The organism is Paenibacillus sp. EKM211P (genome assembly GCF_011066175.1).
Lineage (GTDB): Bacteria > Bacillota > Bacilli > Paenibacillales > Paenibacillaceae > Paenibacillus > Paenibacillus polymyxa.
Map to the genome: position 1 here is coordinate 288358 of NZ_JAAMNS010000002.1, position 115343 is coordinate 403700.

At 43.2% G+C, this 115343-nt stretch carries 106 protein-coding genes and 2 pseudogenes (2 of these 108 only partly in view); 11 read left to right on the plus strand and 97 right to left on the minus strand.

What is annotated here, in order from left to right:
* From G9G57_RS25735 to G9G57_RS04365, 10 genes are all read right to left on the minus strand, one after another.
* Positions 1–122, minus strand: partial view of a hypothetical protein gene (locus tag G9G57_RS25735; protein ID WP_238799242.1) — the 5' portion only. Its footprint begins 127 nt before the window's first position; 122 of the gene's 249 nt are visible here — the first part of the coding sequence; its start codon is at positions 120–122; its stop codon lies off the left edge, out of view.
* 752 nt (positions 123–874) lie between these two features.
* Entirely contained in the window at positions 875–1603 is a 729-nt protein-coding gene (locus G9G57_RS04325) for a phosphotransferase (RefSeq protein WP_342365598.1), read from the minus strand.
* 115 nt (positions 1604–1718) lie between these two features.
* Positions 1719–2168 (minus strand): hypothetical protein, encoded by a 450-nt coding sequence (locus G9G57_RS04330; RefSeq protein WP_164964518.1) that lies wholly within the window; start codon positions 2166–2168, stop codon positions 1719–1721.
* A gap of 106 nt (positions 2169–2274) precedes the next feature.
* Positions 2275–3165, minus strand: a complete 891-nt coding sequence (locus tag G9G57_RS04335; protein WP_164964519.1) for a toll/interleukin-1 receptor domain-containing protein — start codon at positions 3163–3165, stop codon at positions 2275–2277.
* A gap of 171 nt (positions 3166–3336) precedes the next feature.
* Positions 3337–3783, minus strand: a complete 447-nt coding sequence (locus tag G9G57_RS04340; protein ID WP_164964520.1) for an oxidoreductase — start codon at positions 3781–3783, stop codon at positions 3337–3339.
* Between the two features lie 232 nt (positions 3784–4015).
* Positions 4016–4537 (minus strand): hypothetical protein, encoded by a 522-nt coding sequence (locus tag G9G57_RS04345; protein ID WP_164964521.1) that lies wholly within the window; start codon positions 4535–4537, stop codon positions 4016–4018.
* Between the two features lie 195 nt (positions 4538–4732).
* The gene (locus G9G57_RS04350) at positions 4733–5263 is read right to left on the minus strand and encodes a hypothetical protein (protein ID WP_164964522.1); all 531 of its coding nucleotides are present in this window, start codon (positions 5261–5263) and stop codon (positions 4733–4735) included.
* A gap of 811 nt (positions 5264–6074) precedes the next feature.
* A complete protein-coding gene (locus G9G57_RS04355; protein WP_164964523.1) occupies positions 6075–6488 on the minus strand; it encodes a GNAT family N-acetyltransferase in 414 nt (137 codons plus the stop codon).
* 89 nt (positions 6489–6577) lie between these two features.
* Positions 6578–7027 carry a GNAT family N-acetyltransferase gene (locus G9G57_RS04360; RefSeq protein ID WP_164964524.1) on the minus strand — a complete coding sequence of 150 codons (450 nt, stop codon included), beginning with the start codon at positions 7025–7027 and terminating at the stop codon, positions 6578–6580.
* A 524-nt stretch (positions 7028–7551) separates the two neighbouring features.
* Positions 7552–8121, minus strand: coding sequence for a TetR/AcrR family transcriptional regulator (locus G9G57_RS04365; RefSeq protein WP_164964525.1), 570 nt, complete (start codon positions 8119–8121; stop codon positions 7552–7554).
* 239 nt (positions 8122–8360) lie between these two features.
* Here G9G57_RS04365 and G9G57_RS04370 point away from each other — a divergent pair, with 239 nt between their 5' ends.
* A complete protein-coding gene (locus G9G57_RS04370) occupies positions 8361–9110 on the plus strand; it encodes an SDR family oxidoreductase (RefSeq protein ID WP_164964526.1) in 750 nt (249 codons plus the stop codon).
* A gap of 242 nt (positions 9111–9352) precedes the next feature.
* Here the strand turns inward: G9G57_RS04370 and G9G57_RS04375 are convergent, their stop codons facing one another.
* From G9G57_RS04375 to G9G57_RS04450, 16 genes are all read right to left on the minus strand, one after another.
* Complete coding sequence (locus G9G57_RS04375; RefSeq protein WP_064962034.1) at positions 9353–9808, minus strand: NUDIX hydrolase; 456 nt, start codon at positions 9806–9808, stop codon at positions 9353–9355.
* 319 nt (positions 9809–10127) lie between these two features.
* A complete protein-coding gene (locus G9G57_RS04380; protein WP_164964527.1) occupies positions 10128–10598 on the minus strand; it encodes a hypothetical protein in 471 nt (156 codons plus the stop codon).
* A gap of 140 nt (positions 10599–10738) precedes the next feature.
* Positions 10739–11083, minus strand: coding sequence for a hypothetical protein (locus G9G57_RS04385; protein WP_164964528.1), 345 nt, complete (start codon positions 11081–11083; stop codon positions 10739–10741).
* Positions 11084–11328: 245 nt separating this feature from the next.
* A complete protein-coding gene (locus tag G9G57_RS04390) occupies positions 11329–11697 on the minus strand; it encodes a hypothetical protein (RefSeq protein ID WP_164964529.1) in 369 nt (122 codons plus the stop codon).
* A 215-nt stretch (positions 11698–11912) separates the two neighbouring features.
* Positions 11913–12251, minus strand: a complete 339-nt coding sequence (locus G9G57_RS04395) for a hypothetical protein (protein WP_164964530.1) — start codon at positions 12249–12251, stop codon at positions 11913–11915.
* A 479-nt stretch (positions 12252–12730) separates the two neighbouring features.
* Positions 12731–13009, minus strand: coding sequence for a hypothetical protein (locus G9G57_RS04400; protein WP_164964531.1), 279 nt, complete (start codon positions 13007–13009; stop codon positions 12731–12733).
* Positions 13010–13030: 21 nt separating this feature from the next.
* Positions 13031–14752: a helix-turn-helix domain-containing protein gene (locus G9G57_RS04405; RefSeq protein WP_164964532.1), complete on the minus strand. Its 1722-nt coding sequence runs from the start codon at positions 14750–14752 to the stop codon at positions 13031–13033.
* 108 nt (positions 14753–14860) lie between these two features.
* On the minus strand, positions 14861–15637 hold the full coding sequence (locus tag G9G57_RS04410; protein WP_164964533.1) for a (2Fe-2S)-binding protein: 777 nt from the start codon (positions 15635–15637) through the stop codon (positions 14861–14863).
* 1 nt (position 15638) lies between these two features.
* Positions 15639–16679, minus strand: a complete 1041-nt coding sequence (locus tag G9G57_RS04415; RefSeq protein WP_164964534.1) for an ABC transporter substrate-binding protein — start codon at positions 16677–16679, stop codon at positions 15639–15641.
* Between the two features lie 299 nt (positions 16680–16978).
* On the minus strand, positions 16979–17173 hold the full coding sequence (locus G9G57_RS04420) for a hypothetical protein (protein WP_164964535.1): 195 nt from the start codon (positions 17171–17173) through the stop codon (positions 16979–16981).
* A 177-nt stretch (positions 17174–17350) separates the two neighbouring features.
* Positions 17351–17695 (minus strand): hypothetical protein, encoded by a 345-nt coding sequence (locus G9G57_RS04425; protein WP_164964536.1) that lies wholly within the window; start codon positions 17693–17695, stop codon positions 17351–17353.
* A 247-nt stretch (positions 17696–17942) separates the two neighbouring features.
* Positions 17943–18311: a hypothetical protein gene (locus G9G57_RS04430; protein WP_164964537.1), complete on the minus strand. Its 369-nt coding sequence runs from the start codon at positions 18309–18311 to the stop codon at positions 17943–17945.
* A 203-nt stretch (positions 18312–18514) separates the two neighbouring features.
* On the minus strand, positions 18515–19261 hold the full coding sequence (locus G9G57_RS04435) for a hypothetical protein (RefSeq protein ID WP_164964538.1): 747 nt from the start codon (positions 19259–19261) through the stop codon (positions 18515–18517).
* Positions 19262–19504: 243 nt separating this feature from the next.
* On the minus strand, positions 19505–19921 hold the full coding sequence (locus G9G57_RS04440; RefSeq protein WP_164964539.1) for a DUF2569 family protein: 417 nt from the start codon (positions 19919–19921) through the stop codon (positions 19505–19507).
* 167 nt (positions 19922–20088) lie between these two features.
* Positions 20089–20868, minus strand: a complete 780-nt coding sequence (locus G9G57_RS04445; protein WP_045244331.1) for a DUF5677 domain-containing protein — start codon at positions 20866–20868, stop codon at positions 20089–20091.
* Between the two features lie 193 nt (positions 20869–21061).
* Positions 21062–21265 (minus strand): helix-turn-helix domain-containing protein, encoded by a 204-nt coding sequence (locus G9G57_RS04450; RefSeq protein ID WP_164964540.1) that lies wholly within the window; start codon positions 21263–21265, stop codon positions 21062–21064.
* A 171-nt stretch (positions 21266–21436) separates the two neighbouring features.
* On the opposite strand from G9G57_RS04450, the pseudogene G9G57_RS25745 reads away from it, so the two are divergent.
* Positions 21437–21725: pseudogene (locus G9G57_RS25745) on the plus strand (hypothetical protein).
* 185 nt (positions 21726–21910) lie between these two features.
* On the opposite strand, the gene G9G57_RS04455 reads toward G9G57_RS25745, so the two are convergent.
* The 10 genes from G9G57_RS04455 to G9G57_RS04495 form a co-directional block, all read right to left on the minus strand.
* Positions 21911–22186, minus strand: coding sequence for a hypothetical protein (locus G9G57_RS04455; RefSeq protein ID WP_164964541.1), 276 nt, complete (start codon positions 22184–22186; stop codon positions 21911–21913).
* A gap of 673 nt (positions 22187–22859) precedes the next feature.
* Positions 22860–22946: a hypothetical protein gene (locus tag G9G57_RS26350; RefSeq protein WP_390911771.1), complete on the minus strand. Its 87-nt coding sequence runs from the start codon at positions 22944–22946 to the stop codon at positions 22860–22862.
* Positions 22947–22957: 11 nt separating this feature from the next.
* The gene (locus G9G57_RS26165; RefSeq protein WP_260846321.1) at positions 22958–23086 is read right to left on the minus strand and encodes a hypothetical protein; all 129 of its coding nucleotides are present in this window, start codon (positions 23084–23086) and stop codon (positions 22958–22960) included.
* 182 nt (positions 23087–23268) lie between these two features.
* Positions 23269–24093, minus strand: coding sequence for a restriction endonuclease (locus G9G57_RS04465; protein WP_052679213.1), 825 nt, complete (start codon positions 24091–24093; stop codon positions 23269–23271).
* 148 nt (positions 24094–24241) lie between these two features.
* Complete coding sequence (locus G9G57_RS04470) at positions 24242–24568, minus strand: hypothetical protein (RefSeq protein WP_052679212.1); 327 nt, start codon at positions 24566–24568, stop codon at positions 24242–24244.
* 159 nt (positions 24569–24727) lie between these two features.
* Complete coding sequence (locus tag G9G57_RS04475; RefSeq protein WP_052679211.1) at positions 24728–25879, minus strand: Shedu immune nuclease family protein; 1152 nt, start codon at positions 25877–25879, stop codon at positions 24728–24730.
* Between the two features lie 384 nt (positions 25880–26263).
* On the minus strand, positions 26264–26629 hold the full coding sequence (locus tag G9G57_RS25750; protein WP_238799245.1) for a hypothetical protein: 366 nt from the start codon (positions 26627–26629) through the stop codon (positions 26264–26266).
* 412 nt (positions 26630–27041) lie between these two features.
* Positions 27042–29105 (minus strand): methyl-accepting chemotaxis protein, encoded by a 2064-nt coding sequence (locus G9G57_RS04485; RefSeq protein ID WP_164964542.1) that lies wholly within the window; start codon positions 29103–29105, stop codon positions 27042–27044.
* Between the two features lie 283 nt (positions 29106–29388).
* Positions 29389–29928 (minus strand): CueP family metal-binding protein, encoded by a 540-nt coding sequence (locus G9G57_RS04490; protein ID WP_164964543.1) that lies wholly within the window; start codon positions 29926–29928, stop codon positions 29389–29391.
* A gap of 135 nt (positions 29929–30063) precedes the next feature.
* A complete protein-coding gene (locus G9G57_RS04495) occupies positions 30064–32451 on the minus strand; it encodes a polyprenyl synthetase family protein (RefSeq protein WP_164964544.1) in 2388 nt (795 codons plus the stop codon).
* 178 nt (positions 32452–32629) lie between these two features.
* Between G9G57_RS04495 and G9G57_RS04500 the strand changes: the two genes are divergently transcribed.
* Positions 32630–33199, plus strand: coding sequence for a TerD family protein (locus tag G9G57_RS04500; protein WP_123797459.1), 570 nt, complete (start codon positions 32630–32632; stop codon positions 33197–33199).
* Between the two features lie 43 nt (positions 33200–33242).
* On the opposite strand, the gene G9G57_RS04505 is transcribed toward G9G57_RS04500, so the two are convergent.
* From G9G57_RS04505 to G9G57_RS04520, 4 genes are all read right to left on the minus strand, one after another.
* Positions 33243–34163, minus strand: coding sequence for a hypothetical protein (locus G9G57_RS04505; protein ID WP_126665884.1), 921 nt, complete (start codon positions 34161–34163; stop codon positions 33243–33245).
* Positions 34164–34375: 212 nt separating this feature from the next.
* Complete coding sequence (locus tag G9G57_RS04510) at positions 34376–35317, minus strand: ADP-ribosylglycohydrolase family protein (protein WP_164964545.1); 942 nt, start codon at positions 35315–35317, stop codon at positions 34376–34378.
* A gap of 83 nt (positions 35318–35400) precedes the next feature.
* Positions 35401–36489 carry a hypothetical protein gene (locus G9G57_RS04515; RefSeq protein WP_126665886.1) on the minus strand — a complete coding sequence of 363 codons (1089 nt, stop codon included), beginning with the start codon at positions 36487–36489 and terminating at the stop codon, positions 35401–35403.
* Complete coding sequence (locus G9G57_RS04520; RefSeq protein ID WP_126665887.1) at positions 36489–37484, minus strand: hypothetical protein; 996 nt, start codon at positions 37482–37484, stop codon at positions 36489–36491. Before G9G57_RS04520 ends, G9G57_RS04515 begins: the two co-directional genes overlap by 1 nt.
* Before the next feature lie 181 nt (positions 37485–37665).
* On the opposite strand from G9G57_RS04520, the gene G9G57_RS04525 reads away from it, so the two are divergent.
* Both G9G57_RS04525 and G9G57_RS04530 read left to right on the plus strand, forming a co-directional pair.
* Positions 37666–38316 (plus strand): hypothetical protein, encoded by a 651-nt coding sequence (locus tag G9G57_RS04525; protein WP_126665888.1) that lies wholly within the window; start codon positions 37666–37668, stop codon positions 38314–38316.
* A gap of 34 nt (positions 38317–38350) precedes the next feature.
* On the plus strand, positions 38351–38920 hold the full coding sequence (locus tag G9G57_RS04530) for a DUF1697 domain-containing protein (RefSeq protein WP_164964546.1): 570 nt from the start codon (positions 38351–38353) through the stop codon (positions 38918–38920).
* 111 nt (positions 38921–39031) lie between these two features.
* On the opposite strand, the gene G9G57_RS04535 is transcribed toward G9G57_RS04530, so the two are convergent.
* Positions 39032–40777 carry a methyl-accepting chemotaxis protein gene (locus tag G9G57_RS04535; protein WP_044787652.1) on the minus strand — a complete coding sequence of 582 codons (1746 nt, stop codon included), beginning with the start codon at positions 40775–40777 and terminating at the stop codon, positions 39032–39034.
* Positions 40778–41126: 349 nt separating this feature from the next.
* Here G9G57_RS04535 and G9G57_RS04540 point away from each other — a divergent pair, with 349 nt between their 5' ends.
* Positions 41127–41711: an RBBP9/YdeN family alpha/beta hydrolase gene (locus G9G57_RS04540; RefSeq protein ID WP_044787653.1), complete on the plus strand. Its 585-nt coding sequence runs from the start codon at positions 41127–41129 to the stop codon at positions 41709–41711.
* Positions 41712–41863: 152 nt separating this feature from the next.
* Here G9G57_RS04540 and G9G57_RS04545 read toward each other — a convergent pair whose 3' ends face one another.
* The 10 genes from G9G57_RS04545 to G9G57_RS04590 all read right to left on the minus strand — a co-directional run bounded on the left by G9G57_RS04545 (position 41864) and on the right by G9G57_RS04590 (position 61681).
* Complete coding sequence (locus G9G57_RS04545) at positions 41864–44656, minus strand: alpha-mannosidase (protein WP_080902333.1); 2793 nt, start codon at positions 44654–44656, stop codon at positions 41864–41866.
* Positions 44657–44694: 38 nt separating this feature from the next.
* Complete coding sequence (locus tag G9G57_RS04550; RefSeq protein ID WP_044787654.1) at positions 44695–47850, minus strand: beta-galactosidase; 3156 nt, start codon at positions 47848–47850, stop codon at positions 44695–44697.
* Positions 47847–49166, minus strand: coding sequence for a glycoside hydrolase family 125 protein (locus tag G9G57_RS04555; RefSeq protein WP_044787655.1), 1320 nt, complete (start codon positions 49164–49166; stop codon positions 47847–47849). Before G9G57_RS04555 ends, G9G57_RS04550 begins: the two co-directional genes overlap by 4 nt.
* A 67-nt stretch (positions 49167–49233) precedes the next feature.
* Entirely contained in the window at positions 49234–52347 is a 3114-nt protein-coding gene (locus G9G57_RS04560) for an alpha-mannosidase (RefSeq protein WP_164964547.1), read from the minus strand.
* Positions 52347–54650 carry a glycoside hydrolase family 3 N-terminal domain-containing protein gene (locus G9G57_RS04565; protein ID WP_164964548.1) on the minus strand — a complete coding sequence of 768 codons (2304 nt, stop codon included), beginning with the start codon at positions 54648–54650 and terminating at the stop codon, positions 52347–52349. Before G9G57_RS04565 ends, G9G57_RS04560 begins: the two co-directional genes overlap by 1 nt.
* 21 nt (positions 54651–54671) lie before the next feature.
* Entirely contained in the window at positions 54672–55592 is a 921-nt protein-coding gene (locus G9G57_RS04570; protein ID WP_016821751.1) for a carbohydrate ABC transporter permease, read from the minus strand.
* 23 nt (positions 55593–55615) lie between these two features.
* Positions 55616–56545: an ABC transporter permease gene (locus G9G57_RS04575; RefSeq protein WP_164964549.1), complete on the minus strand. Its 930-nt coding sequence runs from the start codon at positions 56543–56545 to the stop codon at positions 55616–55618.
* A gap of 111 nt (positions 56546–56656) precedes the next feature.
* On the minus strand, positions 56657–58135 hold the full coding sequence (locus G9G57_RS04580; protein WP_164964550.1) for an ABC transporter substrate-binding protein: 1479 nt from the start codon (positions 58133–58135) through the stop codon (positions 56657–56659).
* 185 nt (positions 58136–58320) lie between these two features.
* A complete protein-coding gene (locus G9G57_RS04585) occupies positions 58321–59844 on the minus strand; it encodes a response regulator transcription factor (RefSeq protein ID WP_164964551.1) in 1524 nt (507 codons plus the stop codon).
* Positions 59837–61681 (minus strand): sensor histidine kinase, encoded by a 1845-nt coding sequence (locus G9G57_RS04590; RefSeq protein ID WP_107733197.1) that lies wholly within the window; start codon positions 61679–61681, stop codon positions 59837–59839. The genes G9G57_RS04585 and G9G57_RS04590 overlap by 8 nt, the downstream gene beginning before the upstream one ends.
* A 189-nt stretch (positions 61682–61870) precedes the next feature.
* Between G9G57_RS04590 and G9G57_RS04595 the strand changes: the two are divergent.
* A pseudogene (locus G9G57_RS04595) lies at positions 61871–64619 on the plus strand (endo-beta-N-acetylglucosaminidase).
* 153 nt (positions 64620–64772) lie between these two features.
* Here G9G57_RS04595 and G9G57_RS04600 read toward each other — a convergent pair.
* The 9 genes from G9G57_RS04600 to G9G57_RS04640 form a co-directional block, all read right to left on the minus strand.
* Positions 64773–65309 (minus strand): SMI1/KNR4 family protein, encoded by a 537-nt coding sequence (locus tag G9G57_RS04600; protein ID WP_017428303.1) that lies wholly within the window; start codon positions 65307–65309, stop codon positions 64773–64775.
* A gap of 52 nt (positions 65310–65361) precedes the next feature.
* Entirely contained in the window at positions 65362–65796 is a 435-nt protein-coding gene (locus tag G9G57_RS04605; protein ID WP_102998923.1) for a hypothetical protein, read from the minus strand.
* Positions 65797–65824: 28 nt separating this feature from the next.
* Complete coding sequence (locus G9G57_RS04610; RefSeq protein WP_019688169.1) at positions 65825–66484, minus strand: DUF2625 domain-containing protein; 660 nt, start codon at positions 66482–66484, stop codon at positions 65825–65827.
* Between the two features lie 35 nt (positions 66485–66519).
* Entirely contained in the window at positions 66520–67038 is a 519-nt protein-coding gene (locus tag G9G57_RS04615; protein WP_102998924.1) for a hypothetical protein, read from the minus strand.
* A gap of 30 nt (positions 67039–67068) precedes the next feature.
* Positions 67069–68229 (minus strand): immunity 26/phosphotriesterase HocA family protein, encoded by a 1161-nt coding sequence (locus tag G9G57_RS04620; protein ID WP_164964552.1) that lies wholly within the window; start codon positions 68227–68229, stop codon positions 67069–67071.
* An 84-nt stretch (positions 68230–68313) separates the two neighbouring features.
* Positions 68314–69321, minus strand: coding sequence for a phosphotransferase (locus tag G9G57_RS04625; protein WP_102998926.1), 1008 nt, complete (start codon positions 69319–69321; stop codon positions 68314–68316).
* An 89-nt stretch (positions 69322–69410) separates the two neighbouring features.
* On the minus strand, positions 69411–70409 hold the full coding sequence (locus G9G57_RS04630) for an AraC family transcriptional regulator (protein ID WP_102998927.1): 999 nt from the start codon (positions 70407–70409) through the stop codon (positions 69411–69413).
* Positions 70410–70437: 28 nt separating this feature from the next.
* The gene (locus G9G57_RS04635; RefSeq protein ID WP_025365485.1) at positions 70438–71631 is read right to left on the minus strand and encodes an MFS transporter; all 1194 of its coding nucleotides are present in this window, start codon (positions 71629–71631) and stop codon (positions 70438–70440) included.
* A gap of 28 nt (positions 71632–71659) precedes the next feature.
* The gene (locus tag G9G57_RS04640) at positions 71660–74407 is read right to left on the minus strand and encodes an alpha-L-rhamnosidase (RefSeq protein ID WP_164964553.1); all 2748 of its coding nucleotides are present in this window, start codon (positions 74405–74407) and stop codon (positions 71660–71662) included.
* A 278-nt stretch (positions 74408–74685) separates the two neighbouring features.
* Here G9G57_RS04640 and G9G57_RS04645 point away from each other — a divergent pair, with 278 nt between their 5' ends.
* The gene (locus G9G57_RS04645; RefSeq protein WP_164964554.1) at positions 74686–75687 is read left to right on the plus strand and encodes a hypothetical protein; all 1002 of its coding nucleotides are present in this window, start codon (positions 74686–74688) and stop codon (positions 75685–75687) included.
* Positions 75688–75818: 131 nt separating this feature from the next.
* On the opposite strand, the gene G9G57_RS04650 is transcribed toward G9G57_RS04645, so the two are convergent.
* From G9G57_RS04650 to G9G57_RS04660, 3 genes are all read right to left on the minus strand, one after another.
* On the minus strand, positions 75819–76220 hold the full coding sequence (locus tag G9G57_RS04650) for a hypothetical protein (protein WP_164964555.1): 402 nt from the start codon (positions 76218–76220) through the stop codon (positions 75819–75821).
* A 22-nt stretch (positions 76221–76242) separates the two neighbouring features.
* Entirely contained in the window at positions 76243–76569 is a 327-nt protein-coding gene (locus G9G57_RS04655) for a hypothetical protein (protein ID WP_016821768.1), read from the minus strand.
* Positions 76570–76789: 220 nt separating this feature from the next.
* The gene (locus tag G9G57_RS04660; RefSeq protein ID WP_164964556.1) at positions 76790–77989 is read right to left on the minus strand and encodes an MFS transporter; all 1200 of its coding nucleotides are present in this window, start codon (positions 77987–77989) and stop codon (positions 76790–76792) included.
* 251 nt (positions 77990–78240) lie between these two features.
* Here G9G57_RS04660 and G9G57_RS04665 point away from each other — a divergent pair, with 251 nt between their 5' ends.
* Positions 78241–80001: a methyl-accepting chemotaxis protein gene (locus G9G57_RS04665; RefSeq protein WP_164964557.1), complete on the plus strand. Its 1761-nt coding sequence runs from the start codon at positions 78241–78243 to the stop codon at positions 79999–80001.
* Positions 80002–80303: 302 nt separating this feature from the next.
* The gene (locus tag G9G57_RS04670) at positions 80304–81899 is read left to right on the plus strand and encodes an S-layer homology domain-containing protein (RefSeq protein ID WP_164964558.1); all 1596 of its coding nucleotides are present in this window, start codon (positions 80304–80306) and stop codon (positions 81897–81899) included.
* 89 nt (positions 81900–81988) lie between these two features.
* Here G9G57_RS04670 and G9G57_RS04675 read toward each other — a convergent pair whose 3' ends face one another.
* Together G9G57_RS04675 and G9G57_RS04680 are read right to left on the minus strand one after the other, a co-directional pair.
* Positions 81989–82951 (minus strand): helix-turn-helix domain-containing protein, encoded by a 963-nt coding sequence (locus tag G9G57_RS04675; RefSeq protein WP_016821772.1) that lies wholly within the window; start codon positions 82949–82951, stop codon positions 81989–81991.
* Positions 82952–83081: 130 nt separating this feature from the next.
* Positions 83082–83477 (minus strand): hypothetical protein, encoded by a 396-nt coding sequence (locus G9G57_RS04680; protein WP_025679228.1) that lies wholly within the window; start codon positions 83475–83477, stop codon positions 83082–83084.
* Positions 83478–83602: 125 nt separating this feature from the next.
* Between G9G57_RS04680 and G9G57_RS04685 the strand changes: the two genes are divergently transcribed.
* On the plus strand, positions 83603–84439 hold the full coding sequence (locus G9G57_RS04685; protein ID WP_113050015.1) for an IS1595 family transposase: 837 nt from the start codon (positions 83603–83605) through the stop codon (positions 84437–84439).
* Between the two features lie 12 nt (positions 84440–84451).
* On the opposite strand, the gene G9G57_RS04690 is transcribed toward G9G57_RS04685, so the two are convergent.
* From G9G57_RS04690 to G9G57_RS04840, 32 genes are all read right to left on the minus strand, one after another.
* Positions 84452–84898, minus strand: a complete 447-nt coding sequence (locus G9G57_RS04690; protein ID WP_113050014.1) for a DinB family protein — start codon at positions 84896–84898, stop codon at positions 84452–84454.
* A gap of 280 nt (positions 84899–85178) precedes the next feature.
* The gene (locus tag G9G57_RS04695; RefSeq protein WP_113050013.1) at positions 85179–86162 is read right to left on the minus strand and encodes a sensor domain-containing diguanylate cyclase; all 984 of its coding nucleotides are present in this window, start codon (positions 86160–86162) and stop codon (positions 85179–85181) included.
* Positions 86163–86186: 24 nt separating this feature from the next.
* Positions 86187–86993, minus strand: a complete 807-nt coding sequence (locus tag G9G57_RS04700; protein ID WP_102163603.1) for an alpha/beta fold hydrolase — start codon at positions 86991–86993, stop codon at positions 86187–86189.
* Between the two features lie 86 nt (positions 86994–87079).
* Positions 87080–87430, minus strand: a complete 351-nt coding sequence (locus G9G57_RS04705) for a hypothetical protein (RefSeq protein WP_113050012.1) — start codon at positions 87428–87430, stop codon at positions 87080–87082.
* A 111-nt stretch (positions 87431–87541) separates the two neighbouring features.
* Entirely contained in the window at positions 87542–88378 is an 837-nt protein-coding gene (locus G9G57_RS04710) for a methyl-accepting chemotaxis protein (protein WP_113050011.1), read from the minus strand.
* Between the two features lie 226 nt (positions 88379–88604).
* Positions 88605–90062 carry a glycoside hydrolase family 1 protein gene (locus tag G9G57_RS04715; RefSeq protein WP_113050010.1) on the minus strand — a complete coding sequence of 486 codons (1458 nt, stop codon included), beginning with the start codon at positions 90060–90062 and terminating at the stop codon, positions 88605–88607.
* A 28-nt stretch (positions 90063–90090) separates the two neighbouring features.
* Positions 90091–92007, minus strand: a complete 1917-nt coding sequence (locus tag G9G57_RS04720) for a beta-glucoside-specific PTS transporter subunit IIABC (protein WP_102998938.1) — start codon at positions 92005–92007, stop codon at positions 90091–90093.
* Positions 92008–92123: 116 nt separating this feature from the next.
* Positions 92124–92948, minus strand: coding sequence for a BglG family transcription antiterminator LicT (licT, locus tag G9G57_RS04725; RefSeq protein WP_025365497.1), 825 nt, complete (start codon positions 92946–92948; stop codon positions 92124–92126).
* Positions 92949–93345: 397 nt separating this feature from the next.
* Positions 93346–94362: a GTP 3',8-cyclase MoaA gene (gene moaA / locus G9G57_RS04730; protein WP_016821781.1), complete on the minus strand. Its 1017-nt coding sequence runs from the start codon at positions 94360–94362 to the stop codon at positions 93346–93348.
* Positions 94363–94431: 69 nt separating this feature from the next.
* Complete coding sequence (locus tag G9G57_RS04735) at positions 94432–94665, minus strand: MoaD/ThiS family protein (protein ID WP_025365498.1); 234 nt, start codon at positions 94663–94665, stop codon at positions 94432–94434.
* Positions 94658–95101 (minus strand): molybdenum cofactor biosynthesis protein MoaE, encoded by a 444-nt coding sequence (locus G9G57_RS04740; RefSeq protein ID WP_025365499.1) that lies wholly within the window; start codon positions 95099–95101, stop codon positions 94658–94660. The genes G9G57_RS04735 and G9G57_RS04740 overlap by 8 nt, the downstream gene beginning before the upstream one ends.
* An 86-nt stretch (positions 95102–95187) precedes the next feature.
* On the minus strand, positions 95188–96207 hold the full coding sequence (locus G9G57_RS04745) for a ThiF family adenylyltransferase (RefSeq protein ID WP_017426865.1): 1020 nt from the start codon (positions 96205–96207) through the stop codon (positions 95188–95190).
* A 108-nt stretch (positions 96208–96315) separates the two neighbouring features.
* Positions 96316–97512, minus strand: a complete 1197-nt coding sequence (locus tag G9G57_RS04750) for a nitrate/nitrite transporter (protein WP_025365500.1) — start codon at positions 97510–97512, stop codon at positions 96316–96318.
* A 207-nt stretch (positions 97513–97719) separates the two neighbouring features.
* Positions 97720–98367 (minus strand): response regulator transcription factor, encoded by a 648-nt coding sequence (locus G9G57_RS04755; protein ID WP_038978085.1) that lies wholly within the window; start codon positions 98365–98367, stop codon positions 97720–97722.
* 7 nt (positions 98368–98374) lie between these two features.
* Positions 98375–99439, minus strand: a complete 1065-nt coding sequence (locus tag G9G57_RS04760) for a PAS domain-containing sensor histidine kinase (RefSeq protein WP_044787701.1) — start codon at positions 99437–99439, stop codon at positions 98375–98377.
* A 1-nt stretch (position 99440) separates the two neighbouring features.
* Positions 99441–99893: a GAF domain-containing protein gene (locus tag G9G57_RS04765; RefSeq protein WP_016821790.1), complete on the minus strand. Its 453-nt coding sequence runs from the start codon at positions 99891–99893 to the stop codon at positions 99441–99443.
* Between the two features lie 45 nt (positions 99894–99938).
* On the minus strand, positions 99939–100622 hold the full coding sequence (narI, locus tag G9G57_RS04770; RefSeq protein WP_013372381.1) for a respiratory nitrate reductase subunit gamma: 684 nt from the start codon (positions 100620–100622) through the stop codon (positions 99939–99941).
* Positions 100619–101185 (minus strand): nitrate reductase molybdenum cofactor assembly chaperone, encoded by a 567-nt coding sequence (narJ, locus tag G9G57_RS04775; RefSeq protein WP_039276164.1) that lies wholly within the window; start codon positions 101183–101185, stop codon positions 100619–100621. The genes narI and narJ overlap by 4 nt, the downstream gene beginning before the upstream one ends.
* A complete protein-coding gene (gene narH / locus G9G57_RS04780; RefSeq protein ID WP_016821792.1) occupies positions 101178–102767 on the minus strand; it encodes a nitrate reductase subunit beta in 1590 nt (529 codons plus the stop codon). Before narH ends, narJ begins: the two co-directional genes overlap by 8 nt.
* Entirely contained in the window at positions 102757–106431 is a 3675-nt protein-coding gene (locus tag G9G57_RS04785) for a nitrate reductase subunit alpha (protein ID WP_164964559.1), read from the minus strand. The genes narH and G9G57_RS04785 overlap by 11 nt, the downstream gene beginning before the upstream one ends.
* 198 nt (positions 106432–106629) lie before the next feature.
* Positions 106630–107307 (minus strand): molybdate ABC transporter permease subunit, encoded by a 678-nt coding sequence (gene modB / locus G9G57_RS04790; protein WP_102163588.1) that lies wholly within the window; start codon positions 107305–107307, stop codon positions 106630–106632.
* Positions 107304–108155 (minus strand): molybdate ABC transporter substrate-binding protein, encoded by an 852-nt coding sequence (gene modA, locus G9G57_RS04795; protein ID WP_164964560.1) that lies wholly within the window; start codon positions 108153–108155, stop codon positions 107304–107306. Before modA ends, modB begins: the two co-directional genes overlap by 4 nt.
* Before the next feature lie 46 nt (positions 108156–108201).
* Positions 108202–108909 (minus strand): DUF542 domain-containing protein, encoded by a 708-nt coding sequence (locus G9G57_RS04800; RefSeq protein WP_164964561.1) that lies wholly within the window; start codon positions 108907–108909, stop codon positions 108202–108204.
* A 109-nt stretch (positions 108910–109018) separates the two neighbouring features.
* Positions 109019–110440 carry a protoporphyrinogen oxidase gene (hemY, locus tag G9G57_RS04805; protein ID WP_164964562.1) on the minus strand — a complete coding sequence of 474 codons (1422 nt, stop codon included), beginning with the start codon at positions 110438–110440 and terminating at the stop codon, positions 109019–109021.
* The gene (locus G9G57_RS04810; protein WP_164964563.1) at positions 110433–111539 is read right to left on the minus strand and encodes a TIGR04053 family radical SAM/SPASM domain-containing protein; all 1107 of its coding nucleotides are present in this window, start codon (positions 111537–111539) and stop codon (positions 110433–110435) included. Before G9G57_RS04810 ends, hemY begins: the two co-directional genes overlap by 8 nt.
* A 15-nt stretch (positions 111540–111554) precedes the next feature.
* The gene (locus G9G57_RS04815; RefSeq protein ID WP_164964645.1) at positions 111555–112343 is read right to left on the minus strand and encodes a YwiC-like family protein; all 789 of its coding nucleotides are present in this window, start codon (positions 112341–112343) and stop codon (positions 111555–111557) included.
* A gap of 123 nt (positions 112344–112466) precedes the next feature.
* Complete coding sequence (locus G9G57_RS04820) at positions 112467–113264, minus strand: hypothetical protein (protein ID WP_090738604.1); 798 nt, start codon at positions 113262–113264, stop codon at positions 112467–112469.
* 34 nt (positions 113265–113298) lie between these two features.
* Positions 113299–113454: a hypothetical protein gene (locus G9G57_RS25755; RefSeq protein WP_238799250.1), complete on the minus strand. Its 156-nt coding sequence runs from the start codon at positions 113452–113454 to the stop codon at positions 113299–113301.
* A 98-nt stretch (positions 113455–113552) separates the two neighbouring features.
* Positions 113553–113768, minus strand: coding sequence for a hypothetical protein (locus tag G9G57_RS25760; protein ID WP_238799251.1), 216 nt, complete (start codon positions 113766–113768; stop codon positions 113553–113555).
* 50 nt (positions 113769–113818) lie between these two features.
* Positions 113819–114289 carry a DUF6097 family protein gene (locus tag G9G57_RS04830; protein ID WP_164964564.1) on the minus strand — a complete coding sequence of 157 codons (471 nt, stop codon included), beginning with the start codon at positions 114287–114289 and terminating at the stop codon, positions 113819–113821.
* Between the two features lie 24 nt (positions 114290–114313).
* Positions 114314–115015, minus strand: coding sequence for a DUF1963 domain-containing protein (locus tag G9G57_RS04835; protein WP_064961991.1), 702 nt, complete (start codon positions 115013–115015; stop codon positions 114314–114316).
* 20 nt (positions 115016–115035) lie between these two features.
* On the minus strand, positions 115036–115343 hold the final stretch of the coding sequence (locus G9G57_RS04840; protein WP_164964565.1) for a cell division protein ZipA C-terminal FtsZ-binding domain-containing protein. 619 nt of this gene lie beyond the right edge of the window; the window shows 308 of its 927 coding nt (coding positions 620–927); the start codon falls outside the window, past its right edge — the gene reads right to left on this strand; its stop codon occupies positions 115036–115038.

Below are 115343 nucleotides of genomic sequence, written 5' to 3' on the forward strand. Positions count from 1 at the left end.
CCAAGAATAACTACGCTTCTCTCTGCGGATTCATCTTGTGATTGGTACTGCTTAATGGCCCTCAATACCGATGTCTTACCAGCATTAAAAAATCCCTCAAGAATTACTCCTTTGATATGCATCCTTCTCCCTCTCTATTCCCAGTGATGACTTCGCTAAATGTTTCTATATTAATGAACCTCTCAGGGGTTATCTGCTGATATCCCTCTTTGAGAGCAGATCAAGGTCCACACGGACTGAAGCGTGGATAATGTTATCAGAAGTTCGTTTCTTCCGAAATACTTCCAAGATTTTGACTCTATATATTCTCTATTCTACTTTTCTTTGTATTATTCAAGTCGAGCTGTTGCATGCAACTCATTATTAAAACTATCAATAAAGAAATTATAACTTCCCATTTCAATATCAATAATGTTTCTGGATCAGGATGTAATATACTTTGAGAGGATAGCCCCCAATTCATGTAGTTTAGGGCATGCGATAGTAATGTTGAAGTTGATATTAATATCCAGTTCACTATAAAGTAATAATTGTTATGATCTTTATTGAACCATCCATTAATGACTACCAAACAAAAAGGAATAATTATGGTTGTTCCCATTGCAGAAAAGAAAGTAACAATCCACAATTCTTCAAAAACATTTATCAACATCCAAATAGGTAACAAAGTTAGATGAAATATAACTATTGGCAATATGTTAATGGTGAAAAGGTTCCTTCGTATTATTGCAATTAGTTTTGTAATTTCTATCCCTCTTTCTATTGTTTTTTGAGGACTAGAGATTTTCTGATAACGTTTTTGTACCTACGAACGCGAGAGGCTTAAGTTGCAATAGGGCTGACTGCTCAAATACAAACAGGACGTTAGCCCACATTAATTTTTTATAATGGTTTGTAATTTATCTATAACTTCATTCCGATCTTCACCGTTTACTTCACATACTCGAGCCGCTAAAGTTAGTGCCATCCATTCCTCAAGGACTTTTGGGTTCATTCCAGATAGCATTAAATACTCTCTTAGATACTCTCTATTAAAAAATTCACGATATTCTCTCTTAATTAGCCAACTGGGAGCATTAGACGGTAGTGCATGTGATTGAATCATCATCGAAGTTCTAGTAACATCTGCCGCTTGATTACCAACCAAAACATTCATCCAATCAATAATTATAGGCCCCTTGGATGAAAGGATGATGTTGCCGGGGTGAAAATCATAATGACAAAGTGCATTACCTTCAGGTAATGCATTAAGAACATTTATAGCAAATTGCTTCTCATATTCTTTAATCGCTTCAGCAGTATTAATTTTGTGGGTTAATTCAGTTTTTAGATTTGAGTTAATTTTGATCTCAATGTTATGCAATTCAAAATGAAGTTGCGCCATTAGCTTAGCATAATGAGAAATACTTAATTTCGTCGGTTCTATTTGTTTTAGCATTGTTGGCCCATCAATTTTCTCATAAATAAGACACGACGTGCCCTCATACTCCAGCAGGCCAGAATAATTAGGTGCTCTAAGATTTAAGTTATTTATAATCTCAGCATTTTTTGCTTCCTTTTTTGCCTCGTGCATTGAGCGGCTTTGATTATGAAAAATCTTTATTACTTCGGTTTCACCCCATTAATAGACACTTGCAGTATTACCAATACCAAGTAATTCACCTATCATAATTTCCCCCTTTCTTCGAGCAACAAGACGTTGCGTTTGTTTTCTCCAATTAACATTCCAACGCTTTGCTTGCTTCTGTTAGTTCATTATTGGCCTCTAAATATTTTAATATTTTTTCAATATCATCGTGGTCCATTGTTTTCGCTATAATTAGATGTTTAATATTAAATCCTGGTATCTCCATTTCTTTTTCAAAGTGATTTACTAATTTTTGAGGGGTTGTCACCAAACTCCATCGTTCACTTCCATCCGAAAAAGTAAGGGTCACCTCCACCAAATCAAACTCCTTTGGATCATCATCAAACTTCCATTTTTCTAAATAAGGCACTTCTATATTTCCTTCAATAAAATGAGTTTTTGATACCCAAACTGCTTTTCCATGGTTTCCAATAATTCTATACTTATCCCCATCTTCTTTTTTTACGATGTATTTATTGCCCCTTGTAAGTGCATGAGCATATACGCCTATACTTATACAAGTTATGATTGGTTCCTCCATCAATTCACTTCCATACCGTATTTAATTTACTGAGGTTTCACATACCGTTTTGTGGATCGAAAGTTGCCAGGTTTGATGTAAAAACAATGTTCTTTACTTTTTGAATCTAAAAGAGTTTATCTCCCTTATACCAATTAAATTTACTTATTAATTCTTTTGCAGCTTCATGTATTTCATCACCTCTTGAAAACCTTTGCGTAGAGTGTTCAGATTTCTCATTAGAGATACCATGCTCTTTTTTGAATTCTTCCATCACTCTCCATATATACTCATCACATGCATCAACTGAATTTCCTACATATAAATCAAAATCGGTTACTTTCAAATGATTCGGATTATAAGCTTCCTTAAATATAGCCATATAGGCGTTTTTATCTCCAACTAATTTAATAGAGATTGACTTCTTTCCAGTTCCAGTCCGTGTATGAAGTGTAATAGAATATTCATTAGCTGTTCCTCCAACCCAAGTCGACCAGTTATAATCAATAGCTCTATCAACCAGCGTTGTTACCAGATTTTCAAATTCAATTATTTTAAATTTCCTCCAATTAACCTTTCTAGATTTCGTAAATTTTCTCCAATTATCTTGTGTGATCGCTTCTGTTTCTTTAATGCCAAATATACTTGCTAATTCACCGAATCCTTGTTCATAATTTGTTCTAAAGTCAGCAAACTTTCTATCTGATAAAAAAAGAGGAATGCTACAATCCCTATAATAGATGGGTAAAACAAATACTTTTCTAAGTTGCATTTGTTTTGCCCATGCAGCACCTAATTCACTTTTCACCCATTCCGAGCTTAGTGCTTCAGGTGATATAACAATTCCAAGATATTCATTTTCACGAATTCCCTCTTCGACTCGCCATGTAATTGATTCCCCCATCTTTATTTCCCACTTATCAAACCAGACATTAACACCAATTCGTTTTAAATCCCTAGCTAATTTTTCAACGAATGGTTTATCAATACTAGTATGACTCAAAAAAATACTAGACAAATTAATATTCCTCCTTTTAATAAATTCAATTTTCGTTCCCGTACCTATATATTCCAAGGTATTATTCGGTAAAATACCTCCTCGAAATCCACCCGCAGACCAAGGTATCATAAAAGTCGTTGCTTGAATATGATGTTAAGTGATGTCTTTGCTTCTTCGAATCAGTATACATTATTGTTTTTCTATTATTCCAAAAGTATCATGAATGACTCTTTCATAGTTTGCCCATTCAAAATAAAAAGGACCTATATTTATTGGTTTGTTCTCATGCTCCAACTTGAAATCTTTCCATACTACAATTTCTTCCTCTCTGTCAATTTTCACTGAGATATAACCACACTCTTCATCTCCACGCCAAGGACATACAAGTACTGGATATCTATAATACATATGCTCATGTGGTTTTTTTAGCAAAAAGTATTGAATCATTTCTTTTTGGTGATCTTCGCTTCCCCATCCTAAGGATGGAACCAAATCGTGTTTCTTGAGCATTTGGTAAAGTGATCTTCCATCAATAATTAAATCTGCAAATTCTGTGTTCTTATTCTCATCTTGTTCTGGGTCAAATTCATCATATCGGCTGGAAAGTTTAGTTTGTAGAGTATTTATCGTTGTCATTGGTTTCTCCTTTGTTGATTATCTCACATAGATTTCATATAACATTCTTATATTCACGAATCCTCACTGGCTTAAAGACCGAATGCCTGGCGTGATGCGGTTTAATCAGTGCAGGGCTGTCTCGACAGTCACTTCATCGCCTAGTGCTCCCAAAACCAAGGATCGACTTACCTCGGCTTTAGCATAAAATAGGCGAAGCATTGTAACTTTTCGAATCTGCTTTAATCATTTATTAATTTGCTCGCCCTTTTATCTCTTTAATTAATTCTCTATATCTTTCTACATCATATTGAAAATTCAAGTCATGCGTAATCATTATGCTCTTTAGATCATCAAATTTATGTATTAATTCTTCTAAAAAATCGATTATTTGGTTCCAAGAGAAAGCAAATTTATTAGAAGTCTTAACGAATTGTTCCTTAAAAGGCGATTGCTCAGTTAACCAAAACAATCTATCATCCTCATGACTGACTTCAACATAGTATCCCCCACAACCAAATATACCGCAAGTACAAGTGAACATAGGATACTTTCCTGGACAAATTAATGATTTTAAAATTTCTTCTTCAACAAACACTTCATCTTCGTCCAACTTATTTCCGTTTATATATAAAGCTATCCTCCAATTAATAACATGGACCATTCGCCCAGAATGTCTTGTTATATTTTTGTATTCTTTTCTTATGTCAATTTCCATATCTACTGACAGCACATCAAGTCTATTTTCATCTACTTTATTTAAGGATATTTTCATGGTTTCTCCCTGAACTTGTTGTATGACCACCATATTTCACCTAACATTTCTGTATTCATGTCCCCCTCAGGGGTCGCTGTCTGCTCTGGCTTCTTTAAAATCTCTCTGGCAAACCAAGAGCTCTGCATGACCCGAAGCATGAATATTATGTTATATGATTGTTACCATCTTCATGAAATACCTACAGTCCTTAATTCAGCTTCCATTATTGCAAAGTATACATCCATGACAATTTAAATAGATATCATGTTTTTCGCATTTGGGATACCCTCTTGGAATTGTAGGGTTATCATCCCCCTCTTCAATTTCTGACCATTCTGTATAATTATTCATGTCAACATCTTCTTTATTGAATGCTTTAATCATTAAGCCAAATTGATTCAAACAATTAACAACCCAATCTTGGCGTGGTTTATAGCTTAATTTCTCCCACCCTAAACCATCTGCTGCATTTGAAATAGTATCTAGTATAAAATCTTTCTCGCTTTCAAAGGAGCCTATAGTCCAAGGCATTTCATCAATATCAAAACCAACTGTTCCTATTCCAACTACAGACTGGTCCCTTTGTGCTAGCCAAATAATTAATTCTTTTTCTCGATTCGTTTTAGCTAGTAGTGATCCACTAATAGCTAGAACTTCAATAAAGACTGATGTTAATCCATTTGACATACCTATGGGTTCAACTACATCATTTAATTGTTTTGGTAATGAAATGGTGTTCGCCATACTATCCTCCAACACTTTTCAACTAACAAAATCAGCCCTTTATTCCTCGCCTTCGAGCTGTTTTAAAATTCTCAATCAACTATCTATCAGCAATTCTCTTAATCGTAGACAAAATTGCTTCGCATGAAAATGCCAACATTTATTGGTAATCATAATCCCTTAATGATAGTTCTTGAACAATTTTTCTACTGTCCTTTATTCTTAGAATTTGCTTCGGTTTATCATATATCCAACCAAGCTTTATACAATATTCAATTAATATGGATTTTATTAAAGGTCTATATAGGTTAATGTAATAACATTCTTTCCAGTCAAACGAAATTTCAATAAAAGAAGTTTTATACTTTCTTGAATAAGCTCTAAACAATACCTCATAAGGTTTCTCGTCAACAATGCAAATGAATTGATAATGTCTAACAATGATTGGGATTGCTTTTTTTCGAAATACTTTCATCATTCACCTCAACATTACTTTATCAGCAATTATGTCTAATAACGTTCTTGCGTTCCTGAACCCGAGTAGCTTAAAGAAGTGTAGCGACTGGCTAGCTTCGGTTCTTAACCTCGCAGGATAGTCTACCTGACTTTCACTTTCAGGAAAACGATGTTATGTGATACCTCTAGTTCTTATTTAATATATTCTTCAATCCTTGTTTAATATTATTTGATCTTGTCTATTCTGGATTACTCTATTAAAAAATCTCTGTAGTCTTTTAAAGTCAATGCCTTTTTTATTTCTATATTGGAAGAAATACACCACATATATTAGCACTCTCTTCTTAAAATGCTTTTTACATTGATTTCCTCAACGTTAATTTTGGTCCAACTCCTTTATCAATATTATTTCCAGAGGCTCGTTCTCAAGCATTAAGCATCCAGCATCTCTATATCCAAGCTTCCTATAAAAATGTTGAGCTCCTTCATTCGATTGTGTTGAGGTAATAACCATTTCAAATCCTTTTTGTTTCATTAATTCTTCCCAATACTGGACAACTTTTTTACCAATACCTGTTCCTCTATACTCCTCATCTATCCATATCATATTCATAAATGGTGTGTTGTCCCAGAAAAATCCGTATCTCATCCAACCTATTTCTTGATTGTATTTTCTGATTATTAGGATTTCATTTTCTTTTATTTTGGGTCTTATCAGTGTCTTATGTATGTGCTTGTCTCTTAACGAGATATACTCATAATCTGATTCAATTGCAAAATCAATCTGCATTGTAAGTCCTCCCTTTCACACTTTTCATTGAATATCTTCTTGGTAACCCTTAGCACTGGTGTATCATAACGTTTGTACATTACATAAGTTTATAAAGTCTTTTTAAAAATGTATAAGTCACCTTCTTCTCTAACTTTAGTAAACCCACACTTTGAATAAAAGTGCTGATTCTTCACACTCCAGCTAGGAGTATCCAGCCACCATTCAGTGCTATCTGGAAATTCACTTTCAATTTTCTCCATCACCTTCGTTCCGATTCCTTGATTTTTAAAATTTGGATCAATAAAGATCCTTCCTAGATTATGCACTTGATTACATTCTACAAATATCATAGCTCCCCCGATTATTTCTCCATTAAAGAGTACCTTGAAGTATTCGCAATTTTGCATCATCTCTTCTTGCCAACTTATGGAGTCATATCCTATAGGCCCAACGGTTCCGTTAATATTAAAATACTTTGATTCATCCTCAAAACTGGCCTTTTGTATTTCAGCAAGTTTTTGAGCATCATTTTTTCTAGCTTTTTCTAATGTCAGCACCCAACATACCTCCATTGTCTTTTTATTTTTTCCAGGGTTGTCTGTTGAAACGCCTCCTCGAACTCCATCCCAGCAGGTCAAGGCTCCGTGAGGATTCTTATGCTTGAATATTATGTTATCAGAAGTTACCGAACTTCTTCACTATGCATTCAAAATCAATCTGCAATTTTTTTATTAGCGAAATTTCTTATATGGTCTTTTTTCATTTTGTAATTTGATTATTAGTTCATATGCATCTCCTCGAATTATATTAATCCCATAATTGGCAAAGAGTATATCCATAAAATGACCTCAGATCTTTCGCGTTCTTTATACTATAGTTTTTAGTACTTTTGAGATCTAATTATTATGTTTTTAGTAATTCAAGAATTTTTGATAGCGTTTCTGTATTCATGAACCCAAAGGGTCTGTCTGCTGAAATCCCTCTTCGAAACCCAACTCGCAGACCTAGGCTCCATTAGAGATGCAACTTGAATTCGCTTCATTATGGGTGCCAGCCTCAAAAAAGCCTCAAATTTAGAGACTCAAATGGACGATGTTGGTTCGTTTCCCTCGACACCACAATTCAGCAATTTCCAAAATTGTTCAACCATGACCGATGCCGGATACGGCATCGAACGGGTAATCCACCATTCCAATACCCCCACTGCCGCTGAAATTAAAAATTGCACCGTAATGTCCCTGTTCATATCCTGATCGAGGTTGATCGAATCCAGATGCTCGCACAGACTTTGCCGGAACATTGTCTCTATTTGGTTTCGAAAAACCGTACTTCCCGTGTTCGTCAGCATTATAGAGTAGAATGAAGCATGCTGCTCCAAATATTCAAACGTACGCAGTAGTGCGGTTTTGGAAGGGAGATGAAAGAAGTTATCTTCAGACATACAATTACGTAGTAACTCGTTAATTTGAGCTTCCATGCATTGATCGCGCAGATCGTACTTGTCAGCGAAATGCAAATAAACCGTTCCGCGATTGACATTCGCTTCCTCCGCAATTTGATTGATCGTAATTCTCTCGAATTCCTTTTCTGACATTAGCCTCATAAAAGCATCAATAATGGCTTGCCTCGATTTTTGAATACGCCTGTCCATATTCTTCTCCCCTTTGTACCATCTGAAAAAATAAACATTTCGAAGTCCTCTGTTGAAAAATCAACAACCACGCTTGTTTTAACCATTGAACCCCATATACCGCTCTGATACATTCACTTTATAAAATTTATGTTGATGATTCAACATATGTTCAATTCTAGAGGAGCTGTAATCATGAAATCTATTGTTGTACAATCTTTTGAATGATTTAAATCATATTGAATTAGGAGGTTTAAAAATTGAAACTTACAGGAAACACGATTTTTATTACAGGCGGCGGTTCGGGAATTGGACGTGCGTTAGCAGAAGCTCTCCACAATCTTGGAAATAAAGTTATTATCTCCGGTCGACGTAAAGAGCGTCTGGATGAGACGATTAAAGCGAATCCCGGCATGTCCGCAGTGGAATTGAATGTACAAGATCCTGCCAGCATAAAGGCGACCGCCAAGCAGTTAATCGAAGAATACCCGGATGTTAATGTCTTGATTAACAACGCCGGCATCATACAGTCCGATGACGCGGCGGGCGTGATCGATGAGGATGTTTTGATTTCGACTGTCACTACAAACTTGCTAGGTCCCATTCGGTTGACTTCTGCATTCATCGAGCATTTGAAGGCCAAAGAAGAAGCTGTTGTCATCAACACGACTTCAATACTTGGATTTGTACCGTTAGCGACTACTGCTATATACTCCGCGACGAAGGCAGCACTTCACACCTATACGCTGTCCCAAAGGTACATGCTTAAAGACACATCGGTAAAAGTAATAGAAATTGTGCCCCCATGGGTTCAAAGCAACAACGATGAACCGCGTGCGATGCCACTTGATTCATTCATTGATGCAACAATAAAGATACTTGGCACGAATACAGACGAAGTTCTGGTGGAAGAAGCGAAAATGTTTCGAAATAACCCTGGCCCGAACGAAAATGTTTTTGTGACCCAGCTTAACGATACGATGAATTCTGAACCTCCAAAGATCCATTGATCCATCTGTAATTCAATTCTCAAAAATTTAGATTAACATGAAGTAAACACTCAGTTCCGTCTACTTCATGTTCATTTTTATGCAACTTGCTCGTGAAGTAAGAAAAAACGCCAAGCAGTCACACCCATGTTTACCTCTTAAATAATTTTGTTGATTTCACATAATGTTGGGTATTCCCGAAGTTCAAGCAGCCCCTTTGTTAGGTGATGTCGGGGACATCCTCGATTTATAAAAAAATATTTTTATGATCTTACTTCATTTAAAAATCTTGTTATTATCGGTAGGTCAGGAGGACTTATTTGATTGGGTATCTTGTTTAAATCAAAAAATTGTACATCTTGTACTTCATTTCCATCGCCCCTAATTATTCCACTGTATTCTTTACATATATAAGCTGCAACTACGTTATATACTTCATCTCCATGAGGATATCGATAGTAAAGTTCCGGGCCTGAAAATATATCAAGTAATTCTAACTCTTCAGCTTCTAAGCCTACCTCTTCAAAAAGTTCCCGGCTTGCAACCTCCTTCATACTCTCACCAGGCTCCATTGAACCTCCTGGTAATCCCCATAGACCATTATCAGTTCTTTGTTGCAATAGTAATCGTCCCACATCATCTATGAGTATCACACATGCTCCTGCCATAATTATAGGTCGGGTACCTACTAACTCTCTTAATTCTTTTATGTAATTCAATATCTTCACGCCCCTTTGAGATCCTTCAACAGACCAAGGCTCCGTTAGGAGCCACTGCTTGAATTTAACGTTATATGACGGATTCACTTCTAAAATCTACTTTCGCCAATGGATAAGGCACGTAGCCGGGTGGCTCTTCCACTTAACCGGTTGAATATGTCCGGTGAATTCGCTCCTCCGAAATGCATCTTCCGGGGCTAAAGGTCGGGCTTGTCCCGGCCAGATGAGTTGAATGCTAAGTTAGATAACGTTGACTTTTTTCGAGTTAAGTAATTATTATTCTCGTTTCCATTTATGTGTTTCGAGTAGTTTTCCAGTTTCATAAAATATCTCCTTGATTTCTTCTTGCCATTAACATATCCCCATCTTGTGTCCCCAAGTGTAAACGGTATACCTGATTCTCGTATTCGACAGCTTCAAGATCTTCCCCAGTATTAGATCCATAATCTGTCCAACTGTAACCCTCCTTCCAAGAAGCAGAAAAGCTGCACGTACTTATTTGAGTGTTCGCATGAGGCTTTATCCTAAATACTGCTCCCCAACATTCTTCTACTGTCAGATGTATAGCGAGATTGAGCTTGGGTCTACAGACAACTAGCTCACAATCAAATGAATCATAATAATATTTATATAATGACCCACCATTTTTGAGTTTATAACTTTGTTCTGGATGATAGAAGTGATCAGAGACTGTGAGTGAAAATTCAATTATTCCAAGAGGAGTATGTATTTGTGGCTGTAAGAGATTGTTTTCTTTAATTAAGACTTGTTCTCCATAAAATAGCTTCATTTTTTCCCTCCTCATAGTCTTTCTAATAACATTCCTGTATGCATGAAACCCAACTCGCAGACCTAGGCTCCGAAGGAGACGCAACTTGAATATTATGTTATATGATGGGGATGTCTTCTTCGAATTTTCTACAGTCTATTTTAGTATTCTCCATTGTATTCAATAAAACTGGTTTGTTTAAAGAGTGTAATATGATATGGGGTATAAACATACTTTGAATTTGGACTTAAGACTTCAATAAAACTAATTGCTGCATCTATATAGTCATCTGATGAGAAAACATCTTCATCTAGAAATCCACTTAAGAGTGCTGCATCTCCTTTATATTTCAAACAAAGATAGCCATACCCCGGGTCAACTATAACTAAATTTATTATGTCATCTTCTTCTTGTTCTTTGGAGCTATCGAAAAATCTAACTATTATGTCCTTATCTTTGTAATAAATCTCGGTGTCACAGGATAATTTATTATGACTAAACTTCATTGTGCTATTCCCCCCTTTTGATTTTTTTAGCTGTTTTAAAAACTAATTTTTGCTTCCCTTTCACATAACCTTCTTGTATCTACGAATCCGAGAGGCTTAAGGCGAAAAGTGCCGGTTCCAACGGACTTAGCTTCGCAGGGTTGTGAGTTGATCCTGGCTTCTCTGCTTTCCACTTCTAGTGAATCAAGGGCAACGCCCGCAGCGTAGATGCGATGTTATATGAGGTCAGTTCTTCTTCGAGCCAACTAATAATTATGCTTCCTTGCTAGTTCCCACTTCATGAATAAATTTATATCACTTATAGCATCTAATATTATTCCTTTATGTCCTATATTATTTTTTAATTCTTTCAAAATGATTGGTTTTACTAGTCTTTTATCTAACTGTTTTTTAGTTCTTGCTATATGTGCTAATCCCAATACAGAATTCGCTCTTACATTTGGATTATCATGTTGCGCTGATTTAAGACATATATCTTGAGCAAACTTCCAATTGTGATGATACATTCCAACTGAAAGTGGTAAATATATAAGTTCTTCTACTTCTTGACGAGTTAAAATATCTTTTATTCCCTGATCTGTGTATTCCTTGATATGCTTGTAAATTCGCTCCATAGTACTTGCTCCTAAATATAATCTTTTATACCTAGCTGATTTCACGTAACGTTTCTGAATTCAAGACGCCCGGCGTATGCCGGATATGTTCGGCTGATTCTACTTCATGGCTTCTCAACTTCTGCCGAACCGAGGAGCGAATGCGATGATGCTTGGATGTGATATTATACAAAGGTACCATGAATTCATTGAATCTACTTAGAAATCCTGTTTAATTATTCTTCTGTAATATCTTGATCTTCCTCAATTTCTAATCCAGCTAGTCTTGCTGCCTTGTCTATAAATTCAGCCAATTCTTCACGCCCCATCGTTTCAATAAAATAATCGTTCGCATCATTCAATTCATTAAAAGAAATTACAATTCCCTCCACAGCCTTCATGATACCTTCAGGATGTTTAGTTTCTTGTAATAATATTAATTGGTTTAGATAGTTATCCAGGACTTTATCACACATTAATAATCTCTCTTCCGTAAAAAGGTCATCTCCGTATTCAACCATTCTTTTGTTCCACAATTGAGTTGGTTTTTCATTAAATAGGTCCTGTAATGTCATTGGGCATATCCCTCATTTTCTTATCTTTGTTTTAATAGATTTTTAAAATTGCTGCTTAGTAATTTCGCATATAAGTTTGCTTACTAACTTGCTTTTCATTTCACTTATCTAATTTTTTCTTTGATTCATCTTTTTTCATCTGTTAGTACACCCTTAATGAAAGACCAAGTACGGTCAACATCTAGTCAGTACAATTGGCTTGGAGGGTTTATTCCCTTCTAAGTCTCAGGTAATAACCCCTCCCCCTTCGGCTCTTAACCTTTAGGTGATTTTTCACCTTCTCTTGTTGTTATTGATGCATGTTAAAAATGCAAGAATAGATGTCCAAAATAGTAACATTAGAGTCATCGCATCTTTTACTTCCATGGTCTCACTTTTCGAAGGAAAACCATACCCACCCAAGAGTCAATTGTATCTATATTTTACCTGTGTTCACTTACACAAACAAGTGTTCCCATTTATTTTCTTGCATTTTTCTTTTATTCTATTTGTTGTCCATCATTTCTAGCATATAACGCTTCTGTGTTCACGATGTCCCTCTGACTTATGCGAACGAAATGAGCGGCCATCGTGCGTATGTGTCCGCCTGCCCCCACTCCCTGGCAATCCTCTTTGCCGGAACGAGGAACCGCCAGGCTCCAATGCGTGGATATGATGTTATCTGATGGATTGGCCATAAAAAAACAGTTCAACTTTCCCTCTATGACATAAGGCAAAGATGAACTGTCTTTAGTTCCTGTTAAAATCTCTATGCGCACAAGTAGCAACTTCTTTTCCCATCAAGCCAACAAAGCCTGAGCGATCTGATCCACAATGCCATTGATGCCAGTGGGTCCATAACAGCCGATCCATGTCGCGGCATCGACCGCGTGTATGTGCTGGCGCTCAACGGTATCAAGCATTCCCCAGACACGTTGCTCTGTCGCCGATATTTCCTCCTGCATGAGTTCATGGCTAAGCAAGAAGTAATGGCTGGCATGTACAGCCGTTAGTCTGTCAACTGAGATGTGATAGGCCGTGTCGGAGGTATCTGCCACAAATAACGGAACAGGCAGACCTAGATCACGGTACAGTACAGCCCCTGTACGATGAGAGGCAGAATGCACGCGAACCAGAGAATCCAGCGGACGGATCAGTGCCACGCTCTTGCCTGCCAGTACGGGAGCAAGTTCTTCGGACAGCAATGTGGTTCGTCGGTGATAATCCGCTATAATACGCTTTGCCTCTTCTCGTTTGTCTGTCAGTTCACCGAACAGCTTCAGAATGGTCTGCCAGTTTTCATTGCGCTTAAACATGAGAACTGGAGCGATCCGGCTTAACTGTTCATAGTGCGGCTCATGTACCTCGGTGCAAATAATTAGATCCGGAGATAGTCGTTCCACTGCAAGCAGGTCGGGGTACTCATATGTTCCGAGTAATTCAGTATTCTGAAGTCCTGCCCTGATCGTTTGAGGGAAATGTAACACTGCATTGCCTAGTCCTACACTACCTGCTGGAGAGAGCCCCAGCGCAAGCAAATGATCGGCATATTGCACATCGAGTACAGCGATACGCTTCGGAGGTCCGATAACATGGTATTCCCCTCGCATATGGCATATCACCGAGCCTTGGGCCGACTCATATGAAGAAGCTGTGCGGTTCCGCTGCAAGGAATGGGCATAGTCTGTATCTGTTTTTGAAGGGGCATCAAGCCTATAACGTAGCGGAGGGATGCCATAATATTTCTTAAACGCCCTACTGAAATAATACATGTCGCGATAGCCCATTCTGTCAGCAATTTCACCGATGGGAGCATCCGTGTGACGCAGCATCCGCGATGCACTCTCCATGCGCAACTGAATGACATACTCAGTCAGTCCGAGCTGCTTCTCTTGTTTAAATCGTCGCTGCAGCTGTCTTAAGCTGCATCCAGCAAGGGCTGCCAGCTCTTTAAGCTCCAGATTCTGGCGATAATGCGACGCTATATATGAAGCGACAACATCCACCATGTCAGACGCTTCTCCTCCCTGACCACGTTCGTAATCCATGATCAGTTCGTAGATCATACCCTGAAGCAACGCATTGGCATGAAAACGTTCCATCCCTTCGCCACGACGCCATTTGGCAACGATTTTTTCTGCATTCTCGATCCATTCTGCTTGGGTTACCGAATTTTGCACAAATGAAGTGCGCAACGGGTGTTTGCGATATGAAGGCAAAACAAGAGAGGCTCCCTCCATGGAAGAAGCCTTGTACATGATCACGATATAATAAATGTCGTCTGATCTGGCCGTCAGCGTTAAGGATGTCCCCTTAACAACATGACCAGCAAAAGAAGCTCCAATGTGGCAAACCTCACCATTCATTGCAAGCTCCCCTTCCCCTCCGTATGCCAGCAACAACACATTCGAAGTTAATTCCGTTTCGCGAAGAACACTGCCTGTCTGCAAAGTACCGCTATACTCGTCAAGCATCTTGATCGTTGTATCACACCATAGACTTGTCTGTTCTTGTAGCGGCATTTCTCTCATCTCCTGACAATAGCATCCTTTGCTAGAGTGACTCGCATGACTGGGCTTAACCAATTAACTACACCCAGGCCTGTTAGCAAAGTAAAATTGTTGCTGTTGTCATTTTAATTGAGATTTATTCTCATTGTCAATTTTCGGACATTTTCTGCAATATTCCCCTGACATCTGGTAATAAAAACAACAGGTGGTACGCTTGCTTTTCACGGTTGGAATGCTGTCCTTATTTTTTGTGAACCGGGTGAACGGATTTCTTTTTACACCGAACAAATGCCCGGGCGCTCCTTGCGTCAGATATGAAAAATCTGCCTGGATGTGCTGAATTTCTTGCTCAGCATTGTCTACTTCAGGAGTATATAATGGGACAATGCGTATCATGATATTCTCCCAAAGGATACTCATCGAAAGAGGAGCAATTACAGCAAACGTCTTTAACAGCGGTGCAAGCTGTAACGCGAACATCTCCTTTACCACCTTTTCCCGCCACACTTCCCTGTCTCCCGTTAGTGCTTCTGCCCGAAGCCCGTTCATAGCCAGAAAAGGAAAACGCGTCTCCCCCTCATTAGCTGTGAGCATCGGATGATAGAGAAAGCTGTTGTCTAGCCGAAAAGAAACATGCTGATGATGAACGCTCATCGCGGTCAGTAACGGAGCAATCCACAGGTAGCCGATTCGCTTAGCTAACATCGAAGCGGCTACCCTCATGTCAGGCGCACCAATATACTCTTGAAGCCAGCTTAAATACTCTCGGCATGCAGCTTCTTCATGTAGTTGACTCAAAGCAATAATACGGACATTATCTTCAGACGGCTCACCAAGCCGAATCGAGTGTTCTTCCATTGTTTGCTCCCATAAGTCAGTCGATAGATAATGGTCCATTTTAATTCGATCCCAACAGTGCTTCCGATGCCTGATCTACAATAATATTAATTGCAAGTGGGCCATAATAAGCGATCCAAAGTGTAGAATTAACATCATATGCACGGCTATTTTTGACTGCATCAAGGGATTTCCATACTGAGCTGCTATCCAAAGCCTCTGCCTCTGCCGCAAACAACTCATCAGACAGAACAAAATAATGATCTGCTCCAATCTCAGGAACTTTCTCCATCGAGATTTCAACGGAGGTATCATCTTTGATCTTCTGGACTAATGCAGGCATTTTTAAGCCCAAATCCTCATACAGAATGCCGCCTGTTCGATGCTCAAGACCATGAACACGAATGCCTTCTTTTCTCGGACGAATAAGTGCTACCGTTTCCTCTCCCAACTTCTCCGACAGCTTCTCCTTCAGTCCTGCAATTTTGTCCTCATAAGCCTTACGCACAGTTTCTGCCTCTGCCTGCTTACCTGTGATCGCAGCCACCGTAGCTAACGTATCTCGCCAATCCTCGTAGAAGTCAAGTACGATTGTGGGTGCTATTTTGCTTACATTCTCATACTCTTTCTCTTGAAAATCAGTCATTAAAATAAGATCCGGGTCCAATGCTACAATCGCTTCCAGATTGGGCTTGTCCCGTGTACCTAAAACCTTTACGTCGCCCGGCTTATCGCCTAAATATTCTGGAAATGTGCTATTGCCTTCAGCGATAACACTGCCTGCCGGCTGCTCGCCAACGGCTAGCAATTGATCCAGAAATTTGACATCAAGCACAGCAATTTTCTTTGGTTTCTCGTTAAGCGTATACTGACCCTTCATATGCGAGATCGTAACCGGGAAGGCTCCGGCAGTCTGAGACGCTCCATTCGAAGGCGTGTCCGTTGGAGTTGTAGCAGACTCATTGCCGTCATTTGTACCTGCTCCGGCACCGCAAGTCGTCAGTACAAGAACAAGGGCCAGCATCCAGCCCATTAAAAATCGTGATTTATGGTTAGCATGTGCCATGCTTCCGGCAGCTTGCCTCTTTGTTCCTTTATTCATGGTGAATCCTCCTTATGTATGATAATGATTTTCATTATCGAAATATAAGGCGAGTATAATATATCTCCACATCGCGTTACCATGTACTTTTGCGACATTTCAGCCGGACTAATGCGACATGTAAACCGCTATATCTTCATTTACAATTCTATCAGCTCTTTTACTAATTACTGCATAATCATCGTCTAATGTATCAAGCCAACAAAAGCAAGAATCTCTCCTTTTTTCTTTTCATTGATTTCTACCTCTTGCGTCAATGTACATTCCATATCCATTTGTGAGCTTGGGTCTACAGACAATTAGCTCACAATCAAATGAATCATAATAATATTTATATAATGACCCGCCATTTTTGAGTTTATAACTTTGTTCTGGATGATAGAAGTGATCAGAGATTGTGAGTGAAAATCAATTATTCCAAGTGGAGTATGTATTTGTGGCTGTAAGAGATTGTTTTCTTTAATTAAGACTTGTTCTCCATGAAATAGCTTCATTATTTCCCTCCTCATAGTCTTTCTGATAACGTTCCTGTATGCATGAAACCCAAAGGGGTTGTCTGCTGAAATGCTTCTCCGAATTCCTTCCCGCAGACCCAGGCTCCAACGGAGACGCAGCTTGAATATTATGTTATATGATGTGGATGTCTTCTTTGAATTTCTTACAGTCTATTTTTAGTATTCTCCATTGTATTCAGTAAAACTGGTTTGTTTAAAGAGTCTAATATGATATGGGGTATAAACATACTTTGAATTCGGACTTAAGACTTCAATAAAACTAATTGCTGCATCTATATAGTCATCTGATGAGAAAACATCTTCATCTAGGAATCCACTTAAGAGTGCTGCATCTCCTTTATATTTCAAACAAAGATAGCCATACCCAGGGTCAACTATAACCAAATTTATTATGTCATCTTCTTCTTGTTCTTTGGAGCTATCGAAAAATCTAACTATTATGTCCTTATCTTTGTAATAAATCTCGGTGTCACAGGAGAATTTCTTATGGCTAAACTTCATTGTGCTATCTCTCCCTCTTTTGGATTTTATATCTGTTTTAAAACTAATTCTTGCTTCCCTTTCACATAACGTTCTTGTATCTAGGAATCCGAGAGGCTTAAGGCGCAAAGTGCCGGGGCCAACGGACTTAGGCCTCGCAGGGGTGTGAGTTGATCCCAGCTTCTCTACTTTCCACTTCTAGCGAACCAATGGCAACGCCCGCAGCGTAGATGCGATGTTATATGAGGTCAGTTCTTCTTCAAGTCAACTAATAATTATGCTTCCTTGCTAGTTCCCACTTCATAAATAAATTTATATCACTAATAGCATCTAATATTATTCCTTTATGTTCTATATTATTTTTTAATTCTTTCAAAATGATTGGTTTTACTAGTCTTTTAGCTAACTGTTTTTTAGTTCTTGCTATATGTGCTAACCCCAATACAGAATTCGCTCTTACAATTGGATTATCATGTTGCGCTGATATAAGACATATATCTTGAGCAAACTTCCAATTGTGATGATACATTCCAACTGAAAGTGGTAAATATATAAGTTCTTCTACTTCTTGACGAGTTAAAATATCTTTTATTTCCTGATCTGTGTATTCTTCGATATGCTTGTAAATTCGCTTCATAGTACTTGCTCCTAAATATAATCTTTTTATTCCTAGCTGATTTCACATAACGTTTCGTATATTCACGACGTCCGACGGAGTCGGATGTGTCCGGCTGTTCCAACTCCCCTGCCAATTCTTCTGCCGGACCGAGGGCGAATGCCCGATGCTTGAATATGTTGTTATCCGATTCTGCTGGCTTCTTGAATGTTCTACCACATTCATTAATTCAGGTCGCCAAATATAGAATCAGTGAGAAATGCTAATTTAAGTTCAGCGTCCTCTATTTCGGCCTCAGTCATCCCATTTAATATTGCAAAGACTCTAGTCCCCTCATAAAAAGTCATCATTAACGTTTGACATTTAAATCCATCCACCTCACTGAATTGGTATATAAAAATATCAGGATTGCTCCCTTTTATTTCTGTTTTCCAATGTCTTTGTTCTGACTCTAAGAGAGCGGATGATCTTTTGTTAAATTCTGTTCCATTAGGATCATCCTCGTGATCAAATAATGTTGAGACAACAAAGCAGCTACCCTTAAAAACCTCATTATTTTCGTGGAAATATAAAGCTCGTGTAATAGCCTCGAATGAATGTCTTAACTTAATTGTATCAACAGTAATCCAAAGAACCGGAAATTCTTTGTTCTTCAGTTTTAATATTGCACTTTTATCAACCTTAATTATTTTAGGATTACGCATTCTACTACGGCTAACTTTCGTTGCTGTATGAACGTAAGCAACAAAATTATTACCAACTTTACCGCTTAAAGTGGCCATCAGATATTCATCTAAATTTGACTTATTTGTATTATGTTCATTACAAGAAGGGACAGTTATCAAATTATTTCTAAATGATTTTTTTAATACGTCTTTCACGTCCTTTTCTTCTGGAAAAAGGGATTTAGGTGGGACATGCTCCATTGAAGTAGCTTCCGTACCACACCAATAACATATTGCACTACTCATCTTTATCACTCCATTGCATTTTTATAAGTTTATGTATTTGTAGTGTTTTTTCAGCAGTTTCGGATAACGTTCTTGTATTCACGAACCCTCACTGGCTTAAGGAGCGAACGCGCCGGGTCCGACGGACTTAGCCAGTGCAGGGTTGTCCGGCTGCTTCCACTCCCCCAAAATGTCTCTGCCGGACCGAGGGCCGAATGGCCCGATGCGTGAATATTCTGTTATCTGATGCCAATGCCTTCTTGATTAACTTTCAAATGTTGCTTTGACTCGTTTTGAGTTTTTAAAATACAAAATCCATATTGATCCAAAAATAATTGTAGAGATTAAACTTGGGAGTTCATCTATTTTGTTAATTGTGAGAATGAAGTTTAAAAATCCAAATATTATAGTGATTATTTCAATTTGAATTATTATATTTGGTCCTTTCCTTTTCTTCTTCAATATAAGCACTAGAGAAACAATAATTAAGACTTCAGAAAATAAATATATTCCGACAGAAATAATTCTAGCAAGATTCCAACCAATTGTTCCAACTAACATATAAATATAAAATTCGAAATAAAGACCTATTAAATTACTTATAAGTAGATAAAAAGAATAGATCACAAAGAAAAGCAGCCAGCATTTAATTCCACTCATACTATTCTGAGATAATTGCATTATTGGCTCCTTAATTTTTGTCTTTTATTTGCATTGAGCATTGGTTTCAGATAACGTTCCTGTATTCATGAACCCCGAAGGGGTTGTCTGCTGAAATGCTTCCTGAAATCCTTCTCGCAGACCAAGGCTCCAAAGGAGCCGCTGCTTGAATATTATGTTAGTCGAGGTTATTCTACTTCTTCGCGTATACTTTCAAATTCTTCTTGAATCAATCTCTGACATTCATTCCACTTCTCTATTAATCCATCTGTACTCAAATCCATGTTTTTTAAATAAATGTATAAAACTATCCTTGAAAGTTCACATGACTTAGTCAAAATATCAGTTGCTGAAAAGCTTAAGGGGCCTACAGCTACTGATAATTCATCATTGTCGTCAAACATAAAACCTTTAGATGCAGTTATATTGGAGTGAACATAACTTGAATCAAGTTTATAAACTGCTTCATACCAAAAATCCATACTTACGTCTTTAGCCATATCTGCAATAGAAATTTCAGACCACTGAGCTTTATTCTTATAGTTCCTTTTATTCGCTTCATAATTCTCTTTAATCTTATTACGACGTTGTTCATCTATTTTAGAACCGTTATAATGTTTCTCAATCGTTTCAAGTAACCTATGTTCTGCTATATGTCTATATTCAATAAATCTGTCTAATCTTTTTTCCGGTTCCTTGGATATGTATGCAATAACAATCGCGATTTCGACCATTGTTCTAAGAATAATGCTTGCATCCTCATTAAATCCCGAAACTACTAATAGACGAAATGAAAGCAATGATTTGTGGAACTTCGCTAGAAAATAAAGTGATGTATGTGATAACAAGTTATTTGGCACTTCACCACCTAACAAATACTTATCCAGCTCTAAAACCATTAATTTGTGAGCTTCTAATGATTTTGAGTAGCGCATCTCCATATCACTTACTACTTCTTTGATATACATATATCGTACTCCTTAAGAATAATTTCGACTAACGTTTCCTGTATTCATGAACCCCGAAGGGTTGTCTGCTGAAATGCTTCCCTGAAATCCTTCTAGCAGACCAAGGCTCCGAAAGGAGCCGCTGCTTGAATACTATGTTATATGACGGAATCACTTCTTCGATTAACCAACATTCATTCTTGATTCTAATCAGTCATTGTTCTGTTATATGTTCCAATAAATCTCCTGGCTGACAACCTAAAGCCGCACATAATTTATCAATCACTTCTAATGACACATATTCGTTCGTATTGAGTTTCGCCATTGTAGCAGACGAAATACCTATCATTTTCAATAAATCCTGCTTCTTAATCTCCCTGTCGATCAATAATTTTTGAAAAGGTTTATAACTAATCATCTGATATTCCTTTCACACATCAAGTGAATTTTTCTTTAATTATATGAAAGTATATTTTCTTTATCAAAAACATCTTCAACATGTATTGACTTAATTATTTAATATAGTAAAATTATATTTAACAAGTTGAACTTTTATTCATAAAATCAAATGCATTGGATGGTGTTCAAAATGTATAACTCTTTAGAAGTCTTGCTTGATTCACTGATTCAGACTCGAATTGAATCTTTATATGAAAAACTTATGAAACACAACTCCAGCTACAACCAGTTCTCATCCGAACGGAATCTCTACTTCAAACAGTTACATGAAGGAGTACCGGAGAATATACAGAAGACTCTATTCCTTTACGACGATGCTGAGCTTTCTGTTCAAGCTATATTAAGAACGTGAAATTTATTTGCAAGGTTTTAAGGACGCTCTTCACCTGCATAACGAATTACATATATCTTTAGATTGAGAGCCTTCTGGCTCTTTTTCATTTTGATTCTGTCGTATAACATTCCTGTATTCATGAACCTACCAGGAGGGGTTGTCTGCTGAAATGCCTCTCCGAAATCCATCTCGCAGACCAAGTCTTCATGAGGAGCCGCTGCTTGAACATTATGTTATGTGTAGTTATAACCCATTGATTGATATTCTAATTTACGCCTTCCAACCCATCTCTTTATACAATCTTCTAATCTGTTTTATAAAACTATCATCTTCTCTTCCCTTATTTATAATCTCTACATCTGTGGTCACAGCCCATCTAAAAATTTGTTCAATGCTCCCGTAGCTACGTTTAAATCCTTTGGCCAACTTCAGTATGTTTTCTTTAGTTGGTGCAAATGATAATACTACTCTTAACTCTTCATCTGCCCAAGGTCTCCCCTTATTTTCTGTACTATACGCTTGTTTTTTCTCATATTCAAAAATCAATAATTTCGTTTTGTGGATTATGTTGTTAGTTCTTCAATCCCTTCATTAAGTAATTCAATTAATCTATCCTTATATTCTTTCTTTTTCATAGATTTCTCCTCCATGATCTTTTCAATAATTACACATAACGTTTCTGTATTCACGACCCAGCAATGCTGGGGTGTCCGGCTGCTTCCGCTTCCCCGAAATCCATCTGCCGGACCGAGGGCGTATGCCTGATGTGTGAATATTATGTTATCTGCTGTTCATTAACCCACCTAAATTCCTAACAAAATTTTTGGTAGTATTCTATATAAAATATCAATTTCCACTTCAACTTTAGCTAATGTCTCCCCATTTATTGGATGAACAGGATTCTTAGACTCAGTTAGATTTTCTTTAGAACTAGTTCTTCTATTATCAATGTTAAAAACAAATATTTTTTTATCGTACTTTTGAATTTCTTTTAATACAAAAAAACTTGAGAATAAAAAGTTGTTTGATAAAGTTCTTAGAACTGTTACCCCATCCTAAAAAAACATAATCGCTAGATTCAATTGCCGATTTAATTTCCTTTTTATTGTCCTGAATCAAGTTATTTAGTTTTTTACTGATAAATTCATATTTTCATGTAAGGTAATAGATTTAGGATTATAAAAAGAAAATAAATTCACTATTTTTATAATTTTCATATTTAATTCTTGTTCAATATAAAAATATCAATAATCCTATTAACCGTTTTATCTGAAATCTTCTGAACTGCTCTTGAGGGATTCATCATAATTACCGTTGTCACTTTATCATTCGCTCTTTTTTTAGGTTTAATTGCAATAAAGTTCTAACCCCAATATTTATGTTACTTTTAGTAATAGGTTTAACTTTAATATTATCTATATCAACTTGTTTTTTGTCGTATTCCATCAGACAAAATTACTCCTTCATAGACTTTACTTTATGAATTTCAGATAACGTTCTTATATTGCGACGTCCATTACCCTGAGATAGCTTTTATCATAGGGTAATGGATATGTCCGGCTGCCACTACTTCTCAAAGAATAGCTGCCGGATCAAGGGCCGAATGGCCCGAAGCGCAAATATTTATGTTAGCTGATGTTGCCCCTGCTCGAATCACCTTCAATATATTCTATTAAATACATTTCCTCTAAGTCTTGAGGTGTCAATTTATAAATTAATTGCTTATCATACAGAAAATAAAAAAAGTTCTTTTTTTGATACTTTGACAAAGATATCAGAACCTTCAGTAGCTGTTGTGTTACCCCTCTTACAACTCCGCCAATATCATTTGAAACATCTAAGGCAGTCTTTTTTGATGAAAACAATAGAATTCCATTCTCACCTTCGAAACTATATGTAATATATGTACCTGTAACATTTCCATCATGGTTCTCCATTATTGTCCAAAATGGTTGTCCCACAACTTTTTCATCAGGCAACATAACACTTATATGGGCAGAGGCTACCTTTGCAAGCAACGGTAATTCTCCTAGAGATATTAGTTCAATATTAAATTGTTTTGCAAATAAGGGTGCTCCTTCCTGGAAACCACTCGATGAAACCATGATTCCAACGCAATTATCTAAATCGCTTAGCTTTCCGTAAAACTCCTGAACATTGCCCTTTGTTATAGGTCTTTTATGATTTTTACATTCAATTGCTACTCTATGTTTCACACCAGCAAGTGTAAATTCGTAATAAGCATCAATTTGATGAGTTGATCCAGACTTACCTCTAACCTTTACATCTCGTTCAACTTTAATATCTTTCCCTTCGATATAGAGTAATGATTGGTATACATATTGAACTAATCCTTCAAAAGTCTTTCCATCGTTTTTTATATTCTTTTTGAATTTAAACATCTTAATCTCCTTTTTATTTTTAGTAATTTCAGCTAACGTTCCTGTATTCATGAACCCCAAAGGGGTTGTCTGCTGAAATGCCTCTTCGAAATTCTTCCCGCAGACCCAGGCTCCATCGAGTCGCAGCTTGAATATTATGTTATCTGTTGTGCCACACTTCTTCGATTAAAGTTTCAAAATGTCTTTCATTAACCAGTTATTATAATTTTATATCTTTCGATATGAACCAAACACTTTTATAAACACTTGCTTTGTAAATTAATTCCTTGTCTCTTATAAAATCACTCATACCAAAAATAGGAGAAGCATTTCTAATTACTAATGCTGTTGGACATATACTTTCATATTTCAATACCTTTCTTTCCTTCAGTTTTAGTAACTTATTCAACGTATTAATTAGTTCATTATTCGCTTCAATCTCAAAAGCTTGAATAAAGTCCAGCTTTGTTGTTTCTATATTCGTTTCCCTATATAGCTTATTGAATTCCGACTCAATCCCAATTTCACCATCAATTCCGTTATACAATCTATTGACGTTCTGCCACGAGTTCCATATATTGCACTTGATTACTGTAATATTTTCTACTCCATAATTCTAGCTTATCTTCAATACCAGTAATCATCAATAAATGGGGAAAATGTATAAAATAATAAAACTTCACTGCTATTACTCCAAACTTTACTACTAGACAGAATCAACAATTGAAAGTTTTAAAAGATAATCAACTTTCTTAAAAATCTCATCAAAAGTAATAATCTCAACTGATTTCAATTCATTCCTAAATAACTCGAAACTAACTCTCTCTTCTTGATTTAAGGATTCTATCAAACCTATAATTAATAAACATTTTGGATTATAAAGACTAAAAATTTCACTTGTATTATGCCTTGTAGAATAATAGTCTTTAAGAATTCGATCTTTATAACTTAAGAGTTGGTTAACAGCACCAGATAATTCATTCGATAACGAATAAACATTGCGATATTTACTACCTATTAATTTAGTAATAGGTGTTTTAATCTCAATCAATGTCAAATTATTCGTGTAATCATTTTTGTATACAAAATCTATAATCTGTCCGTTTGTGTTATCTAATCCTTTCCCTCCCATATAAACTTTATCTTTGAATAGAATTAACGGGAGTGAAAAAGCCTGGGATATTACCCAAGAATGTTCTGATAGGAAATTCTGCCAAAACTCTTCGGAAGAATTATCTTGGTTCTCATACCACGTGTTCAAAATTTCGTAAGCTTTTGATAAACCTGACATAGATGCTTCTGCAGTAAAAAGAATGTCCTTTAATGCAGTTATTGTTTCTTCAATGCAACTTTCTATTGTTTCAGACTGTTCAGTATCTATCTTTATTATGCAAGTTCCAGGTTCAAACAATGTCCCATCTTCACCAAATATCCATGAACTTATTTTCTTCTTATCACTCATCTTCAATAACTGAGTATGAAAGTAGTCGGGACTCCATTTCTTATAACTATTTTCATTATTATTATGTAAACTAGAAATATAAATAACCGAAAATGAATTATCTTTTTTCAAAAAAGCAACCCAGTCATTAAAAGGATAGGGCAACAAGCTTAATTTGCTTGTCTCTACTAACTTTACTTCCAATAATTTTATTAATATTAATATTGAATCAGGGAAATGGGATATTTTAGACTTAGCTATATCATGATAATCAATTTTATAATTATCAATTTCCGAATTTGTCATAAATATGGTATTACCAAAATCATCTTTGGTATCAAAGCTTTGAACAGGTAATTTTATATCACTTTCAATTTTCAGATAAGTAATATTATTTTCGTAAATAATTTCGTACACTTGATGATTTCCCCCTCACTCTTTGAGCAATTTCAGCTAACATTTCTGTATTCACGAAACACCCCAGTCTAAGCATCTAAGGCTGGGGTGTTTGTTGTCTGAGCCTTCTTTCATCATTTTAGTCACAATAAATTTCATCGAATTTTTGGTCATGTGAATTCTTCAACCAATATGATTCACTTTTCCCGACCACAACTATATCCCTAAATTTAGCGTCTTCTTTAAACATTGATTCTATTTCAGAGCGTTTCGTAATTGGGAATCAAAACAATCCATATAATGAATTTTATGTAATTATATTACCAATATGTTCTTTGTACTTAGCAACTTGATCCCAATTAGTGCTATAATCACTCTTCCAATCAAATTTAGGAGCAATAATTTTTAAAATTCTATACAATGTATCTTTTCTAAAACCATTACTCTGTCCGTTAGCAATTTAATATACTGCTTTAGCAGTGAACTAGAAATTAACTTAACCTCCTCCCGGTCAATAATATACCTCACCACTTCGCTTACCCGCAGCCCGGATGTATACGTCAGGTACAGAATAGCCTTATGCTTTGGATTTTTCACTGCTTTCAACAGACGCATAACCTCATTCAGGGACAGCACATCTGGCAGTTTACTCTCCTTTTTCGGACGAACATAGGCGGCGGATTTGGGCTGCTTTAGCACATGGCGAAAGTAAAATTTCAGCGCGCTGATCGCTTGGTTAACATAAGCGTGTTTCGAGCAGCGCCAACGCATATTTTTGCACCGTCGCATCATTTATGCTTGCTTCGGTCCCTTGCAATCTTGCAAAAAAACGTTCCGTTTGCGATATGTATGCTTTAATCGTCTTGCTGCTGTCCCCCCTTGTCTCCTTAGTATATCAGCGGTTCAAAAAATTGGAAATCTAATTTTACACAAAAAAAGGGACTTAAGATGGATATTCATCTTAAGTCCCTGATTCTTTCAGAGTGAATTTTTGATCCATTAAGTCCAATTTTCGTCATCATAAAGTGTCTTGCCTTTACTTGTCCAGTTCCTCCGTCACATCACCGAAAAAACAAAAGAATAGCCTGATTATTTTATCAAGAAAATAAGATAAGCCGCTAAAAAGCCCGCGCTGATCGCGGGCTTTGCTGTATATAAGTCAAAATCATGCCTAGTAGACTTGCTACTCAACCTTGAACTGTTTTAATTCGTCTTGAAGCTTATTGGACAATTGGTTTAATTGTTTGGATAGTTCAGCAACTTGTTCGAAGCTCTCCAATTGTTCCTGCGTGCTGGCGCTGACCTCTTCGGTTGAAGCGGAATTCTCTTCTGTGGTGGAAGAGATGATCTCCAGCGCCTGCAAAATCTCATCTTTGTGCTTGTGGACTTTGGAGGTGTTGGTGCTGATCTGGATCATTCGCAATTTCAAATCTTCCAAATCCTTGTTAATGCTAAAGAACACTTGCTTCGTGTCCTCTACCGATCTCGCGTTTTCTTCTGCGATTTTCAGACCATGAACGGTGTGCTCAACCGATACACTGGTTTTTTCTTCGATGACACGGACCTTCTTGTAGATTTCCTGTGTCGCCAGCGCCGTCTGCTCAGCCAGCTTGCGAACCTCTCCGGCAACCACAGCAAACCCTTTGCCCTGTTCTCCTGCACGCGCAGCTTCAATAGAAGCATTGAGCGCCAGCAGGTTGGTTTGTGTGGCAATTTGGTTGACCGTATCCACGATGCCCGAAATCTCATGACGGCTCAGATCAATATCCTGAATAATAGCCGACATCGCTTGTGTGGAATTATGATTTTCTTCCGCCCATTTGGATAGCTGATCTACTACTGTAAGCCCTTGTCCACTTTGTTCGGCCGAGGTTTGCACCATCGTTTCGATGGTTTTGGCATCATTGGCAATTTCGTCAATTTGGCCGGATAAGGCTCCGGTTTTTTGTAAAATATTATCCGTCTCGATGGATTGGTAGTTTGTCGCATTGGCAATTTCATTAATTGCTGTCGCAGTATCGTTCATCGTAATTGCGGTTCTGGAAGAAATGGATTGCAAATCATTTGAAGACTGATTCAAGACTTGAGCTGAGCCGCCCACCATTTGGAGCATGCCTTGAATTTTTTGAACCATATTGTGAACCCCTTGAGAAATTTGCCCGATTTCGTTATGGGAATTCGTATCAAACGGAATGGTCAAATCTCCATTTTCAATCAGTTTGATTTTGGCAAGCAATTTCGGGATTGCTCTTAATAGATAACGGAGCGTTATATAACAGATTACAACCAACAGAATAGTGGCTGCGACAAAACCGCCAATCGTAATCCAGGTAAAGGTTCTTAATTCTGAGAGCGCCTCTTGTTCAGAAATGGTTAAGCCTACGGACCATCCCGTATCTTTACTGGTTGCATACCCAATGTAGCGACGTTCGCCATTATCATTAATGAGCTGTACTCCAGACTCGCCAGCAATCATTTTCTTACCGATCTCGCCAAGATCACCTGTGCTTTCGGTAATCTTTTCTTTCAGCACTTTATTTTGATCAGGGTGATACAAAATATCACCTGTTTTGGATGCAAGAATCGAATAACCTGTGCTTCCAAGCGAATAGCTTTGCATAACGGCAGGGATGTCTTTGAAGGCAATATCGACAGCTGCAAATCCGATTAATTGGTTGCTGCTATCTTTGATCGGATAGAAGATGCCCATGACCACATTCCCTGTATTGACGTCCTTATAGGGTTCTGAGTAGTACAAACCGTCTGCTTCAACAGCTGGCTTGAAGTACGGACGCGAATGGATATCGAAATCCGGCTTGGAAGCAGCACCATCATTTTGTAGAAAGAAGCCTTTACCGTGTATTCCTGCAATCCATGCGTCGGCAAAAGATGGCTCTTCCTTGACAATCGCTGCCAGAGTCGCTTGGGTTGCCTCAGCATGTGGGGAAGTTTTCACCATCTCTGCTGATTCGGTGGTTTCTATATATTGTCTAAATAAAGTGTTGGTTGACATTTGCTTGACTAGCGAGCCCTTTTCCTTAAATAACGCGTCAAATTGACTGACAGTGGCCTGCGTCTTGGTCTGGAGCATGGCCTCTTGCTGCTTGACAAGCATGCTTTGCGTGCTTGCATAGATGAACGTCCCCAAGGTTGCAAAGACGACAACGATAATAACTAACAAGACCATGGCCAATGTGTTGGCGATGCTGGATGATCTGAATACGCGCTTCTTCATATTTTGTGACATGCTGCCATCTCCCCGAGGAATATTGAGCAAAAAGCTCTTAGATAATATGTCGGAAGTTTGCAGCTGTTTGAATAGGTTTTTAGTATACACAATTTAAAGTTTTGCTATCTGATTCCTCATAGATTTCTTCCCAACCTGTTCGGTAACTCTAGCAAAAAATTAGGGCAGCACAAAGAGCCTCCGTCAGACGCAGGCTCTTTACTAAAAGTTATAAACACGCAGGGTTATGCGGACTTAAAGTGTACGAGCAATCAAGTAAGCTCAACCTCTTTATTCTCTATTGTTAACCCAACTGCATCGTTGTAATACATGTATCGTCTTTTTCATATGTAGAGAATTCCGTTTGGGCCGTTTTACCTTCATGATTCACGCTAATGCGGTAGGTTTTGTCTCTTGGCAGCCATAGATCAATAAAACCATTGGGTTGTGATTTCATGGCAGCATTCTCCATGATGATATTCCCTTCGGAGTCGTGAACGGTCACATTGAACGCCCCATTTTTTATTTCGCCTTGGCAACCGGTTAGACTATGAGTTGCACAAGGGTGGGTCTCTTCTACATATGGCGCAATCGAAACAAAAAACTCGTTGTCAGGCAAATCATAATTTATGGTCTGGTTATTGTCCCCTGTGACCATCAACTGACTGGAATTAATGGAAGCGGATTGGGCTGTTGCCTTGCCTGCGCTGAAATCATGCACCAATTGCTTGATATCTGTTGTCCCGAGCTTGTCCGCTCCTTCTTTCTGAAAATTTCCAGTAATCAGATACGTGCCCAATGCCGCAACAACCAACCCTGAAGCGACCAAGATTCCTTTTTTCATCTGGAGTTCATCTCCTTGTCCGTTTTAAATCATTATAAGGGAGAACGCCCCATAACGGATAAAATACGGTACTGAAGTCACCAGATATTCACATCTTTGCTTGTTTATTCAGACATATCTGGGACACAACTCTTTTTAACGGTCCCGTTTCACAATATAATTCATTAAGTGCTTCAAAAAAGAGATATTGCGGGGCACCTCTTTTAATGCTTCCATGGCAAGGCAGTAGTGCTCCCACATCTCTTTACTGGCACCTTCGTAGCCAAGGATGGACACAAAATTTGAATTATTGTTATCTGAATCCTGACCCACAGGTTTTCCAAGTAAGAGCGTATCTCCTTCCACATCAAGCAAATCATCTTTGATCTGGAAAGCAATCCCCATATGATAGGCGAATTTCTGCAAAGCGGCAATCTCTGATTCCTCGGCCTGTGCGAGCATGGCTGGCATAACGAGACAAGCCTCGAACGCCACTCCTGTTTTGTAAAAGCACATCATATTCAGCTGCTCCAAGGTCAAAGCCTTTCCTTTGGAATCCAGATCCATCGCCTGACCCATACACATATCCTCTGCCTTACGGGCCGAGTATTGGATCAAGGCAAGCACAGTCTCAGCGTTGAACTGACTCAGTGATGCTTGCTCCCCGATGGCCTTCTGGATCAGATATAGTCCGGTTAATTCCGCAGTAGCGCTATTGTGCACCTGATGTAATGTCTGACGCCCTCTACGGGTAGACGCGTTATCCTGGGAAGGCAAATCATCAAAAATCAGGGAGGCTGTATGCATATATTCCAATGATCGCAGAAGAGGTACGATTGCCGAAGCGTCTAAACCATATTCATTTACGCCCATGACCCAAGTCAAAATAGGACGTATCCTTTTCCCATCCCCCTCAAGACTATAATTGGCAGCATCAATAAGCTGTTCTTTCATGGCCTCGATCCCAGAAGGCTTGGTTATTTTCAATTGGTTGTTAATCTGGTCCCGGACGGTTTTGACCGTATTCATAAAGTCTTCCTTTTCCCTCGAATCGTTTTTCAAATGGGTAATCATCTGGTCACGAAGCAGCTTATCGAAGAAATCTACATCCTCCGCTTTGCCCACCATCTTCTGAATGAGACGATTGAATTCCGGATTTCCAGATGCAAAAATTTCCATTATTTCATTGTACTTTTCTGCACCTACCCGTTCTTTATAACGTTTGAGTCCATTTATTGCACGGTCCAGTATCACCTCGCGAGCCGTGGCATCGGAATGATACACGTTATGGATCAAATTAGAAATGACCGCCCAGTATAGTTCGAAGGGATTGATCAAATCCGATCTTTGCTGATGATATTTTAGATAATAGGTATAGGGTGTTACTGCACCGTCTCTCATATCGTCAGCCATATCCGCAAAATCATCAGCAAGCTGGTTGTAGATACCGTAATAGAATGTTCGTTGCTCAAACCCTTCATCCTCAGGAGCACTTATCACGGAACGGACAATCAAGCGGGAAGAAGCAGATTTTAAAATCACGGGTATATAAAGTTCTTCATTGGTGTAATTGGCTTTCGCTAGATCCTTATCCCGATCGATATCTTGAGAATGAAAGAAAACGTAGGACTGCTCGAAAAAGGTTTGCTGTGTGTCTGACCGCTGATGTGCCTTAATATACTCAAAAGCATCCGAGAGCTCCGAATGGATATAGCGAATAAACTTCATATGCTCGCCAGTCCAGTCGCCCAGCTCTGGCACAGATCCGGTAAGAAGCGCGGTACGTATCATATGGGAGTATTGTTCTTTCTCTTGAACGGTCAACAGCTGAGAATCGAGAAGATCATCAATAAAAGGGTAGGTCAGCCCATAGGAATACCCAAGCCTAATCGCTTCATCCAGTCTGCGCGAACGCTCAACAGGTGGCACGGCTTCGTCCATTTCTTCCATCACATGCAGAATAACCCCAATGATGATTTTAATCAGTTTGCGCTGAGCGTGCTCTGCATCCATTTCCTCAGGAATATGAGAAGATACAGAGTTAAGCTTGTTGATTAGCCAAATTACAGTGGCTTCGATCCCTTCCTTTTGAGACCACCGATACACCCCGGCTATATTCATAAATTCCGGTTGATTTCTTCTGTTAGCACGGGTAGGGTGAAGCAAATATCTTTTCACGTCAGCAATAACGCGCTGAATCCGGGTCTGTGTGTGTGCAGAATCTAGAGCCTTGCCTAGATCCCTCATGTAAATATAAGAGACACTCCGCTTCAGATATTCATCTAACTTCCCCGTGTAACTCAGCCATTGAATATATCTGTCATAATCCCGAGTATCCGGCTTTCTCTTATTCCGCGAAATGAAGGATAACCATGAAGAAGGACGGATATGATTCCTTTTCCATATATGGATATCTTCTGTAAGAGAAGTCACATAAGTCTTATCCTTGACCTGATTATAGAGTGATGCAAAATACTGGAGCGCCTTCTGCTCAGCCAGCTGGTATCCTGTATCGGCTCGAAATTTTTCATTCATATGATGCATTACCTCAACTTCTCATTTTGTTTAAACATGGTTGCATTTCTCCCTAAGGGAACGAATTTGGATCATGTTTTTATCTTTATACGGAAAAAAATCTGTGAAGTTACGAATAGATTATATCCTTCTATATATATGCTACAATTTCAGAGTAGAACAAAAATAATGATAGGGAGGCATAACGTTGAGTATTAGTCTAGTTAAAGGACAGAAGGTAGACCTAACCAAAAATAATCCACACTTATCCGTGCTGAAAGTAGGGCTTGGATGGGACCCTATGAGGGGTAGAAGCATGGATATTGATGCGTCAGCGCTGCTTCTTAATGAGAACGGCAAGCTAACCCAGACGAAAAATCTAGTATATTTCGGAAACAAAAATAGCCCTTGCGGGGCCGTCGTACATAGTGGTGACAACTTGACAGGACATGGTGCCGGTGATGATGAAGTCATTACTGTATCCCTTCAACAACTACCACCTGAAGTGCATAGAGTCGTATTTATTGTGAATATATTCCGTTTTTTCAGCTTTGGTAGACGTAAGGATTTCAGTATGGTGAACAATGCTTATATTCGAGTATTGGATGCGTCGCAAGATGAAGAGATTCTCCGATACAATTTGACAGAGGACTATAAAGGGATGTGTAGCATCCGTGTAGGTGAAGTATACCGCTATGGAGGGGAGTGGAAATTTGGTGCTATTGGGGAAGGCAGCACCATTACCTCCCTGAATGATCTTGTCAAAACGTATGAATAAGTATTTTTGGTGTTAAGGAAAAACCCACGTCTGACGTGGGTTTTTATACTATCTCTTCAACAGCCACCTGGTACAGCATAGAACCTTCACGGAGCAGCAGACGGTCTTTTCTAAAATCCCGTTCGTGCGGCTGAAGGAACTTTTGATCGTCATTTAAAAAGCGAATGTGTTGTCCTTTGCTCAAGCTGCCTGGCTTCACATTCTTTTTCAGGACATATTGTCCATTCTTGCCATACCCGCCGTCGAACAAAAAGTGATACCCATCTGTAGCCACCCCGGAGCAGCCGGAAATCCTCGGATTCATAAACGTAATATTCGTACGGTCGCTACCGGAAATATGCCCTAATGAAAAGTCTGAATAGTAGTAAAACCAGATTTCCTGTTCGCTAACCACGTTCAAAGCATAGCAATCATGAATGTCTGCCGCTTGGTTCTCATATATTTTGTGTCCCTCTTTATTCCAGGCGACAAGGCCGGAGGACCCCACAGGCTCATTCCAACCATAATTCCCGAATATACCTTCATCAAAATAACTGGTCCAGATCGTACCTTCTTTTGTAACCTGAACACTCTGGATACCGTCTCCAAGCAGTAGTTCATTCACAGTACGACCTTCATAATCAATAATTTTACCATTTAGATCGTATTGATCAGGTCCGTAATAATGGCATCGTGCTCCGACGAGTAACAAATAATCTTGTAGAGGCTGTACATAATGATAGTTGAACTGCTGCCCCTCCAAACACACCTCTTGAATGTGATCATCTATAATGAGTATCTTGTAAATACGTCTCTCTTTAAGAGAGGAAGGCGGGAACATCCCCCGTACTCGTTCTGGGACTTTATCAATGAGCAAAATATACACGCGTCCATCAGGACCAAATTGGGTCGAAACGATCTCAAACCCTTCTATATTATTGGAAATATCGACAAATGAATGAAGCTGTTTATCTAGATGTGACAATGTAGTTCCTCCTCTGAGAGATCAGTAAAGTGAAGTTTTATTTGTATTGGATTTCATTTTGTCATAACGACAAGTAACTGAGGAGGGTGGAAGTATGGCGATATGGGTAGTAATCCCAAGAGATGAGTCATCGGCAAAATATAGCGAACCAAAAAAGCTGGGCTCTGCTTCATAAGAAAAGCAACCCAGCTTGATCTTTATAGATGTTCCCCTTAGAGTGTCTGGCCCTTGTCGGCCTTCTGCCATAAAGCCTCAGTCAGCTCATCAATCGTCTCTTTCATTGCCAGCTTCTCGCGCCAGTGATCCGGGATACTGCTTAGCCCGTAATAAGCCCCTGCAATCTGGCCGTACACTGCTCCGGTCGTATCTGCGTCATCTCCCAGATTTACGGCCAGCAGTGCCCCTTCTTCAAATGAAGCCGAATGGTGAAATGCCCACAGCGCAGCCTCAAGGGAACGAACAACATAACCGCTTCCTTGGATTTCAGGCGGCTCCTTATGCTTGTAAGATCCCTGAATGATTTCTTCAATGGCTGCCGAATAAGCTGACTGTTCCTGCCGCCGCCACTTATAGCAGACGTCGGGTGATAACATGGATTCTTTGTCCGCTCCCCGCAGACCTGCCACAAGGATTGAAGCAAGCACGGCACAGGCCTCCACACTTTCGACTGCTCCATGGGTGGTGCGCGAGCTCAGCTCGGCGTACATTACAGCTTCTTCCGGGCGGTTCGCATAGGCCATGGCGACAGGTGCAAGCCTCATAATCGAACCATTACCAGCAGTCATGGGGTCAACGGACCCGCTATACGCCTCTCCAGTGGCCTCGAAGCGATGCAGTGCTGCTCTCGTCGCACCACCGATATCAAAGCACGTTCCCGTACTGCTCATATATCCCAGGTGATACCAATTGGTGTAACGGCGCATTTGGTCTGCTGGATCAAAGCTATCTTTTCGCACCATGCTCTCGGCCAAACAGAGCGCCATAGACGTATCGTCTGTCCACTGCCCTGCCTTCAACCCAAATACACCACCGCCTACAATATCCGTTACAGGTTCGAATGTGCCTGGACTGCTAAATTCTACTGTGGTTCCCAAAGCATCACCTACGGCTAGTCCAGCGAGACATCCATAAAAACAATCCTTGATCAGTGCCATTTTGATGTACACTCCTTTGTAATTGTTATAACTAATGCATATATTTCCATATCACTAGGAAGGAAGAATATCCGGTACGCCATTTATTCGTCGTAGCTCAAGGCTGTACAACCGCTATCTGGATTTAATTCAATGAAAATTCCTGCCTCTTGATGGTAAATGAGTAGAAATCGCTCCGTATCTTCATATTCACGCACACCGCTTGAAAGCCGCCATACCTGAAGCGGAACTCCTTTTCCCCACAAGAATAATCGGTCGCCGGAAACAGACATATCCGCTTGGGGATATGGGTAAATCCCGTATTCATCAGGCTTACAATTTAGAGGGGGGATGGCAGAAAGCACACGTCGGTACCCAGGCTGAGTCATATCGAATAGGACAACCGCCGGTTCCACTCCTTCCTCTCCCCAATCTTCCTCCTCCAGTAAATCGGCATCCATCTGTCCCCATACCGCCAATGTATCAGGTCCTGTCCAGCATATTGGCCCATCCCAATCTATGGTTTGCCAAAGATGGCGAACTGACGGACCATTTTCCGATTCCCATGGGTTCAGCAGCCAATCGGATAGCGACCAAGTTCGAACCACCCCCAAGGGAGCCCATACCCATCCCGTATCCGCAATCCACTTTCCCTCTGGAGAAGCCAGCAGCCTCCCATGAAAATAATCTAGATAATGCTCATCTTTGCTTTCGTTGTTATAAACAGGGCTAGGTCTTGCTGTCAAAAGCCTCCCGGTTTCTACATCCGTCAGATCCAGCCGATTCCATTCCGTCCCATGAACAAGAATACATGCACCATCTCGATGAGCAAATGCCAGAGGGAACATACTTTTATCGGAGTGGTAGTCGTCCCGTGATAATTGCATTTTTTCTTGTGCATGGACTAAATCATACACTGCTGCATGCCTACCAAAACGATTGGAGATCGCTACGTACTTGCCGTTGGGACTGGTCACCATTTGGACAGGTTGCATGGGATTAAAATCAGGGATACAAATACGTGTACATAATTCTGCGTTACCAGAATACAGCTCTAGCCTCCACAGTTCTGCTTGTGTGTTTAGTGCTAGCAGGGTTATGCTGCCCTGAGAGCCACCTTTTACAGGATGAATGGCCGTAAGGCGTCCGATAGACGATGGTAAATCAGGTAAAGAAACGTGAGAGAACGGCATTATTTAACCCCTTTTACTCTGGATAAATCATAAGGTATACCCGCATTTGCGAAGATAGTATTATCGACAAAAAATCCGAGTTCAAGCAATGCAGTCAATACTTTCATAAAAACTCCCGGTTTTTTCTTGCAGAATAATTTAAAATATGTAATTTCGCTAGGATTACTTTTGAGAACAAAATAGGAGTAATTCATCAAGATCATATTGGAGATGAGCTGCTCTGTTGGAGATTGATGCTCATTGATACAGTCGATCAGCACCTCTAATGCCCTATTTTTATTAGAGTTATAGGCTTGTATAAATATCGTTGCTTCTGCAAACGACTTGTTGAAATCATCATACGGAAAATCATATACATCATGACTGCCCAAGATGAAGTTGACCAACTGGCCTTGCAAATTTTTTATTTTTCTCAGCGTTGCTCGGGTATCCATATCCATCATATTTTTGTTAATATGCTCATGCAAAATATCAATTAGAATGTGCAAATCATACTGCTGTCCGTCTTCCATACTGTACAGTATCTTATTATTTTCAATCGTTAGACGATCATAAATGTCATCTCCTAAACCCAATTCAAATAAGAGAAGGTGAAGAAAAAATAGCCTATCCTGAGTAAGTGAGAATTCATTCCCTCTCTCTGCTAGATGTGAAACTTGATATTGATAATAAACACAACATAAGTTTTTTCTGCAATAAGCAACATCTTTATGTATATCAAACATGTTAAAAATAAGCGCAAGCAATCGAATCAGACGTTCAGCATCCGTTACGCTTAGAATGGGATGATCCATTTTTGTAAATAGCGACCTGTCAAATAAATCATGCCATCGCACTAAAGAAATATGATCCTGCTCATTTATATTCAGAGTTAATATTCTTAAATTTTGCTCTTGATCAGGATAGGAATAAAATAGATCTTCATGATTCAAATCAAAAATACGCTCATTAAAATAGGCTCTTAATTTGTAATCGTATATTTTAGAAAATGACATTTCTCTCCTCCTTGCACCTTATTTTCGAACTCCTATATTGTAAAATTAATCAGGATCAACTGGCAAGGCGGCATAAATACAGAAACATATGTTCTTCTTTTCTATATTATGATATCTTTATACTAGAAATGAAACGTTATGTCAGAGACCATAGCCTACGATTAGAAAGGAATACACACCTATGAAACAGTTAAATGAAGCGCTTACCCGGTTTGTACACCAGCAAAACTTGTATAATGAAGCCTACGGGCTGTTCCAAGACCACGATATCCAGCCCCGTTCAGAGAGTATAACAGATTGCTGGGACAGTCGGATTCCTCTATCTCCTGAGCTTGCGTACATGTATAGCCACTATGAAATGATCGATGCCAAGCCAGCGGGAACACACAAATTAAAAAACGCGGCAGTTGAAGTTGGGGATGCCGCAGTTCTCTTTTTTGTCGCACCAGAACATTTATATCGCCAACAGCTGGGGTATCGCTTCGTTACGTCTGGTGAGCTTGTCCAAGAGTCTTCTTCGTGGCCCTCCCATCATGTTGTAATTGCCACGTTTAATGACGATCCACTCATTGTCGATACTAGCGCACCCGATTCTCCTGTATATGCTGCAATTGAAGGTGGCGCAGCGCAGCAGGTTGCCGACTCTTTAGCTAACTTCTTTACGGCTCTTTCCATCCTGATTGAAGGTGCCTGTACCTTTAAGGGAGAATTGGTAGATGAAGATACATACGAAACCAAAGCAGCATATATCGAGCACGTAAAACCATTGCTGCATCACTTACTGGGCGAGAACCAAACCACGTATTTGCTGAAATACCTATCCTTCTGTTAGAAATCCTATTTGTTAAAGAGAGGTGGGGCTTTTTATGATCTATATCGCATTACTGCGGGGCATCAATGTCGGCGGCAACAACAAGATCGAGATGAAGAAGCTCAAGCAAACGTTTGAACATGCAGGTATGGGGCATGTGACGACTTACATCAATTCTGGAAATATCATATTTTCCAGTCAGGAGCGGTCCAACCAGGAGCTATCGCTCGTACTGGAACAGGCGATTCTGGAGGATTTTAGCTTACCCATCCGTGTCATCGTCCGTAATATGAAGGAGATTCAGAGCATTATGGAGGCACTGCCGGATGAATGGGCTAATGATACACAGATGAAAAGTGACGTAATGTTTCTGTGGGATGAAATTAACGATATTACCGTTCTGGACAAGCTTCCTTTGAAACCGGGAATTGGGCACGTCATGTATACGCCCGGGGCGATTTTGTTTTCTGTCAGCAAGGAACAAGTCACAAAAAGCGGGTTAACGAAATTAGTCGGCACCAAGCTGTATCAGCATATGACGGTGCGGAATGTGAACACAACCCGGCAGATTTATAAGCTGATGCAAATGGCTGAACAGGAAGAGTTACGAGATTTGGACTCCTGACTGGATGACGAAAGCAATCTAGTAGAGTCTGCTCAAAAAGGGAGCCTTCTTACGGCTCCCAACTGTTTTTCTTCGTCCTTCATTTAAATACCCATCACCGTATGGTCCTCGTTAAATTTTAAAGCCTTCGACCAGCTCATTCAGTCGAGCTGCGCTTTCCTTCACCTGATCAGACTGGTGTGCCACTTCACGAGATTTTTCCGTTGATGACACCATATTCTCAGCAATGTGCTGAGTAGATATAGCAGACTGCTCGCTGGCGGTTGCAATCTCATGGATCGCTCTCACCATGGTTTGGATGGTTTCATTTACCTGCTTAGAGGTGGCGTTCAAATCATTGACTGTGTTCGTATGCTCAACAGCATCAGTGTAATATTGTCCCGCTGTGTCCTCAAGCAGCTGATAATCCTTGCCCACCTGGGTTTGCAGGAAGTGCAGTAATTCTTCGGCATTGGTAGTCAGATTTTCTACAGACTGCACAACCTCTTGAGTAACACTCTGAATTTGGTCTACCGCGTGTTTGGAGCCGTCTGCCAACTTACGAATCTCATTAGCTACAACCGCAAACCCTCGACCTGACTCACCGGCACGAGCCGCTTCAATAGATGCATTTAGGGCCAGCAAATTGGTTTGTGCCGTAATTTCCAAGATAGACTGAGAAAGTATACGAATTTGATCTACTGCCTTGGCTCGTTCTAATGCTTCTGTCATCTTTGCATTAGCCTTCTGGTAAATTTCCTTGGCCGCTTTATTGGATTGACTAGCCGCCTGCTTCAACGTTTCGGCCTTTACGCTTGTATCATAGGCAGACTGAGCTCTTTCTTGAGCTTTGACTGAGATGTACTCTGCTGCCCGCTGCATTTCATCCGCAGAATGATTCATATTTTCGGTGTATGCTGAAGTCTCCTCCATAGCTGCTGACAGCTGTTCGACCGTGGCGGATACATCGCGAATCCGTTCATTGAGATCTGTCATATTCAGATTCGTCTGATCGCTAAGCTGGTTAATTTGGCGCGACTCATTGATCACTCCCGTAATGACCATTGAGGTTGAATCTGTCATTTGCTGAATAGCACGAGCAATGACAGCGATCTCATTATTTCCTTTGAGCAAGGCTGGATCAAGGGCTGCCGTTAAATTGCCTTGGGTAATTTCTTCACAGTATTTCGTAATGGTGCTCATCCGAGAACGAATGTTTTGAATGGCCACAAAGGAGATTGTGATCAGAACAGCCAGCACGAGAGCGAGAACCGTGATCAACACAATTGTGCGCATTTTAATCTCATTTTGTGTATTTTGATATAGGTTGGCGGATTGCTCATTGTTATAATCTGAAATGGTAGTCAGCATCGTAACTATGGCCGTACTAGATTTATTAATCCGACCTCTCTCTTCTGTGTCATAGGTTCCAGTATTTTTTTTGACGGCCATGATCTGTTCAATATCCTGAAAATACGTGTCTATACTGCCTCTTAGTTCCTCATACAATTTCTGTTCCTTTGCATCCAATGTCCTTTGTGAAAATTCATTTAGCCCGGTTGTAACACTATCCTTTCCTTTCTGTACCTGCTTATACTGTTTATCTGTATACTCTTTATTGTCGAGTATTTTTGTATAATTGGCCCGCATATTGTAGAAATCACTTTTGACTTCAAGAATATTGGTTTGGTGTTGAAAGCGATCCACATACAAAATACCTTGACCCTCTTTAGCTTGATACATACCGATAACCCCTACCAACGATACAATGAGCAAACCCACCAAGCTGATCACAATCATGGAGATCATCGTTGTCGTAACCTTTACATCTCTAAAACCTTTTCCTTTTTTTGTCCTGTCTGATAGCTTGTTACTCATCCAAACCCCTCCAGCTCGTCTGTGGTTAATAGTTCACGCTGCTCTCAACTTTCACGAGTACTCCGATCCCCCCCTGATGCTGCCCTCCAAACAACAATATGAAGTAGATTACAAAACGTGATGCTATATATATCGGTAGAAAGCGCTTAAATTTATAAGTCAAATTACAGTACTGCAAAAATAATGAATATTATAACAGGCAAATTTATACATGGACTTGCTACGTAAATGCACAATTTTAGTACTTATAAGCATGGGGAGTTTGGTAAACTAGAGGGGAATGCCTGCATGAAGTGAGGCACATATGCAAATTAAGTTCTAAACACTGGATGATGGGAGAGAACGTATTGTGACAAACATACAAAATCAAAAGCAAGTATATATAATCCATGGATACACCGCTTCGCCAGCAGATCATTGGTTTCCTTGGTTACAAGACAAATTACAGGAAGATGGGGTTTCGGTAGATATACTAGAAATGCCCAACTCGCAAGCGCCCAAGCTTAATGAGTGGATTGAGTATCTATTGCAAAATATTAAAGTTCTACATAAAGACACCTATTTTATTGGTCATAGCTTGGGATGTGTATCCATATTAAGGTACCTGCAGCAAGTAAATATCTCGGAACCGCTGGGGGGCGCCGTGTTCGTTTCCGGTTTTACTGACCCAGTGCCAAGCCTACCATCATTAGATGAGTTTACAATTGACCAGTTGGATGATCAGCAAATTATGGATTCACTAAAGGCACGTGCAGCTATAGCTTCAAAGGACGATACGATTGTCCCCTTTGCACTTAGTAAGAAACTAGCGGAAGATATGCAGGCTGATTTTCACGAAGTAGATCATGGGGGGCACTTTTTGCAAAGTGACGGTTTTACCACCTTACCGGTGGTATATCAAGTGTTACTTGAGATGATGAATGCAAATGAGTAGCATGTCAGGAGAGCCTTGTGTCAAAAAAGCAACGCGGATTGAATCCGTAAACCTAGCTACTATTTACTTTTAGCAATATGATAACAAGCCCCGATGATAAGTTATTCCATCGGGGTTTATTATCATTTGCTATGGCCTTCTTCTCTTTATTGTTAAGTCTTCATTTTAAAACCTAGTGTAATAATTTCATGCGGCTTTACAGACTGAAGCAACTCATTAGCAGAATCCATTACGATGTCTTCTCCTTGTTCTTCAAGGACATTACTTTTATAAAAATCGTACTGCTGCGGCCCGGGCTTGATAATTAATTCGGCTATACTATTGCTCATATTGTACCAGCGTAACAGCACATCCCCCGACAGCTCATTCATTTTCATAGAGGAAAAGGCAAGCTCCGTGCTTTGCCAATCAAACGGAGCATAATCTGGAGCAACTGTACCCGCATGAATCCCCGTTTGTTTTACAATCCAAGGAATTTGGTATTGATAGGCTTCTGTATACGAGCCGGACTGAATACCGTCGCCATCATGTGGAATGATTTCCAGACGAGCGGTGTGCTCACCTGGGCACTGCGCTTCCGGCGTCGGGAACCATCCCCAATCCCCCAGCTCGCCAACTGAGCGAAGCAGCGTTATTGCAATCGTGTTACGACCATCACGCATGATTTCATATTCATTCAACCCGAGATTGGCTACGGTTAGACCCGCCTGTTCCCCGCTTACATCCACAAACGCCTGCTGATGCTGTGTGTTGCTTGGGTTTTCCCACTCAGGTGCAGGTTCATTGTCCCGGATTGCAATTTCAAACATCGAGTCCACCCGATGCTCACCAGAAACTATATCTGTCGGAAACAGAGCACGAAGACGGTGATCCTTGGCCTGGTTGTTAAAGGTGGTTTCCATGGAAACCCCTCTGCTGTTCCTAGATAAAGAAATGACGGTCCGTATCGTCAGCGGAACGGTCTGCCAGGAGCGCTGAGCCTTGCGGTACGGATAATAAACTAGTTCTCGCTGCTCCTGCTCCAGCGTTTCATCAGCGGAAGCCGGTATTTCCCAATGATGAATAATCTCCATGGATGCCAGAAAAGGTGTATCTTCAAGCACGCGAATGTCAGCGATCAAATCTTCGGTGGTCAGCGCCTGCTCTCCCTCGGGCTGTCTGAACATATACTCGTTGCCGATATCACCCACATTTTCATATACGCCAAGGCCCTTGTAGCTACGGGCTGTACGCTTATCTGTCAGGGTAAAAGAACCGTTATCCGAAATTTCGACGTGAAGCAGATCATTTTCCATACTTCGACTGCCATGAAAGAGGGAAGAGGAGTCCGTCTCGACACTACTTCTCAGCCAAGCATAGGTTTTTAAGCCTAGCAGGGGCACACGTTCAACCTCAAAGGTAAGGCGAACCCGACGAGACATGTAAGGCTGGCGGAATCGGTCATCCGGCAAATCATAACCGAACTGTAGCCCGAGGTCCTCCATCTTGCATGCCACCGGACTCCCTTCACTGTCCACCAGTATGCGCCCGGAAAGATCCACGTTCTTCGCTTGATGAGCAGCCTCCTCAAGCGTGTATCCTTCGCGGAAGTACAGACGCACCACTTCTAGTTCTGCCGACACTACACCACTGCGTTCCCAGCCTGACGTATTAAAAATCACGAGTGGCAACGCATCTGCTCCAAAGCGATTGAAGTCCGTCGTATCCACGGTTTGCGCAATGACCTCAATGCTTTCATCCACAATGCTCTCGGCTACATGACGGCTCTTATCGAACCGGGTCACCATCTCACGGTGCACCTCGTCCACACTACAGCCGCAAATACTGTCATGCGGATGGTTCTGCATCAGTGTTTTCCAGGCATAGGTGAACAAATGGTGAGGATAAGCCTGCCCCAGCAGATGCGCGATGGTCGCAAGCGGCTCTGCCACTTTTTCCAGCATCACTTGTCCCAACTGGTTCATCTGTTTCAAATACACCCGAGCAGAAGCCGTATTCACCAGCGTTCCCCAGCCGTCCGTGCGCTGACTCCGAAGCTCTCCCTTCACTGACGAGAGTTGCCTTTGGGAAGTCCGTTTCAGAGAAGTCAGATAATCGTTGAAATTGGAATGAACAAACTCGATATTTGGATAAAGCTTCTGTGCCGTACGGACTGCCTCCGGTAAATCAAGCTGTAAAGGCTGATGGTCGCAACCGTTCATGAACAGCAGCTCGCCCGTTGAAGCATATTTTTGCGCATCATCCAGTTTACGCTTCCAATACATTTTGGCTTCCGCCTCATCTACAGGAACCTCATTGCCGTTGGAATACCAGTTGGCGAATAAAATACCGAGTACCTCTGATCCGTCTGGCCCCGTCCATAACAGTTCCGAAAAGGAGGACTCGTAGCCTCTATCCGACACTGTATTGTTAAACCCTGTCGGCTTTACGCCCCTTCCGAAGAAAACATTCGTTATCCCCGACTGTTGCATGAACTGCGGAGTCTGCCCAACCAGGCCAAACGTATCGGGGAAGTATCCGATCTTGGACGGACTGCCGTAACGTTCGGCATCGCGGTGACCAATCTGCATATTGCGTACATTGGCTTCGCCGCTGGTCAGAAAAGCATCCTGCAAAATGTACCAGGGTCCGATAAAAATACGACCATTGCGAATATGCTGCTCAAGCCGTTTCTTATGCTCGGGCCGAACCTGTAGATAATCCTCTAGAATGATCGTCTGCCCGTCCAGATAAAAACTTTTATAATCCGGGTCCTGCTCCAGCTTATCCAGCAGAGAATCCATCAGGCTAATCAGGCGCATATGGTGCTTCTCATAAGGCAAATACCACTCCCGATCCCAGTGGGTATGCGAAATAATATGTGCTGTCTTCTTGCTGCCCGTGTATGTGTCTACTTCCCTGCTTATCGCTTGATTGTTGATTGATTCATCCCTTTGCTCGCTCATCGCATATCTCCTCACCGTATGTCTTGACCTGCCATTGTTCACTGTATCACTTCAATCGTCACGTCCTCGGGACGATATACCGCCAGCAATTGACCTTCTCGATCCACAGCAAACAAGACAGAGCGGCTCCTTGGCAACAGAAAAGCGTAGGATAATCCAGTCTCCTTATCCCGAACACGCACTTGGGTATCCCGGGAAAACTCCGATACGAAAATATATAGGCCCCCATTCTTGAAATTCAGCTTACGTCCATATAGCCCCGGCTGATCGCCACCGTCTATCCATTCCAGCTCTAGCTCCACCCCGGCAGCAGCGAAGGCGTAACGATACAATTCGGCAATCGGCTCATCTCTGCCATTTAACTCCAGTGGAAGCGGACTCCAGATCAAGCGCCCCTTGCCAAGTGGCAGGTTCACGACTTCATCACCCATCGCTCCATCCGCTTCCGGTGACAGTTGTTCCTCCTTAGCGACCTCAGCAATTCGCCGCTGTCCGAATGAGACAGGGAAGGTTTGACCCTCCAGACTCAGTACTTCCTCCCGTTGGACGTTCCCCAGCGAACGCTGCCCAATAATGGCATCAACCCGTTCGGTCATTTTCCAGTAAGGATCAAGCCCCAGTGGTCCGGTGACTAGTAGCGTCACACCGAAGGCTCGCACCATGTCCAGAAGATGCTCCAGCGATGTACTATCGAAATTGTGCGCGCTGGGGATCATAATCAGTTTCGGTAACTGTCGCTTGAGTGAGTCCAGATGATACTCGGAGACGGCACGGAACGGCTGCTTGAGATTATAGGACATCACCCGGGTAAGCCGTGTCGTGGCATCGAAGGTAAGTGATCGGTTAGAGAAATCATTGGAATACGGGAATACAACAGCCGTTTCCTCCAGCTTCCGGTCTGTAAACAGATCGCGAATATCACTCATAAAACGCCCAAAATCGTAAGATACCTCTGCTTCTGGCTTCTCGGTCCCATCCGCACGTAATGCACCGATGTGCGATTCATTGGCATTATCCATATAAAAGTTCGTATTCCAGATCCAATGAATCGCACCCGCTCCGCCAGTCGAAAAGGCATACGCATACTTGCGCTCCAGCATGTCGCGCAGCTCCTCCTCCGAACGCTTGGCTCGACCATCCGGTGTCTCAACATACATGATCCCGGTTTCCTGCACGAGATTCGGTTTGTCTGGTGTTTTGGCAAAAATACCGTCCCACACCAAATGATCATTCAGCCACCATGAATGCACCGTCGTATAATCCACCACAGCCTCATAAAAAAACGGAGATGGCCGTTGCGCGCCCAGTGCCTCGTCCTGACCTACAGTTACCAAATGTCCGGGACAAAGCTCCCGAATCGAAGTCGCCAATTGCTCGGCCCACAGATTGTGCATTTCCATCGAAAATAGACAGTAATCCAGCCATTTGGCTCCCTTTTTGGCCTGATGCATATCCTGAACGCCGAAGTTGATCTCCTCCGGCTCGGGGATTGTGGCAGAAGCAAAACAGGAAAGCTGCTGTGGCGTCATATTCCAGGCTTCCTGCAAAGCTTCAATGCTGCCATGGCGTTGCTCCAGCCATGTGCTGAACGCCGCCTGTTCCCATGAGTCCCTCGCAGAACGTGGACCGTCTGCGAAAATACGCGACGGATCAAACATCGAAGGCTCGTTAATTAGATCCCAATCCACATGGGTTGTAGCCGTGTGCCGACTGACAATACTGCGGATGAACCGCTTTTGTGCTTCCACGCTTTGCGGATCAAGATAAGGGTTAACCCCTTCCCACGTTTCCGGCGTAAAAGAAAAGAACGTGAACGTCACCTGCAAGCCATGCCTTTTGGCTGTCAGCAGAAAAGCATCAATCGCACGAAGCACCTCTTCCGAAGCGTGTCCGTCTATCTGCATCATATTGCGATAAGCCGTCCATACCCCTGTGCGAATCCAGTTGATGCCTGCTTTGGCCATCTGGGCCATATCCCGATCCCAAATTGCTGCATTGGGCAAAAACAAAAATTTCCGTGCCACATCTGAGGTCATATAGGTCATGCCAACAACAGGTAACGGACGCCCGTCCTTTATAAAATAATCCCGACTACGCATGATGATCTGTCCTTCAGCCAGCAGTTCGGCATCCTGCCCCCAAAAGCCCTGTCGCAATATACGTACTTCACCATCCGATGATTCAGCTCGGCAAATGACCCGATATAAACCGCTTAGAATGGAAAAGCCAAGGGGAATACGTACAAAGTTCTGTTCTTTGCTAACCTCAATCTGCAAGCGATTGCTCCATACCTGCTGATTGTACTCATCCAATATTTGCTCCACCGTCAGGTCAAAGCTCCATACCTCGTGATTTCTGGGCGTGGCTCCTTCTCGCTGCAATCTCTGGGTTTGAAGTGTCAGTATGGCTCGTTCCCCAGACTCATAAGCAGCATAGTTCGGCTTGATAGATAGCTCCGTCATCCCCTTGGCGCAAAAACGTGCCCATTGGGCAAGCAGCTGCTCACCATCCTGTTCCCAAAAGGAAGCTATCAACGGCACATGGATAAACATCCAGCGTGCGCCAGCAAACAGACCTCGGGCATGCTCCCATAGCACCCCAGGGGCAGCAATATCACGCCCGTCCTTACTTACTCCCTTGAGCAAAGGATAAATTTGCGTATTCATCGGCCCGGCAGAGCCCATTTGGTGTGGTAGATCGCTACTTTTGGTCGTATGTGGAACGAGATTCCACGTATCCGCCACCTGGAACAGAGACTCCTGACCACACAGCACAGGAATATCCTCTGATGCGACCAGGGAAGCTACCTTCGACGCATCCACTCGCAGCACCTCATGAATATGCAGCTCCTGATGATATGCAGTCTGCTCAGTCTCAATCCACCAATCTCCATGCTCATCAGCAGGATTGCGGACCGGAATCTTAAAGGGTGCTCCCCCGACGTTAAGCAGCCCCCCTCCCCTGTGGAGAAATGCCACGATTTCGGTCCAGGCAGACTTAGGGAAATACGGCGCATGCAGATTGACAAAGCAACCGTTGTCCATATGCTTTAGCGTTTCAGCCAGTTCATCGGCTCCTACGACCACCACCTCTGCAACTCCCTGAAATGCCTCATCTGGCAACAGGCTCCCTATAGTGGGAAAGCCTTGCTCACTGAAAACAACGATGGATGGGTTTACTATGATTCCATTCATAACAAGCCATCCTTCATAGCCTTATACACAAGCTGGGCAAACAGACTGTTAGACCAAGCGAACCATTTTCGCGTATAAACCGTAGGATCATCGGCATGAAAACCTTCATGCATGTAGCCAGTGTCCCCATCTGTTGCTTCCAGCATCTGGATCATCTCCAGCTTTTCTTCTGCGGTCCGGGCCGTTAATCCTTGCATAGACAGGGCCATATGCCAGATGTAACCTGGCAGCGTGTGCGGACTTCCGATGCCTTTAGCCGCCTTGCCCTCAAAGTAAAACGGATTCTCCTGACTTAAAGCGAAGCGCCTCGTATTTTGATAGATAGGATCGTCCGCCGTCGTATAGCCCAAATACGGAATGGACATCAATCCTGGTGTACCTGCGTCGTCCATCAGGCAGTAGTTGCCAAATCCGTCCGTTTCATAAGCATATATAGGCCCAAATACCGGATGGCGGTAAATGCCGTACAAGCGGATACCGTGCTCCACCTCAGCCTCCAGCTCCTTCAGCTCGTTCAGAAAGTCCATATCACGGAATACCCACTCCGCAAACTCCTGCATCTGCCGCAAAGCAACCACTGCAAACATATTGCCGGGTATATTGTAGTGAAAATCGCAAGCATCATCACTGGAACGGAAGCCCGACCAAATCATCCCTGTATAATTTACAGGCATACCGAGTCCCTGATTGCGCAAGGAATCTGTGGGAATGCCGTTATTACGCGTAAAACGATACGCAGATTGCTCTTGGTGACGCTGCTCCGTTTTGAACACATCCACTATTTTGCGCAGAGCCGACTTGAATTTTGAATCAAAAATATCGGTAAGCTCCGTTTCCTTCCAGTACATATAAGCTAGCCGAATGACAAAGCACAGCGAGTCGATTTCAAATTTTCTTTCCCACACCCATGCTGACATCTCCGTCTCATCGGTCGCATTCCAGTGCCAGTCATTCGCTGTCTCATTGAACGCATTCGCATACGGGTCTATGAGGACATAATGAATATGGCGCTTGATCAGCCCCCCAATGATGCGCTGTAAATCAGCATCCTCCCTGGCTAACGGCACATAATGAATGACCTGCTCTACAGAATCCCGCAACCAAAGAGCTGGAATATCCCCTGTAATGAGAAACGTTGTCCCATCATCCATTAGCTTGGTCGTCGTCTCCAGTGAATTTGGAAAACAGTTTTTAAACAGCTTCAGCAGCTTCGGCCTGTGAGCCAGTGCTTGCTCCGCTTCCTTGAGTACGTCCTGAACAGCCTGCGGCAAGTCAAGGTCGGGCATTGGTATTTTGGGAAGTCTGAATTGTTCCAATAGCTTTTTCGCTCCTTTATCTGTCGGGAAACACCCGTGCGCTTATAGTCATTTCAATCCAGCATATCTATTGCAAACGTATCGTTTTAATTTCATAAGGTGTAAAAGACAGCGTAAGACATCCACCTTCCAGCTCAAGCAGCTGCACAGGTTCCTCCAGCGCATTCGACACGTAGGCTGCGTTGAACGTGTAAGGCCAGGTCAGCTTGATCGTTTCCCGTCCCCCGGAGGATTCGTACAAACGAAGAATCGACCCCAGTCCATCTTCGGCCGGCTTGATCGTATCCAGCACAACGTGACGGCTATCAAAGTTAATGAACGATCCACTGCTCGGTAGCACTCCGCTATTGTGCTTTTGCTGCTGCACAACAGGCATATCTTGATTCAGCTCAGCCGCATGACGCAAAGTATGGGCGCTGCGCCAATCTCCAACATGCGGATAAAGCGAATACGTAAAATCGTGCTCGCCCAGATCGGCATCTTTATCCGGCCATTTGGGTGCTCGTAGCAGAGACAGACGGATGGTACTGTCTTGAATGTCGTAGCCGTATTTGCAATCATTGAGCAGACTCACTCCATACCCGTGCTCGGAAACATCCGCAAATCGGTGTCCGCACACTTCATACTGCGCCTGCTCCCAGCTCGTATTCCGATGTGTCGGCCGCTCCAAAGTACCAAAAGGAATTTCATATGTCGCCTTATCCGTAACCACATCTATAGGAAAGCCTACCTTTAGCAGCTTGTGCGCTTCATTCCAGCTCACATGCGTTTTGAAATCAATTCGCCGCTCATGATGATAAAAGATTACATCCTGTGTCATTTCAGATTGATGAATTCGCCATCGGAAGCGCAGCACATCCTTCGTTTTTCCCTGAAGCACTACTTGTTTTTCCAGCAACTCGGCTTCTCCTGCTATCTGTTCCTCATAACGGTCATCCAAATCCCATGCATCCCACAGCGTCGGACGGTCATGGAAAAAATAAAAACGGTTTGCCCGTTCCCCTTGCTTCAAAATTTCACGGTTTGCCGCTTTATCTAGCAGGCGAATCATTTCGCCCCGCTCGTTAAATTGCACCTTATAAAATGCCGTCTCCCAGATGTCCCCCAGCGGTCCGGATATCATAGCGATCCCGGGCTTCTCACCTGCTTGAGCCTGTTCTCGCTCCAACCAAATCGTTTTGTAGCCCAGTGCAGGAACATCCGGAATACGCACTGAAATGCCGCCTTCCTCCACATCGGTGTCCAGCCGCTCGGCTTCATCATTAGCGTAGTGGTAGGCATACCATCCCTGTGCCGATTCCGTAGCAATATGAATCACAGCATTACGGCTCCAGCCCAGGCTGTTAAACACCAGATACGGTGTTCCTGCTCTCGATCCTCCCGTGTTCACTTGAGCCGCCAGCGTCGTAATACCCTGTTGAAGCCCGACATGTCCCCATTCGAAAATTTGCTGATACTCCTTATCCGAAGTGCCGTACACCTCGGTAATCGCCGAGCCAGGGATAATATCGTGGAACTGATTCAACAAAATCAGCTTCCAGCCCTCATGCAATGCCGAACAGATATCCTCCACCTGCTCCGGCTCCAGCTGTGGTAATGCCAGCGTGCTCCACAGTTCTGCCTCGCGGTAGACTCCCTCCGCTTTCCGGTTATTGCGTTTGTTGCGGGCGTGGGTCGTGTAGGTTCCCCGGTGCAACTCAAGGTACAAGTCACCATGCCATCTGGGAAGCTTCGGATGCGCCTCATCTATACCTGCGAAAAACTGTCCAGCCGTGCTGAACCGACCCGCAGGCAGTCCCACCATTAGCGGAGAACGCTCTATATATTCCAGCATTTCACGCGTAACTCCACCGCCGCCGTCTCCATGCCCATAGAGCAGCATGTGCTCAGGATGAGTCGATTTTTCACGATAGGACTGCCAGTGGTCATGAATGTCCTGAGGCCGTGTATTTTCATTCACGCCATGATTGAGGTAGGACAACATCGAAGTACCGTCGATGCCCACCCAGTGGAACAAATCATAAGGAAACACATTCGTATCATTCCAGCCAAGCTTGGTCGTCATAAAATAGTCTATCTTCCCATGCTTTAAAATCTGCGGCAGGGACGCACAGTAGCCGAACGTATCCGGCAGCCATTCGATATGAGAGGTTTGGCCAAATTCCTGTTGGTAAAAACGCTGACCATACAGCATTTGGCGGATGAGTGATTCGCCACTGGGCAGGTTCAAATCAGGCTCTACCCACATACCCCCGACCAGTTCCCACCGTCCTTCAGCGACTCTCGCTTTGACTCGTTCATACAGCTCGGGATCATTTTCCTTTACAAAAGAGAACAGCAGCGGCTGGCTCTGTGCATATTGGTAGGCCGGGTATTCATCCATCAGCGCATCCACCGTTGAGAAGGTTCGGCTTGTTTTCCGTACGGTCTCGCGCATCGGCCACAGCCAGGCAATATCGATGTGCGACTGTCCTACCATGTGCTCCAAAGCTTGCGCATTTCCGCCTATCTCCTGAACCTGACGAATCAGCTCCTTTTCTGTGGCTGAGATTGCTCCTCCTGCTCGAATAGCGTCTTCCTTCAAATTCGCAAAGCAATCCATCACCTCATACAGGGCTTTCAGCAAGCGTATGCTACGGATGTCGCCCTCCGGCAGCAGTACAGCGGCTTCGCTAACAACGGTAACGGTATACATGAGGCTTTGCACGGGCTTATTGGGCCGTACAAGATAGCTTGTAATAGAAGAAATCGGAGGTTGAATGACAGCCTGCCGATTGAGCGGATCTACGGGCTCTGGTACCGGATCAAACAGCTCAATCTCCAGCTCAGGGGAAGACCCGATGAGCTCTGGATTTAGCGTGACATAGGTATGATTGCGATCAAGCCCGTGATAGGAAGCACCATTGACTCGCAGCAATCCTTCTCCCCCGGACTCAAACACCAATCCAAAAGGCTCTCTCAACCACGCTGTCGGGACATCCAGCTGCGTTCGAAAAAAATAAGTCGTCCCCTGACTGCTGGGGAATCGCTTGAGGTCCAGTCCTTCCTTTAAAGGCTCGGCGCCTTCGTATTGACCTGGTGCCAGGTAAGTGGAGCGTGTGATGTTCCAGCTCCGCAAATCCAGCTTCTCCAGCCATTGGCATTCCGACAATTCCCGAATCAGGCGTTTGATACGCTCCATTATTCATCCTCCCGTACGATCAACTCGACACACAGGGTATCTTTGGAGTGCCTGCCTACTTGAATTGAAAATCGCCCAGCCTCAACGACTGGCTGTAGATCACGCCCTATATATTGCAGCTGGTCGGAGCCTACTACAAACACCACCGTCCGTGTTTCTCCCGGCTGTAATACAAGCTTGCAAAAGCCCTTAAGTTCCCTGATTGGACGGGTCACCGAACTCACCGTGTCCGAGATATATAACTGAACTACTTCAGCCCCTTCCCGGTCGCCCGTATTGGTTACATCGACTGTAACCGTAACGGATTCGCCCGCTCGGATCGAATTGGCGCTTAATGTAAGCCTTTCATAGCTAAACGTCGTGTAGCTAAGACCATAGCCAAACGGATAGCGCGGCTCGGCATCGTCTTCCAGATACCGCTTGCCCCGGGAACGCTTGCCGTTGTAATATACCGGCAACTGCCCCACATGTTTAGGGATGGAAAGAGTCAAACGTCCCGAAGGGTTCACATCCCCAAATAAAATATCCGCGATTGCATGCCCTCCCTCCTGACCGGGATACCATGCTTCCACAATGGCATGTGCGTGCTCCTCCACCCATGGCTCAGCAATCGGTCGCCCGTTCATATAAACGACGACAAGCTCCTTCCCCAGCCTGTAGACTTCCTGCATGAGTTGAAGCTGTACGCCTGCAAGCCCCAACGTCATCCGGTCGATGCCTTCGCCGCATTCCATGTCGTTCCAATCGTGATCCGATACCTTCGAGGCGCCGGTTTTCAGGTCAATCGTCCCTTCCCCGAAATCGCGGGCGCTGGACCCTCCAACCACCATCACCACGGTATCGGCCTCAGCCGCACATGCCAGTGCGTTACCAAAGCCTTCCCGGGACTCTCCCTTAATCCGGCAGCCAGGTGCATACAGAACGCCTGAATGATCCTTGCCCAGCTTGCCACGGATACCATCAAGCACAGTGACCACACGGGATCTCTGCTGCGGTGATGTATAATCGCCCAGTTGGTTGTAGATCTGATCTGCATTCGGGCCGATGACCGCAATACGCTTGGAGGTTTTCGGCAGGGGAAGCGTGCTATTGACGTTTTTAAGTAGCACGATCCCTTCGGTCGCAAGCTGACGAGCCAACCGAATATGCTCCGCCTGACCAATTACCTGCTCCGCTCGTTCTGCATTCACATACGGTTTGTCAAACAGACCGAGCCTGTATTTTAACGTGAGCACCCTGCGAACCGCCCGATCCAGCACGCTCATCTCCAGCTTGCCAGCATGAACCGCCTCGACCAGATGACTTCCGAACATTTCCCCGGACATTTCCATATCAATTCCTGCGCGAATCGCCTGCACAGCGGCATCCGATCCATCCTCGGCCACATCATGTCTGCTCGCTAACATTTCAATTGCGCCACAATCTGTAATGATCAGACCGTCAAATCCCCACGCCTGACGAAGAGTATCGTCCAATAGCTCAGTATTCACTGTACACGGAACCCCGTCGATTTCGTTATAGGCTGGCATAACAGATTGGGCCCCTGCTTCTACCGCTTTTTGGAATGGATACAGATCGACCTCCAAAAGCTCGCGCCAGCCCATATGCACAGGTCCGGCATTACGTCCGCCTTCCGAGCTACCATAGCCTGCAAAATGCTTTAGTGTGGCAGCTACGCTATGTTCGCTGAGTAAGCTTTCCCCCTGAAGTCCCTCCACTGCGGCAACAGCAAATTCGCCGATGAGATAAGGGTCTTCGCCAAAGCATTCCTCCGTGCGTCCCCAGCGCGGATCACGCACAACATCAAGCACGGGCGAATACGTGACCGCCCCGCCCTGAGCGCGGGTTTCACTCGCAACCGCACGGCACATATCGCGGTACAGATCGACATTCCATGTGCTGCCTATGGACAGCGGAACCGGAAACACAGTGCCGTCAATCGCCATATGCCCATGAGAGCATTCCTCACCGATCAGTATCGGGATACCCAGTCGGGAATGCTCTATCGCATAACGTTGGATCAAGTTCACGGCCTCCGCCCCTTGTTTGGCAGATAAGCCATTCTCCAAGGTCACTCCGGTCCACGGATCAGCGCGAAGTACCCCGTATAAGGAGCCGACTCCTCCATTTTGTACCTGCTGCTTGAAATCATGATGTAGAGACAATTCTCCGTCTGTGTGCTCATACACTTGCCAGCCAAAGGGCTGCACAAGCTGTCCTACCTTTTCCTCTATTGTCATCAAACCGATTAAGTGCTCTACCCGTTCTTCGATCGGTTTGCTTTTGTCTTTATAAATCAACATGTTCATGTCTCTCCTTCCCTGTTATTCCTTCACAGCCCCAACCGTAAGTCCCTGCACAAAGTAACGCTGGAAAAAAGGATAAGCGAATATAATAGGCAGCGTCGCCAGCACCACCATCGCCATCCGCGAGGTATCCTGCGGAATGGATTGAAGTGCAGCCAGACTCATAGAGCTGTTTTGCGAATTTTGCTGGATGAACTGAATGCTGGATTCAATCCGCATCAACATAGACTGAAGCGGCACCAGATTGGGATTGTCAATATACAACAGGGCATTAAACCAGTCATTCCAGTAACCAAGCGTGCTGAATAAGCCAATGGTGGCAAGTCCAGGCAGAGAGAGTGGAAGCACGATTTTTAAAAAGGTGTAAAACTCGCCTGCCCCATCTATTTTGGCTGATTCGACAATGGCATCAGGCACACTGGTGCTATAAAATGTACGCAGGATCATAATATAAAAGGCATTCATGGCAAGCGGCAAAATCAAAGCCCAAATCGTATCCTTAAGCCCGAGCAATTGGGAAACGACCATATAGGTCGGGATCATTCCGCCATTAAAGAGCATGGTTAAAATCGCAAAAATGGAAAAGAATCTCCGGTAACGGAAGCTCTTTCGTGAAATGGCGTACGCATATAACGAAATCAGAATGAGACTGATCACCGTACCGATGACCGTTACGGCAATCGTCACCCCATAGGAGCGCAGTAGCGTATCACTGGTACGAAATATGAAGCGGTAGGCTTCCAGACTCCATTGAGCCGGGAGCAAACGATATCCGTCCCGCGCCAGCGTTTTCTCATCGGTTAGGGAAATAATGACGACAAACAAAAACGGAAACACACATAGGAACGCGAACATCCCTGCTATCCCATTCAGAACAACATTCCAGCCCCGTGAAATATGATGGAAATCTCGTTTTTTTCTTTTTTTTCCAGAAGCCATAGCCCACACCCCTCTCCTCTTTTTTAGAACAAAGCGCTGTCTTTATCTATTTTTCGCACAACATAATTGGATAGGATGACGAGAACGAAGCCGACCACCGACTGATACAAACCTGCCGCTGTGCTCATCCCGATTTCCCCTGTCGTTTTCAGTCCGCGATATACATAGGTGTCGATGACGTTCGTTACCGAATATAAGGTGCCCGAATCCCTCGGAACCTGATAGAACAAACCAAAATCCGCATAAAAAATCCGTCCGACTGCAAGCAGCGTCATAATGATAATGATCGGCGAGAGCAAAGGGAGCGTCACATTACGAATTTGCTGCCACTTGCTGGCCCCATCTATCATGGCTGCTTCATACAAGGATTTGTCGATACCCAAAATCGAAGCCAGATATACGACACTGTTATAACCGATCGCCTTCCATAGACTGACTAGAATCAAGATATAAGGCCAATAGGCGGCCTCTGAATACCACTGAATCGGCTCGATGCCAAACCCTGCGATAATTTGATTCAGCATTCCCCGATCCATGCTCAGAAAGCTGAAGGCAAAGTAGCCCACGATGACCCATGATAGAAAATATGGGAGAAACATGCCTGTCTGGTACAGCTTCGCCAACCGTTTATTAATCAGCTCGGAGAGCAGAATAGCCATAACGACTGAAAACACAAGTCCAAGAATAATAAAGACCAGGTTATACAAAAGGGTATTTCGCGTGATGACATAGGCATCATTGTTATTGAACAGAAACTTGAAGTTATCCCAGCCCACCCATTTGCTCGTATAAATACTGGCCCAGAATCCTTCCCTGTTAAAACGATATTGCTTGAAGGCAGCCACAGTACCAACCAACGGCAGATATGAAAAGAAAAAGAACCAGATAGCGCCAGGCAGCACCATGAACAGCATAACTTTGTTTCGAATCACATTTCTGAAAAATGCGGCCATAGGTATCCCCTCCCAATCTGTAATGAGAAAATCAGCTAAAATAGCTATTGGAAAAAGACCGGGCGTAACTTACACCCGCCCGATCTCGCTTTTATTTCACAACCTAAAGGATTATTTGCTGTTTTGTGCCTTCCAGGCATCAAGCTGGGATTGCGCTTCCGCCATCACCTTATCCAGCCCAGCCTGCTTGAATTTCTCAATTACTTTCGGGAGATTCGTTTCCGGTTCCAGCGTGCCTGTCATCAGCGAAGCCCAAAATTGCTCTTTGACGTTCTGCACCGCTGCCATCTCCGTGGATACTTTACTGCTGTCAAAGTTGAAGCTCAGGATGGGAGAGTTTTTTCCTTCCGAGTTGAACTTCTTGAATTGCTCCCATTTGTCAGCAGGATCATTCGGATTCAGATACAGCAGCATATTGTTACCGAGTGAATACGAAGGCATATCATAGTTTTTGGAATCAGCCAGATTTTCGATATATTGGCCATCTGTTTTTTTGTAATGCACTCCTTCAATACCAGAGTCAACCATATTACGTAATACTGGATCTGTATTCAGCAGGTTCAGGAACTGCATCGCCTTTTCAGGGTTTGCCGAGTTAGCCGAAATTGCCATAATGGAGCCCTGAACAGACGTATTGGTCACAATTGGATCACTGGCAGGTGTCGATATCACCGGATAGCCGTAGCTGGCAGACCATAGATTATCGGCTAGTGGTTGAGTTTGCGCACGATCCAGAAACCAGTTTCCGGACGTAGTTAAGTCATTAGTCGAGCCTGTAGTTGCAGCTTCCGGTGATACATATCCGGCCTTGTAATACTTATGCATCGTCGTCAGCGCCTGCTTCATTTCAGGTGTTTCCAAGATGTTTACGATTTTATAGTCCGTAGTATCCAGTTTGACAGCCATCGGCAGGTTTTGAATGATATAGTCATATGGAACATAGGGAACATAGTTTTTGTCCATACCGAATGCCGTTACGCCGGGCTCGTTTTCTTTAATCGTTTTGAGTAGAGGCTCCAGGCTATCCAACGAGCGGACATTGGAAAGGTCCAGCTTGTATTGGGTTAGCAATTTTTTATTGAACCGCCATACCTCTTGCTGTGGAAGCTCCTTGTTGGCAGGAATGCCATAATGATGACCATCCACCTTGGAGCCTTCCAGAAACGCAGGATCAATCGTCTTTTTAAGATCCTGACCGTACTTGTCAAGCAAGTCGTCCAGCTCCATGAATGCACCCTTTCTGGCATTTTGTACATAATCAAAACCACCGGAAGCCGTAAATACAATATCCATGGGCTCTCCCGAAGCCACATTCACCTGCATTTTTTGCGGGTAGTCGCCCCAATCGACCATTTTCATTTTGATCGTGGCGTTGATTTTCTTTTGGGTGTACTTGCTAACCTCTTCCATCACCCGATCTACATCTTTTTGAGGTGTACCAATGGTATACCAGATCAGCTCTACCGGCTTTTTCGCTCCCTCATTCGTCGTTTCCCCGCCACCGCTGCTTCCTCCACATGCACTGAGAATGAGCGTCAAAACCATACACATCACTAGAACAAACAAGTAGCTTCTTTTGCTTTTACCCATGTATGATCCTCCCTTATGAAATGGAATCTGACCCTGTCGTTTCATTCATTTCTGTTTCAGGATTTTTGCGAAATCCTCATTGATGAAGCAACTACGTTAACCTTAACTAATGTAAGCACTTTCATAAAGAAGATAAACTTAATAAACCAAGGTACAAATTAAAGAAATCCATGTACACCTGGTATTTATCCCAATCCTTTATAATCTGTCGGGGAAATGCCCACATATTTTCTGAACTGCTTATAAAAATATCCCGTCTCCCAATACCCTACGTTCCGCGCAATTTCGTTTACCTTGAGATTTGTGCTTTTAAGCTGCTCCTTGGCTTTTTCAATCCGGTATTGATTGATATATTCAGCAAAGGTTTCGCCCGTTTCCTTATGAAATAACTGACCGAGATAAACGGGATGAAGGTTGTACTGGTATCCTAATATTTTTAATGATAGCTCCTTGGCATAATGAACATGGATATAGGACAGCACCTGACTTACAATAGGGTTTTTCATATCTTGCAGTAGTGAATTGACCGTCTCTGTCGCCACATGCTGAAGCGCGCTCACCAGCTCTGCCCATGTCGTACAGCATTTTATCTGGTAAAGCCCCTGCTGAAACCGTTCCGACTCATTGGAATGCTTGATGCTTTCTAGCTCCATCTTGAACCGGATCACCAGTTCCAGCGCCATATTCCGCAATTCATCCGGGGTAACCCTTTCAAGATGCTGGATTTGCTCAAAATCACTCTGAATCCGTGCGGTAAGCGCATCTAGGTCTCTTGCTATAATCAGCTTCGCATAATCCTTCCATTCGATGGAACAAGTCTCGCCAGCATTTCCCCCGCCCTCCTCTAGCAACGTATAGTCAATGATCCGGCGGTCATCATACAGCATAAAATATTCCAGTGATTTTTTAGCTTCATTATAGCTGCGTGGAGCAGCAACAAGCGAACCGGCGCTGCCTATCCCGATATAAACTGTTTCTTTCCCGTCCGTCGACCACTGAACAGAAAAATCCTCCAACAGCATAATCAAGTCCTGTCTGCCCTCATCATAATTTGGTAGTGCGGCAATGATTACACTATCCGCATCAACATCGAGAAACAATGTTAAGTTGGGCTGATGCTGAATGTACTGCCTTAACTGTTGATGCATTCCTACCGAATCCCCCTCCGTCCGTAACACGGCTACCGCCATGAAGGGGATATTTAACGAAAAACCTATCAATTCAGCACGTTCCTGAAATTCTGTAGGCGCAATCTGCCCTGTCAACCAACGGTACAACGTATTTTCCTTAAGCACCTGCACCCCGAACGTCTCATGTCGTTGATCCATCCGGAACCTGTCCAGCTTCTCCTTTGTATTGCATAAAGTGGATTCCAGTTCATCCACATTAATCGGCTTCAGAAGATAATTTTCGATGCCCAGCTTCATGCCTTCCTTCAAGTAATCAAATTCATTAAATCCACTCAAAATAATCACCTTCAAGTCAGCATGCAGCTTTCTCGCCTCACGAATCAGCCTGAGACCATTCATCGTTGGCATGGAAATGTCCGTAATAAGTATGTCCACGGGCCTGGAGGCCAGCGCTTCCAGCGCCAAAGAGCCATTTTCCGCATGTCCGACAATTTCTAGCCCAAAAGAGGTCCAATCCACAATATCGTATAATCCTTCAATGATAAAAGGCTCATCGTCTACAATAAATACTTTATACATATATGGCATCCATCCCTTCCCTGTTGGGGCATCGTACCCGAATCGTCGTTCCCTCACCGCTGCGGCTCTCCAGTTCAATCCCGTAATCGGCTCCGTGTAGAAACCGAAGTCGGGTGTGCACACTGCGTAGTCCAAACATTTGTCCGTTTTCCTCCTGGCGTTCCAGTTCCTCCAAAATCTCTTTCAAACGCTTCTCTTTAATGCCCTTCCCATTGTCACGGATCTCAACCAGCAGAACTTCCCCCGTTTCCCGTACATCAATGGTCAGCACATTATCATTCCGGTCGCTTTGGATACCATGAACAATATAATTCTCAATGATGGGTTGAAGCATCAGCTTCATGACAGAGCGGGTATACAACTCGGGGTCGACCGTAATCGTGTAATTGAACCTTTCCTTGTAGCGTATTCTGAACAACTCAAGATATAATCTGCAAGCCTCCAATTCATCTTTAAGCGTGTATATTTTTTTCTGCTGAACCAGGCTTTTGAACAACACCGATAAGCTATAGATCATTTCTCCTACATCCTTGGCTCCCTGGGAAATCGCCCTCATACGTATCACTTCAAGCGTGTTATACAAAAAATGTGGATGAATACGTGCCTGCAACGCCACAAGCTCCGTTTGCTTTTGTTTGATCTCTGCTTTATACACCCGTTCAATATATAGATTAAGTTCGTCCAGCATATCGTTGAAGCTTCGAGAGATTTGTCCCAGCTCATCCTCTCGAAGGTCCTGGATGCGAGCTGTGAGGTCACCATTTTTTACCTGACGAGTGAATTTAATAATCCGATTCGTTCGTTTAGCAAAGTTAATGACGAAGAATGCAGGGAACAGCACAGCAAACAGAATACAGATGACACTGATGGTCAAAATCGTATTACGAATGCCCCGGTACGATTGAGCCATTTCCTCATGGGGGACTGCCCCAATCACGACATATCCTTCGTCCGGAGAAATCAGCTTGTTAATATACATATTTTTCTTCGTCTGAATGATCCCGGCATCGGAATCCACATCGTCATATAATGATCGGGTCACTTCGACATAAGGGTACGTTTTTCCGTAATAGTTATTCCTTGAATCGAACAGAACGGTTCCATTGCTGGACAGAACGATAATTTCTCCCTTCAGGTTGTTCCCGTAGCTGGCAAGTGCATTGGAGATACTTTTGGAATTTAGAAATACTAGAAGCTGACCGGTATTTTTGAGTGTTTGCTTATTGTTAATGGGGACTTGTAACGAATATAACGAGGGGCTCCACTGATCGACCGCCTTCCGAATCCAGTAATTCGGAGTAGAGACGCTTTTGCTTTCTGCAGCCATCACATCCGGTACAAAGGAACGCGCCGCATGCACCGGGAATTGCTTGAATTGCTTGTTCTCATTGAAAGTAGACAGATATTGCTGGTCGGCACTGTACAAAATCAAATTGCTGATGTCGCTATTTTCATCCAACCAATTTTTAAAATAGGTGAGTACATCTGTTGAGTAATCATGACTCTCCATGTACATTTCGTCCATGCGGTGCTGTACATATTCGGAATACGCGTGGTCCATAAAAAAGGAAACATTCATTGAGAGAACCTCATTCCGGTACATATCTCGCACCATGTTCTGGACGGATTCATGCCGGAGATGGATATAACGGTCAACACTTTCCATAGCTGCTTTCTGGGTATCCAGTTCCCGCCGAACAATGGATTGCGAAATGGAAACATACGTGACATATGCAATTGTAATGATGGACAAAATCGCAATACAGGAGAACAACACTAGTATCCTCAGGAACATGTTGTTTTTAAAATAAGCAGTGTATCTAGTACCCCTTTTCATGGTATAAGCCCTCCAGAATCGTGATGCGTAAATAAAGTATACCATGTCCTTCGCAGGAGATAAGTAAGCGCATTCATGAAAAACGCGATTTTCTTTAATTTAAACGCTATATCTTTAATTTATCCTCTATGTAAAAACCGTTTTATTGATTATCTTTAGGGGGATAAATACTCGTTAGGGGGATGAGCTATGAAACGTAACAAGGTTCACAAGTTCGCTTTAAAATGGACTGCTCTGGTTTTGACTTCTGTCCTGTTCAGTCAAACCCTCTCTCCATCCGTGTATGCAGGCGATACCCTCCCGTATAAAGGAGAAAGCGCCAAAGGACCGAATCAGCCTTATCAGCATGGATACGCCAGCTCACATATTTTGGACTGGACTCCCACCCAAGATGTCTATGGAGATATGCTTCGCGCCCGTGTCCCACTGCAACAACGAAACAGCCCCTTTGCAGCCACACAGGCTCAGCCTGCTTTAAGCCCTGACACGCAAATGTTTACACTCAGCGGGGATTATGGCAACGCTTTCTTCGATAGCTATCCCTATACCAATAAATTCAGCCAATATTTGTTCAATTACTGGCAGTATACCGACTATTACGGCTACTGGCATGGCATGCCTACCGCCCATGTCCCTGAAGAGCTATACGATCCCCAAAAGGATTGGACGGAAAAGTGGTTTGAGTTCGGCATTCTGAACATTCCAAATCCGGGTTATACGAATGCGGCGCACAAAAACGGCGTTCTCTCCATCGCCTGTATCTTTTTCTCGGATAATGACCGTGGACCGCAAACGTATAAGCAAATGCTTGTACAGGATGCTCAGGGTGAATTTCCGGTAGCCAAAAAATTGGTCGAAATGGCGAAATATTATGGCTATGACGGCTACTTCATCAACCAGGAGGAAGCTTCAAAAGGCGTAGCTACAGAGGACATTCCCCGGTACAAACAGTTTATGAAATACTTACGGGATCAGGGTATGTATGTGCAATGGTACGACTCCACCGTAAACGCAACCGGGAAAATTGCTTATCAAAATGAGTTTAATGCCGTGAACAGCCCGTTTGTCAAAGACAAGCAATATGGACAGGTGTCCGATTCTATTTTTCTGAATTATTGGTGGGACAAAGCGAAGCTGAAAAGCTCCCGCGACCATGCCAAGCAATTGGGTCTGAACCCTCTTAAAACTGTTTTTGCCGGGATTGAGGGCGGGAACGGTGACTTTGGCAGATGGAAGCAAAAATACGATCTTCGTCTGAATATCGGTGATAACGGGCAGCCGATGAACAGTATCGCAACGTTGGGAGCCGATTTCACACATAATGCGCTGGATGAAGAGCTTGGCGGGCAGGACACCAATCGCAGAGCTGACAATGCCTATCAATGGATGACCTTTATCCGCGACCGTGTCTGGTGGTCCGGTCCGAATCAGAATCCCGTTCGTGCACAAAGAAACCCAAGTGTAGATTTGTCTGATGTAAAAGCTTCAGGTGCAAACTGGGACGGTATCGCGGCATATATCGCCGAACGTTCTGTCATCCGTGGCTCCCATTTTAACACCAGCTTCAATACCGGCCATGGCTTGCAGTATGTAGTGAATGGAGTTGTTTCCAATCCCAAGGAATGGTCCAACATTAATATTCAGGATATCCCGGTGACCTGGCAATGGTGGCTCGATACCAAAGGTAAACCGCTCTCGGTTGACTACGACTATGGCCCGAATTATACCAAAGGTACTCGGTTTACCTATCAGCCTGTGGGCGCTTATCAGGGCGGCAGCTCCCTTGTCGTTAATGGAGTGCTGAATTCAGATAACTTTTTACGCCTGTATAAAACGGATCTGTCGGTTAATCAGAATTCAAACTTGTCCATCACGTACAATAAGCCTTCCTCTGATGACAGCTCAGTACTGAGCATCGGACTTATGTTCAAGGATAACCCCGGCCAAGTCGTAAAAGTCAGCATCCCTAACTCTGGTAAACAAACCACGGGCTGGGTTAGCCGCAATTTGGACTTGAGCCCCTATCAAGGAAAAACAATTGCAGCTTTCGGTTTATCTTTTGATAATACGAATAAAACAATCAAAAACTATCAGATGAATATCGGCCAAATCAAGATAACAGACGGTTCTGCCCGGAAACCAGCCGCGCCGACAGGATTTAAAATCACCAAGGCACTGACCGATACGAACGAAATGCTCGTAGCCTGGGACCTTGAGGATTACTCCAAAGTTAAACAATACAATCTGTATGAGAACGGCTCCTATATCGGCGGAATTTATGACTCAACCTATTATATTAAATCCCTAAACCATAAATCCGGTGAATTAATGCTTACCGCAGTTGGGGCTGATGGAACGGAAAGCGAACCGGCTCGATTAAGCTACGATCTGAATGCTGCCGTCAGTCATATTAAGGTGGAGACGAAAGAAAACGGGGGGGCTACAGTAACGTGGAAAAATCCCTCTAAAGCGGACGGAACGGTTAAATTGACCTTAATCACCGACTATACGGACACCGTATTCCATAAAACCATTACGGCGGACAATGGCGCTGAAACGGCTACGTTTACCGATCTGCCCACAAATGGTGATCGCTACACCCTACGTATCGCCATCGGCAATCATGAACCTGTAGCCTATACCGGGCAGCTCGCAGACACGATGATAGAGCCTTATGCAAAAGAGAATGTGACAGTCACCGGATCAACCTATACGCTTGCTCTACCCACCTTGAAGGACTGGCATTATTTATATGTATACGAAAACGATGTGCCCAAAACTATTTGGTGTAACTTATGTATCAAAAAAGTTTCCTTACATTGTCCGGGGAAGAACAAAATTAAGTGAACTCACTTTTACCCCTACTTCTCGTACCAGCTCGCTAAAGATCGTGCTTGAAGATTACGCTGGCAATCAGGCCACCACATATGTAAGATAGCTTGGTGCAAGAATTCCGAGACCGTCGATTCGTTGTTCAAACAACTAGCTCAAATTCAGCTATAGGGACATACCCATACGGCACAATAGCGAGAAGTCCCCAATTCAATAGACTTCTCGCTATTGCTATATATTGGGCAGGATCATGCACCTATCAATATAATGCCCATTTTTCCGTACACAGCTCTATAAATGAATGGGCAACCTGTTCACATTCGTCATACCCCAAGCTACCAGAATGAGCAAAAAGAATGGGGTATTCGTTGTTTCTTTTTTCCTCTCTCATATCAAACATATAGTGGTTTCCGCACCCATCCATCGCAAACGACACGGCACCCGGCATATACTCTGGCAGCTCGTAGGCGAGGTTCATTTCTCTCAAATCCTCGGTATTGAAAAATTGAAAATAACGTTCTCCATTTTGAAATTCCCCGCCATTAGAGTATTTCAGCAATTCTATGTAACTATCAGGAAATTGTTCTTGGGGCAGATGCCAGCCCACAGGATCTAGCGGTTTATATTGATCATAAAATGGAGACGATTTCGGGAAAGGGTTCACTTGTCTTTGTTGGATTTCGTGAATCTCCTGCTCCGATAGCTTGATGTTCCATGTGCTCAAAAAATCCCCGATTTGTTCACCAGTTGCTTCCGGGCATTTTACAAACTGTTGCTCAAAATGAATACTCCACATAATAACCAACCTCCCTGCCTTGACGTCTCTAAAAGTTGTTGTTGCTACCTTTTCAACCTTCTCCATCTTTTTCAACCCATTCAGCCACACTTTCATGAGGTTGAAGGTTCTCACGTTTATAGTATAAAACGGTCTTGAGCTCGTAATCCAAGCTTTCAGCAGCAATGAAAAATCGAGTGCCGAACGTTTTATCCTCCATACAAATCACAGGCCCCTCATGAAATCCGTAAGAGACGGTTTTTAACATTTCCAACTCCTTGTCATTAGCCAGTCTAAAGCATTCAATTGAAAATACTCCGCCCGGACAGGAAAGAAACGAGACCTCGTAAAATGTAATCTCTATGTTGTGATAATAGCTAAAGTCAAAGCTCCCTGCTAGTACCAGCTTGGGGCGACTTGTATAATCATAAATGTAGTAATGATCAATGTTATTTTGAGAAAGTATTTCATTCAGCTGCACCAGTTTGGATTGAATGGAATGATTCATGATCTTATGTCCCCCTCCCCACTCGCGGCTATTCCCGATCCGTCACCGCCTGCCACGCTTCTGTTATGGCTATAGGTGATTTGTGGCTGGTCTCTCCGCCACCTTCCTGAGTCCATAGCGGCGGATAATAAGCAAATACCTCTCCTGGCTGAAGTTGCTCCATATCCGACTGCCAACCATTCCAACGGAATGTCTGGTAGAACAAGCCCAAATCTCCCTCAGCCAACCAGCTCAAGAAACCGGAATAGGCCAGTTCAGTGGATTCCCACTCCAATGCATCCGGTGCAAAATAGTAGATGTGACCGCTGCGTCCAAACTTCCCTGTATCCAAACCAAAGAAGCCACCTGCTGCATCATAGGCCACAATCAGCATTCCCCCAAGTGCAGGGACGCTCACTGGCTCTTGCAGCCCGTTCCACGAAGCCAAACTACCGTAAATTTCAGGCCCACCTGCACCCAGTAAGGTGATCCATCCGTGGTCAAATATGATCCCTCCTGTTTCATAGGCAACCGTTCCCAAGTACGATTTTGTGCTCACTTGCAAACGGTAGAGCGAATCTCCCCTAGCAGATTCCGATTCTGCCAGTACAATACGATATGGATTATTCCCTTCTTGCAGAATATTTCTGACCTCTTCCCATGCATGGTTGTCCTGATCCACCAGCTCATCAACCGTTAACGTATGCATATCCATTCTCCTTCCTGTATTCCGATATCCATCTTTCAACCTGTGAACTGATTTTCGAAAACCTGCGTTTGCTCTAAAATCACCCACTGATTCAGCTCGTCGTAGCCTTGGACAATCGCCGTGATCTCATGCCTCGGATACATCCACTCAGATGGGGTCTTTTCCGCATATGAATGGGTGTCTGCCAATCCGACTGCATTGTGCTGGAAAATATGAATAAGTGTTCCGTGTGGAAAAAATGCTTCAATATATCCGCTTACCTTAATCCCAACCGGCAGTACGGTTTTGACTTGATGCCATTCCTTGTTAAAGGTGTGAAGATTGCTAGACCAGATTTCTTCAAACTCTTTTTTTGTAATTTTCGTATAATAGGGCTCTGTATCATCAATTGCTTTCTCGGCTAACAAGAAATGATATTGCTCATGCTTGCGATTAGAAGCAATATACGTGCCGTCATCCTGGATCACAATTTGCCGATAGGCTACACCGTCTGAGTCTATTTCAAAATACCAGGTTCCCATGCCTGGTTCCGGACAATCTTTAAGATATTTCATTCGCACCTCCTAAAAGGATGTATAACCGTGTCATTTCTTCTTTCTTTTTCCGCTATAGATTCTTGTCAAGTATGCGAGATATTCCGAACGCGTCAGGCCTCCCGTTTGGCGGTTGAACTCATCGTACGAAATGTCTTCCGGGAATCCGAATTCGGCCAGTGCTTTTCGACGCTCCTCTCGATACAACGGATTATCCAGCGTTTTGTGCCACTCCCGCTCTTCCCAAGGACCAAAACAGTCCGTAATAATACCTGAATACACACCGTTATTTAAAAATTCCCGCGAAGACTTGAACACTGTCTCCCCTTCCGGTTTGGAAATCGTGCCCGTTCCCCAGGACAGCCTATATATTCTTTCTTTACTGCTATCCGTGCTAATGCCGTAACCCATCGGAAACACAATATCCTCTTCTACCAATGCTTTATGCCCTACCCACTCGTAGGACCCTCGCATAAAGGAATCATCCATAACAATCCAGGTTGTATCCGATAACGGGGCGGCTGTGATGGATTCTAAAGTTATTGAACGGTCACGACTTGTACACAAATACGGACGTACGAATAAAGGCATCGTCATGACACTGTTCCATATGCTCTCCTTTGCAAACAACTGATCCTTTTGCATTTGGCGCAAATCACCGACGACCAATACATACCCATCTGTAAAAAGGTCTATTTCCACACGAAAGATGTCTCCCGGGATGGTTTTATAACGCTGTTTTTTCATATGCTTTAATCGATCCAGCTTTCGATCATAATCGTTAGGCACAAGTGACGGGTAACGTTGAAGCCAATCCATGATCTCTTCTTTACTATGTAAATGCTCACATCCAGTGATGGGCAATCTCACGCCAGTTTTGCTATTCACAGCAGTAACATAACTAATAGGACTATCTCTTCGAATGCCTGCTGAAAAGGACACACCTTCTGCTGAGATGCTCGAAACACTTGTAAAATTCAGTTTTTTCTCTTTGCCACGAGCCGTTTTAGGCAGAACAAATGCCCGATCACGGGTAAAAATCTCTACATCAGCTTCTCCATAAGCATCCTCTTTAGAAGAAATTCGCTTGCGAATAACATCTCCATCCATACAAATAAAATATCCTTCTTTAATTTCTACCACGTCCCAATGTTCTTCCAGCGTCTCCAGCCCAAAATAGGGTCGTAACGCGTTCGTTAACCAACTATTCATCTGCTCCTCCTGTTCCGAGTTTAATTCAATAGACTTCATTTCTGTTATTCCAGAAATTATAACATAACACGGCATGTAGCTCGTTTATTCATACATTGTCCCAGCTTGGGCCAACTCCTCCTGAATCCAGCTACTGCTGGTAGACAGTTGGAGCAAGTCGGCTGTGATCTGTTTGGCCTGTTCTTGCAATACGTGTGGCTGATCTGTTCCTTCCAGAAAGCGACTCACAAAATGAAGAAATACGTCTACCTTTCTAAGCAGCATCAACACAGGCAAAGCGTCGATCTCGGGTTGGCTTAAACGGATCTGGCGGCTGAAGCCCTGACAAAAATCACGAACAGCCGTTGTCTCCTCCGGTTGCCCCAAAAATCCTGATAAGATGACCGCCGGTTCCATCACCCGAACGTCTAACGTGCAAAATTCAAAATCAAGCAGTGCAGCCACCTGGCTATGATCAGAATCCTTTACTAATAAATTAGAAGCGTTCAAATCTCCATGTACAAGCTGATGCGGCAACTCTTCCAATGCTTGAAGTGAATCTGTAATCTCTTCATATACTTTTCCTATCAGGCGCAGCTCTTCATGCAAATCTTTTAGAGGCACCGGTGGGTTGAAACAGAAACCCTGCACCGTTTCCCGGTTACATAATGGATAGGATTGCTGCAGAGCATAATAAGGACGATAGACTGGGGTCATATCAAGATTAAGTGTTGCAAGCACAGCAGATAGTTCACCAGCTGCCTCGCCAAAAGAATGGGCAAAGCTAGGGTCCTGCTCCAAGGGTGATATACCTTCTATGTATTCGAATAGACACACATATTTGCCACTATCCTTCTCAACCTGTGCAAGTGTCTCTCCTGTAATCGTTCGAATTGGCATTGGAACCCTGAAGGATAGAGATTGCTTGCTCAGCGCCTGCAAAACCACATGCTCAAATTCAATTTTTTCCCGATCCCTGTGTGTATCGTAGACGCGCAGCACCCCGCTTCGCCCACCACTCTTAACAAAATACGTCGTATTATTCCAGCCCCCGGTTCGTCTTTGCAATGTTCCATTCCACTCTGGCCAGTTCCGTCTTAGTACCGCTTCCAAGGATATCCCCCTTTACTTACTAGCTTATGAATTTGCCGATATTATAACATATAGACGCCCAATTCAAATTGGACGTCCTTGTGTATTCTTCATTTCCTCATTTGTTTGTTTCGGATATTTTGCGGGGTAGCACCATACGCGGTTTTAAATTTTTTATAGAAAAAACTCATGCTGTTATATCCCACCTGCTTAAAGATCATTTCGAACGGCAGGTTGGTATTCACAACCAAAGAATAGGCGGCATTAAGCTTAATGTTGGCAATCAGCTCAGTGTAAGTAAGACCCGTAACTTTTTTTAACTTGTTACTTAAATACGTGCTATTGTAATTAAAATGGTTAGAGAATTGCTGTAGGCTTAAATGCTGATAATGCTCTTCCATGTAATTCAGAATAGAGGTAATATGATTTTCCTGCTGGTTTACATGAATATTATGCTCGCTCTCCAATACACGGACCAATTCTCCAAATACGATTGGCAAATAAGCCTTGACCAACTCCATAGAGTCCTCTTGCCTGGAAAAATATTCGATTAAGATTCTACGCAATATATACTGAAGGTTCTCATTATGCTGTGACTCAAAAATAATAAAGTGATTATGGTGCTGATGCTGGAGGACAGAGTTGGCGAGAAATTCGCCGATCAAACTTTTTTTCTTGGATAGCCGCTGTAGAAAGAGGGACGAGATCGTTTCTCTTTGCAGCAGGATATTAATCAGTATATCGTTTTCTCCCAAAGGAGAGATGCTGTGCGGCACATCCTTATCCAGAACACACACTTGACCTTCACAAAGCTGAATCTCTTTGCCTGCTATAATTTGGTTGCATTTACCTGAGTAAACATAGTTTAATTCAATAAATTCATGCATGTGCTCTAGCATCGGAGCAAACCTGTTGTGCTTGCTAATATAAATATCATGTTCTCCGAAAAAGAATAAAGCGGGCATTCGATACATATTCAGATTCATATCAAAAAATCGCTCATTCTCCGATTCTTTGGAGAGATCATTAATCACCTGATTGCTTTGTTGTTGCAGAAGCTCAATTTCAGTTTTACTTCTCAGCAACTGATCCAGCTCATGAAGGTTCATAAACACAGACTCCTCCTTCAGACTCCCATTAACTGTGAACTGCCGTCTGTGTTTTGCTTCCCTTTCCTCTAATAGCGATTCCCAGACAGAGGAGCGCAGCAATCATAAATACAATCGCAGAGACGAGAAAGGAAAATGAGGCAGTTTCATTCCCAGACAACACCCCAACTAACTTGATAACATAAGGCGAAGCAAACGCTCCCAAATTGGAGCCTACCATTGCAATCGAAATAGATATCGTCTCACTGCCTTTAGGTACGATTTTAGTTAGTATCGTAAAAATATAAGGAATAAACAGCGCAAAGCTAAAGCCAATGATCAGCATGGCAACCGTAACCATGGTCACATTCTGAGCAAACCACAGCAGGACAAAACCTGTCGCTGTTAATAAACTGGAGATAAAAGGTGCGTAATTTCTGAACCATTTATATATTCTACCGAACAAGAAGCCTGCAATCATGGTTGATAAGGAGAACAGCGTTAAAGCGGTCCCTAAAAATCCTGCATTAGGCATACTCTTCTCAGCAATCATAATGCCTGTTTTGGTATACACAATCATAATAAAAGTCATAAACAGAAAAAGTGCAGCTCCTAAGCCAAGTACAGGTAGGGATACTCCCCTACTCTTGTTACCCGTTCCTGTCGTGCACACTGTAGGCTCCCCACGCTCTGGTTCAGGGATGATAAAAAAGAATAACAGTGCGATCGGAATCGTGATCGCATAGCACAAAAAGGCAAACGGCCAGTCGATTAGGGCAAGCTGTCCTGCCACAAAGGTAGCCAAGCTGCTTCCGAGCCCTTGTACAGCGCTTTGAAAGCCTACCAATTGAGCACGTTCGTCCCCTTCAAAAAAATCACTAATTAAACTGACAGCCAGTGAATTGAACATCCCCAGACCTGCTCCTAGCACCAAACGCAACGCGAGAATCCATGTAATATTCGTAGTGAGCATAGGAAGTATTCCGCCGATGACCACGAGCAAAAGTCCTAGCAGGACTGTATTTTTTTTACCCATGCGGGAAGAGATCGGGCCACTCAACAATACAAACAGCATCATCGAGAAAGACGGGATCGTAACTACGCTTTCAATCAGCGAACTGGAGACTCCCGGGAATTGGTTCAGCATCATCGGGATGACAGCTGAAATAGCACTCGCTGATGTCAGGACTAAGGAAATAGACAGCAACGCCGTTTTAAACCATATTTTGTTTTTGATATTCATCAAGCTTCTCACCTCTAGTCTATGTTATTTAGCCCTGGTTGTATTTGTACTGGAACGTATACTGTCCAGATCCGACGATAAACGTCAATTCATGATCTCCGTTCTTTTGAAAAACCGCCTGTTCCCCGGTAGAACCTAATTTTCCGGCCAGCTCTTGTGGCACATTACCAGGCGGATACTGAATGGACGGGTATTGTGTGGTAATGGTCTGTTGTAGCGCATCCAGCTCCATAACGCCTGGAAGCGTAATCTCAGCTGTCGTATTATGTGGTACGTGAACCGTCATCTGCATTTCCTCATTCACGATTTCCCAATGGACAGCAAGCGCACCATATGGTGTCTCCAACTTGCCATGGGCCGAAGTAAGATTAACAGGCGGTTTGGGTGCTAAACGAGATTTTTTATAGCCCGCTTCAAGCACATCGATTCCGGCAATATTTTGGTACATAAAGTCTCCAACTGAACCGTACGAATAGTGATTGAACGAATTCATATCAGTGCTCCAGAAGGAGCCGTCCACTTTGATGCTGTCCCAATGCTCCCACATGGTCGTGGCCCCACGTTCAACCTGATAGAGCCAGGAAGGATAATCTTTCTGGAATAAAATTTTATAAGCTACATCTGTATAGCCATTGTCGGATAAAACTAGGCATAGATAGGGTGTGCCCACAAAGCCGGTATCCAGATGCATATCATTTTTTTCTATCAGCCGTACGAGCTCCTGGATCACTTGCTTTTTATACCTTTCCGGTACCAATCCGAAGTGCAAAGCCACAACCTGTGCAGTTTGGGTATTCGAAGTCAGCTTGCCAGCGTCATCAAAATAACGGTTCGCAAAAGCGACTTTAATCCCTTCATGCAGGCTTTGATAGGTGTTGTAATCGGTATAGCGATTCAGCAGTTTGGCCGTCTGCGCCAAAATATGAGTCGAATACGCAAAGTATGCAGTCGCTACCAGCGTTCCATCGGTCGCTCCAAAATAGCTTCCTTCCTCGCTGTCCAGCGCCAACCAATCTCCCAGTTGCAAACCACTATCCCACAGATGCTCCTCAGTCCCCTGGGCACGGATATAATCGACCCATGCTTTCATACTGTCATACTGCTGAGCCAAAATCTGCTTATCCCCATAACATTGATAGATCGTCCACGGACATATAACCGCCGCGTCCCCCCATGCTGCCGTCGTTTTGTCCATATTATCTGCAAAGGTTCCTTTGAGGACGTCCGGCACGACAAAAGGCACAGCCCCATTCTCCAGCTGGTTGTAAGCCAAATCTTTCAGCCACTTTCGGAAGAAGGAAGCACTATTCATATTGAAGCTGGCCGTTCTGGCAAAAATCTGTGCATCGCCGGTCCAGCCTAATCGCTCATCACGCTGCGGGCAATCGGTCGGCACATCCAGGAAGTTCCCCTTTTGCCCCCATACAATATTGTGCTGGAGTTGATTGAGCTTTGGATCGGATGTCTCGAACAAGCCAATTGTCTCCATATCTGAGTGCAAAACAACGCCCGTAAAATCTTCAATGTCTACGCCAGCCGGAAAGCCCTCAAGTTTCACATATTGGAAGCCTTGAAAAGTGAAATGCGGCCTAAATATCTCCGTCCCCTTGCCGTTGCAAATGTACGTAATCTGCTGCGCTGCATCCCGAATGTTATCTCGGTAAAAGTTCCCTTGCTGATCCAGCACTTCACCATGTATCAAATTCAGAACCGTACCCTCAGGAGCTTCAACTTTAAATTCCAGCCAGCCTACCATATTTTGACCCAAGTTAAGAACCAGTTCGCCTTTAGGCGTTTGAATCAGCTCAACAGGCTTTAATCGGTTCATTACACGGACAGGCTCGTTCTCCTGAGCAACCAGATGACTTAACGGAAACGGGACGACCTGCATCATTTTCCGTTCATTCAAGGAGCGATGCTCGCCTGCCTGCTGCTCCAATCGGGCATCATAGATTTCGCCGTTATAAATATCCGACATCAAAATGGCACAGCTCGTTTCCTCCCAGGAAGAATCTGAGCAAATGAGTTCTGAACGGCCATCTTCATAGCTAATCTTCATTTGAAATAACAAAGCATTCGTGTTCCCATAGGTATCCTTGCGCTTTTGCCAGCCTAGATAGCCGCTGTACCAGCCTTCTCCTACCGTGGCTGTGATGCGATTATGTTGTTCTCGAATGGTAGAAGTCACATCATAGGCTTGCACCTGGACACGATCGTTATAATCTGTCCATCCCGGGGTAAAATAGGCATCGCCTACTCTTTGTCCATTTAGCTCCAATTCATACAAACCAAGGCTTGTGGCATAAATGACTGCTTTTTTCACTTTTCCCTCAACTGAAAAACACTTGGAAGCGGCAAAAGGGGCTCTCGTCTGAAACTGTTCATGGAGGCTTCGCTTCTTCACTGTAATCCATTCTGCCTTCCAGTCCTGCTCATGGAGCAGTCCCATTTCCCAAAAGCCAAACTCACTCCATTCCGATTCCTCCGGTTCGGTGTCCCCCGCTCCCTGAGCCCAAACTTTTACCCGGTAATAATATCGTTGTCCGGATTCCAGTGGAGGGCCTTCATAGGGAAACAAAATAGATTGCTCCGAATAGGAAAAATGATTCCAGAGCAGCGGTTCAAAAGCAGGATTTATGGATACCTGCAATTGGAAGCGTTTTTGGAAAACGTATATGTTGTCAGATTCAATTTGCCAGCTTAGTCGCGGCTTTAGGCAGCCCAGTCCAATCGGATTGTTTAAATGTTCACATCTAAGCGCTTTCACTTTTAGCATTCGTATGTCCTCCCTGAGGTCTTCTTTTGTGTTTCTATACTCAAATTAAAACGCTTCCAATAGTTGTGCGCAATGTTGTATCCCTGCATGTTGTATGCTTGATTTACAGGTGTTGAATGTCCAACCCTTATATTGAATCTTAAAATGGGTCTATTAGAAAAATATGTACGTGTATACAGCGCTGCTACACTAAGCGATCCCGTCTCAAAAGGAAATCGCTTGTTTTATATACATATGGATTGTAGTATTAAGCCGATCAAGAAAGGAGAATCACAGTATTGGAAACGAACTACAAAAGGCTGCTGGATCAGATGATGGCACCCTATGATGAAATGCTGCAGAGTCTAATAAGTGATCACGCCGATTTTTCGAAGGTTGACTATTTGGAGCAACACAATGAGGAATATGGAAAAAGTGATGCCAATTATACCAATCGCTTGAAGGTGCTTTTGGCTATGTATAATCGTGAGGATCGAGATGCCCCGCATTACGAACCGATTGTGAGAAGGCTGCTCGTGAATGAGATTATAGACAGGGAAACGAACCGTTTTCAGGGGATTGGCGATGCTCTGTATTACGCCGTTTTTTTACTGCAAAAGTATGAGCGTGAGCAGGACCAAATTTTGTTCCAGCAGGCCAAGAAGGCCAATTTCGATACATATGCCGGGTTTGACCCTGAGTTAATTTTGGAAACATATTTGTTCAGCAAAGATACAGCTGATCTTGAGGATTGCATCAATATCGCAAGTGAGCTCGGGGAAGATATGTATCTATCATTATTTATCGATTTGTGGATCAGAGAGCAGACGGATTGGAACAAAGAAAATTTACAGGCACTCGTTTATCATGAGAGATGGCGCAACCATCCAGAAGGTGAAATTGAAGCCCTTAAAAAGCTGGCCGAAATGGAAAAAACAGAAGGAAATCATCATAATTACTGTTCTACTGCATCTAACTTGGCAGAGAAGTTCATTGAAACAGGTCGATTGGATGAAGCGTGGGAAACGATGGTAACCATTATTCCGCTTATTACGAAGGAAAAAGAATGGTTCCTGTACGGACTTGGTCGCAATATTATTACCTCCTGTATCCATATCATCTTGCATTTTGGGGCAGAAAGCCTGCAGGCCTCTTCATTATGGCAAACAATAAAAGGGATTCTTCAACCTGCCGCTAACAATATGGGGACCAATCAATATCAGCTTGCTGTATCTGCCAGCAAATTTATGGGAGATACCGAATTGGAGCAAACGTTAATCAGAAACCAAAAGCACCGTTAATAATCCAGTTGCAACAAGGAGACTGTCGCGTGTACTGCAAAGAACCAGGCACTCGACTCAGTGGCTCGCCGTCCGGTCGCCCCTCGAAGCGAGGGGCAGCAAAAATACGGATTGCAGTGCATGGCCCTTCTCTACAGATTTCCGGTCACGATAATACCATCTGCTTGCTTCAGATGCGCTCTGACCCATGCTGTAAAGGAATCAATAAATAGGCGTAATTCTGGCTCCTTGGCAGGCCAAGTATCCAATTGTGTTAATATTTCATGCCATACCGACGCCTGAATCGGATTATCCCAGCAGGGGTCAAAAGCCTCATACGTTTCTCCCGTATCAGGATCGACAAGTGGATATTTGGACTTTAACGCAGACAGCACGATATCAAAGTCATCTGCGTAGATGAATATCATCTCCTCCAGCTTCGGTTCATCAGCATCCCCATAACGCAACGGTTCAAAAGTATATCCAATATTGGCTCGTGGACCGCTATAGCGATAGATTAGTGTCTGAATCTCTTTTTTGTCCTTCTTACTCAATCTCACCCACTCCTTTCTTCGGCTATAACTCGAACCAATCCGCAGCGCATTTCTCTTCTTCCAGCACCCTGCACATTCCTTCCCTCAACCTCATCGCATCTCCGCCGCCGATATGAAATAGACAATAGATATAAGGTTCATCATCTTCTAAATCTTCAATATTTCTTGCCTCTTCCAATGAAATCTGGAGCGCTTCAGGCCAATCAGAATTATTCTGAAGCAGGACAAAGCCATCCTCATCCCTTTGCATCCGATATCCGTCAATCCTAGGCAATGCTTCAGCTAAGCGTTCCATTAGCGCTTTAATATCCTTAACATTTGCGACCTTAATTCCATACTCCCAACCCATCTGCATTCCTCCAACACGTTTTCAAAAAACCTGACTGAAAGACCTGAGTGCGTACAAGCTGTATTTTTTGTTTAATGCCACCCATTTTTGCCGGATTTCCATAAGCTCTTCACTCCCTTCTGATTTTCCTGAAATTTCTTATAACTTATTATAATAGATATAGGCTTCCGGTGAGTATACTCCGGAAGCCTATGGATTCATCTAACCACTCTTTTATTTATCATGCCTTGTCAGGCACAGGCTTACTATTCCCGTCTCCCTTTTTTACCCCCAGCATAACGATAGCCATACAAGCAACCAGAACCGCTATAAGAATAAAGGGAATATATTTGTCTACTCGATATAAAGTGGTCGTCAAAATAGGAGCAATGATCGCGGAAATTCCCTGTATCGCAGCTACCAGCCCTGCTGCTCCCCCTTGCTGTTCTTGACTGACCGAAAGCGAAGCACCTGCCATAAATCCGGGCATCAGTAAGCCCGTGCCTATGCCAAACATAAAGAACGCTGCATAGTAAAGGGCCAAGCTGGCTGAAATCAGAAAAAATGCCATTCCAGCAATCAGGAATAGAGAACCGAGCAAAATCATCGGCTTAGGCTGCCATTTAAGCCATTTCATTTGGATGATCTGCACGATCAGCATCGCTGCTCCGGAGAACATAAGTCCAAAGGAAACAACTCTTGCTGTTTCTTCGGATGTAAGACCTAACTGATCTTGAAAATAAAAACCACCTATAACCTGAATAGTCACAATACTAATCATCGTAACCAAGCCTGCAAACAAATACATTCTTAGACCTGGCTGGAGGGGATTAATTCGAGCAGGTTTTTGCTGAATAACAGGCTGGGCGGCCGGAATCGCCAGTAGAGACACCACGAATGCAACAGCGGCAATGACAATTCCAAAGTATAAGGGCCATAACAGTCCTATTAAAGTAAAGGCACCTGCAATCGCGGGGCCAAATACCAGCCCAAGCCCATTCGCCGCACTAATAATAGCCATACCACTTCCACGCTCTTCACCCTCCGTTACATCCCCCATATAAGCTTGGGAAGATGACAACACCGCCGGGATAAAGCCGCCAATTAAGCCGCGTGTAACAATCAGCAGGACTAACAGCAGTCCCCCACTGAGCCAACCCTTTAATCCTGCAAAAAGGATAAGCGTAAACAACAGACAGCTTACACACATCCCTATAAACCCAAGCAAAATCACAGGCTTGCGGCCCTTTGCATCACTCAGATTTCCCCATACTGGAGCCATTAAGGCCATCGTTATAGAACCAAGCGATATAATTATTCCGGAATGGCTTTCTCTTAAGCCTAATTCACGAATAAGGGGCGGCATAATTGGAGCAATGAGCATGAGCCCTAGCATAGCCACAAAAACACTGAAAAAGATGCTCCCTTTTATTCTATTCATCCTCGCACACTCCTCTGTTATAGATTCTCTCTATGCAGAAGTATACGGAGCATACCAAAAAGCTACTGCCTATAGACGGATAAATTTGCGGTTAAACGGATTTAATTTAGCCTATAAAACAGCAGCCAGGCTGAAAGGGCTTAATTTCCTGACGAGTTTTTACGATATATGATGTACAGTCTTTTTACCTTTAGTAACAAAACGCAGTTGTGGGTTGAGTCTGTATATCGATCTCTAAGGGGGAAATCACAGTGAAAACAAAGATAGGATCAATCATGAAGGTGAGATCGTTAAGGGCGAAGTTAACCATAATGTGCTTGATTATTTTAATTGTACCTACTTTTGTGATTGGAAGCAGTTCTTATGTTGTTTCCAAGAATGAAATGAATGAATCAGGCAAAGTGGCACTTAAGAATAGTGTGCAAATGGTAATTGGTATGATTAGTTTCCTCAATGGGCAAGTCGAAGCCGGTAATTTAACATTGGAGGAAGCACAGGAAAAACTGCGCATCGAACTGCTCGGTGTAAAGGATGCTAATAACAAAAGACCGGTAAAGATTAAATATACTGTAGGTAAAACAGGTTATCCGTGGGCAGTCAACCAAGATGCCGTTTCAGTGATGAACCCTTCAAATGAAGGCCAGGATTTAATAAATGCCGTATCCGAAGACGGTGTGCATGTGGGAAAAGAGTTTGTAAAAGCCGGTACAAACGGCGGGGGATTCGTCACTTATAAATGGGCTTTACCTGGTACAGATCAAGTAGAGACGAAAATCTCGTACGTCGAAAAGGATCCTTATTGGGGGTGGATCATCGGTTCTGGAGCATATTTTAACGAATTTAACAGCGGGGCGACCAAGGTCCTTTATATTGTCCTGATTATTACGACTATTGCAGTTATTCTGGGAGCAATTATCGTAAGCTTTGTTTCGGGACGTTTTACGAAGCCTATTATCATGATTGCAAAGCGGCTTAATGCAGTTGCGGACGGTGATTTAACGGTCGAAGAAGTCAAAATGAATTCAAAAGATGAGGTTGGCGAGCTGGCACAGGATTTCAATCATATGATTAAAAATATTCGATTTCTGATCGGTGAGGTAAACCTGTCCACCAAGCAGGTCGCTGCTTCCTCGAAAGAATTGACCCTTGGAGCAGAGCACACTGGACAGGCAACCGAGCATATCACCGTCGCAATTCAGGAATCGGCGGCCGGTGCGAAGGAGCAGCAACTGATGCTTCAGAAGACAACCAGCTCGCTTGAGGAAATTTCAATAGGTATGCAACGGATCACGGATAGCTCCTTGACTATTGCTGAATCGTCTGCAGACGCGATGGAAATGGCGAGCCTTGGCGGTACTGCTGTACAACATACAGTGAAACAAATGGACTTGATTAACCATTCTGTCAATGAAACCGATGCGGTTATGAGAATGTTGGATGAACGCACTCAACAGATCGACACGATGCTACATGCCATTACGGATATCGCACAGCAGACCAATCTGCTTGCTTTAAATGCTTCGATTGAGGCTGCCCGTGCAGGCGAAGAAGGCCGCGGTTTCTCCGTAGTTGCTTCAGAGGTAAGAAAGCTGGCCGAACAATCGAACCAGTCTTCCGGGCAGATTTCTGAGTTGATTCAGAATATGCGCAAAGATATGGAGCATTCGCTTCAGACCATGGAACGCGTAAAACAGGATGTCGACTCCGGCATTAAAATTGCCAATGAGACGGAGCAGCAGTTTAATAAAATTGTGGCGTCCACCAATCATATCGCACAGCAAACGGAAGAGCTTGCAAGCATCACGGAGCAAATAACCGCAAGTGTCCAGGAAATTTCAGCAAGTGGAGAAAACGTATCGAGTCTGGCGCTCCAAGCGGCGGACAACTCGCAGAATATTGCAGCGTCTGCAGAAGAACAGCTAGCTTCGATGCAGCAGATCACCAGCCTGGCAACGACCTTGTCGGATATGTCACAGAAATTACAGGATCTAACGGTCAAATTTAAATACTAACGGAATGAGTCTTTCCAAAATATCACGCTAAACTGTCATTCATATTATGAGGTCAACCATTTCTTTCTGGTTGACCCTTTTTGCATTTGCTCTGAGAAATTACGGAAAAGGCTCGCAAATCGTGATCCCCTTCTAGCCATGTGAATTGGGCACGGTTTTTATCGATTTGGTTCAGAATTGGTTCAGAGGCATTTAGTATAGTAAATCAGTAGTGTAAGAAAGAAAAATTATATTAGTAGGTTAGTCATCATGGAGGATCCTAGTAAGTTCATCGTGACACCGGAATTTTATGGAGGAAATTTATGCGTAAAATCAAGTCTTTTTGTTTATCTTATCTTGCTATTATCGTTTTATTTGGAACCTGGACATGGAGTTTTTCCGAGAGTGCTGTGTATGCAACCTCCCCACCAGTACCTAGTGTAACGGATGCTGTGTATGCTACTGAAACCACAGTAACGAGTTGGACAAATCCTTCTAAACAAGGTCAATCCGTAACGTTTAGCATCAAAACCATCTCAACCCCACAAATTACGAAAGATTTAACCGGCACGGTGGTCCTTATGGACGGAACGGACATACTAGATACGCTGACAATGAGGCCAAATGGCATTGCGAATGGATATGCCACTGCCACTTACACCACAAGTAATCTAAGTGTGGGAAGTCACCCGATTACGGCTATATATAGTGGGGATGCTCGATTTATTCCCAGTACATCTGAGCCATACATTCAGGTCGTAAATGCATCTGCACCTGCGCCTACACCTTCACTGAGACCTACAGTAACTACAGTATTGAGTTCGACGAATCCGTCTAGTCAAGGTCAAGAAGTAAGGTTTAGCGTGAGGACAACTTCAAACCCACAAACTTCGGGCGATTTAACTGGAACGGTCATTCTTATGGACGGCACGAATGTATTAGATACGCTGACGATGGAGCCGGTGGGCATTTCGAACGGCTATGCCAATGGGTACTACACTACAAGAGACTTAAGTGTGGGAAGCCACGCGATCACTGCTATATACAGCGGGGATGCTCGATTTGCCCCGAGTACATCTGAGGCGTATATACAGGTTGTAAATGGAAATGCAAGCACTGGTGGTACTGAAAACACTGGCGGAACTGGTGATACTAGCAATAACGACAGCAGCAGTAGCAATAAAAAAGATAAGAAGGATAACACGGATAGCAGTGATTCATCTTCTTCCAGTGAAACAACCACACCTTCATCACCATCGGTCTCTTCAACGGTTTTACCGACTCCAGAAATCATGCCAGTAGAGCAATCCGAGGTTGCGCATGAAAAATATATAACGGGTTATCAGGATGGTACTTTCCGACCGGACCAGTCGATTACACGGGCTGAAACCGCTGCGATGATGGCTAGGATTATGAAGTTGGAGACAAAAGAAGGCTCAACGACATACAAAGATGTACCTAGCACGTATTGGGCAAAGGATTCGATTATAGCACTTACGACACAGCACCTCATGAATGGGTATGCAGATGGAACATTTCGACCAGAGCAACCCATTACCCGTGCAGAAATGGCAACAATACTCGCATCCTGGAAGCAGCTTAAAGGAACACAAACCACAGCGTCTCCTTATACCGATATCGAGAAACATTGGGCAAGAGATTCCATTGTAGCGTTAGCTAATGCAGGATGGATTACCGGCTATAATGATGGAAGCTTCCAACCCAATAAATATATAACACGCGTAGAAACCGTTACAATTTTGAACACAATCTTAAAACGAGGACCCCTGGAAGGAACCATTCAGGCTACATGGGGGGATGTACCAACAGATTACTGGGCATTCAAAAATATTGAAGAAGCGTCTCGTACCCATACTTCAACCATCAATACAGATGGCATTGAAACTTTCGTGAAATAAGCACCAAATAAAAAGGCTGGAGTCCTATCTATACAGGGTTCCAGCTTTTTATTTACTTAATATTTTTTAACATGGTCAAAACAGAATTTTTAAAATAATTTCTTTAAAGATGATGGCTTCACTCCGTATTCCCGGAAAAATTGCTCTGAAAATGCACTCACATTACTGTATCCTACAGCCATCGCTGCTTCTGTTACATTGCTTTCCTGGCTTCGAAGCAGCTTCATCGCATATTCAAGACGAATTTGGCGCAAATGTTCAAATACAGTTGTTCCAAAACATGCTTTGAATCCTTTTTTTAATTTAAAATCATTTAATCCAACCTTTTTTGATAATGCGATCAGTGAAGGAGGATCAATCATGCTGGATTCAAGGATTTGCCGAGCCATATGCAACTTTCTGACATCTTCTTTAGATAGGCCTTCGGGCATGGGAGTTAAATCAAATAATTGAATCATAAACCTATTCAAAATCTCTAGTGCCGCTGCTTCCATTAATAAAGGCGATCTATGCACACTTTTCAAGTCTTTGATCAAATGTTCAATCATCACTATACTTCTGTGATCCAGTTCAAAACTAAGATGATGGAACGCAGCACCCTTCAGAATTTGATTAAATTCAATAGCTACCTGTCGACGAGCTGCTAACTGTGAAGCTGCATAATTAAACAACGAGACAGGAATGCCAAGCGCAAAGGATTGGTATTGTTCGTTAACGGGAGGATGGAAATATGCTTTGAAATCCTGTAAAAAAATAAGAGCACCCCGCCCTATCGGGAGCGTGTAGTCCAGACCAGCTATATTTACATGACGTTGACCCGAAAGTGCAAATTGAAGTTCAATCATTTGTCCTCTGGAGGCAAAGTTCGTCGGATAAGGCTCGTGATATTGAATATGCGAATACACAATCTCGATTCCGCTGTAAGTCGTAACTCGGTAAATATGTCCGTCGCCCGCTTCCGGTAACATCATATACGTATGCTCGTTTTGTTTTCTAAACGGAGTTTTTTCTAAATAATGCTGATATATTAATGATAACGAATTTGAATTCACAAGCATCCACCTCAAAGGTTTTCATTCATTTTGATGATTCAAATGAGAATCGTTATCATTAATATTAGCTGAATTTGAATGGTTTGACCAGACTTATTGGAGTATGCTGGAGTGATATTCGGAGAATCTATTAATCCCAATCCATATAAAACGTTGCTTTCAATTTTCCCTTTTCACATGCTGGGCAACTCAAATGAACAGGCACATTGTTTTCAATGTGTTCCTGCTCCATAACACTCGCGCATCTAGGACAAGCATAAGAAATTTTATACTGTGATGAGTCCGATATCATCTCAATAAACAGTTCATTGCGGATGGCCTGACAGACCGGACATACATATATCGCGTCATAAGCATCATATCTCGTCGAAGGGTTGCCTATGAATTCCCCAATACGTCGTTTAAGGACAGTATCCTGTACAAACGAAGCAATGGATTCCAAACTCATATATGAAAAACCAAACCCTACAAATATGTTCTTAGTATAAGCACAGGTATCACAGTCCAGCTTGTACGCTTCCCCCATGTTTAACCCTTCACATCACTCATTCTATTTATAATGGCTTTGTTAAACTTTGTTGTTGATATTTGATAGTAACGAACAAACGTTCTATAATATAGGCAATATCACTATTCGGAGATGGCTTACCTATGGATTTAAAGGAACTGAAAAAGCTTGCTAATGCCTTAAACGATAGCGAAAAACGAGAACTTGTTTACTTTTTGCAGACTCGAACGACGGGGATTGCTAATCAAATACGGGCAATTGATGAAATTCAAGAGCAGAAGCACAAAGATGGGCTTGTTTGTCCACATTGTAAAAATCATTCTGTCGTGCGATTTGGAAAGTACGCTGTAAAAACACGCACTGGAGAGGTTAAACGTCAACGTTACCGTTGTAAGTCCTGTCGCCAAACGTTCAATTACCTTACAAACACCCCTCTTCAACGCACGAGAAGACCTCATATTTGGGTTCGTTTTATTGAATGCATGATTGAGGGCTTTTCTCTGAGAAAATGTGCAGAGCAGTTAAACAATGAAGTCACGCATGTCACCTTGTTTTATTGGCGGCATAAGATTCTCTCTGCTTTAAAGCAGATTCCAACCGATGCGTTTCAAGATATTGTTGAAATGGACGAGACTTATTTCTTGTTCTCTGAAAAAGGTAGACGTAACATCACCGAACGCAAGCCACGTAAACGTGGAGGTAAAGCTAATTATCGTGGTATAAGCCACGATCAAGTGTGCGTACTGGTTGCTCGTGACCGTCAGAAAATGACCTACTCTGGTGTGCTTGGGCGTGAACGTATTCGAACTACAAAATTGGACGAAGCAATTGGCGGTCATCTTTTGGTTTGGTTTCGATACTTAGACAGCAAGGAATATGAGAATACCGCATCGAATAAGAAAAATACGTTGGTCAAATCGTGCTTGTTTACTGTAACCGACACGAATACCAAACTTCGGATTTCTGCTTATTCTTGTTAAGCTAACTGGCAGTTATGTACTAAAAATTTGTTCGAGATGGTGTTCCAAGTGCTCAACATAGTCTTTTATAAGCCACTCTAACGTAACAAGTTTTTCTTCACCAATGTCGCATAAATACAGCAACTTGTCTTCAGGAATGTTTGCAATGACTACAGCCACTTGCTTATTCAACATAACCCAAAGAGCCAAAATATGATCAATACTTAGGTTTTGGTAATTCATGAGTTCCACCCAATGATTCTGGGCGTATTTTAACACTGAGTAAGGTTGAGATTCATATTGAGAACGCACAAATATTTGTAAATTAGTAAGTGCGGAGTCACACAGATGCCCTAGTATTTCCTTTTTTGACCAACTTTTTGGTCGGGTCCGAATAGAAAAATCGAGTTCAGAATAAGTATGGATTCTGGATGGAACATCAGTAATCCTAAAATTAAGATGTTGTAAGATGGCTTCCATGGTATTTCCTCCAATTTGTTTTTATAGATTGTACCAACACTAATATTGTGGGTCAACAATTGGTTATTACGCTAAGGTTTTTTTCATGGGTAATTCTTAAACAAACGGGTACGATAGCTTAATGAACCGCCTTTCAACTGAGGCGGTTTTCTTATGGTCAAATATCAACATTAGAATTTAACATAGCCTTTATAATAAAAAGCCCGCCGTAAGAGGCAGGCTAGGCTAATTAGCTCTAAGGCGCGTCGGCTCTTAATTCCCTTTATTAATAAGCCTCTATCTATTTCTTTACGAGACTTGCTGAATGCGTGACTTGGTTTCTCCCGCCACTCTTAGAAGCATACAGTGCCAAATCCGCTTGATGAACTATCGATTGTTCCGTATCCGCTTGCGTAACCGTTGCCACACCGATACTCACAGTAATGCTGTAGTCTCCCCAATCCCTTGAGGCCGTCATGGAACGATATCTTTCTGCCGTACGAATGGCTTCCTCTTGATTGTTGCCCGGAAGAATAATGACAAACTCCTCACCACCATACCGAGCGACAATGTCCATTTCCCGTGACATGGATTGTAGTAACTCAGCCAGATGAGTGAGCACCAGGTCGCCCACCGGATGACCATAAGTATCATTAATGCTTTTGAAACGATCAATATCAATGATCAGCAACGAGAAAGGTATTCCAGTCTCTTGAAAAGAGGCTAGGCTGATTAGTAATTGATCTTGAAAATATCTTCTATTTTTAAGCCCGGTTAACGGGTCGGTTGACGCCATCGTTTCTAGCTGGAGATTGATCCTCACTAATTCCTGCTGCTTGATTTCATATTCTTCGTGCAATCGTTCAAGCTTCTGGTTTGCTTCATTCGTCGCCTGATATAATTCCTGAAGCTTGGTTTTGGTCTGTAGTATATCTTTTTCATGTTCAATTCGCTTACGCATCATTAGCACTACACAATCAATAACAGCTTCTCCGTTTCGTTCCTGGCGAACCCCGTTTAGAAGTACAGGCACATCCTGTCGATCACTTGTCCGAAACGAAAAGTACATCTCATCGACACGCCCGTACAACTGGATATAGGGATAAAAATAAGTATGAAAAAATAGCTTGTTCGTAACAGACATTGTCGTTTCAATCGGCCGTCCGAGCAATTGATCGTGTTCATAAAGAAGCATGTCCAATAAAGTTTGATTTACCGATTGGATGATCCCAGCGTCCGAAATTGAAAAGTATCCACAGGGAGCTTTATCTAATTGAATATCCATTGTATGTCTGCCTTTCATTCGATATTACACACTGGCTAGATATTCTTTAATTAAATCGCTCGTTTCTCCTGGTTGGCTTAAATGAGGATAATGCCCCTTTGCTCTCATCTGCTGAAGTCTGCTATTTCTAAGATGGGTATGCAAATAATCCCCTACCTCAATCGGAGCAATACTATCGTCTGAGCACTGGAGAATAAGCGTAGGAACCGAAGCATGCTGAAGATCGACACGGCAATCTGAAAAAAATGTAACCTCTGCGAATTGCCGTGCAATATGAGGATCTCTTGAGCAAAATGCCTTTTCCAATTCTTCGGTTAAGTCCCCTCGCTCGGGATTCTGCATAGCAATGGGTGCCATGTAACTAGCCCAGCCAATAAAGTTCATTTGCATCATATCCAGTAATTCATCAATATCACTCTTATCGAAGCCTCCATAATAAGAAGGCAGGTCATTCACATAGCGTGGAGAAGGACCGAGCATGACAATGCGTTCAAAATATTGAGGGCTGCGGATGGATGCGAGCATTCCGATCATGCTGCTAACGGAGTGTCCGACGAATATGGTATTTCGTAAGTCTAACGCTTCCATAATATCCAGCACATCTTGGGCATACCCTTGCAAGTCACTGTATTTTTTGGAATCATAGTATTTTATTTGAGAATCTCCGGAACCAACGTAATCAAATAAGACGATTTGGTAGCTGTCGATAAAGCTAGGGACGATATAACGCCACATATCCTGGTCGCATCCAAAGCCGTGAGCAAACACAATCGTCTGGCTACCTGTGCCCAGCACTTTTACATTATTACGTAGGAGAATATCAACGGTCATTGTAAATCACCTCTCTGAGGTAGGATCTGTTCTATGGCTTCTCTTCCCTATTATATCGGAAAAGATTTGATTATGGATAATGGATCTCATTCATAAATCCAGCGTTTAATGATCTCTTTTACCTTGCGCACATGTTGCTGTGATAAGGAACAAATAATAACTAATTCGTTTTTCCCATTCGTATCTAACCAATAGTGTACGTCATCCTCTTCATTAACCGTTTCTTGAATGATTCTGATGGATTTATGGCTTAATTTTGATTTAGCCGAAAAAATGGGGTTCATATCCATGAATTTCTGACCATTAGAAAAAGATGTGTTGTAATAAGGAATCACCCAGTTCTCCTTATCCTGATCTTGTACTACATTTAGAAATACACGCACCCAATAATCCTCTAGTTCTGTGTAACTCTGTTCATTCAACCCATTCAAATTCATACATGTATCCACTCCAAGTTATTCATCTATAAACTTAAAAAAAGTCTCGCCCTGTGATCTACATTTCCATGACGGAATGCACAATTCACAGACCGAGACTTTTTTCAATCTTTATTTTGCATCAATATCATTAGTGATTTTCTCTATTAAACCTCTCAAGCCTTGGTTAGTTTCATTTAATTGATCGATAATATTCATAAACTCCGACACAAGCTTGGCCTGCTCTTGGGAAGATACCGTAATCTGCGTAATCTCTTGTTCCATGTTATAAACGGATTGTCTGACAGCTTGCAAGGATTGCTCGATTCGTCCAGTTGCTTCCTTAGTGCCCGTAGACATCTTGCGGATTTCTGCAGCGACAACTCCAAACCCTGCTCCTGCCTCACCCACCCGAGCAGCTTCAATGGCTGCATTTAATCCAAGCAAGTTTGTCTGCTCTGAAATTTCCTTGATGTAGCCTGCCACCTCAGTCACATTACCAGAATCCTCAACCGCCTTTTTCGTATTGCTTAAAATGTCCTCGGCCGTCGCACTAAGCTCCTCCGAATGGGCCGCCACATGCTGAATCCCTTCAACTAGCTTGCTTGTAACATCCTCTGCTTGACTCATCAACTTCTTCAGTTGATCTTGATTATCCGTACTATAGGTGATGCATATTACTGCCTCGATCTCATTCTGTTCATTCTTAATCGGATGAAAGTAAGAATCAGCAGCAAACCCAAAAACTTCGGCATCATAACGCACTCTGGTCTTTTCTCCGCCTACTAGCATTTTGAAGTTCTTGTGTACATCAGGAAGAGGGTCGCCTGCCTTGAAGTCATAGACTAAACTTTTACCCGACTGAAAGAATAGAAATTTTTCTCTATCCATTACGGAAATTAAAACATCTTGTCGTGCAGCTTCTCTGATATACGGCATGGCAGTCAAAACAGCTTCTACTTGATTCATAATATGTATCCACTTCCTTATATTTTGTTATCCATCCTACCCTCTATTTCGACATTTTCATCCCATGTGTTTAGTGAATTATCATACTATTGGCTAGGTTGAGTCCCTAATTTGTATACATTTACCGTAGTTTCCTGAAGGGGAGTCGTTTTTAAATCCAAACAGCGCATACCTATGGAATAGGCACGCGCTGACTGTACAACTTTTTGAAGACACACACGAAGCATTAATCCAGCTGTTCTCCATTGGTTTCGATCACGCTCTTATACCAATAGAAGCTCTTCTTTCTGGATCTGGCAAGTGTCCCTTTACCTTCATTATCCTTATCGACGTATATGAATCCATAGCGTTTTTTCATTTCACCGGTTCCCGCACTTACCAGATCAATACATCCCCAAGGCGTATAACCTATTAAATCTACTCCATCAGCAATGGCTTCTTTCATTTGCTCAATGTGTTGCTTCAAATAATCAATTCGATAATCATCCTGAATGGAGCCATCTTCTTCCACGGTATCCACGGCACCCAGACCATTCTCCACAACCATTAACGGAATTTCATATCGGTTATAAATGTTATTGAGGGACCATCTCAATCCCTGTGGATCGATTTGCCAGTCCCAGTCGCTTGCTTTTAAGTAGGGATTCTTTAATCCCATGGATAAATTGCCACCCACCTTCTCCTGATTGGGGTCTGCACTGACACAAGTAGATGAATAATAACTGAAGGTATAAAAATCTACGCAACCTTCTTTTAAGACGTCCTCATCATTGTCCTGCATCGTAATTTGGATATTATGTTCTTTAAAATATCGTTTAGCATATCCCGGATAAGCACCTCTTACTTGAACATCTGAGCATAGGAAATTACTCAAATTATCCTTTTGTTGAGCCAGCAAAACATCATCAGGGTTACAGGTAAGTGGATATGAACACATATAAGCAATCATACAGCCAATTTTAAAATCCTTATTGATCTCATGTCCTAGCTTTACCGCCTTTGCGCTGGCTACAAATTGATGATGCAAAGCTTGATACAGGTCCTGCTCATCCTTCACTGTAGCATGGGCAAGCTCTCCATTCCCCTCTGGCATCATCGCTCCAGCCATGAACGCCCCAAAAGACAAGGTTAAGATATTGATTTCATTAAAGGTGAGCCAGTATTTTACAACATCTTTGTATCTGTTAAAAAGAACTTCACAATATCTTACATAAAAATCTACCACTCTGCGATCTGACCAGCCGTTATATTTTTGGGTTAAATGAAACGGTGCTTCATAATGTGAGATCGTAACCAACGGCTCAATGTTGTACTTTTTTAATTCTGCGAACACACGATCATAGAACTGCATGCCTTGCTCATTCGGCTCTGTATCATCTCCGTTAGGAAATATTCTGGACCAAGCGATGGACATTCTAAAAACCTTGAAACCCATTTCAGCAAATAATCGGATATCCTCTTTATAATGATGGTAGAAATCAATAGCCTCGTGACTTGGATAGTTCATTCCTTCTTCCAATACAGGCGTAATTCTTCGGGAAATAGTATGCGTCCCGGCTGTTATTACATCAGCAGTGCTTAGTCCCTTACCATCCACGTTATACCCACCTTCAAATTGGTTAGCAGCCGTGGCCCCTCCCCATAAAAATCCTTGTGGAAACTCCTTGGTTATATTATTGTTCATAGTTCATTCCTCCTAAAATATGGGTAGCTTAGACCATGACCGTCAACAAATCCTCTTTATAACCAATCGTCTTCTTCTCCGTTTCAATAACATCCAAGTAACTAGCAGTGTTGGCAACAATTACAGGAGTAGTCAGAACATAACCAGCCTCTTGGATAGCCTCCAGATCAAACTCCATGAGCAATTGTCCCTTTTTGACGGCTTCCCCTTGTTTTACTTTGGGATAAAAATGTTTACCTTTTAATTTGACTGTATCCTTACCTACATGGATGAGAATTTCCACGCCCTGATCACTGGTAATTCCGATCGCATGACCTGACGAAAATAAGGAGGTTAATACACCATCTACAGGTGAAACGACCTTGCCTTCGGAAGGCTCAATGGCAATCCCTTTACCCAGAGCACCTGTGGAAAAGGCTTCATCAGTTACCTCAGATAAAGGTTTTACATCACCCTTTAACGGACTAATTACCGTCTCCTGTCTTATTAATACTTCTCCTCCTTTTGCTGCTCCCGTTGAACTAACTTCTTTTTTCGTTTCTTTCACCTCATCATCTTTAAACCCGCCAAAAAACATAAGCAAGAAGCCTAATACGAAACTTACCAGGATACCAATAACAGCCCCATAAAATCCGCTGTCTATCCCTGACGGATTAATATAGCTCGGAATCGCGAAAATGCCTAAGCCGCCAATGATATAGCCTTTCGTTCCCATCATTCCGATAATACCGCCACCTACTGCAGACGCTATACAGCTTAAAATGAATGGTTTCTTACGTGGTAATGTAATCCCGTAAATCGCGGGTTCTGTTACACCAAAGATCCCGGAGATGACAGCTGGAATGGAAAGGGATCTCAGCTTTACATTTTTGGTTTTGAACAAAATTGCCAGTACGACACCTGTTTGAGCAAAGGAGGCTCCCAGCGTTGCAGCAAGGATCGGATCGAATTTGAGCACCGCCAAGTTGTTCATAGCGATAGGAACAAGACCCCAGTGCAGTCCAAAAATAACAAATACCTGCCAGAAAGCCCCCATGATAATACCTTCAATCATCGGGCTTAAGTTATACACAAAGAGGGTGGCTGCGCCAAGCAGTTGACCTGCCCAAGTCGAGAGTGGTCCAATCACAATCAGCGCTAAGGGTACAATAACTAACAAAGTGAAAAACGGAACCAAGAATGTTCTCACTACGCTAGGGATGACCTTTTTAAAGAAATTTTCTATTTTTGAGCCTACATAGGTGGATACGATGATCGGAAGAACCGTTGATGCATAGCTCATCAGAATGACCGGAATACCTAAGAAGGTGATATATACCGGTGACTCAAATATAGTGCCGCTAAATAAAGTGTATAGCGGTTTACCCGAGGCTGTTATCGTGCTAAAGGTTGGATAAACAAGTGACGCCCCGATCGCCATACCTATAAAAATGTTGGCATTGAATTTTTTAGCTGACGTATACCCCAGGAAAATAGGGAAGAAGTAGAACAAGCAGTCTCCTAATGCATTGAGAATTTGATAGGTACCCGATGTAACAGTCAGCCAGCCTATAGCTACAAACAAGGCCGTAAAACCCTTAATCATACCCGTGGCACTCAAGACACCCAGCGTGGGTGTAAATACACCTGAAATGGTATCAATAAACCTATTGAACAAACTGACTTTTTCACCTGATGTTTCTTCTGAATCACCTGCCTGGAAGCCGCCTATCGCAGCAACATCCGCATAAACCTCGGGCACATGATTACCGATCACAACTTGGTATTGTCCCCCGCTTTTTACCACCGTGACGACACCATCCATACTTTTCAGAACCTCTGTATTGGCCTTATTTTCATCCTTTAGCTTGAAGCGCAAGCGTGTAATACAATGAGTTAGACTATTTACATTTTCTTTGCCGCCGACATTTCTGATGATGTCTTTTGCTAATGTCTCATACTTCATTGTAACTGCCCCTTTATTTGTATTTATAAAAAAAGGCAAAACCAAAATAGATCAAATTCGATCTAGGTTGGTTTCGCCTGCATTACCAGTAACAATCCAAGGAGTTATTCAATTGGTCATTGAGTTACGCGCTGAATATGAATCGTTATATACAGTTTTTCTTCATCTGACAATACCGTGTCCAAGTATTTCTCAATTTTCAGCATACAACTGTAAGCTTTTTTGTACTTTGCTTTCACTTGCCTTAATAGAAAATCATCTTCCAGTGCTAATTTTTCTTTTTGAATTAACCGCTGAAAGAAAAACCTTAAATGTGTAATAAATCGTTCATAGCTAGTCGAGTGTTCATCCAGGGTAATATTGTAAGAGTACTTAATAATATTTAGGATATCCTGTATTTTTTGAGTTTGCTGAGCGACATCCGCTACTTTATGGTAGGAGCTGTTGACTTGAGCATTGATTAAATGAAGAGCTATATTACCTGCTTCATCTTCAGACAATCGTTTACCTGTTTCGTCTTCAATAAACTCCAGCGCTTTTAAGCCAACTCCAAACTCTTTAGGATAAAATTTTTTAATTTCCCAGATGAGCGGATTTGCATTTTTAAACCCTTCATCAAACATTTTAAATGCATTGTTCATGTGATCTGTAAGCGAAACATATACATAGTCGCTCAGCTGTGCTTCCAATATGCTTTTTCCATATTCAATGATGTCATAGCATAACGAAACATATTCTGTAGGGACATCCTCTAACAGTAATTTAAATTTCTCTGAAGCATCTTTTTGTTTAAGTACAAACACCTTTTCAATTAAATGCTCTTCTACTTGTTCTCCTGCATTCTTTTTGAATGCAATTCCACGACCCATAACAACAAATTCATGCCTTTTTGAATCTTTGGCTATTATGGCGTTATTATTAAATATCTTTGTTATGATCATTCTGGCTGCCCCCCTGATCCCGCAATAATCTAAAAAAGGATTTAGATGCTGGGCGATATTTCAGATAGGTCACAAGACGGTAATAGCCGATCAAGCTTTCGCTGTAAACCAAACTATAATGTGTAGATTTATAAACCCATTAAAATGAAAGCGTATTCATAAAGAGGAATAAGCCCTACACTATCACTCACCTTTCTACGTTATTGCAAATCTGTATACAAAAAGAAAAGGCAAAACCCAACACATGGAAGTCCAGTTCCATGTCCCGGGTTTTGCCTTTTCAGTAACAATCCCAAGATCATAATAACATCGAATTTAAGTTTTGCCAACAAAAATGTTTGCGCTTTCTTTTTGGGAATATCCACATCGAATACGGCACATTACCCGTATAAAAATGTCAGCCGCCAATGTAGGACATGTTAATTTTTTTTCTGTTGTTTGCAGTCTGTTCTGTACGTTCATCGGAATACCGATCTATGCGTTGTTCCCATACTGAAGTAATCGCATCAAGTAATTCCTGATCATTCGCCCCGTTACGAAGCATCTGGCGCAAATCAAATCCGTCTGAAGCAAACAAACACGTATAAAACTTACCATCAGAAGATAAACGGGCACGCGTGCAGGATGAGCAAAACGAATCCGAAACCGAAGTAATAAAGCCAACTTGCGCGTCGCTGTCTTTATAACGGTAACGTTTTGCCACTTCTCCAAAGTAATTCTGATCTACCGGCTCCAACTCGTACTCATTCTTAAGGCGCTCCATAATTTCTTCTTTTGTTACTACCTTTTTGAAGCTCCATCCGGTATCGTTACCTACATCCATAAATTCAATAAAACGAAGAGTTATTCCCTGGTCCTTAAAATAAGCAGCCATCGGCAAAATCTCAGAATCATTAACACCTTTTTGAACCACCATATTGACCTTAATCTCAAAACCGATTTCTCTTGCAAAATCGATCTGCTTCAAAATAAACGCAGGCTTAATGCCCCGTCCATTCATCTGCCCAAATAGCTCGGGGTTCAGAGCGTCTACACTGACATTAAGCCGTCGCAGTCCCGCGTCATAGAGGCGTTGCGCCTGTTGCCCTAATAGCAAACCATTTGTGGTCAACCCTATATCCTCAACTCCACTGATAGACAAAATACTAGAGACAAGGTCGGGAAGGTTCGGTCGCATTAACGGCTCACCACCTGTGAGTCGTATTTTTTTGACCCCAAGGCCTACAAAGAGCTCAGTAAGCCGATGAATCTCTTCAAACGATAGGCATTCGCTTTTGGGAAGAAAGGCAAAATCGTCGCCGAAAATTTCTTTTGGCATACAGTAGGAACAGCGAAAATTGCAGCGATCCGTAACAGATATACGTAAATCACGAATCGGACGCCGCAATGGGTCCTTCAGCGGATGTGAACTCATGTGACCACCTTCTTTTTTTCATTAGCTGTATTTGACGTTGCGGACATGGACACATGACGAGCACTTTCACTAGCCTCCGCTGACAGGCGGAATAAAAGCTGCGATATCTCCATCCTGCAGTACATCTGTAAGCAACGCGTACTCCTCGTTTACTGCAATTCGTGTAGAATTGATCGGCATGCCCGGGTATTTATCTGTGATCCAACTGTATAATTCCCCTACAGTTTGGCCTGCCAAATCTGCCATTTCTTCAAATTTTCCTGTTACTTCACGGAGTCCCGCAAAATAGTACAGCTTAATCATGACTGATTTCCTCCGGCTTTTTCTTTTGTTGTCCGATCCATTGTGTTCCGTTTTCCCATATCTCTCGCTTCCAGATCGGAACGATTTCCTTGATTCGTTCGATTGCGTATTCATTCGCCTTATACGCATCCGAGCGGTGTGGTGAAGAAACAGCGATGACAACGGCAATATCACCGATCTGAAGCTCACCAATCCGATGTGCAATTGCTACTCTTGTCCCTTCCCATTTCCGTTCAATTTCGTGGCCAATCTCTGCAAGCTTTTTCTCAGCCATAGGCACATAGGCCTCGTAAGCAAGATATAATGTCCGTACGCCTTGGGTCCACTCTCTTACGTGCCCTGTAAACACGGTCACCGCTCCCGCTTCTGGTCTTAAGACATAATCTGCATAAATCTGCGGAAGAATGGGTTCCGTCACGATTTCAAATACACTCATCTTTTCCACCTTCCAGCCACCTGGCAAGCTACTCTGCTATGAAAACTCTGCTCACTATTTATATTTCCTGGATCTATATCCCTTGTTTAACCGAACAACTGATGGTATAGCTTTTGACCTCTGGCAATACTTCCAATACCGTGAATGAGGAGCCTTCCGTTTTTAAATAAAATCATTCGGTGCTCAAAGGCATAAAATTCAACGAAATAAGGGGTCCTTTTTACACGTTCCGCCATAAGCCTGCCCATTTTCTCTGCATCGTCCAACGTAATCGGACGATGAGGGTCTGGAAGAACCTGCACTACATCCCGTCCGCACAGCGAAGCATACGCCGAGCGACGGGATGCGGTCAGTGCAGGAAACACAGGATGTTCTCCACAGGTCGGACAATTCTGATTGCGGATGCGGGAAATCCCTATGTCCATCTGCGTATTTTCCCATAGATCAAATAAATGAACCTTGCTGCGCATTTTATCACGTTTACCGCTCAGCCACTTCATGGCTTCTGCACTTTGGAGAGCAGCCGTCACTTGAACTGCGGGCGAGATGATTCCAGCCGTATCGCAGGTCTGATTGATTGCCGGCAGCGATGGCAGTAGGCAACGAAAACAAGCTGACTTGCCCGGCACGAACGGAAAAACAACGCCTGTGCTTCCAACACAGGCGCCGTAAATCCATGGAATTTCAGCCTTTCGTGCAGCATCGTTTATAAGCAGCCGGGTTTCAAAATTATCCGTTGCATCCATCAGCAATGTGCTTTTACCAGCAAGCTCTTGAGCAAGCCCGGTATCCAAGCTGTCGAGATAGGTATACAAGCGTACGTCTTCTCGTATCGCCTTTAACCTTTTTTCAGCAGCCGTTACCTTGGGGAGCATTTGTGCAGCATCCTGCTCCGTGAATAACTGCTGGCGTTGCAGATTCGACGTCTCCACATAATCACGGTCAACCAGGTGAATCTCTCCGACGCCCGCTCTTACTAATGTTTCAGCGATGGCGGAGCCTAGTGCCCCGCAGCCGATAATGGTAACAACAGCTTCAGACAGATTACGTTGTCCTTCACTGCCGATGGGTCTAAATAAGATCTGTCTTGAATAACGTTCCTTCATCACAATGTCCCCCTAACGTTGAAGAGCGATCGTTAACTTTGTGCTTTTTCCTGTGGCTCTCGCTAGAAACGTTAAAGGTGTCTTTATAATTTCTCCACTCTTAATGCTTTACTGCTGAAGTTCCTTTTGTTTCTCAAAGCGGTTCTGCTCGGCAGCTACAGGGAAACGTCCTTGATAATATAGCCATATGACGAGAATCAGGCTAGCGAGTGCCACTTGGGAGAGTAACATGAACCCAATGGAATATTGGCCAGTAGCAGCATGAATCGTCGATAACAAGATCGGAGGGAAAAAGCCACCCAGGCCGCCCATCATGGATACAATTCCATTCACTATGCCTGCCTGTTTATTAAAATAAAATGGAACTAGCTTGAAAATGACACCGTTCCCGATTCCCGCACTCACAGCGATAGCCAAGCACCCTACGGTATACAGGGTGATGTCTGGGGAAAAAGCCAAAAGAATCGCAGCGACCGTATACACAGCAAACGTACCTACCAGCAGGAACAAGGGCTGAAAACGATCCGCCAGCCAGCCACCGATCGGGCGGAAGAATGTAGCAATCGCGATAAAGCCTGCTGTACGCATCCCTGCATCCACTTTATCCAGTTCGAAATTCGATACGAGGAAATTCGGTAGATACACTGTGAACGCTACAAATGAGCCAAACGTAATAAAATAAAAGAGCGAGAAAAACCAAAGCTTTTCATTTTTGTAAACCCCTTTGATTTGCTCCATAATGGGCGTCTTGACTTTAGCTTCATGACGGTCCCCAAAGAAGAAATTCAAAACGATAAAAACAAGCAATAGGATAAGATACAGCTTGACTGTAAGTGCCCATCCTACCTGTGTCGCTACAATCGGAGCGGAGAAGGTCGTTACTGCTGTCCCCAGGTTGCCCACACCATACATCCCGTTGACAAAGCCATGTCTTTCTTTCGGATAGTACTTGGGCAGTGAAGTTACTCCAACCGAGAACACCGCTCCCCCAATCCCAAGGAACAAGCCACCGATAATTAAATCCGTCATCGTCGAAGCTTCACTGATATAGTAGACCGGAAACAAAAGCAAAACAAAGCTAACGAGGAAAACGATTCTCGCCCCGAAAATATTGGCATAATAACCAAGCGGAATGCGCAGAATCGATCCAAGCACGACCGGAATCGCCGTAACCATGGCCAGTTTTCCGGGTGGAATCGCAATATCCTCCGTAATGAACGGCATGAGGGAAGAAATGATGACCCACACCATGAATCCAAGAATCAGGTTCAATGTTTGTAGCGGCAACTGCATTTTTCTAATCATTTAACTCACCTTTTCAACTTTATTCTGTCGAATGTTTGATTTGTATTTTTCTGTTCCCATTGTAGCCGCTAGCCGTTCCTTTCGAATATAGGGGACTCCCCTTTCCCGGTCAGGGGAGTCCCTGAAAATAAAAAAGCCGCTTCTCGTAAGAAGCTGCTTGATTCATTGTAGATATATTATTGGATTAAAAATAATCTTCTTCATAAACTAGAAATCCAGCATTTTTTTCTTTAAAGCATATTGGACCAGCTCAGGCCGGCTTTTTAAGTTCAACTTCTCCATGATTTTAGCTTTATTCGCTTCCACGGTTTTGACAGAAATGAACAGCTTTTCGGCAACTTCCTTGTTACCGTATCCCTTTGCAACCAAAGGGAGAATCTCCAGCTCGCGCTTGGACAGAATCTCATACGGATCTTCGGTTTGTGATGTTGTGTCTTTCTTAATGAACTCACGCACGAGAGAAGTGGCCATTTTAGGATGGATATAAGTCCCGCCCCCATGAATGGTTCGTATGGCCAGCAATAACTCCTCATCTGGCGCATTTTTCAAAACGTACCCTGAAGCACCATTCTTCAAAATATGAAATAGATATTCTTCGTCGTCATGCATGGTCAAAATCAGAATTTTAGTATCAGGATGGTCCTCTTTAATCTTGCCTGTGGCGATCAATCCACTTTCGCCTGGAGGCATGCTGAGGTCCATAATTAGAATATCCGGCTGATGTTTGGCTACCATAGTATACGCTTCAATCCCGTCCGCAGCCGTTCCGACAACCTCCATATCCGATTGGAAGTTGAGAATCATGGAAAATCCGCTTCGTACAATGGCATGATCATCCGCTAATACAATTTTGATCAAGTTTCTATTCCTCCTCGTGTCCAATCGGAATTTGTAAAAAGACTTTGGTTCCTTGCCCAACATTCGAAAGGACGCCAAAACTTCCACCTACCAGCTCTGCTCGCTCCTGCATACCATACAAGCCAAGTCCTGTTCCAATAGGCTTGCTCCCCTTATCAAAGCCAATCCCATTATCCTCTACAGTCAAACGAAGCGCGTGTTCGTGCTCCGACAAAGTAACTTTAACGGTATCCACCTGGGCATACTTCAACGCATTGAGCACAGCCTCCTGACAGACGCGATAAATGACTGTTTCTTTTTCGCTTCCATACCGCTTCTGGGGAAGATCAGATACGAACTCAACCACTAGACCAAAACTTTGCTCGACCCGCTTAAAGTGGGAACGGAATGCCGCCTCAAGTCCAAAATCATCAAGGGTAGCAGGACGAAGATCCACAGACAGGTTGCGGATATCATCCAGCAAGCGTGTCATGGATGCTTCTGTTTGTTTCATGTTTTTAATGAGCTGCTCATCATTCGTCATGTATTTTAATACCCGTAGTTCAACAACCGCGCTCATCAATTCCTGGGCGACGCTGTCATGCAGCTCTCTGGAAAGCCGTTTACGCTCGTTTTCCTGTGCTTCAATAACATGTTTCATCATTTTGTTCTGATACAATTTCTCCTGCGTCTGAAATTGCGGGGTCAAATCTCTCAGCATCAGCACCCGGATTCCATTTGTAGAATCAATCGTATGAAAAGAAGCTGCATAGGGAACCATTCCGTTGCTTTTCGTCTCCAGATAAACCTGAAAAGAAGCAAAATTGTTGGATTCAGGCACATTGAAATAACAGTCAAGGCAGGTACGGGGCTCTGTGTCGCTTGTATAGCCTCTGCATGTTCCACATAAGGCCCTGTCCTGTCCTTCATAGAGTTGAATGAGAACGTCATCGTCTACAATCTCCTCAGCCGCCGGGTTCATGGCTAGGGTTTTCCCTTCCCTATCAAAAAAGAAGATAGCTTCTGTACTGTTCTCAAACATCTTCACCATTAGCGTACTCAAAGAGTCTGTCCCTATAGACAATGTCAATTCAGATCACTTCCTTCCCGTTCAACTCTCCAATTCCCCTATGTGCCAAGGTTTCCAAATCACGCATCATAGCTTCGGTCATCAGCTGTTCTTCTCGAAATCCACCCAGCAGTACACCCGCGACGCGAGCATCATTCCACAGGGGCACAGCGCCGAGACTCTTGAGCTTCTCGGATTGAACGATTGGATAGTTAAACAGGTTGTCTGCCCCAACAAATTGATGAACAGATGGAATAAAGATAGATTTCCCGGTTTTAAACACGACTCCTGCTATGCCCTTTCCAGATTGCAGTACAATCCGCTTAAATCGATCATTCAAATTGCCAGCGGCGTTTTTCCATTTAATGACGTATTGATATTCGGCCGGTTCAACCAGAGCAAGTGCCATAAAATCATAACCGAAATGTTCGCGTATTCGCTCAAGCTCCCTTTGATAATCCATCTTATTATTCATCACTCTCTCCTAATAAAACTAGGAAAGAAGGCAGGGCCCGCTTTCCTAGTTTGATTTATGTCTTCTGTAAAGGATATAACTTCTGCGCACATAATTCAACGGAACACTCCACACATGTACAAGCCGGGTAAACGGCCAGAATGCAAAAATCGCAAAACCCATAAGGACATGAAGCTTGAACGAGATCGGTACGTCTCTCATCAGTGTAGGGTCAACACGGAATATGAACAAACCGCGGAACCAGATCGAGATTGTCTCCCGATAATCAAATTCCGGCTGAACCGCATTCGTTACGAGTGTGGCAAACATCCCCATGCACACAAGCGCCAACAGCAATACGTTTACAATCAAATCAGAAGCTGTACTTAAACGGCGCACATTACGAATTGTAAAACGTCGAGAGGTAAGTATCAACATCCCAAGGAACGTCATGGCTCCAAATATTCCACCAATATAGACCGCTCCAATGTGATATAGATGATCGTTTACCCCCAGTGCATGCATCCAGGTTTTGGGTATACCCAGACCAGATACATGACCGAAAATAACTGGAATGATCCCCAAGTGGAATAAGAGGCTTCCGATCATCAATTGTTTCTTTTCAATAAATTCGCTCGATTTTGCCGTCCAATTGAATTGGTCCGTTCTATAGCGGAAGATATGGCCTACGATAAAAATGACCACACACATATAAGGGAAAATGACCCATAAAAACTGCTCCATCATCATAGCGTGGCTGCCTCCTGTTCTACGCAAGCTTTAAGCGTTTCGCGCAGTCCCTTGACCAGATGAAAATACGGGCTTTCCATTTTTTCCAGCGCTTTAAGCAAATGATAAGTGCCGTCTTCCAAAATCGCGATCGGCATGCGGAAATTTTCTGTCGTCTTTGCATCCTGTACCCATTCGGCGGCATACAGGAATTCACACATGAGCGGTAGGTAATCCGGCAGCTCACCATCTGGCATTTCAAGACCATACATTTCATAGAGAACCTTTAACTTTACCAGCATTTGTCCTCTTTCTTTTGCATCTTCAAACTTGAAGTAAGTCATATATAGTGCGCAATTTTTTTGAAAATCGAAGGTTTCTGTATACAGTTCCTGAATCTCTTCCATACTAAACTCTTGCATAAGAGACCAGTACTTATGAGCATGCGTATACGCAGGATGATCCGAATCAAATGATGCTTCCAGAAAAGCCGGATGAAAATCCAGCTTTTCCGGGTACATGAGTTGTTGGGCGAAAAACCCGAATGAAGGCTTGAATTCATACAGTTTCGCTACATTAATCACGCCAAATACCCCCGTAGAAGTTTTCTTCATACATTTGCTTGCCTGATTTCGAAGGCTCTTCCATTCCCGTGGAGCTTGCCAGGCTACAACCGCTACAGCCAGCTCCTCCAACTCCACAACCTTCCATATTCCCTAAGGTATCACCGTAACCAGCAGCTCCTTGGGCGCGATATGGATTAGAATAACCCTCTTTATGCGATGTTGGAATAACGAAACGGTCCTCGTATTTGGCAATGGCCAGAAGCCGGTACATCTGCTCGGCCTGACGTGCTGTCATGCCGGTGCGTTCCAGACGGCTTTCATCGAAAGATTGTCCTGTGGACTGGGCACGCATATAGGAGCGCATCATAGCCATCCGCTGCAGCGATTCTTTCACCGTCTGGGTGTCGCCCGCCGTCAGCATATTGGCAAGATACTGAATAGGCGTGCGCATTTCTTCGATAGCTGGAAAGATCATATCTGGATTCTCGATGGAGTCTTTCCCTTCAAAGTAATTCATGATCGGACTAAGTGGTGGTACATACCAGACCATCGGCAGCGTGCGGTATTCCGGATGAAGCGGGAATGCCAGCTTATACTCAATAGCAAGCTTGTAGACCGGTGAGTTCTGCGCAGCCTCAATCCAATCTTGCGAGATCCCATCTTTTTTTGCCTGCGCAATTACCGCTGGATCACTTGGGTCCAAGAACAAATCACACTGTGCTTTATACAGATCTTTCTCATCCTCTTTAGAAGCAGCCTCCTGCACCTTATCCGCGTCATACAACAGAACGCCAAGGTAACGAATTCGTCCGGTACACGTCTCGGAGCAGACGGTTGGCAACCCGGCTTCTACGCGCGGGAAGCAGAAGGTGCATTTCTCTGCTTTGTTCGTCTGCCAGTTGAAGTACACTTTCTTATATGGACAACCCGTCATGCAATATCTCCAGCCGCGACATGCTTCCTGATCCACAAGCACGATGCCATCCTCGTCCCGTTTGTACATGGCACCTGAAGGGCAGGATGCGACACAGCTTGGATTCAGACAGTGTTCGCAAAGCCGAGGAAGATACAGCATGAACGACTTCTCGAAATTGAATTTAATCTCTTCTTCAATTTTCTGAATATTGGGATCGAGAGGTCCTGTCACATGCGTACCTGCCAAATCATCCTCCCAGTTTGGCCCCCAATTCAGATCCATTTTTTCGCCTGTTACAGCAGATTGTGCACGCGCGACCGGAGAATGCTTCTGCTCTTTGGCGTTGGTCAAATGTTCATAATTGTAAGTCCAGGGTTCATAATAATCCTTCATTTCTGGCATATCGGGATTGTAGAAAATCTTGCCGAGCGCTATCTTGGACAGCTTGTTCCCTGACTTCAGTTCAAGCTTCCCTTTGCGAAGCTGCCAGCCCCCCTTATACTGCTCCTGGTCTTCCCAGCGTTTTGGATAACCAATACCGGGCTTCGTTTCCACGTTGTTGAACCACATATATTCCGCACCTTTGCGGTTTGTCCAAGTTGTTTTGCACGTCACGCTGCACGTATGGCAGCCAATACATTTATCCAGGTTCATGACCATGGCAATTTGAGCTTTAATCTTCAAGCCAGTTAACCTCCTTCATTTTACGTACCGCTACGTACACATCGCGCTGGTTGCCGATTGGACCGTAATAGTTGAACCCGTAGCTAAGCTGAGCGTATCCGCCAACCATCTGGGTCGGTTTGAGATGAATTCTTGTTGGCGCATTATGACTGCCCCCGCGTGTATCCGTGATTTCGGAGCCTGGCACTTGAATGTGCTTATCTTGTGCATGGTACATAAACATCGTTCCTCTTGGCATCCGGTGGCTGACAACTGCCCGGGCGGTGACGACACCGTTACGGTTGTACACTTCTACCCAGTCATTGTCGGCCAGATCGTGGGCTGCTGCGTCTTCGTTATTGATCCATACCGTTGGGCCTCCACGGAACAGCGTAAGCATATGCTGGTTATCCTGATAAGTGGAGTGAATATTCCATTTCCCGTGTGGAGTCAGATAACGAAGCACAAGTGAATCCTGGCCACCCTTGATTTCCCGATCACGTGTACCGAATACCATCGGTGGCAAAGTCGGTTTATAGATAGGCAGCGACTCCCCAAACTGCTGGAAGATTTCATGATCGATATAGAAATGCTGTCTTCCTGTCAAAGTCCGGAACGGAACGAGACGCTCAATATTCGTGGTAAATGGCGAGTAGCGACGTCCCTGTTTGTTAGAGCCACTGAATACCGGTGTCGGTATAACTTCACGCGGCTGCGCTGTAATGCTTTGGAACGTGATCTTCTCGGCGGCGCGGTCGGCTGAGATGTCCATTAGCTTCACACCGTGATCCTTTTCCGCCTCTGCGTAGGCTTTTTGGGAGACACGACCATTCGTTGCAGACGAAAGATGAAGAATCGTATCAGCCACTTGACGGGCTGTCTGGATCTTCGGCAGTCCATCTTTAATGGACTCATCGTAATAAACCCCGTTCAGCTTCTTCAATTCCTCATATTCATCCGCTACCGAGAAGCTAACGCCATGCGCGCCCGTTTTTCCAGTAGCCAAATTTGGACCGAGCGAGACATATTTATCGTAAATTTTGGTGTAATCGCGTTCTACGATGCTGAAATTAGGCATGGTTTTACCCGGCACAGCTTCGGCCTCGCCTTTCGTCCAGTCCTTTATAAGACCCATCGGTTGCGCAATTTCGCCTATGGAGTCATGCCCAAGCGGTGCAGTTACAAGGTCTTTATATATTCCCGGTAGATGCTCTTTGGCCATGTTCGAGAAGGTTTCAGACAACTGACGGTAAATATCCCAGTCCGAACGTGATTCCCAAAGCGGATTTACCGCAGGATTAAATGGATGCACGAACGGATGCATGTCTGTCGAGGACAAATCCGTCTTCTCATACCAGGTTGCCGCCGGAAGTACGACATCCGCGTACAATGGCGTTGTGGTCATCCGGAAATCAAGTGCGACCATCAAATCAAGCTTTCCTTCCACATCTTCCCGCCAGACGATTTCCTCAGGCTTCTGATCTTCGTTCGGCCGGGCAAGCAGCGCGTCGGAGGCTCCGAGCAAATGCTTCATGAAATATTCCTGTCCCTTGGCCGAGCTGGAAATGAGGTTGGACCGCCAAATAAAGAGCGAACGCGGAAAGTTCTCCGCTGCCCCTGGATCTTCAATAGCAAAACGAGTCTTACGCGATTTAATCTCTTCCACAGTGTGGTTAATGATTTCCTCGTTTGACTTCTTGCCTAATTGCGCCGCCTCTTCGGCGAATAGCAGGCTGTTTTTATTAAACTGCGGGTAAGAAGGCATCCAGCCCAACCGTGCAGCAAGTACATTGTAGTCCGCCGGATGTTGGTAACTGACCTCTCCCCCAGTCGGCGATTTCAATGTGTCGGTGCCGCTTTCTTCATACCGCCACTGTTCAGTTGCAAAATAGAAAAACGAAGTAGCATTTTGCAACCGAGCCGGTCCCTGCCAGTCTTTGGCAAAGGCAATCGTTGACCAGCCTTCAATAGGACGGCACTTCTCTTGACCTACATAATGCGCCCAGCCTCCACCGTTAACACCTTGGGAAGCCGTCAGCACGACCAGGTTCAAGATGGAGCGATAAATGGTGTCACTGTTAAACCAGTGATTGATCCCCGCCCCCATAATGATCATGGAACGTCCTTGAGTGTCGATGGCGTTCTGAGCAAATTCGCGAGCAACTTGCACTACGACCGATGCCTTGACTCCCGTGATCTTCTCCTGCCAGGCAGGAGTGTAATGAGAAGCTGCATCGTAATAATCCTTTGCATTATGAGGGCTATCATTGCGAGCGACACCATACTGACTCATCATCAAATCATATACGGTGGCTACGAGGCGCTCTGAACCATCAGCCAGACGTACTTTTTTCGCCGGAATGACACGTTTGAATGTTCCGTTACCTGTGTTATCAAAATAAGGGAATACGATTTCTTCCCATTGCTCGTCATGACCTTCCACCGTGAGCGCAGGCTCAACCTTGGTTCCATCTTCCCGCTCCAAGATCAGATTCCATTTCTTATCCTGCTCCCAGCGCTGTCCCATTGTTCCGTTCGGGACCATCATTTCCCCTGCTACTTCATCGAAAATGACCGGTTTCCAATCTGCATGCTGTGAAGCATCTCCCAGATCACTCGCCCGCAGAAAACGTCCACCTTTCCAGGCCCCTTCGTGGGGATCAAGCAGAATCATGAATGGCATATCTGTATATTGCTTGGCATAGTTAATGAACATGGGTTCCTGACGTTCCTGGTAGAACTCATCCAGAATGACATGGGTCATCGCCTGTGCCACAGCGGCGTCTGTACCCGGATTAGGTGCAAGCCAGTTGTCAGCGAACTTCACATTTTCCGCCAAATCCGGAGCCACGGATACGACCTTGGTTCCTTTATAGCGTACTTCCGTCATAAAGTGGGCATCCGGCGTCCGGGTAAGCGGCACGTTCGAGCCCCACATGATCAGATAACCTGCGTTGTACCAATCTGAGGATTCAGGTACGTCCGTTTGCTCACCCCAAATTTGAGGAGAAGCAGGAGGAAGATCGGCATACCAATCGTAAAAGCTCAACATCTCCCCACCAAGCAGAGAAATGAACCGAGCTCCCGAGGCGTAGCTAATCATTGACATCGCCGGAATGGGGGTGAAGCCTGCAATCCGGTCAGGACCGTACTTACGGATTGTGTAAATTAATTGAGCCGAAATCAGGTGCAGAACATCATCCCAAGCCACACGAACATGGCCGCCTTTGCCGCGAGCCGATTTGTAGAGCTTGGCTTTCTCCGGATCTTCCACAATGCTGGCCCATGCGTCTACCGGATTGCTATGCTCCTTGAGGGCAGCTTGCCAGAGTCGCAATAACTTACCGCGCACATATGGATATTTCACACGTAACGGGCTGTATTCATACCAAGAAAATGAAGCCCCACGCGGGCATCCACGCGGCTCAAATTCCGGCATGTCTGGACCGCAGGAGGGGTAATCGATTTGCTGATTTTCCCAGGTGATGATGCCATTCTTAACAAAAACCTTCCAGCTACAGGAGCCAGTACAGTTAACACCATGCGTCGTACGAATCACTTTGTCATGAGACCAACGCTGGCGATACACGTTTTCCCATTCTCTATTTTTTTCTTCAAGGATTGACCAATTTCCAGAATAGCTCTCGATTGGCTTGAAGAAGTTGAGACTGTATTTTTTTTTCATCGGTGATCAACGCTCCTTTTCAGAATGAATCAGCCCATCGCAAACTCACAGGGAAGATTCATTCGCTTACTCTCATTATGTAATTCATTCATCTCCGTTCCCATTAGGGAATGTCCTATAGCGCTATAGAAAATCCCTCGTTCTATGGAAAGATACAAAAAAAGCCCCCTCTATCAGAGGGAAGCTTGTATGAATAAATTAATTTTTCTTTTGGCCTGTTAACAGGAGCATCATAAAGGAAATCAGTATAATAGAGCATGTCCATACCCAGGCCATAGGAAGATGACCAGAATCTACTGCAATATAGATGGCTGTAGGGATCGTTTGTGTTTTACCCGGAATATTTCCGGCAATCATCAGCGTAGCCCCGAATTCGCCCAGCCCACGGGCAAACCCGAGTATAAAGGCCGCTTTAAAAGAAGAGAAAATCAACGGAAAGGTGATATATCGAAAGACCTGCCATTCATTTGCCCCCATTGAGCGTCCCGCGTTTTCCAAGTCCTGATCCACTGAAGCGAATCCCATTCTCAGTGTTCGATAGACTAGAGGAAAAGCCACAACCACCGCGGCCACAACCCCAGCCCACCATGAAAATACAATAGGCTCGCCAAACCATTGCTCCACCAAACGTCCAAACCAACTTTTTCGTCCGAGTAAGATTAACAGTAAAAATCCAACTACCGTTGGTGGGAGTACCAAAGGCAGCATAAGCACGGTTTCAACGAGTGTTTTCCCTTTGAATAATCCTAACCGCGACATGGACCATGCCGCAAACAAGCCTAATAGGATCACCAAAACGCTGGATAACAGTGCAACCTGTAACGATAATCGGATCGGAGGCCAATATTCGTTCCAATCTATAGCCTGCATGCTCACTTCGGTATGGTAAATCCATACTTAGCCATAATATTCAGAGCTTCTTGCGATTGAAGGTATTCATAGAAGCTTTCGGCTTCTTGGATGTGCTTGGAAGCTTTGATAATCCCGATAGGGTACTCAACCGTTGAATAAGTTTTAGAGTCCACCTCAAAGGCAATTTTCGCCTTTTGCGAAGTCAACGCATCTGTCTTATACACAAATCCGACATCTGCGTTACCCGTTTCCACATATTGCAGCACTTGTCTAACATCTTTTGCCTGAACGAGCTTGTCCTGTAGCACATCCCAAAGCTTTACGTTCGTCAGTGCTTCCTGTGCATATTTGCCTGCAGGAACACTCTCAGGAATACCGATTGCTACCTTTTTCACTTCGCTTTGCGTTAAATCCTTTACACTCGTGATGCTCATCGTCCCGTCTGCAGGGATCACCGCCACCAACTCGTTCGTCAGCCATGTTTTTTGTTGATTGCTCTCGATTAGCTGCTGATCTACGAGAGACTTCATGTTTTTCTTCGAAGCAGACAAAAACAAGTCCGATGGAGCTCCTTGCTCAATCTGCTTTTCCAATGCACCAGAACCACCAAAGTTGAAATTCAATTTAATACCTTTATGGGATGATTCGTACAACGGTTGAATTTCTTTGAGTGCATCTGTTAAGCTCGCGGCTGCGGAAATGGTCAGATCAACAGTTTCAGCCTTGTTCGATGAATCCTGGCCGGAGACCTCATTCTGGGCCGTGCTGCTACCACTTGAAGCTGATTGTTGCCCCGCACCGCACCCCGCAAGTAATAACACAATGGCAAAAATAAAAAAGAGTGCCTGACTATGTTTAACAAATTTCTTCATTTTATTGGCTCCTTACGTTCAGCCTGTCATTAAGTGAGAGGTTACATTATGAATGGAGTTGTGCCTGTCTGGTACGTTCAACTAAGGTACAATTCTCAAGAAGAATATGATTATAAATGTCCGCTTCCAGATCCTCCAAACGCTTCAATACAAGTCGATGCGTACCACAAGCTTCCTGCAGCGGCTCAAAGCCATTGGTAATCAAGCGCAGCTCCTGCAGTATATCCACAACCGCTTGATGCTCCTCTTGCAACTCGGATAAATGAAAGTGAAGTGCGTCCACACGCTCAAACGTCGAGTCCTGAAAAAACGCTTGAATCAACGGAAACAGGAGGCTTTCCTTGAATTGAATATGTATCGTTAACTTCTGTTTAAGCAAGGTATAAAGTTCATTCACTCGCTTTAGGTGCGAATAACGTTCGCCGTGAACCCGCGTTAGTTTGGTAATATACGGTGTGAGCGCCGCTAGTTCTTCACATAACTTTGTGTGATACTCTTTCTGAATATAGGCGATCAGTTCTTTGGGTTCGAGTGAGGAAGGTTGCATTTGCTTGTGCTGTGCCTGATTTTCCTCCACTTCATGCACCCGCGCCAGCAGTTCACCAGCGTGAAGCCCCCGGCTGGCAGCTGCTTCACGGAGTGATATTTTCCCGCCACAGCAGAAGTCAATCCGTAGTTTACGGAACAAGTCACTTGTTTTGGGTACTTCTTTCACAATGTCCGCTACCCATGTTTCTTCCGTTAACTGGCTCATTTTTCATTCCCCCATCTTACTTCAGTTTTATACTCAACTCTCATTCTATGTCTCTCTCAAGGCTGAACCAATTAGGGTGATCCCTTTTTCACTCGTGGAAAGAGCCTGATTATAAAAAACCTGAGACCAGCTGTTCAGCTGCTTCTTTGCCTTGAGCGATACAATCTGGAATGCCAACGCCTCCATAACCAGCGCCACAAAGAAATACATTCGGAAAATACTGTGACAAATCATGTCTCACCTTCGCCATCTGTTCTTGGTGCCCAATCGGATATTGTGGCATGGATTGATTACACCGACTGACCTCGGTCATTTCAGGTTGAGCATCGATCCCCATTAGATCTTTCAGGTCTTTGCGGGCTGCTTCCACTAGTTCCTCGTCTGTCATCTGAACCCATTCCTGTGCACCTGCATGGCCAATGTAAGTCCGCAAGAGTGTATACCCTTCGGGTGCGGTATGGCTCCACTTTGTAGATGACCAAGTACAGGCCGTAATCATTTTTCCTTCTTTGCGGGGAACGAGAAATCCAGTTCCCTCATAGGCCAAGCGAAGGTCTGAATTTTTATAAGCCAAGGAAATATTCGCTACCGAAACGTAATTGATCTGATGGAGCCAGCTCACACTTTCGATATCGGAAAATAATGTAGCCGCCTCAAAGGCTGGAACAGCGCAAATCACTGCATCTGCCTCTAACATTTGGCCATTATCCAGGATTACCTGATAAGCGTCCTCTTTTCTTACTTCAGAGGCACGCTGTCCCATCACAAATTGAACGGTGTCAAGCTTTTCCTTTAACCGCTCCACGATGGTGGATAATCCTTGCCGATAGGAAAGAAACATGCTTTTCTTAGCGATTTCCGGGTATTTGTTAGATATACCCGACTTTCTCCCCGCTCCTTTAGCCATACCTATAATTAGACTTCTATGCTTTTGTTCCATCTGCTTAAATTGAGGGAAGGTTGACTTGAGGCTAAGAGAATACGTATCGCCAGCATAAATACCAGATAGCAAGGGTTCTGTAATCTGGTTCAACACTTCTTCGCCAAGACGCCGCTTAATAAAATCTCCCAGAGATTCATCCATATCGCCTTTCTTGGCTGGAAGGATCAAATCCAGGGCTGCGCGCGCTTTTCCCAGCGGAGAAATTAACCCTGTACGAATGAAGGGAGTTAGCTTTGTTGGAATACCTAAAATAAAGCCCATCGGCATCGAATGCAGCTTGCCTTTATGCAAAATGGAGGCTGACTTGGCCTTCGGGTTTGTTGACACCAAATCGGCTTCCAGCCCCAATTCCATAGTCAGATCCAATATAGCCGTCTTTCTGGCCAGAAAAGCATCCGGTCCTTTTTCGATCATAAAATGGTTTTGGCGTACCGTTTGCAGTTTTCCTCCCAGACGGTCGCTTTTCTCCACTAACGTAATCTCCACTTCAAGCTGTCTGTCCTCCGCCAGCTTTTTCACATAAAAAGCGGCACTTAAACCGCTTATTCCTCCACCAAGGATCACAACTTTTTTAGCATTTTTATTCATGAGAACACACTTCCCTTCCCACTCCGGGCATATATGCACAATAAGGGTCACTCTCCAAGTAATCTCCGGTGATGGCAAAAGCCCTTGCTCTGGAGCCTCCACAGATTGTATTAAATTCGCAGACTCCACATTTGCCTTTAAGCAGAGATTTATCTCGAAGATTATTCATAATCGGAGAGTGCCGATAAATATGGGCCAAACTGTCATTCCGTACATTCCCGCATGACAGCGGTAGGAAGCCACTTGGGTACACCTCGCCGATATGACTGATAAAAACAAATCCATCTCCATCATTTACGCCTTGGGGAGCGCGACCCAGAACATCTACCCTTTTTTGTTCCGACGTTGCGTTATGCTGTCCTGCTTTATGCTTTTCCTGTAGGACAACCCTTCGATAGTGAGGTGCTTCGGTAGCCTTTACACCGTAGGGCATCTGTTGCTGTATCTGATACAACCACTTCATTACAGCCTCATGCTCATCAGGAGTAATCATATCTTTTTCCATACCACGCCCGGTTGGAACGAGAAAAAACAAGCTCCATAACACCGCCTGCATTTCCTTTACCTTCTCTGCAATTCGTTCCAGATCGTGAAGATTGTATCGGGACACGGTTGTGTTCACTTGGATAGGAATGTTCAATTCCTTCAAATAGCCAATTCCCCGCATGGTCGTATTATAAGAACCCACAGTCCCTCGAAAATGATCGTGAATGTCCGCGCATGAACCGTCCAGGCTAAAAGCCCATCGTGATAAGCCAACCTGCTTTGCTTTTTCGACTGCTGCTCGTGTCACTTTCGGGGTAGCACTGGGTGTCATGGAAACCGATAACTTTTTCTCCTCAATTGCATATTGAGCCAGCTCAAACAAATCAGGACGCGATAACGGATCTCCACCTGTGAAAACCACTAATGGATGATTCATTTCGGCGATTTGATCAAGCAGCTTTTTGCCCTCTTCAAATGTCAGCTGACGAGGGTCAGGCTTATATTGGGCTTCCGCTCTACAGTGAAGGCATTTTAATGCGCAAGCTCTTGTTACCTCCCAAATGACGATAAACGGGTCTACGCGATAATCTCGTGGCGTTTGCAAAGATATCATTGATGTCTCTCCTTTTTAAAAATATAAAAACAGCACAGATACATAGAGCATCAATGAAAATCCAATTTCAGCCATGCCTACATGCTTTGCCTTTAACTCGAACTTAGGAAGCCATATAGCTCGTATGAACAAAATTAAAAATGGAATAACCAAAAACACCTTGATCCAGGCGGCCAACAGCACAATGATCAGATGATAGATAATAGACGCATAATAGTAACGTGGATTTTTTCTTTCACGGATGATCGTTTTAACATAAAGAGCGGTTCCTATGAAATAACACACCAACAGCAAAAACAGCTCTGTGGTTAGCGTCCAATCTCCGCCTTCTCCAATATGAACAACAGGATATATAAAAGAGCAGAAAAGCAGAATCGCGGCAATGTCATTTAACAAAGCACGCTCATTCTTCATTTTGGCGTAATACATATTAGCCATAAAAAAGAACAGAAGCAGAACTCCGTACCAGATCAACGCAGGTTTAACCCAGACTAGAGAAGCTAAAAGAGGAAGGAGTATTGCTCCGTAAATAACAACAGGTTTACGGTATCTTTTACTGTTTCCTGTTTTGATCCATTGGAGAACAGGAAAACTAAATAAATAGATAAAAAACCAGCATACGAATAGAGGTATATGAATGAATTGTTTTGGAGAAGCAGCTAAGCCAAACAAAAATGGAAGAATGAGCATTGCCCAAGCTCCATGCTGATTGGGGATGTATCTACTGATCCCTTTCAAAGTCTTGATCCTTTTTTCACAATGTGTAACATCTTTGTAGCTACGGTTAATCGACTCATCATCCATTCCCCCAAAGTTCAATTTTTCACCCTACTTTAATTCTAAGTATTCTGTCCAATTGAACCAATCAGGGAGTTCCCTTATTTGTTTGGGGGAATAGCCTAACCTGAAGATAAACCTTCACTTTCTTTATAAAAACGTACCGAAGTAATAGTCGAGCGCTTCCTGTGAGTATCCGTCATCTCCTTGCCAGGCTGCTACCGAACAAAAATCATCATTGCCGCCGCGGCGCCTGCGAGGTGTGTCCCGTGGTGTGAGCAATCCTGCATATCCCCATACTTCCATAGCCACATCGCGTTCATTTTTACTGGATGGGAGCACATCTTTCCAGCGCTTCTCCAATTGTCGTGGACCGTTCTGAGCCTCACAGTCCTGAACCGCTTCCAGCATGTTGTGAAGTATTACCAGATCCTCATCAGTAACCTGGAACTCCTCCTCTTGACTGAACAATTCAAGGTCCATCCAGCAATAAAGAAGGTGATTCAGCCGAATACCTCCCCATTTGATTCGTTCAAAATTCAGTACATTCAAATCCTTATTGACGTATTCCTTATCGGACATTAGTTTATGAAAATTACAATCCCCACAGCTACTGTAGTTGGGCAGGACGACAGGCCGCTCCCTATAGGTGTGCAAAGGCAGTTTTGCGGTTAATGCCCAGCTCGATAAGGCGCTTCGTAAATGGACTTTTTTCGTGGAAAGACTGTGTAAAAACGCTGCTGCCACTCGCTCTTTTGTAGCCTTTTGCTGGTGCAGCTCATATAACCTTTTTATAATCTCATCATGTGTAATGGTGATCGGATCGAACATCAAGCCCATACTTTTGGCATATTCAAAATCCTCACCCGAAAAAGGTTCCCTCTCCTGCTTCCAGCCGCTGGAGGACCAGAAAGTGTTCATAAGTATTTTCTTTGCTTTTTTATCCATCACACTTCTCCTTACTCGTCTGACACTCTCACCTTCAACAATCATCTTTATACTTAAAAGCAATGGCCGTATTTCCCGACCGGGGGTCAAAATAAGAAGAGATTTTCCCCCAGTTCAGTTCATATTCCATATAGGGGTAGGGCTTGGTTTGACGATAGCTCGGCTTCATGGACAAATGTTGTTCTAACAAACGATCATGCTCCCTTTGCCGCTTTCTCTCCCCTTCCTCAGACCAATTATCCCATGAGGTTGGAAATTCATTGCCCTGGAGCGAAATCTCCACAACAATTAGGGTTTATCCTTAAAGCATACAGACACAAAAAAATGCCGGTGCAGCAAAGGAACCTGATCAAAATGGTACCAAATGTACCCATTTCCTAGCTTTCTTACAGAATGAAAATATTTCGTGTACAAAGCAGTCTCTAACAACTGATCTTCCGTTAAAGAAGAATAAAACGCGTGCTCATTATCAACTTGAATGATTCCCGATTCCCAGTCATTCATTGCTGCCACTCCTTAAGCTGGTATGACAATCTACTAGTTGCTCTCTAGCCTCATTTGTCCACATGTTGGAAAATGGCCTGCCAGGACCGATCCAGCATACGCGTATGTAATCGTCTGGCATAAACATTTCTAACGATGGCAAGAACGATCACACCCACGAATACAACACTAAGTATGGTAATAGAGGGAACCCAGTAGTCGAACATGGCATTCACCAACACTTGCAGCAGATGTCGTTCCGGCTGCAAATATTCCACCGCCGCAACGATAACTGCTGCCAGCAATATAATCACAGATATGATCAAAAGCATTGTATTAATTACTTTGTATCTGGCAAGCCCTTGCTGAAAAATGCGAGTGCCGGCATATTGCTCCAGCAAGATGATCTGCTTGTGAAAATCATCCTCCACCTGCTCTACAGGCAGGTCGTGCTTCTGAATCAAGGCATGTGCTTTCTTCAGTTCGGATTGAATAAATAGACTGTTCTGGATGGCAGATCCTAACTGACCTAAAACATTCATCTCTTTTTTACCCCATTTCAATATTTAGTAAAAATCAAAGTACCCCCGCCAGATTCCTTCATTCTGATGCTTGGCAAAATAAAAGCTGCCCCCATCGACAATATTCAATCCAGCTTTGGCATCTGACGCAATCTGAAACATAAATTCATAGCCTTCGCCAAAGTCGATGCCTGGTTGAATAAAGCTGGGATAGCCACCGATTTTGTGAACCGCATGTATTTCCTCCACGATGTCCTCAAAATAGTCGGGTTCTTCCTCATCCATGTTGTTGAGGGCATCACCATATTCCTCAGGGATATCTTCCCCGTCCCAAACGGGATAGTCATTCTCTATGAGCTCGGGGAATAACGGGAATGCCTTGATATGCATAAATACCGGACTAAAATCTTTTTCTACCAAATTCTCTACCGACGTATACTCACGAATACACATATATCCTTCCATGTCCTCATGATCCAGAACATCGGGAGACAGGAAGACCGTCAACAGCTTGACATCACATATAGCTTGTGGAACAAAAGGCATAGCAGGCAAATACAATTGCATGATCGGAGCCATAACATTCCCCTGTACATCAACGGGTTGTTCTTCCGCCGGCAAAGCCACTGCAACTCTGCCAATCCAGCTCTGTTCCAGGGAATCTAACGGTCTGTGGCCCCCTGTATGAAAAATAGTAGCTTTACGCTTTAGAATCGTTCTTAGCTTCTCGATAGAGTTGCTGGACAACGAAATCACCCCTTTCTAGGCTAGAGTAGAAACGCAACAGCATACGAGCCTGCTTTAAATCCAAACTCACTTAATCGGTCTTCCATCCCTTGAATTTGACAAAGATAATCTTCCGGTACAGCTGGCAGATCCTGTTCATTGACTAATGTTCCGCCGAGTCTAGCGCGTGCATATTCGGCACTTTTCCACATCGCCTCAAACACAGCTTGCGGCTGCACTGTTCTTACCACATCCATACTGAAAATCAAATCTGCAAACTGATCCTCTGCAAGTGTACTCAGCCAAAAAAATCCAGGCTCTGTTCCCGTATGTACGCTAAATAGTTCAT

What these genes read in the sequence shown, in the direction of transcription:
- G9G57_RS04570 (WP_016821751.1), bottom strand. Translation starts at nt 55,592, where the DNA reads ATGGCTTCTGGAAAAAAAAGAAAAAAACGAGATTTCCATCATATTTCA.
- G9G57_RS04680 (WP_025679228.1), bottom strand. Translation starts at nt 83,477, where the DNA reads ATGGGGGAAGCGTACAAGCTGGACTGTGATACCTGTGCTTATACTAAG.
- G9G57_RS04550 (WP_044787654.1), bottom strand. Translation starts at nt 47,850, where the DNA reads ATGAATGGAATCATAGTAAACCCATCCATCGTTGTTTTCAGTGAGCAA.
- G9G57_RS04525 (WP_126665888.1), top strand. Translation starts at nt 37,666, where the DNA reads ATGAAACAGTTAAATGAAGCGCTTACCCGGTTTGTACACCAGCAAAAC.
- G9G57_RS04485 (WP_164964542.1), bottom strand. Translation starts at nt 29,105, where the DNA reads ATGTCACAAAATATGAAGAAGCGCGTATTCAGATCATCCAGCATCGCC.
- G9G57_RS04580 (WP_164964550.1), bottom strand. Translation starts at nt 58,135, where the DNA reads ATGGGTAAAAGCAAAAGAAGCTACTTGTTTGTTCTAGTGATGTGTATG.
- G9G57_RS04640 (WP_164964553.1), bottom strand. Translation starts at nt 74,407, where the DNA reads ATGCTAAAAGTGAAAGCGCTTAGATGTGAACATTTAAACAATCCGATT.
- G9G57_RS04815 (WP_164964645.1), bottom strand. Translation starts at nt 112,343, where the DNA reads ATGGATGATGAGTCGATTAACCGTAGCTACAAAGATGTTACACATTGT.
- G9G57_RS04380 (WP_164964527.1), bottom strand. Translation starts at nt 10,598, where the DNA reads ATGAAGCTATTTTATGGAGAACAAGTCTTAATTAAAGAAAACAATCTC.
- narI (WP_013372381.1), bottom strand. Translation starts at nt 100,622, where the DNA reads ATGATGATGGAGCAGTTTTTATGGGTCATTTTCCCTTATATGTGTGTG.
- G9G57_RS04750 (WP_025365500.1), bottom strand. Translation starts at nt 97,512, where the DNA reads ATGATTAGAAAAATGCAGTTGCCGCTACAAACATTGAACCTGATTCTT.
- G9G57_RS04785 (WP_164964559.1), bottom strand. Translation starts at nt 106,431, where the DNA reads ATGAAAAAAAAATACAGTCTCAACTTCTTCAAGCCAATCGAGAGCTAT.
- G9G57_RS04535 (WP_044787652.1), bottom strand. Translation starts at nt 40,777, where the DNA reads ATGAGTAACAAGCTATCAGACAGGACAAAAAAAGGAAAAGGTTTTAGA.
- G9G57_RS04435 (WP_164964538.1), bottom strand. Translation starts at nt 19,261, where the DNA reads ATGAGTAGTGCAATATGTTATTGGTGTGGTACGGAAGCTACTTCAATG.
- G9G57_RS04410 (WP_164964533.1), bottom strand. Translation starts at nt 15,637, where the DNA reads ATGGACCATTATCTATCGACTGACTTATGGGAGCAAACAATGGAAGAA.
- G9G57_RS25750 (WP_238799245.1), bottom strand. Translation starts at nt 26,629, where the DNA reads ATGCGTTGGCGCTGCTCGAAACACGCTTATGTTAACCAAGCGATCAGC.
- licT (WP_025365497.1), bottom strand. Translation starts at nt 92,948, where the DNA reads ATGATCATAACAAAGATATTTAATAATAACGCCATAATAGCCAAAGAT.
- G9G57_RS04605 (WP_102998923.1), bottom strand. Translation starts at nt 65,796, where the DNA reads ATGAATCATTCCATTCAATCCAAACTGGTGCAGCTGAATGAAATACTT.
- G9G57_RS04830 (WP_164964564.1), bottom strand. Translation starts at nt 114,289, where the DNA reads ATGAATGTTTTAGGTCAGTTAGGATCTGCCATCCAGAACAGTCTATTT.
- G9G57_RS04545 (WP_080902333.1), bottom strand. Translation starts at nt 44,656, where the DNA reads ATGAGCGAGCAAAGGGATGAATCAATCAACAATCAAGCGATAAGCAGG.
- G9G57_RS25760 (WP_238799251.1), bottom strand. Translation starts at nt 113,768, where the DNA reads ATGAATGACTGGGAATCGGGAATCATTCAAGTTGATAATGAGCACGCG.
- G9G57_RS04720 (WP_102998938.1), bottom strand. Translation starts at nt 92,007, where the DNA reads ATGAAGTATGAGACATTAGCAAAAGACATCATCAGAAATGTCGGCGGC.
- G9G57_RS04740 (WP_025365499.1), bottom strand. Translation starts at nt 95,101, where the DNA reads ATGAGTGTATTTGAAATCGTGACGGAACCCATTCTTCCGCAGATTTAT.
- G9G57_RS04420 (WP_164964535.1), bottom strand. Translation starts at nt 17,173, where the DNA reads ATGAAGCTATTTCATGGAGAACAAGTCTTAATTAAAGAAAACAATCTC.
- G9G57_RS04330 (WP_164964518.1), bottom strand. Translation starts at nt 2,168, where the DNA reads ATGGAGGAACCAATCATAACTTGTATAAGTATAGGCGTATATGCTCAT.
- G9G57_RS04630 (WP_102998927.1), bottom strand. Translation starts at nt 70,409, where the DNA reads ATGAACCTTCATGAGCTGGATCAGTTGCTGAGAAGTAAAACTGAAATT.
- G9G57_RS04585 (WP_164964551.1), bottom strand. Translation starts at nt 59,844, where the DNA reads ATGTATAAAGTATTTATTGTAGACGATGAGCCTTTTATCATTGAAGGA.
- G9G57_RS04365 (WP_164964525.1), bottom strand. Translation starts at nt 8,121, where the DNA reads ATGGACAGGCGTATTCAAAAATCGAGGCAAGCCATTATTGATGCTTTT.
- G9G57_RS04685 (WP_113050015.1), top strand. Translation starts at nt 83,603, where the DNA reads ATGGATTTAAAGGAACTGAAAAAGCTTGCTAATGCCTTAAACGATAGC.
- G9G57_RS26350 (WP_390911771.1), bottom strand. Translation starts at nt 22,946, where the DNA reads ATGATGAATCCCTCAAGAGCAGTTCAGAAGATTTCAGATAAAACGGTT.
- G9G57_RS04635 (WP_025365485.1), bottom strand. Translation starts at nt 71,631, where the DNA reads ATGAATATCAAAAACAAAATATGGTTTAAAACGGCGTTGCTGTCTATT.
- G9G57_RS04735 (WP_025365498.1), bottom strand. Translation starts at nt 94,665, where the DNA reads ATGATTAAGCTGTACTATTTTGCGGGACTCCGTGAAGTAACAGGAAAA.
- G9G57_RS04415 (WP_164964534.1), bottom strand. Translation starts at nt 16,679, where the DNA reads ATGAATAAAGGAACAAAGAGGCAAGCTGCCGGAAGCATGGCACATGCT.
- G9G57_RS04465 (WP_052679213.1), bottom strand. Translation starts at nt 24,093, where the DNA reads ATGAATACAGGAACGTTAGCTGAAATTACTAAAAATAAAAAGGAGATT.
- G9G57_RS04810 (WP_164964563.1), bottom strand. Translation starts at nt 111,539, where the DNA reads ATGATATCTTTGCAAACGCCACGAGATTATCGCGTAGACCCGTTTATC.
- G9G57_RS04695 (WP_113050013.1), bottom strand. Translation starts at nt 86,162, where the DNA reads ATGGATATTCAATTAGATAAAGCTCCCTGTGGATACTTTTCAATTTCG.
- G9G57_RS04395 (WP_164964530.1), bottom strand. Translation starts at nt 12,251, where the DNA reads ATGACATTACAGGACCTATTTAATGAAAAACCAACTCAATTGTGGAAC.
- G9G57_RS04515 (WP_126665886.1), bottom strand. Translation starts at nt 36,489, where the DNA reads ATGCCGTTCTCTCACGTTTCTTTACCTGATTTACCATCGTCTATCGGA.
- G9G57_RS26165 (WP_260846321.1), bottom strand. Translation starts at nt 23,086, where the DNA reads ATGGAATACGACAAAAAACAAGTTGATATAGATAATATTAAAGTTAAA.
- G9G57_RS04390 (WP_164964529.1), bottom strand. Translation starts at nt 11,697, where the DNA reads ATGGAGCGAATTTACAAGCATATCAAGGAATACACAGATCAGGGAATA.
- G9G57_RS04425 (WP_164964536.1), bottom strand. Translation starts at nt 17,695, where the DNA reads ATGAAGTTTAGCCATAAGAAATTCTCCTGTGACACCGAGATTTATTAC.
- G9G57_RS04575 (WP_164964549.1), bottom strand. Translation starts at nt 56,545, where the DNA reads ATGGCCGCATTTTTCAGAAATGTGATTCGAAACAAAGTTATGCTGTTC.
- G9G57_RS04700 (WP_102163603.1), bottom strand. Translation starts at nt 86,993, where the DNA reads ATGACCGTTGATATTCTCCTACGTAATAATGTAAAAGTGCTGGGCACA.
- modA (WP_164964560.1), bottom strand. Translation starts at nt 108,155, where the DNA reads ATGAAGAAATTTGTTAAACATAGTCAGGCACTCTTTTTTATTTTTGCC.
- G9G57_RS04715 (WP_113050010.1), bottom strand. Translation starts at nt 90,062, where the DNA reads ATGAACAATAATATAACCAAGGAGTTTCCACAAGGATTTTTATGGGGA.
- G9G57_RS04800 (WP_164964561.1), bottom strand. Translation starts at nt 108,909, where the DNA reads ATGAGCCAGTTAACGGAAGAAACATGGGTAGCGGACATTGTGAAAGAA.
- G9G57_RS04530 (WP_164964546.1), top strand. Translation starts at nt 38,351, where the DNA reads ATGATCTATATCGCATTACTGCGGGGCATCAATGTCGGCGGCAACAAC.
- G9G57_RS04745 (WP_017426865.1), bottom strand. Translation starts at nt 96,207, where the DNA reads ATGAAGGAACGTTATTCAAGACAGATCTTATTTAGACCCATCGGCAGT.
- G9G57_RS04560 (WP_164964547.1), bottom strand. Translation starts at nt 52,347, where the DNA reads ATGGAGCGTATCAAACGCCTGATTCGGGAATTGTCGGAATGCCAATGG.
- G9G57_RS04385 (WP_164964528.1), bottom strand. Translation starts at nt 11,083, where the DNA reads ATGAAGTTTAGTCATAATAAATTATCCTGTGACACCGAGATTTATTAC.
- G9G57_RS04510 (WP_164964545.1), bottom strand. Translation starts at nt 35,317, where the DNA reads ATGGCACTGATCAAGGATTGTTTTTATGGATGTCTCGCTGGACTAGCC.
- G9G57_RS04405 (WP_164964532.1), bottom strand. Translation starts at nt 14,752, where the DNA reads ATGCCGCTACAAGAACAGACAAGTCTATGGTGTGATACAACGATCAAG.
- hemY (WP_164964562.1), bottom strand. Translation starts at nt 110,440, where the DNA reads ATGAATAAAAATGCTAAAAAAGTTGTGATCCTTGGTGGAGGAATAAGC.
- G9G57_RS04450 (WP_164964540.1), bottom strand. Translation starts at nt 21,265, where the DNA reads ATGATTAGTTATAAACCTTTTCAAAAATTATTGATCGACAGGGAGATT.
- G9G57_RS04610 (WP_019688169.1), bottom strand. Translation starts at nt 66,484, where the DNA reads ATGCATACGTTAACGGTTGATGAGCTGGTGGATCAGGACAACCATGCA.
- G9G57_RS04350 (WP_164964522.1), bottom strand. Translation starts at nt 5,263, where the DNA reads ATGGCGAACACCATTTCATTACCAAAACAATTAAATGATGTAGTTGAA.
- G9G57_RS04710 (WP_113050011.1), bottom strand. Translation starts at nt 88,378, where the DNA reads ATGAATCAAGTAGAAGCTGTTTTGACTGCCATGCCGTATATCAGAGAA.
- G9G57_RS04670 (WP_164964558.1), top strand. Translation starts at nt 80,304, where the DNA reads ATGCGTAAAATCAAGTCTTTTTGTTTATCTTATCTTGCTATTATCGTT.
- G9G57_RS04690 (WP_113050014.1), bottom strand. Translation starts at nt 84,898, where the DNA reads ATGGAAGCCATCTTACAACATCTTAATTTTAGGATTACTGATGTTCCA.
- G9G57_RS04440 (WP_164964539.1), bottom strand. Translation starts at nt 19,921, where the DNA reads ATGCAATTATCTCAGAATAGTATGAGTGGAATTAAATGCTGGCTGCTT.
- G9G57_RS04765 (WP_016821790.1), bottom strand. Translation starts at nt 99,893, where the DNA reads ATGAATAATAAGATGGATTATCAAAGGGAGCTTGAGCGAATACGCGAA.
- G9G57_RS04615 (WP_102998924.1), bottom strand. Translation starts at nt 67,038, where the DNA reads ATGAAATATCTTAAAGATTGTCCGGAACCAGGCATGGGAACCTGGTAT.
- G9G57_RS04590 (WP_107733197.1), bottom strand. Translation starts at nt 61,681, where the DNA reads ATGAAAAGGGGTACTAGATACACTGCTTATTTTAAAAACAACATGTTC.
- G9G57_RS04345 (WP_164964521.1), bottom strand. Translation starts at nt 4,537, where the DNA reads ATGAAAATATCCTTAAATAAAGTAGATGAAAATAGACTTGATGTGCTG.
- G9G57_RS04490 (WP_164964543.1), bottom strand. Translation starts at nt 29,928, where the DNA reads ATGAAAAAAGGAATCTTGGTCGCTTCAGGGTTGGTTGTTGCGGCATTG.
- G9G57_RS04495 (WP_164964544.1), bottom strand. Translation starts at nt 32,451, where the DNA reads ATGCATCATATGAATGAAAAATTTCGAGCCGATACAGGATACCAGCTG.
- G9G57_RS04600 (WP_017428303.1), bottom strand. Translation starts at nt 65,309, where the DNA reads ATGTGGAGTATTCATTTTGAGCAACAGTTTGTAAAATGCCCGGAAGCA.
- G9G57_RS04520 (WP_126665887.1), bottom strand. Translation starts at nt 37,484, where the DNA reads ATGTCATTTTCTAAAATATACGATTACAAATTAAGAGCCTATTTTAAT.
- G9G57_RS04340 (WP_164964520.1), bottom strand. Translation starts at nt 3,783, where the DNA reads ATGACAACGATAAATACTCTACAAACTAAACTTTCCAGCCGATATGAT.
- G9G57_RS04820 (WP_090738604.1), bottom strand. Translation starts at nt 113,264, where the DNA reads ATGGATAAAAAAGCAAAGAAAATACTTATGAACACTTTCTGGTCCTCC.
- G9G57_RS04430 (WP_164964537.1), bottom strand. Translation starts at nt 18,311, where the DNA reads ATGAAGCGAATTTACAAGCATATCGAAGAATACACAGATCAGGAAATA.
- moaA (WP_016821781.1), bottom strand. Translation starts at nt 94,362, where the DNA reads ATGAGTTCACATCCGCTGAAGGACCCATTGCGGCGTCCGATTCGTGAT.
- G9G57_RS04445 (WP_045244331.1), bottom strand. Translation starts at nt 20,868, where the DNA reads ATGTATATCAAAGAAGTAGTAAGTGATATGGAGATGCGCTACTCAAAA.
- G9G57_RS04565 (WP_164964548.1), bottom strand. Translation starts at nt 54,650, where the DNA reads ATGTTGATTTATAAAGACAAAAGCAAACCGATCGAAGAACGGGTAGAG.
- G9G57_RS04355 (WP_164964523.1), bottom strand. Translation starts at nt 6,488, where the DNA reads ATGCAGATTGATTTTGCAATTGAATCAGATTATGAGTATATCTCGTTA.
- G9G57_RS04655 (WP_016821768.1), bottom strand. Translation starts at nt 76,569, where the DNA reads ATGGGTTGGGAGTATGGAATTAAGGTCGCAAATGTTAAGGATATTAAA.
- G9G57_RS04620 (WP_164964552.1), bottom strand. Translation starts at nt 68,229, where the DNA reads ATGAATAGTTGGTTAACGAACGCGTTACGACCCTATTTTGGGCTGGAG.
- G9G57_RS04705 (WP_113050012.1), bottom strand. Translation starts at nt 87,430, where the DNA reads ATGAATTTGAATGGGTTGAATGAACAGAGTTACACAGAACTAGAGGAT.
- G9G57_RS04660 (WP_164964556.1), bottom strand. Translation starts at nt 77,989, where the DNA reads ATGAATAGAATAAAAGGGAGCATCTTTTTCAGTGTTTTTGTGGCTATG.